We start from the raw sequence: 115,343 nt of genomic DNA, 5'->3' as shown, positions 1-115,343 counted from the left end.
GTTTATCATTTTTTGCTAAACCAATAATTTTAATTTGTGTTAATCCAAGCGTTTCATGAACAATCTCTATCGCAGCATTAAGATGGTTTTTTCCACCATCGACAATTAATAATTCTGTATTAGTTTTCTTATCTTTATAGTTTCTATACAAAACTTCTTTCATCGTCTGAACATCATTTATTCCCATAGATTCATCGATTTTAAATTTTCTATAGTTATATGTATTTTTTTTACCATTTGTAAAATTTACTTTTACCGATACGGCATCTACCCCCATAATATTCGAGTTATCAAATGCATCAATACTATCTATTGATTTAATACCTAGTTTCTCAGCTATGTTATTTAATGTTACTTGTAATTTACGTTCTTTTAATTCTTCAATTGCTAAATTATTATCTAAATAATATCTAGCATTTTCTTTTACTGTATCTAATATCTTCCTATGATTTCCTCTTTTTGGAATTATAATCTTACAATCAACTACAGTTGATAATAAATTATCATCAACTTCATCAATATAGATTTCTTTAGGTAATTTATTCATGGCATAGTATTGAATTAAATAAGAATATAAAATCTGATCTGGACTATCGTATAGATTAAAATATTCAACTTTACGTTCAATAATATTACCTAATCTAGATAAAAATATTTGAATACAGATATAATCATTATTAAAACTATACCCTATGTAGTCGCGATCTATATTATTGCTATCTGCAACAACTTGATTCTGTACTGAAACCTCAATAGATTTTATATAACTATGAATCTGACCTGCAGCTTCAAATTCAAGATTTTTAACATGGTCTTGCATTTTATTATTCAAGTCTTCTAAAATTTCTTTAGTATTACCTGTCAGAAATGATTTTATTTTATTAATCTGAGTTTTATATTCATCAGGTGTAATCTTTTTAGCGCATGGCCCTATACATTCACCTATTTGATAATACATACATGGACGTTTTTCTACAGGATTACACTTTCTAAGTGGGTATATTTTATCAAGAATCTTTTTTACTTCCATCGCAGATTTGATATCAACATACGGCCCAAAATAAATATTTTTATTACTCTTTTTATATTTTCTTGTCATTAATAACCGAGGATGTTCTTCCTTAGTAATCATCAAATAAGGGTAACTCTTATCATCTTTTAATCGAATATTAAAGTACGGTCTATATTTTTTTATTAAGTTGTTCTCAAGTAATAATGCTTCCTTCTCTGAGTTTACTATAATGTATTCAAGATCTTCAATTTTTGAAACTAAAGTTTGTGTTTTTTTATTGTGAGTCCCAGTAAAGTAACTTTTTACTCTATTCTTTAAATTTTTAGCCTTACCTACATAAATTATTTCTCCAATGTTATCTTTATATAGATAACAACCAGGATTATCTGGAAGTAATTCTAATTTTTTTTGTAATGTTAAATTCATTATTATCACCATTTAATTGTATATTAACTTTTTAAAAAAGGGAGTGACTCAAAAATCGTGATTTCATAGAAATCGATTTTGTCGAGTCACCCCCGCACAGTTTATTAGATATCTAAAAAGCTTACCCAAAGCGAATTTAGATATCAATAAACCACTGCGTCTATGAGTTCTCATGTAAACTATTTTTAAAATCTAGTACTTTCGAGTCAGCACCTTTCATTATCATTATCTAGCTATTATCTCTTCTGTCATTATTATTTATATTAGTTGAAGAGTTTGTATTTCTTGAAGATGAATTATTAGAGTTATTATCATTATTTGTTCTAGCATCAGTATCAGAATCTTCTCTTGAAGTTTTTTTCTCTTTTCCTTTTGAAATTATAATTTCAAGTGATTCCTCACTAGGAATTATACTAGATCCACTTCTTATACTTTGAGAAATTACTGTACCAGCTTCTTTATCTGAGTATTCTTCTTTATAAGAAACATTTTTAAATCCATAAGAAGCAATTACACTTTCAGCTCTACTACTATCTTCACCGACTAAATTAGGCATAGAAACTTTTTTCTTACCACTTGAAACTTGAATAATTAGTTCTTTCTCTTTCGGAACTATTTCTGTACCCGCTGGGATATTTTGAGAAACTACTTTACCTGTATCAAATCTGTCGCTTTCAACTTTTTCAACAGTAATATTCTTAAATCCTAGTTTCGATGCGTTTCTTTTTACATTATCTTCATTCATACCAACAAAGTTAGGCATATCAACAGTTTTCTTACCAGATGAAACACGTAAATCAACTTTTGATCCTTTTCTGACTTTTTTACCAGCCTTAGGATCACTATCAATAACTGTTTTTTCTTTTACATCATCACTAGCAACTTCAGTAATATCTCCAACTTCTAAGCCAGCTTTAACAATAGTAACTTTTGCTTCCTCTAAAGTCTTATTACGAACATCAGGTGCAGAGACACTATTAGCACCTATTAAATAGTTATATGTGAAAAATGCTCCAACAATAATTGCTACAATTGCTAGTATTGCTAAGAATATATGTTTAGCCTTAGAAGTTTGCTCCTTATCATTTTTCTTACTTACACTATTATAACTATTTTTATACTGCTTATTCTGATATCCCCTATTGTTATTGTTATTTTGTCGTTGATTCTCTTCATAATCGTAATAATCATCTTCTTCATTATAATTATTATAATCTGAATAACCATGAGGATTATCAATAGGATTTCTATCAATATATTGAGTTTGATTATAGTTATTATTTTGAGCTGGTTCTGTTGGTATTTTGAATCCTGTGTATTTATTTTCATGTAATCGTTCTGGATTTAATACAGTACTTAAATCTTCAAATAACTCCTTCGAACTTATATATCGTTCATTAGGGTTTTTCATTGTAGCATGAAGTACTATATTTTTTACACTTTGAGGTACATTATCTCTATATTTATCGATATCAGGAAGCTCTTCTTGCAAATGTTTTAAAGCGATAGCAACTGCTGATTCACCTTTGAAAGGTATTTGACCTGTTATCATTTCAAAAATAAGAATACCAAGAGAATATATATCACTTTGAGCTGTAGCAACATTCCCGCGAGCTTGTTCTGGAGATAAATAATATACAGTCCCTAACATTTGATTTGTTTGAGTCAATGTAGTATCTCCATATGCTCTAGCAATACCAAAATCTGTAATCTTACATGTTAAATTCTCATTCATTAAAATATTCTGAGGTTTAATATCTCTATGAATAATACCATTCTGATGGGCATGACTTAGTCCCGCTGCAACTTGCTTCGCTATATGAACAATTGTTTCGATAGGAATACGTGGATTTTTTATCATGTAGTCTTTTAAAGTCATTCCTTCTACATACTCAAGTATTAGATAGTAAAATTCTCCTTCGTTCTCCACGTCATAAATAGATACTATATTAGGATGAGAAAGACTAGTTACTGCTTTAGCTTCTCTATTAAATCTTTTTACAGCATCTTCATCATTAGCATCAATTTTAAATGTTTTAATAGCTACTTGTCTATCTAAAATCGTATCATAACCTAACCAAACAGTGGCCATTCCACCTGTACCTAGATGATCTAAAATTTTATATCTATTACATATAATTTTATTTATCATGGTTTACACCCCCTAGATTTTTTATTATAGCTACAGATATATTATCTATTCCTCCGCGATTTACACACAATTCTATTAGTTTTTCTACAGATATTGATAATTCATTATTTCTAACTATATCTTGAATTTCTTCGTTTTCTATCATGTTTGTTAAACCGTCAGAACATAGTAAAAAATAATCATAGTTGCTTAAATCATCAATAAACGTGTGTAAATTAATATTATCTCTTGTAGCTAATGCTTGAGTTAGTACATGGCGTTCTGGATGAGTTTTTGCTTCTTCTTGTGTTATAGCTCCGGCACTTATTAAGGCTCCAACAAATGAATCTTCTACAGTAACAACATTCATCTCATTATCTTTAGTCAAACCATACGCGCTACTATCACCAATATTATAAACAACAACTTGATTGTCAAATGTAGCTACTGTGACAATAGTAGTTCCCATTTTTTTATTCTTTTCTTGTGATTTATTAAATAATTCTAAGTTCAATTTTTCTATTTTATCACAAAGCCAATTTTTCATATTATTAAAATTGGCAAACGTTAAATCTTGCCATTCTTTTTCTAAAGTCGACACGATATAATTACTTGAATATGCTGCATTACTATGGCTCCCTACTCCATCACAAACAACTGCAAGGACTTCTCCTTGTTTATTCTTTGTAACACTAACTGCATCTTCATTTTTTTCTTTTCTTCCCTTATTACTATTATACGAATATACTAGTGGCATCTGGAATTCCTCCTTTTACCTCTTCCTTACGTTCTTTAGCACGAAGTTGTCCACAAGCTGCATCTATATCATCACCTTGTGTTCTTCTAATTGTCACATTAACTTTATTTTTCTTAAGCACTTTTTCAAATGCAAATATATCGCTTTTACTTGTTCTAACGTAGTTACGTTCTGGAACATAGTTAATAGGAATTAAGTTAACATGACAGTTTAGACCTTTAATAATCTCCGATAATTTCTCTGCATGTTCTTTTTGGTCGTTTACTTTACCCATTAGACCATATTCAAAAGTAATACGACGATTAGTAGTTTCTTGATAATATTTTAAAGCTTCCATAAGCTTATCAATATTATAAGCTCTGTTTACTGGCATGATTTTACTTCTTAATTCATTAGTAGGTGCATGTAAAGAAACCGCGAAGTTAATTTGAACTTTTTCATTCGCAAAATCATATATTTTTGGAACTATTCCAGAAGTTGAAACAGTAATGTGTCTAGCTCCAATATTAAAACTTTCATCACTATTTACTATTCTGATGAAATCCATCATCTCATCGTAGTTTTCAAATGGTTCACCAATACCCATAATTACGATACTAGAGATACGTTCACCTTTTTTATCTAATTCTTGTTGAACTTTTAACACTTGAGAAACTATCTCACCCGCTTCTAAATTACGTTTTAAACCACCAAGTGTTGAAGCACAGAAAGTACAGCCGATACGACATCCTACTTGTGTTGTTACACAAAGAGAATTTCCGTATTTATTTTTCATAAGTACACTCTCAATTGTATATTTATCTTGTAGCTCAAATAAGAACTTCATAGTACCATCAGCTGATTCTTGTTTAATTATTGTTTTTAAAGTTGTAATTTCGAACTCTTCAGCAAGTTTTTCTTGTAATGATTTAGGTACATTTTTCATTTCTGAAAAGTCTGTAACCCTCTTTTTATATAACCAATCATAAATCTGCTTAGCTCTAAATTTCTTTTCACCAATACTAACAATATACTCTTCTAATTGATCTAATCTTATAGAATATATTGACATTTTATCGAAATCTTTTAACCATCTAGACTTTTTATAACCTTTAAAATCTGAAATTAACATTTTGCCTCCATTTTTTTAAGTTTTGCGATAAAAAAACCATCGCAACTATACTCATCTGGTAATATTTCTAATACACCATTTTCTCTCGATTTAACTATACTATTGTTTAAAGTTATATTCTCTAAACTAAAATCTTTGTTCTCTTTTAAAAACTTCTCGATATTTTTTATATTTTCTCTCTTATCTATTGTACAAGTAGAATACATAAGTGTTCCACCTTGTTTAACATAATTTTTGCTATTTTCTAAAATTTGATATTGAAGTTTCGCAATATCTTCAATATACGCATTAGTAATTTTATATTTTATCTCGGGTTTGTTTTTAATAACCCCTATCCCTGAACATGGAACATCACATACAACTATATCAAAATTTTCAATAAATGAATCATTATTTACTGTTGCATCTTGTTCTTTAACTTGAATATTTGTTATATCAAGTTTTTCTTTGTTATCTTCGATTAACTTAAGCTTATGTATATATTTATCACATGAAATTAAAGTAGAATTAAAATATTTACTAGCTATATGTAGACTTTTTCCACCAGGAGCAGCACAAGTATCTAGTATTTTATATTCTTTATCTAGTGACAAACCAATTGATGATGCCACTAACGCACTTGCCTCATCTTGTATAATATAATATCCTTTAGTAAATAAGTTACTATCTAAGTTTAATTTATTTAAAATAAGACTATCTTCACAGATTTCACTCTCGCTAACCGCATCACCTAATTTTTCTATTAGCTCTTTCTTAGTGATTTTTAAAGGATTATATCTAATACTATTTTTACTCTTCTCATTAAAAGATAAAACAATTTTTTGAGCTTTTTCTACTCCGTATTGTTCTTTAAGTATATTGTATAATTCGTTAGGACAACTATTTTCTATACAGAATTGCTCGGCTTTATTTTTATACTTAAGATCTAAATTACTAGCATGTCGTTCAATATTTCTAAGAATACCATTTACGAATTTTCCTGTGATATTACCTGCAACTTTCTTACTTAGTTTAACAGCTTCATCAATAATTGCGAAATTTGGAGTTTTATCCATATACAGTAATTGATAAATGCTCATTAATAGGATAACTTTAACCTTTGGCTTAACCCTACCTTTTGAATAGCTTTTAAGAATATGTTCAAGATATATTTTATTCTTTATAGTGCCGTACACTACTTCACTAATAAATCTTTTATCTTGTTCTTGAACCTTATGCTGATTAAAGTACTTATTTAACGTAATGTTGCTATAACCATCTTCTTGAATAATTGTATAAAGTACTTCATAAGCAATATGTCTAGCATTAATGCTACTCATTTTCTTCACCTAAAATTGTCCCTACATAATCTTTCTTATTAGATAAGAAATTAACTACAGGCATACGCTTTTTACCAGATACTTGAAGTTCATGTACTTTTAGAACTGTACCATTTCCACATAAAACATAGATATTTTTCTTATCTTGCTTAATTATAGTTCCTACTTTACTATAACTAGATTGTTCTTCTAACTCAACAACTTCACTAGACCAGATTTTTAACACATTACCATCTAAGTAAGTAAATGCACCTGGCGTAGGATCCAATGCGCGAACTTTATTAAACACTTCTCTCGCTGATGTATTCCAATCTATCTTCTCATCTTCTCTTAAGATATTTCTTGCAAATGTAGCTTGCTCGTCATCTTGTTTTTCAGGTGCAATGTCACCACTAAAAATTTTCGGTAAAGTTTCATTTAGTAAATCACGACCAGCTACTGAAAGTTTATCATGTAATGTTTCATAGTTATCACTATCTAAAATATCAACTTCTACTTTTGAAATCATATCTCCTGCATCTAATTTTTTAACCATATACATAATAGTAATACCTGTTTTCTTATGATCTTCTAATATCGAATATTGAATAGGTGCACCACCACGTAATTTAGGTAATAATGACCCGTGAACGTTTATACATTTATGTTCTGGGATTTCTAAGATTTTGTCTGGTACAAGCTGTCCATATGCAGCTGTAATAATTATATCAGGGTTTAAATCTTTTAATGTATTATATGTCTCTTCATCTGTTGATATTTTTTCAGGTTGTAATACCTTAATATTATTCTCTAATGCGACAACTTTTACTGGCGGTGGTGTTAACACCTTTTTTCTACCAACTTTTTTATCTGGTTGGGTAATTACTAAATCTATCCCATAATTTTCAATTAACATTTCTAAAACAGGAACAGCAAATTTTGGAGTCCCCATAAATACTATTTTTTTATTGTTCATTTATTTCTCCTAATAAAGAATTTAATCTTATTAATTATATCATATTTTCTTATATTCTTCTATTATTCATCGGTTTTTAGCGCTCTAGTTAATAATTATTATTATCAGATTCAAAATTTAATAAGAACCTCTTATTTTCTAATCCTGCAGCATAACCTGTTAAAGATCCATCAGTACCTATAACTCTATGACAAGGAATAAATATCAAAAATGGATTATGCCCAACTGCTCCACCTACAGCTTGAGATGACATACCATTAATCCCCTGTAATTCAGCAACTTTCTTAGAAAGATACTTATAAGTAACTACATCACCATATGGAATATCTTTAAGTAACGACCAGATATTTTTTCTAAAATCAGTTCCTATCATTTTTATAGGTACATTTTCTAAACTGGGTTTTTCATTTTTAAAATAGCTATCTAACCACAACTTTGCCAAATTAAACACTTCTAATTCTTCATCAAATGAATATTTATTAATATCATCAGGAAAATATTTTTGACCTTCTAAATAACAACCACATAGATGTAGACCATCAGAAATTAAATATAGAAGACCTATCTTACTCTTATATGTGCAATAATACATTTAAAACTCCTTTAATTTTTTATAAATTAGTAAAAACATTTACTTTTACCTAACTATTGATTATCTTTTTAAATTTATTCGCTTATATGATATTTCTATTAATTACTTACCTTCCACATATCAAAACAACATATATTTTAATATATAACTTTTTATATTATAAAAAGACTAAGAACAAGCTTAGTCTAACCATATAATATTTCTAATTTTTGTTTTACGAGCATTTTGATATTTATTTTCATAGGTTTTATGTAATGTTGCAAGATAATAAATAGAATTCTTATTATTTTTCTTTAGACCTAGAACAATTACCTCATGTCCTTTATTTTTATAGATAATTAAATCTAAATACATTGTATTAGGGTCAATATCTTTTTCCACAATACATAATTCTACATCTTTTTTTAAAAAAATTTCATGAATAAATGGATAACTATTTATTCTAGGACGGATAATTCCAAAATTTTTGTGTTTCCTTATATGATTTAATGTTAAATATCCACTTTCAATAGATTTAATGGAATTAGTTGTACTGCCTGATATAACTTTATGCAAACCTAACAAATGATGTAAGTCTGTTTTAGAAAAATAAACATGGATAAAATTCACTTCTTTAATATGAAGTCCCTATACAACACATTTTATTACAAAAATTTTCTTCGTAATCTCTTAAAATTTCTAAAAGTTTCAACTTACAATCCTTTCATTATCTTTAAAAATAAAAAAAAATGCCCTATTGAACATCTTTTATTGAACACGTACTCGAAGACATCTCGAGTAGGGATCGGTGAACAGACATAAACCCTCTGCCAGGGAACATAGCGTGTTCCTACTATGTCGTCGACTAGTTTAACCTATAATAAGGTTAATAACGAGACGAGAAGGAGAAATTTTCCATTCCTTTTAATCTCAATATCAATTTTAATATATCCTTCGTAATTTGTCAACTTTTCCTGCTGTATCATGTTTTATTCACTATCCCATTTCTACCTGTTTACTTGTAGTGTTAAAAAAGAGAGTATGATTAAAAAAATCATCTCTCAGTTTATTATTATTTATCTTCTTCCTTATAAATTTTAAATAATAAGAATACAACTCCTACACAAATAAAGCAATCCGCTAAGTTGAATATAGGAAAATCATAGCCAAAAATTCTAAAATCTAGGAAATCGACAACTTCATGCCTAGTTATTCTATCAATAAAATTTCCAATTGCTCCTCCATAAATTAGAGAAAAAATAGCTTTATCAAAACTTGATAATATATTTCTTTGTTTAACTAAATAATATGTTAAAATAGCAATAAAAATTATCGTAATAACTATAAAAAATATACGGCTATCTTGTAAAATTCCCCATGCGGCTCCTCTATTTCTATGGGATGAAATACTAAAGAAATTAGCAATAACTTCCTTACTTTCTCCTAATGTAAAATGATTAACTATAAAATTTTTACTAAGTTGATCTAGCAATATTAGAAAACATGCCAGTATAAATATAATTAGCATAGTCCTTCTCCTCTTATTTTAATACTAATAATTTTTCTAATTCAGGGTCAATAGAACGCTCACCTCTTGCAGGGAGTTTATAACGACCTAAATGAATTAATTGATGATGTATTTTACCCCAACTTTCCATAGGAAAAACACTCATCAGATTTTTTTCGACTTGAAGCGGACTATCATTTATATCCGCAAGACCAAACATTTTTGCAACCCTTTCTACATGAGTATCAACTGCTATAGCAGGTATATTAAAACCAACAGAAAGAACAACATTCGCTGTCTTTCTACCTACACCGGGTAAAGTTTCTAATTCCTCTCTAGTTTGTGGAATTTTATAGTCATAAACGTCTCTAAGCATATTAGCCATTCCAACAATATTTTTTGACTTAGCTTTATAAAGACCTAATGTACGAATATATTTTTCAATGTCTTCTACTTTAGCATCAGCATAGTCATCAATAGTTTTATAATTTTCGAATAATCCTACTGTAGCTCTATTAACATACTCATCTTTACATTGGGCAGACAACAGAACAGCAATAATCAATTCTAAATTGTTAGAAAAATCTAATTCACATTCAACATTAGGAAATACTTTATCCAAATAATCCATTACTTTTTTTGCTTTAATCTTTTTTTGTCTATTTGTTAAACCAGTCATAACCTAAATTAGTTCCACTTTCTTTTTTTATTTCTTTACTAACTTTATTGTTTAAAATACCGTTAACATAACTAATATTTTTTGAGATAGTTAATGCCTCATCTATTTCTGTTTTTGTATATTTTCTTTCAAACCATGAAGACACTATATCCATCTCTTTTGAAGTTAATATTTTCCCTGTGACTTTCTCAACTAATCTTAAAAGTTCACGTAATGTATAGTAATCATCTTTATTATTTAACACTATAAAGTCTATCCTACTATCCGGTAAAAGCGCTATTAATTCTTTCTTAATCAAAATATCTAAGAGAGAAAAAATCTGATCTTCAGAAAAACTTAATTTTCCCTTGAAAACTTCTATTGAAAAAGGTATCTTCCCTTGATTTGTCAAATAACTTATCTGAAGAAGAAACATTGCTTCCTCTCCAGATAAGTTATGAGAAGTATAATTCATTAAGAAATCAGCATCAACTAAAAGACCTTTTATATTGATATTGATCATATTAAACTCCTATGGTGTTAGTCTGTTTAATAAACGTGGGAATGGAACAGTTTCACGAACGTGTCCGTTACCTGTAATCCAAGCAACTGTTCTTTCCAATCCTAAACCAAATCCTGCATGTTCAACAGAACCATATTTACGTAAATCTAAATACCAACCATAAGCATCAAGATTTAAATCGTGTTTCTTAATATTTTCTAATAGTTTATCATAGTCGTCTATACGTTGAGAACCACCAATAATTTCTCCGTATCCTTCAGGAGCAATTAAATCAGCACATAATACAACGCCAGGTTCGTTTGGATCTTCAATCATATAGAATGGTTTAATATCTAATGGCCAGTGAGTAATAAACACAGGTTTATTATAGCTATTAGCTATAAATGTTTCATGTGGTGATCCAAAATCATCTCCGTATTCAATATCGTCAAATCCATTTTCTTTTAATAACTTGATTGCATCTTTATATTTAATACGAGGGAATTCTCCTCTAGCATTTTCTAATGCTTCAATATCACGACCTAAAACTTTAAGCTGTTCTTGACATTTTTCTAATACATCAGTTAATAAGTGATTAACAAAAGCTTCTTGTAGAGCTAAACTTTCATCATGATTACAGAATGCCATTTCAGCTTCAATCATCCAGAACTCGATTAAGTGACGACGAGTTTTAGATTTTTCAGCTCTAAATGTAGGACCAAATGAGAATACTTTACCAAATGCCATTGCAGTAGCTTCTAAGTATAATTGACCTGACTGAGAAAGGTAAGCTTCTTCGTCAAAGTATTTAGTGTTGAATAATTCTGTTGTTCCTTCTGGAGCTGATGAAGTTAAAATTGGTGGATCAGTTTTTAAGAAACCTTCTTTTTCAAAGAAATCATAAGTTGATTTAATGATTTGATTTCTAATTGTTAAAATAGCGTGTTGTTTTTTAGAACGAATCCAAATGTGACGGTTATCCGCTAAAAATTCTACTCCATGTTCTTTTGGAGTGATAGGATAATCAACTGCTTCAGAAATTACTTCAAAATCTTCAATCTCTAACTCAATTCCAGAAAGTTCTCTTTCATTTTCTTTAATTAACCCTGTTACTTTTAATGAAGTTTCTTGTGGTAAGTGACGTAATTGTTGATATCTTTCTTCACCTAAAGATTCTTTTAAAGCGATAGCTTGAATAAATCCAGCTCCATATCTTAATTGGAAAAATGCAATTTTACCACTGCTTCTCTTGTTAGCAATCCATGCACCAAGAGTTACTTTTTGACCTAGTTGTTCTTTTAAATTGTTAATGTTCAACTTACAGTCCCTCCTAATTTTAATTAATGTTTTGTTCAATTTTAAATTGTAATATATTATATATAAAAACTATTTATATTATAACATAAATTTACTATTTTTTTAATTATGTGTTTTTATTTTTCTCATCTAATGTTCTAAATCTCGAAAAACTATAATACTTTCAAATATATCTTTAAGATAGTAACGATACTCCAGAATATCCTTCGTCGCGTAACATCTGTATGATATTTTATTATTTTTTATAACTTCATTATATAATTCGTTAAAATTATCCTTTATTGAGAAATTGTAATATTTTATATAACTTCTTTTTTCTCTTTTATTAAAATATAAATCCTTATATTTATTACTTTCAAATACATATAATATTGAACCTGTAGCTTTTGAATTCAATAATTCCTCATCACCATTACTATAAATATAATGTGCTTTAGCTTTTAGATTTAAATATTTATGGTTTCTTGAATGAATTATATTAATTAATCCCTTCACTTTCTTATCGTCAACAACTGTTAATTTCAAACTATTTTCTTGATTAAGTACAACGAATTTATATGCATTTTTAGAATTTGTAAGTACATCTTTTAATTTTTTCATAAATTTGTAAGAAACTGGTAATATATCTTTATAAGATTTTATATCATTTAATATAGCCTCTACATCTTGAAGAATAAAACTCAAACTGTCATTATATAAGAATAAACTTTCTGATATATACATTTCATGTAAGAATTTTACAAGACCATCTATATTATTTCTTAACATTTTAATGTTTTTGTCTTTAAGATTTTTCGATACAGCAACATTTAACTCAATAATAACATTTTTATAGAAATAATCCTTTGTATTTTTTGAATCAAGTTCACGTCCTAAAATCTTTTTGTTTTCAAAAATAAAAGTATGATTTTTTAAGTTGTTATTTTCCAATAAATACTCGATTGAATTATAATTTGTAACAATATTTTTACAACTATCGGAAACCCTATTCTTTTCATCGAAATAATAAGATTTAGAGCTTATTAAAATACCATTTCTTATATTATCAATATACAATTTCTCAAGATAAAGTAAATTCAACTCACAAAAGTCCCCAGAATTTGTTTCTAATATCCATACATATAGTTTTATTAATAATTTATCTAAATTTAAATCTTCTTTTTTGGGGAATAGTTTAAATATATTTAATGGAACATAATTACTCTTTTCTTTTAAAATAACATAGTTCCTAATTTTAAAGTTGTCTATATATTTCTTTTCATTAATAGATGAAAACAATATAAATTTATCTTTAAAATTTTTATCATTAACTTCATATGATACTTTTTTAAAATCTACACCATCAAAATTAATGAAGTCTTCTTTTTTTATTTTCTTTCCTCTAATTATTCCTTTGCAATATCTAGCAAATTTAAGAGTATTGTAATCTATTTTTTCTAAAAGTACTTCAATCTTTTTAAAATTGTTTGAATTTATATTTGCTATTCTCTTAGAAATTTCTTTTAGTAATTCTACTGTTACTTGTACATCAATAGCGGCATTATGATATCCATCACCAGAGTATAGAGCAAGAGAATTAGATAAATCAGATAATCTATAACTTTCCTGAGTTGGCATAAATAATCTAGCTAGTTCAACCGTATCTAAAGACATTTTAGCATGATATCTTATTCCTACATCATGAAACCTTTTCTTTAAAATTACATAATCAGATGGTAAGCCGTGGCAAACAAGTATATCTTCTTTTATGAAGTCATATAATTCTTTGGCAACATCTTCAAAATATAATTTTTCGCTTAACATATCATTATTAATACCAGTTAACTCAGTAACAAAAGGTGAGACTTGTTTTTTAGGTTTTATATAATAATTAATAGACTCTAACTCTTTAAAGTTTTGATTAAGTTTTGTTGCAGAAAACTGAATTATTTCTTTTTCCTCAGTTAATTCAATATCCACTACACAAAATAATTTATTCATATATTCCCTCACCTCTCTTTCATTACATCTATTTATTATCTCTTATTTTCATTAAAAAATCTAGTATGTCTTTTCTTGTATTATCTATTTTATATAATATAATATCTTCTTCTAGTTTCTTAATGATTTCTTTTATCCACGGTCCTGCAGGCTTATCTATTATACTAATGATTTCCATTGAAGTTATAGCTATATCATTAAAAGATTCAATTGGTAGTTTAATCTTTTCTATATCTTCTTTATCACAATACTTAGAATAACTAGCTATAAAAGCAATATCTTCGATATCATAGTTATATAAAATTATTTCTAAAGGAACATTACTAATAAAGTCCTTGTTAATTTTTTCATATATTTTAACCTGTTTAATTTCTTTATTAGATAGTTTTAGTTCTTTTAACTTTTCAAAAGAAATATCATTAATATTAGATAGGATGTATAAACTTTGACAAAAAGTGTAATTTGAAAAATCAATTATTTTAGAAATTTTATCTAGAAAAGGAATATAATTATTCAATTTACTATCTAATAATAATTCCAAACTACGTTTATTACCTTTTCCAGTCAATAGTTTTCTAAATTCATTTACTATACGCTCAATTGAAACATATTTTATAAGCTCCGCATTATTTTTTATGGCCTTTAAGGTATTTTCTTCAATTTCAAAGCCAAGTTTTGAGGAGAAACGGAATGCTCTTAACATTCTTAAGGCATCTTCGAAGAACCTTTCATTAGGATTATTAACAGTTTTTATTATTTTATTTCTTAAGTCTTTCTCTCCACAGTGATAATCATACAATTTCCCCTTACTATCAAGAGCCATAGCATTTATTGTGAAATCTCGTCTATCTAAATCTTCCTTTAAATCACTAACAAACTCCACCTTTTCTGGAGTACGATGATCAATATAATCATCTTCAGTTCTAAAAGTTGTTACTTCAAAACTGTCACCATTTATCAATATTGTAACCGTTCCGTGTTGTATTCCTGTATCTATACTTTTTTTAAAGATTTGTTTAACTTCATCAGGTAAAGCATTAGTAGTAATATCTATATCAGAAAAATCATCATTAAGTAAGTAATCTCTAACACAACCACCCACAAAATATGCTTCATAACCTGCCTCATTGAATTTTACCAGTATATTTATTGCACTGTTAAATTTCTTTTTAAAGTTATTTATTTCCATATTATCCTTTCAAAATAGTAAAGGACTGGAGAAACCCCCAGCCCTTTTAATCTCTTATATTATTTAGATAAGTTATAAGTATCTCTAGCAATCATAACTTCTTCATCTGTTGGAATAACAAATGCTTTAACTTTAGAGTCTGCTGTAGAAATTTCTGCAACTTTTCCACGTACATTGTTTCTTTCTTTATCAACTTGTACACCTAGGAAAGTTAATCCTTCTAATACTTCTTCACGTACCCATGTAGCATTTTCACCAACACCAGCAGTAAATACGATAGCATCTACTCCGTTCATAGCTGCAGCATAAGCTCCAACATACTCTTTAATTCTGTTGATGTAAACATCGATTGCTTCAGCAGCATGTGGGTTAGTATTTCTTACAGATTCAACATCACGTAAATCAGAAGATAATCCTGAAACTCCTTTTAATCCTGATTCGAAGTTGAAAATACGCACGATTTCTTCAAGAGATAATCCAGTTTTTTGAGCGATGTAAGGGATAGTAGCTGGATCAATATCACCAGTTCTAGTACCCATTACTAATCCTGATAGTGGAGTGAATCCCATAGAAGTGTCGAATGATTTACCATTTTTAATAGCACAAATTGAAGCTCCGTTCCCGATGTGACAAGAAATAGTTTTTAGTTCTTTTGGATCTTTCCCTAAAACTTCAGCAACTTTTTCCCCAATGTATCTATGGCTAGTTCCGTGAGCACCATATTTACGAACTCCGTATTTCTCATAAAATTCTCTTGGTACAGCATACATGTAAGTTGATCTTGGCATACTTTGGTGGAATGCTGTATCGAATGTTAATACATTTGGAACTCCAGGTAATTCTTTTTGGAACGAACGAACACCTTTAATATTAGCTGGGTTGTGTAAAGGCGCTAAATCTTCGATTGAATCTACTTTAGCTAACTCTTCATCATTAACTAATACAGAAGCATCATAGAATTCTCCACCATGAACGACACGGTGTCCAACTCCTTCGATTTCTTTAACATCTTTCACAATTCCTAATTTAGTTAATTTTTCAAGTAACATTTCGATTGCTACATCGTGATTTGGAATATCTAATGTTTCTTTATTTTTTTCGCCGTTGAATTCGATAGTGAATACACTATTTTCAATACCGATTCTTTCAACTAGTCCTTTTGTAATAACTTTTTCTTCAGGCATTTCAAATAACTGAAATTTTAAAGATGAACTTCCTGAGTTAATAGCTAGTATCTTTGTCATAAGTATATATCTCCTCTTACTCTATTTGCATTATATATAATATTATCTCATTAAATATAATTAATTACAAGAGTTATTTATTTTTTTTTATAAAAAAATTTACAAAAAAACTGATAACCAGAATACGCTATCTATATTTTAGTTATCAGTTTTATTAGTTTTTATAATTTTAAAATGAATATGAAAATATTTCGATTAAATTAATATTTAAGATGTATATGTACTACTAACTATAGCCCAACCACCATTATCATATTGTTCAAGTTCGCCTCTTCCATTAACTCTATACTTCCCAACAACACTTCCATTACGTTTTAAATTAGCATAAGCTAAATGATCACTACCTAACCAAACATCATATGAAAAATCAGATGTAGAAGAATTACGAGCAAAATCTTTAATATACATAGCTCTCGCCCAGTTACCAACTTGTGTATCAGTCAATTCTTTTGTATTTACCGAACTATCTTCTCTAAGCACTATACTACTTGAATTAGACTTACTGTCTTTACTACTATTGTTATCTTTAGATTTTTCACTTAATCCTCTTACAGTATAAGAGCGTTTAAATTCACCTTTAAGCTCAAGTTTTTTAGCATCAGCAGAAGATTTGCTAAGACTTATTGTAACTTCAACCTTTTCTCCATTTTTTAAATTATTTGATTTACTATAGGTAATCGTAGGTTCTTGTAAAAATTGTGTTACACTTCCATCTGCATTTTCTACTGTTGGGACCTTCTTAATATCTGCTGCTGCAGTTCCATCCCCATCAGTTCCATACGGTTTAAATTCTATTTCATATTGATTAAGATCAACTACTGCCTTTTTATTTACTACATATTTATTATAAGCAAAATAACCAGAGATAGCTATAAGTCCAACGATTAGAAAACTAACTAAAAGTATTATGCCTGTTCTTTTCTTAGGTTCAGCATATTCTTCATATACTTGATTAAAATTATTATCATTTTGTTCGTAATATTCTTGGTTATTTGTAGCAAATTGATTGTTATCATTATAAACATTATAACTTTCTTGATATTGCTGAGTATTATAATTCATGTTTTTATCTTGATAATTTATATCGTAATCATTTGTTCCCTGATTATAATAATCGTTATATCCCTGCATATCTTGATTTTGAAAGTTGTCATTAAAATTAGTATTTTGATTATAGTGATCGTTAAACATATTTTGATTTTGATAATTATCATTATAAATTTGACTTTGGTCATAATTAGATTCATTATAATCCATAAAGTCCTGGTTTTGATAATTATCATAATAATTCTGATTCTGATCTTTATAACCATTGTTAGATTCGTTATTATTATATCTTTGATGATTATTACCCATAACTAAACTCCTATACTTCATGATACCATTTCTATATATAATTTATTTATTATATTTCACTTATAATATTACCATACATCTAATGATTTTTCTATATCAACCGTAATTAGACAGAAAATAAAAAGATTATAAAATTAACTTTCATCAAAATAATAATTCGGATTCAAGTACATCTTATAATCAATTTACTAATTACTCATTAAATAAATTTTCTAACTGTCTTGTTGCAGACTTAATCTCATAACCATGTTCACTAATTTTTTTATAAATGTATTCATTATCTAATACACGCGAATTTCTAACAGAAAGAATCATATCAGCCCAAATCTTCCATTCATCTTTTAAAGATAAGCTATTATCATAATTTTTTAGAATTTTAGCAACTGGCAGGTGATTAGCTGTTACTACAGGTAAACCATTAGCTTGAGCTTCTACTAACACGATTGGTAATCCTTCAAAATTAGATGGGAAGAAAAATACATCTAATAAATTTAGCATTTCTCCTACATTACTTTTTAAACCGGTAAAAATCACCTTGTCTTCAACACCATATTGTTTAGCGAGATTATATAAAAATGTAGTATCGCCACGTCCAATAAACACTAAGCGTGCATTAGGTTCTTTTTTTACTAATTCAGAAAATACTTTAACGCAGAAACTTTGATTCTTTGATTTTTCATGCAATCTTGATACTTGGCCTACAACAAGGCAATTTTCTGGAATACAATATTCTTCTCGCAATTTCCCACGAACTTCTTCGTTATATAAGAATTGTTCTACCTCTATCGCATTATTAATAACTAATGCTTTTTTTCTTTCGTTACCGTGATAAAAATGATTTGCAGCTTCTACTCCACATGCCCAAAAATCTGTTGCATATTTTCCGACAAACAGTCGATTTATGGGATGAAAAAAACGATAGAATTTATCAGCAGTTGCACAGTGACCGTGCACAATTCTTTTCTTGATACCATACTTTTTAGCAAGTTTTAAAAACTCGAGATGTGTCAATCCATTTTGATTAGACCAGAGTATATCATATCGATGAGCATTATTTCTAAAGAATTTATCCCATTCTTTCAATGCTAGTTTTATATTTGGTCTTAACTTAGGTATTCTATGAACGACTATAGGATTTTTGCACAATTTTTTAAAATGATCACTAAATTCAACATCTTCTGGACCTTGAAGTAAAAATTCAAACTCGAACTCATCTGTATTTAAATTATTGTAAAAATCTATAACAATTTTTTCTAATCCCCCAATATCGGGAACTAATCCACAAACTAATACTCTTTTCATTTATCTTCTCCTTAATCTCTTTAAAAACAATATTTTTCGCATCATACGCACAATTAATTTACCTGCCTCATGATTTCTATATAGATAAATATATATACTAAACAACCCAAGATATAGGCCTATTTTCATAGAAATAGTGACAATAAAATCCTGTTTAGAAAATACAAAATAATCTAATAAGATTATAAAGACAATACTTATCGTAAATACTGTAAAATGTTTAATCATAGTTTTGAAATATTCTTTTGATGAAGATTTCATCCCATACTTAAACGCGCTATACGGCTCATACCATATACAAGTTACCACCGTTGAACAAATAGTACCTAATAAAATACCAGCTACACCTAAATCTAAGACAACAAGATAATAAAGTGAAAAAACTATATTTAATATAATTTCTGAAATAGTTTTATAATTTTGTTCATAACTAAGTCCATATACTGATATTAAAATAAGCGCAGGTCTTCTATAATTTGTTAAGAAAAAATTAACAACTATAAGAATTACGACTCCTATATCAAATAGAAAATCATTACCCAACCAAATCGTAATAAATGGATTTATAAAAATTAAGAACCCCATACTTAAAAGATAAATGATACTAAAGGAAATAAACTGAAATTTTTTTATAAAGTCAAGTTTAGTAATAAGTGTAGTATCTTCAGAATGAATTAAATTTCCTATTGAGGCTGTAACTGGATTAATAGTTGTACTTACTAGAAGAGATAAAAATCCAAGTACGAAAGTATAGTTTCCATATAACCCTATGGCTGTTAAACTAATATAAGCTCCCATTAAAAGGCTATCTGTCTGAAAAACAATAGTCTCACCAATACTACCTACAATATTTCCTTTTATATTTTTAACAAATTTTAATTTTTCTTCTTCGTTAATAGGAGTTATTTCTTCACTGAACAAATATTCATACATTCTATCAACAATGCTAGACATGATAAAATTACCAATTATATTCATGAATATACCTACTAAAAGATATACAACAAAATTCTTAGTATAAATTAAGACACCTATCTGTAAGACTACTCGAATAACACTAAGACCAAAATCAATCGAAGTCATAACATAATTGCGTTGATCTACATATAACAGTGTTCTTTTATAAGAGAAAAAGTAACTCGAAGAAGAGTTAAAAACAAAAAGAAAGTAAATAATATATACTTCGCGATTTATCGGATAATCCTTAATTATATACGGTAAAAACAATGCTAGAATAGATCCAATGATGAAAATACCAATCCCGATCATCCTATATAACTTTTTAAATAAAATCATAAAAGCATTAATCTTAGCATGTTCTTCTCTAGCCAGTGGTCCATATAATGCATAGGTCATAGCTCCACCTATTCCCAACTCAGCTAAAGATAACATTGATACTAAGCTAGATAAATAATTATTTAAACCTAAATAGGTTACTCCAAGAATATTTAAAAATATTGTCCGACTTACAAATCCAATAAGTGCTTGGAAAGGTTGGATTGCAAGCGCGATACTTGTATTTAAAGTTGCATAATCTGTTCTACTTTTCTTCATGTAATCCCTCTACTCATTTAGTTCATCATGATATAATTTATACAGATAAGTTTGAGGAATTAGCTCTTTTTCATTAATTTTATAAGTAGTTTTCATGATAGGAGTTGTTTTTAAAACATTATCCCATTCTTGTTCATCAAAAATATCATTAGCATGATCTCTTAAAAACCATAAATTTTCAGCAGACTCTAGTATAGGAATCTTATCTACTAATTCTCTAAAATATCTATTAACATTATACTCTGATAAAATAAAATAATCCATTATTAAATAATCTATAAAAATAGGATATTTCCTTACATAGTACACATATAAATCTCGAATGTTTTTAAAATATGATTTTCCTTTTTTTCCAGCTAAAAAGAAACCAGACCATTTAAAATCACCAACAGTATATCCCATTCCACCTTCCTGTAATGGTGGATGATTTAAAGTAAAAAAATCACCTTCAAGCGCATCTATAGTAGTATAAGGTGATACAAACAGTGTTGAATCCATCCATATTCCACCATATCTACATAATAAATAAAAACGAACAATATCTGAATAATGCGCAGCTGATAATTCTTTTTTCTTATATTTTTCTGTGATGTCTATTGGAATATTTATAAACTCCGCAAGAGTTTCATCTGTTAATAAATAAAATTCACACTCATTTCTTTCGGCAAAAGCTTTTATCGTTTTAATAGACGCTTTAACCGTCTCAGGCATTTGTGCTTCTCCTTGTTGCCACATTGTCCAAACAATTTTAGGAAAATCCCTTTCAACCATATCATCCATATCTGTAATATTATTAATATCAGCTTTTTCCCGTAAATTATATACAAAATTTAAAATCATTTTTTTTCTAAAGTTAAAATATTTTTCTTCAGATTGCTGACCTAAATAATAAGTTATAGTTAATTTAAAACCATAGTGTCTTAAAATTTTAATATATCTCTTTATTTTTTCTTTTAATAATTGTAGTTTCATATCTTCTACAATTTCCTTTCACATTCTTCCAAGGCTTTTTTTAGATAATTTCCTTGACGAATTTTTTCTCCAATTTTTTTACAGTTATCTATCAACTGTTGGTACTTTTCTTCATTCATAGATTCTAAAATACCAGCAATTTCATACAATGAATCAATGATAATTCCACAATTATTTCTTATTACAAAATCAGCAAGAGCTGATTGTTTCCATACAATAATCGGAAATCCAGATGCTAAATATAAAGACGCCTTATGAGGATTATTGATTTTCAAGTACTCCCCATACATCCCACTACAAGTATGTGCACTATCTCCATCCCATACTAAACCAAACCCACCTTGCAGGTGATTAGGCAGTTCATCTGGAGTGAATGCTCCCTTATAGTGAATATTATTCGGGAGATTTTCAGACTCAAAGTTGATTCCATAAATTTCATACTCGGGTTTTTCAGGTAAATTACGAGCATACTTTGTTTTACGTATATCAAAATTACCAGCTAGTAAAATTTTATCTTTATCATAATTTTTATCCTCGTTAAAATTTGGAATTAAATAGTCAAATATTTCTAAAGAAACAATTTTTTCTTTATTAATTCCCATTTTTACTAGTTCAGACTTCATTTTATCATTATGGGCTATGATACCATCTACTCTTTCTAGTACTGTTTTATTTTGTAAAAAATGGATGATAGAATATTTAAAATCAGAAAATGATTTAATTTTTTTATTTCTCAGTGATTCAATATCATGAATAAGTAAATACACCTTAAAATTTCTTTTCTTTAAAAATTTCATACGTATTTGTTTCTTTAGCGACTGCCACAACAATGGAAATTGAAGAATAATAACATCATCTTTTGTTAAAGAATTGTGATTCTGACTTTCTTTTAAAAAATACTCTAAGTAACCACTATCTAACATGATTTTTTCAGCATCCATTCTCGCTTTTGGTCCAGCGTGATTTGCTTTTTCATATGTTTCTTTTAAAAAATACTTCACCTTGATTTACCCCTATCGAAATTTTTTTACTACATACTCCTGCCAACGCCATTGCAATCCTCCAAGAATACGTGAAATAATAACGATATGTTTAGGGAAAAGTAAATAGGCATGAATTAAAAACGATTTTTTTGAAGTTTTCGCATATTTATTTAAATAATTACGATATTTCTCTTCATAGGTATTACCTTCAAAAATATGGTAATCTATTACGTGCATCAATACTAGATTAAACAATCGACGATAAATATAACTTAGTGCTTCTTTATCATTCTCGTATAATTGTTCTAATTTATCACAAATCGTAAACAAATCTAAATTTTTTTCGCTAAATTCTCGATTCATAATACTACCAGATCGTACACGATAATAATAACCTATATAATTAATTTTTACCATTTTGTTTATATGTTTTAAAATTCCAATTCCACCATAAACATCTTCATAAAATAAACCTTCTAAAAATGGAAAACCGATAATTAATTTTCTTCTAAACAGTTTAGCAACTGCATTTAAACGTACAATATTATCACTACAAAGAGAAACCAATGCTCCTTTAGCATCTCCTCTAAAGACTATTCCTATATTATCTTTTGTTTCTAATTCTAATTCTTGTTCATTATGAGTATACCAACATTCTACGATATCAATATTTTCTAAGGTCATCGGTTTCATTAGTTGTTCAAGCATATCTTCTTTAATTACATCATCACTATCGACAAAAGTAATAAATTCAGCTGTTGATTCCTGAATTCCTCTGTTACGTGCCCCGCTCAACCCTCTGTTTTCTTGATTTATTAAATAAAAACGGGAGTCTTGTTGACAATATCGTTCACAAATTTCCTGCGATTTATCGGTAGAACCATCGTTTACTAATATTACTTCTATATTTTTATATGTTTGCTTTCTAATGCTATCTAAACATTCATCTAAATATTCTTCAACATTATAAACGGGTACAATTACACTTATTAACTTTTCTAATTTCAACTTTTCTCCTTTCCTCCTTTTTTAAGGATATATTTGCAACAACAATCTATTATTACTTGTTTAAATTTCTTAAAATATTATATTTTTTTATTAAGTTTATCAAATTTATACTTAATAGAGCTATGGACATATTTTACAAAATAATTATGTTCATTCTTATTATTTGTATCTACAAAATATCAATTAGAACTAACATCATCAATATTTACAAATATGATAAATTCGATTATTAAATTACATACTCCAATATTTCACAAGATACTTTGCCCTTTATCTTTTTACTAAACGAGTAGAAACAAAGCTATTATACTTATTCTAAATTATCCCTTTTATAATTTATTTTATTACGAATATCCAAATACTTTAAATATAGCGGAAATATAATTATAATAAATAATTTCGAAGAAAAATTATACCATCGTAATAATTTACTGCTTTTTAAAACTTCTGAAGATTTTTTTGCAATTCCAAGATATTTTTTTAGATTCCCGTCGTATTCCTTAAAATAAGGGTGACCAGGACGAATTTTATATAATTCAACATGCGCAATACAAACTAAAAAGAGTACTTTAGCTATATATGGTAATAATTTATCCTCACTAAATTTTTCTAATAAAGAATCCCCAATTTTAAATAGATCTAAATTTTTACTATCAAATTTTCTTCTCATAGTGCTTCTAGGATGAATACGATAATAGTAACCGATGTAGTTAATTTTCCTCATTTTTTCTATATTCTTTAATGAAACAATTCCTGAATATAAATCTTCATAAATTAAATTTTCTAAAAATGGAGTCCCCTCTACTATTTTTCTACGGTACAATTTAGCTACAGGACTCCACTTTATCTCCATATCGAAACATTTTTTTAGTGCCTCTGATGAAGTAAATTCTTCAATTTTCAACTGTCTATTTTTTATATTATATATTTCTTTGTCTTCTGTAAAATCACATTCTACAATATCAATTCCTGTATCCATATATCTCATTAATTGTTGTAACATATCACTTTTTATAACATCATCGCTGTCCACAAAAGTGATAAATTCACCTTTAGAAACGGTAACTCCATTATTACGCGCAACACTTTGTCCTTGATTTTCTTGATTAATTAAATAAAAACGAGGGTTTTGTTGACAATATCTTTCACAAATTACTTGTGAATTATCAGTAGATCCATCATTAACTAATATAACTTCGATATCTGTATACGTTTGATTTTTTATACTCTCTAAACATTCTTCCAGATATTTTTCTACATTATAAACTGGAACTATTATGCTAATCATTTTTATTCTGACATCTCCTTTATAATTTATTATATTACCCTTCATATTTAAATACTCAAATTTTTCTTATATACAATTTATCGTTTAAATTATTAATTAATTTTTTAGTAGAAATCCATCTATTTTGTAATTTTTTATAAATAGGATAAGTGATAGTTGTATAATATTTTGGAGCAAATAAGTACAGTCTCAATAGACGATATTTTCGAACAACTTCCTTGGATTGCTTTGCTATAAAAGCAGCCTTTCTAATAAAATCTTCATATAAATCAGCATAGATATTCATCTTATTTATTCCATCTTTTAAATAGTGTCCATGACCAATATAAAACATAAAATATCCAATATAGGGAAGCATATCTTCATCATCTTTAAAAGAATCTATTAATTGATTTCCTACTTTAAAAATATCTAAATCTTTTTCAGTATAGGATTTCGTCATAGTACTATTTGGACGAACTCGATAATAATAACCAATATAATCAACAACTACTATTTTTCGCATATGTTTTAAATAATTTATTCCTGTAAAAACATCTTCGTAAATATATCCTTCTAAAAATGGAACTTTTTCAACAATTTCTCTTCTATATAGTTTTGTAACTGGACAAAACTTCACTTCTTTAATCTCAATACAATTAAGAATTGCTTCTTTAGCATTTCCTTTAAATACAATTTTAGAAGGCTTATTAAGATAAAATTCTTCTTTTTTTCTTGTCATTCTACATTCTACGATATCCACTTCCGTCTTCATGTAAGGAAGTAGTACTTCTAACAGGTTTTTATTGATAACATCATCGCTATCCACAAACATAATAAATTTTCCAACAGATTCTTTAACACCGCGATTCCTTGCGACACTTTGTCCTTGATTTTCTTGATTAATTAACTTAAAACGACTGTCTTTCTGACAAAACCGTTCACATATTTCCCTTGAACCATCAGTTGAGCCATCATTAACTAGTATCACTTCAATATCAGTGAAAGTTTGCTGCTTTATACTTTCTAGACATTCTTCTAAATATTCTTCCACATTATAAACGGGTACGATAACGCTTATCATAAATTAAATTTTCTCCTCATTATCTTATTCATCTACCTTTACTTCTTTTATGCCATTTTTCAATTTCCAAATTGCATAATAGACTGGGAATACAATTGAATTATAATATTTTGGGCAAAAGTTATAAAGCTTAATTAAACGTGACGCTCTAGCTAAGTCTGGATTTTTCTTTGTTAATGTTACATACTCAGCTAATTTTTGATTATAGAATTCTCTATATGGATTCCCTTTTTTTACATAACTGTGATAATGCATCGTAGCCAAATGAACTAAAAAACTACCAACATAAGGAAGAAGGTCTTCTCTATCAGCATATAATTCTATTAATTTATCACAAACAGTAAATATATCTAGATTTTTTGGTGAAAATTCTCGGTGCATTATACTACCTAAACGTACTCGATAATAATATCCTACATAGTCAATTTTAATCATTTTTCGAATATATTTTAACATCCCTATTCCACTATAAACATCTTCATAAAATACACCTTCTATATATGGAACTGCTTCAACAATCTCTCTTCTGTACAGTTTAGTAACTGCATTAACATTTAGAGTATGATGCGGGAAAAACTTAACTGCCTTATTTGAATCTCCTTCAAAAATAATGGTTGTTGTCTCAATATTTTCATCCAAAAATTCCATTTTCTTTACTGTAAATATACACTCTACAATATCTACATCCTCAGCCATGTATTGCATTAACTTTTCTAAATAGTTTGTTTTAATAATATCATCGCTATCTACAAATACAATATACTCTCCAGTTGATATTTCTACCCCTTTATTTCTTGCAGCACTTAATCCTTGATTTTCTTGATTAGTTAAAAGAAAACGACTATCTTGTTTACAATATTTTTCACATATTTCTTTAGAAGTATCCGTAGATCCATCATTAATTAATATAACTTCTATATCTACATATGACTGTCTTTGAATACTATCTAGACACTCTTCTAAATATTTTTCCACATTATAAACAGGAACTATTACACTAATCATAAACTATATCCTTTCAAAATTTAATTTATCTAAAATTAACTATTTTTCTATACCGACATTTTCTAGAAGTGTCTTAGTAAAATCTCTTTGAATTGAGTTTACTTTTGAATTAATTTCATTTCTTTCAAAATAGAACTCATCCTCAGATTTCATAACACTATTAAGAAACTCCAATAAATCGTCAAAATTACTAACAGTCGGACCTACCATTAAGCTTTTCACATCATCGAATACAAATCCCCTATTTTCTTTGTATTCTTCATAATCATTTATAGTAAACGCCACAGGTCTATTCAATAAATAGTAATCTAAAAATACAGAGGAATAATCCGTAATCAACGCACTAGTAGTTCCAAGGAACTTATACAAAGTACCATAGTGTTGACTAATAGTCTCTTCAGACAACATATGAATATTTGAGTAATTATTTTTAAATTTAAAATGAGACTCCTCTAACGGATGCAATTTAATATAAAGATGATATTCATATTCTAAAAGCAGTTTATTTACTTTACTAAATTCAGTATCATCAAGGGAAAAAATAATTGCATCTTGACTATCATGATAATTTTTAGAATTTCGATAAGTTGGCATCCAAATAATATTCTTATCTTTTTTTCTACAAATAACTCATCATTTCTGATATTACCTACTAGCAACATTTGCTCATCATTAGCATTAAAGGTAGCTTTCATAATTGGTGTAAAGAAATCAGAAGAAGAAACTAATTTTGTGAAAAAATTATAATCAACTCTTTCTAGCCCTTCTTCGAGATTCCCAATTTTTTTCAAAGGCATTCCGTGCCATAAATTTACAACCATTTGATTTCTCGAAGGTTTAATTGGATATTTCCCAAAAGAATAAAAGAAATATTTTGAAGTTAAAAAATAGTACAATCCTCGATATATAGAAACAAATTTTACCCTGTTATCCTTTTTCAAATGATAAAAATTATTTGAAGCACATACTATTTCATATTTATCTTGGTAGCCATTATCAACTAAATATTGGTACAATGTTCTTATATTATCTCTAAATCCCCAGTTTGAATATATAACGATTCTATTTCTATTTTTAGGAATCAATGTATTCAATCTAGAAGTAAAATTACTTATTTTGAAAAATAATGTTTTTAAATTTTTTATCATACTACTCCATCAAACCTTTCAGATATAATTCTTTTAGAACATTAATATTTTCATTGATATCAAAAGCCACTAATCGTTCATCAAAGTCTCTCTTATTGTTCATGACTTGCACGTTCTGTATATAATCTATCCACTTATTCTTATCTAATGGCAAAGCAGTACAAATATTATTAGCAACCTGAGTTGTTGAATCAATAGTGTCATTCATTATAATATCAACACCTGAACATTGTGCTTCAATCAAAACCATCGGAAATCCTTCATAAAGTGATGGAAATGCAAAAATATCAAAAGCTGAATAAAACTTATATGCATCTTCTCTTTTGCCAGTAAAAATAACATTAGTTAATTCTCTACTATTCTCTTCTAGTAGCAATCGATCAGGTCCTTCACCGACTAATAAGAAAGTTACCTCAGGTAATTGTTTAGCTAGTTCAATCAGAAAGTTCTGATTCTTAAACCTATTTAGTATACCAATCATTCCGACTACTTTTTGTTGTTCCCCTAGATGAAATTCTTCTCGAATTTCTTTTCTATATTTTGGTGAGAATTTATGTTTATCAATATCAATAGCATTTGGAACTATCTGAAAACTTTTATTACCGAAAATTTTTAACCCTGCTAACTTACCACACGATACTCGATGAGTGGCATTTTTTAATGCTAAGAAAACTAAGAATCTATTTCGAATACTTTTAAGAATAGTGTCCGAAAATTGACTACTATGATTATGATAAATACGAACCTTAACACCTTGTTTTTTAGCATAATAATTATGAATGAAAGCAGTAATAGGGTTATGTACATGAAGAACATCAATTCTATTATTTTCATAAAACTCTCTGCATTCTCTACCGTAACGCATCATGTTAGAGACTTTTAAAGAAGGGAAAACTGTTCTTTTGATTCTTTTTTCATCTAAGTATTTATTAAAAGGAAAATGAGAATCACCATTGGACTCACCAACCATATATTCATATTCTTCATCATCTATTTTAATATGATTTTTTATGAAACTTTGCACTCCACTAATAGTGTTTCTAACACCACCTGTTACGTGTATAACACGATATTTCATTCTATCACCTACTATTCAAATCATTTTTTATTTTAGTCGTTGATATTTCTTTAGTTCGTGGGAGATAAACAACTTCTACACCAAACTCTTTCAAATAGTCAAATTTTCCTTTCCAATCATCTCCAATTACAAAAACATCAATGTTATATTTCTGTATATCAGAAATTTTTTGTTCCCAATTATTTTCTGGAATAACACAATCCACATATCTAACAGCATCTAAAAGTAATTTTCTATTTTCATAATCAAAGTAGCATTCTTTATTTTTTTCTTTATTATTAAATTCATCAGTAGATAATCCTACAATAAGATAATCTCCTAAAGATTTTGCTCTTCTTAGTAGGTTAATGTGACCATAATGTAATAGATCAAATGTTCCATAAGTTATTACTTTCTTCATTTTCGATTTTTAACCTCAACACTTTCTCTCATTTTCTTTTGATAAATTAGTTTTCTAATAGAATTAGGCATTACTCTGACAATATTACGTACAAAAATATTTCTAAATAGCTCAAATTTTGTTAAATATCCTCGTCTAAAAAAATCTACTTGCAAGAAAAATTCTGTTTTAATATAAAGCAACCCACCTCTACGAAGATAACTCGAATCATCTGTTTGCATAACTACTAACGGCTCCTGAATATTCAAAAATTCTTTCGTTGGATTATCATGTATTAGTCTCATAGTTAAATCGTAATCTTCTAAATATCTAAACTTTCTATAATTACCAACTTTTAGTATATAGTCTTTCCTCATCATACTTGATGGATTATTAAAGGGATTTCTAAACTTAGAGTATTCTCTAATTTCCGCAGTCATTTCAGGTACTATTTTTAGAGCAGTAAATTCCGTATTTTTTTCTAAAATATTAGTTCCCACCATAATTAAATTGGGATTTCGTTCAAAGGCTTTAATTTGTTTTTCAAAACGCGTTTCTACACAATAATCATCACTATCCATTCTAGCAATTAGGTTTGTATTACACTTTTCTACTCCAAAACAAGATGCTGGACCTGAACCTACATTAGTGTCCAGTTGATACACCTTTAAAATTGGAATTTCACTTTTTATTTGTTCAATTTCATCATATAACTCCTGAGTTAATATTCCATCACAAACTAAAATGATTTCTGTTGGTTTAATAGTCTGATGATAAGAAGTTAACAAACTTTTCCTTAGATTATAAGGTTTTTCTTTTTCATATACTGTCATTAAAACTGAAAACTCCATAATTCATTCTATAACTCCTTTCCTATTAACCAATCTATAATAACCGAACGATATGGGACAACATTATACCAATCTGCCTTATAATATACTATTACAAATAAAAATACAGAATACACTATAATTATTAAATAGAGTAGTGCCCACTGGATTTTTCTATCTGATACTTTATGTAAAAACATAGGAACGTACAGAGCTGCAAATGGGGAAAAATAATGAGCAAATCTACTTAACAAGCTAGTTTGCATTGTTATGATTGTAAATATTAGATAACAGAAAAATAAAATTCTAATGTACTCCTCTGATTCAGTAAGTTCACTTTTTTTAAAAATCATCTCTCCTATTACAAAAAATACAAGATAAACTATTGACAACACAACAGGCGCAAGTTTATAACTATCTAAAAACCAAGTCGATTCTATATATGAAGTATATTGAGGAAATATATTGACAAAAATTTCTGAAAAATTCTTTAAAAAAGGAAATGTGAATATCATTCCTAATACAACAAAAATAATTACTTTCATGCTCAAGTGAATCTTTCTCAATAATAGAAATAATATACAGATAATTCCTGTTATATGGAACAAAGGTGCAATTAAAATACACAGTATTCCTTTTATGTATTTTTCTTTAACGAAATAATGAAACCCTAGTAAGCCTATTGAAATTGATAAACCTTGACGAATATTAGAAAAAGAGTACAATAACATCCCAAGAGAACTAAAATATATTAATAAACTAATATAAATATTTTTAGAATAATTCCAAAATACATAAAACCAAATATATAAAGTTATTATCGAAAAAGAAAATAATAATATAGTATAGTTTTCAGAGATAGATCTTAATAAGTTATTGAGAATAATGTACCCTATTTCAAATCTAGAATTAAAAATATTTAATAGTTCTGGTATTTGTAAAGAATTATCTTTAAATACAGATACGTAGAAATTAAGATCTCCTCCAACACTAGAATTTCTAAATCCAGCAACTACTAAGAATAAAATAAAAGTAGGAATTGTTAACAATTTTATTTCATCTTTTTTCTCTTCAAAGTAAATATATATTGTAGATAATACTACAAGATATACAAAAATAAAAATATATAGTAACATCCCTACTCCTTTCTAAGCTATTTTCTTTTTATAATTGATTTAATGATTTTATTTATAATTATAGTGATAATAGCTATTTTCATGTAATTCTAGTTTATTGGCGATAACTCCTAAAAGCCTAGCTCCAACATTATTCAATCTTTTTTTTGCTTCTATAATCTGTTTTCGTTTACTAATTTGCATGTCAACAACTAGCAAGGTTGCATCCGCAACTCTAGCCATTATCTGAGCATCTGTAGCAGCCAATAATGGTGGTGTATCTACTATTATATAATCATAATTATCGATACAAGAATTTAAAATATCTTCCATAGTAGAACTTACTAACATTTCTGATGGGTTCGGCGGAACTGGCCCCGATGTTAAAACATCGAATTCCACATCATTTACATTTAAATGACTTACTGCATCCTCACTTATTTCTCCTAGTATTAATTTACTTAATCCTGTATTATTTCTCTTGTCTATTAATTTGTGTTGAGTCGGTTTTCTCATATCAGCATCAATTAAAATAACTTTTTTACCTTGTTGAGCAAGAGCAGCAGTAAGATTTAAACTAACTTCACTTTTACCTTCATTAGGATTTGCACTTGTTATTACAATTATTTTCAAATTTTTACCAAAATTTGAAAACTGTATATTACTTCTTAGAGTTCTATATGATTCTGATGCAATAGACTTACTATTATGAATAACTTCAATATACATAATTTTACCTTCTTTCTTTTTCTTTCACGGTAGGAATCATACCTAATACAGATACTCCTGATAATTCTTCCAAATCGTCTAATGAATCTATTGAATCACTCATTACAAAACGAACAAATATAATATTAAATCCAATAAACGCAAATACTATAAAAGAAATAAACATATTTTTCCATAAGCTCGGATATACAGGATTCGGACTACCTACTACATCAGTAACTATAGACAAATCATCTCTCCCAATTTTTTCAGCTGCAAAAGATTTATAGTCAACTATGTATTGTTTTGCATAGCGTTCAGCTAACTCTCTGTCAGTTGAACGTATCGTAAGTGTTAATAGCTGAGACCCTGAATCATTAGTAAGCTTTATAGATTTAATACTCTTAATCTCATCACCAGTTAAATCTAATGATTTATTAGTTTCTTCTTTAATATTTGGTAATTCCGATATTTCTAAATATGTTTTAACTTGTCTTTGCAATAAATTAATAGATGTTAACGCATGGGAATCATCATTCTTATCACTAGAACTTTTCATTATTAATGTAGATGATACACTATAAATAGGAGTAATAGCAAAAACCGTATACGCACTTACTGCAGCTACTCCACTTAGTATGAATATCAACAAAATCAGTAATTTCTTTTTAATAAAATTAACTATTCTTATAATATTATTATTTAATATTCGCATATTTTTCTCCTTAAATTCAATTAGATTCGTAATTATCTCGCTCCATGTCTAGTTAAAATTACAAGTATTGTTTTAATAATAATTAATAAATCCAATTTTACTCCTCTATTTTTTATATAATACTTATCATACTCCAATTTTTCCTTCGGGGTTAAGAAATAACCACCATTAACCTGTGCCCATCCAGTAATACCAGGTTTCACCAGAAGACGATCATTAAAATCTGGTATGTATTTAACAAATTCTTCTATCAATTCTGGTCTTTCTGGCCTAGGACCAATAATCGACATATCTCCTTTTATAATATTAACAAGTTGAGGTAATTCATCAATTCGAAGTTTACGAATAATACGTCCTACTTTTGTAATTCGCTTATCATTTTCGCTTGCCCATTTTGGACCATCCTTTTCTGCATCAATATACATAGAACGTAGCTTATAGATTTTAAAAACATGACCATTTAATCCAACACGTTTTTGCGTATAAATAGGGTTAACTCTTAATTCAAAATATATCGCAAAGCATACTATAAGACAGATTGGAAGAGTAATTATTAATAATACAATACTTAAAATAAATTCAAAACAATTTTTCAGAATATCATAATATTTCATTTTCTATATTCTTCAGTAAAAACAAAATAATAATCATACACTTTTTTGGTTATTTAGAACTTAGTATTTCGGAATTTATTACATAATATATAAATAAAGTCAATTTTATAATTCTAAATAAAAAAATGTTGTTGATTAGTATAAACTTATTTATGTCTTTATTACTCTCCTTTCTAAAGTATTTATAGGTAGTTATATTTAAAATATTTTCTTAATACATCATTCTTTTTTTACATTTACTACTGATGAAATATTTATTCAAATACATTATTACTTAAAAATATAATCCATAAAATTTGTAGTAATTATATAACTTTTCATCAAAACAGATAATAAATTACTTTACTTTTATTAATTACATTATAGCGCAAAATAAAAAAATTTAATAGGATAAAATATAATTATTTTATAAAATACAAAATAAAAAGAAGCTAACACTAACCCATGTTTATTAAATAAAATAATACATATACATACCCTATTACTGTATAATAATTTATTTAATAATTTAATCTCATCCATTATTTTTTTAGTTTATTTATAATCTTCTAAATAAAAAACTCTAAAAATCTATTTCTAGATTTCTAGAGTTTTTATTATTATTAATTTATCCTATCGATCCTTCCATCTCAAATGAAATTAGTCTGTTTAATTCTACAGCATATTCCATAGGAAGTTCTTTTGTAAATGGTTCGATGAATCCCATAACTATCATTTCTGTAGCTTGTCCTTCATCAAGACCTCTACTCATTAAGTAGAATAGTTGTTCTTCTGATACTTTAGATACTTTTGCTTCGTGCTCTAAAGATACATTAGAGTTTTTAACGATGTTGTAAGGAATAGTATCAGATGTTGAGTATTCATCTAAGATTAATGTATCACATTCAATGTTTGAACGAGATCCTTCTGAGTTTTTACCAAAGTGAATCCATCCACGGTAGTTAACTTTACCACCACGACGAGACATTGATTTAGAAACAACAGTAGATGATGTTCTAGGTGCTAAGTGAATCATCTTAGAACCTGCATCAAGTACTTGTCCTTCACTAGCCATAGCGATAGATAGTGTACTTCCACTTGCTCCTTCTCCAACTAAAATACACGCTGGGTATTTCATAGTTAATTTAGAACCTAAGTTTCCATCAACCCATTCCATTGTACCATTTTTTTCAACGATCGCACGCTTAGTAACTAAGTTATAAACGTTCGTTGACCAGTTTTGAATAGTTGTATATCTGAAACGAGCATTCTCTTTAATAAAGATTTCCACTACTGCAGCATGTAGTGAACTCGCTGAGTAAGTTGGAGCCGTACAACCTTCTACGTAGTGTAGAGAAGAGTTCTTCTCAATAATAATTAATGTACGCTCAAACTGCCCCATTTTTTCACTGTTAATTCTGAAGTATGCTTGAAGTGGCGCTTCTACTGATACATTCTCTGGACAGTAGATGAATGATCCACCTGACCATACCGCAGAGTTTAAAGCCGCGAACTTATTGTCGTTGAAATCAACAGCTTTTGAGAAATATTCTTTGAATATTTCTTCATGATTTTTCAACGCTGTATCAGTGTCTTCGAAGATGATTCCTTTTTCTTCGAATTGTTTATGCATATTGTGGTAAACTACTTCTGATTCATATTGTGCAGAAACCCCTGCAAGATATTTTTGTTCAGCTTCTGGAATACCAAGTTTTTCAAAAGTATTTTTAATTTCTTCTGGTACTTCATCCCATGAACGTTCTGTTTTTTCTGATGGTTTTACATAGTATGTTAAGTCCTCGAAATCAATTTCAGATAAGTCTCCACCCCATGTAGGCATTGGCATTCTATAGAACTCTTTTAATGCATTTAAACGATATTCTAACATCCATTTAGGTTCTTCTTTTCTTTCAGAAATTGTTTTAACGATTTCTTTTGTTAGTCCTTTATCAGTTTTGAATATAGATACGTCTTTATCTGAAAATCCATACTGATAATCGGTAAACATTTCTTCATTTTTATTCAATGCAATCACTCCTTCTTCTATTTATTTTCTTCTAATATTTTTTCTGTAATTTTCCATGCTAACGTAGCACATTTAACCCTAGCTGGAAGTTGAGAAATATTTTGTAATGAAATACTATCTTCTAAATTTTCTTCATTAAATTCATTTCCCATAATCATATTTAAAAAGTCTTTAATCTTGGTATTAGCTTTTTCTACTGATAAACCTTTTAATTCCTCAGTTAACATCGAAGCTGAAGCTAGAGAAATCGAACACCCAGTCCCTACGAATTTTATATCTTCGATAATATCATCTACTAATTTCACACTAACTGTTATTTTATCACCACATGAAGGGTTTAACATTTCTAATTTATAGCTATTTTCGATTACACCATTATTTCTGGGATGCTTACTATGATCTAAGATTACTTGTTTATATAAACTTTTTAAATCACTAAAACTCATTTTCAAAAAACTCCTTCGTTTCTTTTAAAGTTTGAATAAAGAAATCTATTTCTTCTTTTGTGTTATATAGATATAGACTCGCTCTCGCTACCGAATATGTTCCTAATTTCCCTAATAATGGTTGAGTACATTGATGCCCTGCTCTTATACAAATTCCTTTTTCATCTAAGAAACTTGTTAAGTCATGAGGGTGAACACCTACTAAGTTAAAAGATACTAGTGAAACTCTATCTTCAATATTTTTTACACCATAAATTTCTATATTATCAATTTTAGAAAGTTCAGTATATAAATATTTAGTAAGTTCTTTAGTATACTTTTCAATATTTTCTAATCCGATACTATTTAAATACTTAATAGTTGCTGCTAGCCCAGCCGCTTCGGCTAAAAGTGGTGTTCCCGCTTCAAACTTATCAGGAAGTATAGCCCAAGTTGCTGAAGTATCTTCAACAATACCTATCATTCCACCACCAAATTCTACCGGGTCAAATTTTTCTAGTAGATTTTTTTTACCATACAGTACTCCAATACCAGTAGGTCCACACATCTTATGTGCACTAAAAGCTAAAAAGTCACAGTTCATTTTTTGAACATCAATCTTTAAATGAGGAACAGATTGCGCTGCATCTACTACAAAATAAATATCTTTATCTTTTAATAATTCCCCAATTTCATAAACCGGATTTATATTGCCTAGCACATTAGAAGCATGGCACATTGATACAATTTTAGTTTTTTCTGTGATAAACTCTTTCAATTGTTCAATACTGATTCTTCCTTCTTCATCTAGTTCTAAATATTTTAAAACTAGATTTTTACGTTTGGCTAGTTGTTGCCATGGAATAATATTAGCGTGATGTTCCATATAAGTAAGGATAATTTCATCTCCTTCACTTACATCCTGTTCTAATATTCTTGCTGCGAAATTTAAGCTCTCAGTAGTTCCACTAGTATAAATTACTTCTTCATAACTACTAGCATTAATAAATTCTTTTACAAGCTCCTTTGAACCTTCATAAATTTTTTCAGATTCATCACCTAATGTGTAAACAGATCTATGAATATTAGAATTATAATTTCTGTAATAGTCTGATATAGCATCGATTACTTGATTCGGTTTTTGAGTAGTAGCTCCGTTATCAAAAAACATCAAATCATTTCCTGATATCTTTCTTTTTAATATAGGAAAATCTTCTCTATATTTACTTAAATCTATCATTATTACTCACTCTCATTATTGTTAATTTTCTCATCAATAAGAATCGTTACAAGCTCCTTGATTTTATCTACAGTTAATTCTGATATTACTGGAGATAAGAATCCATGAACTAGTAATCTACTTGATTCTTTTCTAGTTAATCCTCTACTTTGTAAGTAGTATAATTGCTCTTCATCAATACGTCCTAGAGAAGCACCGTGCCCTGCCATAACATCATTTTCATCGATTAATAACATTGGGTTTGCATCAGCTTTTGCTTCAGATGAAAGTGTCAGCATTCTTGAACTTTGATAAGCATTAGAACCCGTTGCTCCTTTAACGATAAATCCTACACCGTTAAATACAATATGAGATCTATCTAGTAATACACCGTGTTGAAGAATATCACCTTTACTACTTAATCCTTGGTTAACTACTTCACTATTGAAGTAAGTTTTTTGTTCTTTAACTCCTAAAGTAACAATCTTAAGGTTAGCTTCAGAACCATCACCAAGAATATTCGTTGTATTATCGTGATATACATCCGCTTCATCCATCGCTGCAACATTCCAGTTAATTAATGAATCTCTGTATGTCAATCCACGACGTAAAATAGTTCCTCGTTTTTGTCCTGGTTGGTTTGTAATAGAGCTGTAGTTAATTTTTGCCCCTTCATGAGCTACAACTTCAGATACTAAGCTAAATGGTGCTTTGTCTTCTTTTTGATTATTTACATAGTTTTCAATGAAGTTAAATTTGGCGTTTTTACCAACTTGTATAGTAACATGGTTAAATAAACTTTGTTCTCTATCTGAGATAACAATATATTGAAGTGGTTCTTCTATTACCACACTATCTTTAACATCAATAAATAATCCAGCATTTAATAATGTATAATGAACAGCTGTTACTTTACTTTCAGCATAGTCAACAACACTCATAAAGCTGTCTTTAATATGATCATCATTCATAGCAGAAAAAATATCTTTAATTACTACTTTATCTGCATATTTTTCAGGAATATTAATGTGAACAATAGTATTATTTTTTTGCACTACAGCAAAGTCATCATTATTAATTCCATATTTAGTTATATCTATATTTCCTTCATTTTCTAATCTTAGAGTTGAAAAATCAACATTAAATAAGTTCCATCTTTCTAATTCCATAGACTCTAATTTTGGAAAAGGTAGTGTATAACTTTTATATAAAGCTAATTTTCTAGTATTTAAAAACCATTCTGGTTCATTCGTATTAGAAAAGATACTTTGTAAAGTTTTAATACTAAGTTTTAATTTATTATTTTCCATATTAAACCTCTTCTTTTAACCAGTCATAACCTTCTTTTTCTAAACGAAGTGCTAATTCAGGTCCACCTGATTTTACGATTTTTCCATCCATAAGAACGTGAACGAAATCCGGTTCAATGTAATCTAATAATCTTTGATAGTGAGTGATTATTAAGCAACCAAAGTTTTCTCCACGCATTTTGTTAACACCTTTTGATACTACTTTTAATGCATCAATATCTAAACCTGAGTCAATCTCGTCAAGAATAGCAAATTTTGGTTCTAACATCATCATTTGTAAAATTTCATTACGTTTCTTTTCTCCACCTGAGAATCCATCGTTTACATAACGTTGAGACATTTTTAAATCCATGTCCAGAAATTCCATTGTTTTATCTAATTTTTTTATGTATTGCATTAGAGGAATACTATCTTCACGTTGAGCATTAATTGCTGATTTAATGAACTCTGAAGTTGGTACTCCTGGTACTTCTGATGGATATTGCATAGCTAAAAATAGTCCAGCTCTAGCTCTTTCATCAACTTCCATCTCTAATACTTCTTCTCCATCTAATAAGATGCTTCCACCATCAACTTCATATTTTGGGTGACCCATAATTGCAGAAGCCAATGTAGATTTACCAGCTCCATTCGGTCCCATTACCGCATGAATTTCACCAGATTTTATCTCTAAATTAAGTCCTTTTAATATTTGTTTTTCATTAATTGATACTTCTAGATTTTTTATATCAAGAACTGACATTTTATTTCCTCCATCTTTTATATTTTACGATTAATAAGTAAGTATAATAATACCCATAATCTTTATTTTCATAATATTTATTATAAAGGTTTTCATAATTATTATCAAATTATCAGTTTGCTAAATTTGTTGAACAGAAAGAACTATAGCCAATTAATAGCGATTAAAACACATATTATAATCAAACTATTTTTAAAAAATAAATACAATAAAAAAACCTCCAATATTTAATATTGAAGGTTCTTAAAAATTTTTTTCTATTTTGAAAATTCCCACATAGCTACGATCTCTGTTTTTAATTCATCATATGACCATTTTTTTAGAGTTCTAGTATAACTATTCGGATCATTAATAATATAATTACCATCCTCATCTTTTGCTGTGATTAATATTATATGACCGACTGTTGTGAATTTTCCAGGATACACAGAAGCAATAATAGGATTTCCTTTATCTAAACTTGCATTAATAGCTTCTTTGCTTAATGGAACACCTGTTGACTTAACTCCATATTCTTTAGCTATATAATCGAAAAAGCTCCATTTTGTCCCTGCATCAGTAAAGTAGCCATTTGCGTCTTCTTTTTCAGCAATACTCTTTGGAGTTATTGATTTATCATCTAATATTCCTCCTAAAGCCATAGCTACACAAGTTGGACCACATCCCCCAATAGCGATATTAGTTCCACCCAGTTTATCATATGCCCATCGTTTATCCCATTGTATGTAATAAGGGTACTTTCTATCTATATCTACTGTTTGACCCTGTTCAAAAGGTGTAGCTTGTTGACCTGCTAAATAACCAAGAACGTATTGAGTAGCATCTTTATTATTTGCTAATAATTTTTGTTCTGCTTCTGGCAAATGTTCTCTTTGTAAATAGATTAATTGACCTATTAAACTTCCATTAGCATTTTGAAGAAGATTAGCCTCAACACCATTAGGACTTGTTATAAATGGTGAAGGTTGAGCAACACCTTGAATTCCGTCACGAGCATTTGCTACTTTTTCATATAACAATATAGTACAAACTAACAAAACAGCAAGAACTAGTATTCTAGTGTTTTTTCTTTTCATTTAATACCTCCTTATTTACTTTTTTTCACTAAAATTATTCCTACAGAAATAACTATAATATATCCTATCAAACTTTGCAAGTCTGGTAACTCGTTGAAAAATATAAAACCTAAAATTCCAGAAAATAGCACCTGCGAATAATCAAAAACAGATATATTTTTCGCCGCTGCATATTTATATGCAAAAGTTACACCATACTGTCCTATTGTTGCTGATGCTCCAGCTAATAACAACATTGAGAATTGATATATCGTCATATCTCTATAATCAAAAATAAGATATGGCAACAACATAAAGGTAGATAAAGTTGAGAAGAAAAAAATTATAAATTCACCTGAAACATTATGTGTTCCTAGATATCTAACACAAGTGTAAGCTACACCAGAACAAAAAGCTCCTAGAAGGGCAGCCAACGCCCCCATACTAATAAAACCATCACCTGTAGGTCTTACGATAAATCCTACACCTATAAAAGCAATAATTATAGATATTAACTGAAATACTGTCATTTTTTCTTTAAAGAAAATAAACGACAATATTAAAATTACAAACGGTGATAACTTTTGTATTATAGTTGAATCTGCTAGACTTATATGAGTTATTGCATAAAAATTAAAAACCAATCCTATTGTTCCAAAAACACTACGTGAAATTAACACACTCCATTCAATATTATCTTTTGGCAGATTGATAACCTTCCAATGCTTTATTAAGGGAATTGATGAGATTCCAACTGCAATAATATTTCTGAAAAAACCTTTTTGCATAGATGGAAGATCCCCAGCCAATTTTATAAATAGAGACATAAGAGAGAAACCAAATCCTGCTACTATTATGCAAAATATTCCCATTAAAATGTTATTTTTTTTATCCATTCTTAAACTCCAATATACTTAATATTTGTTTAATTGTTTGTTCAATGTTATCTTTAGTTACACTCTTATTCATAGCCTTTTCTAACGATAGAAATTCTCTTTGAATTGAAAATGAAGCATCTACTAATCCTTTATCTTCACTACTTAAATCCTTCAGTTCTTCATCAAGAATACTACCTGCTAAGAAAATAACTTTTTTATTAGATTTCTTCGCTATTCTAGCTATTTCTATTGGTGCTTTTCCCATATAACTTTGCTTATCTAGTTTTCCTTCTCCAGTAATTACTATATCTATACCTTGAATTATTTTCTCTAAATCTAAATAATTAATCATGAAACTTGAGCCAGATTGTATAGTAGAATCTAGGAAAGATAAAAATGCATATCCTAATCCCCCTGCAGCTCCACTACCAGGAAAAGATGAATAGTCTTTTCCTACAACAACTGAGACTTTTTCTGAAAACTTTTCAACATAAGTATCAACAATAGAAAAATCATCTTCCTTTAATCCTTTTTGTTTTGAATAAATATATGTAGCGCCATCTTTACCATACAAAGGACTATTAACATCACTAATAATTGTAAATTTAGCCTTAGAAAGTTTCTGAATCTTATTATCTAAATTTATATTCTCTATCTTGCTTAAATCAGATATTCCATGACTACAAATTTCACCACTTACACTCGTAAACTTAATACCTAATTCACTAAGCATCCCAATACCACAATCATTAGTTGCACTACCACCTAAACCAATAATAAAACTTTCAATATTCTCATCTAATAAATGAGAAATCAATTTACCTAGCCCAACAGTAGATGTCTTATACGGATCTTTTTGATCTTCAGAGAGTTGTTTTAAACCTATAACCTCAGCAACTTCAATTACAGCTTCCTTAGTAATATAATTTAATAAATAGTTCACCGTGTGTTCTTCAAGAGCTGCATTTAAAGTTCTAAATTGTTTTCTTTCAAAATTTTTAAATAAACCTAAAAAACCATCACCACCATCAGCTACTACCTCCATAGTCACTTCATGATTATAAATAGATTTATTTATTTTATTTAAAATTATTTCTCCTATTTCATATGAAGATAATGAACCCTTAAATTCATTAACTGCTACTAAAAATTTCATAAAATATCAACTCCCCTTGTAAATCTGTTATATTTATTTAGTTAATTTTATCATTAAATCGCTTTAAATTAAAGTTCAAATAATGAAAATAAAAAATAAAAACATTTTCATTGATAAAATTTACACAAATACTTTAAATTTGCTTTTATTTTTAGTATAATAATTATGTAAAGTATTTTTACTTTATATTTAGGGTTAAAAATAGAACTCACTTTTTTGATTATATCAAAAAATATACAGTGTTAATTTGTCAACTGTAGAAGCAAACTACTTTTAGTTTTACAATTATAAGTAATCCTCATGTTTGTGCCAGTAAGCTACAGTAAACATTTTAAATATATTAGTTCTACGAGTTTCTAATCCCCTAAATTTAGACTAATATAATAACTGTAAAAAACCACGAAGTTTACCCCTAAACTTTCGTGGTTTTCAATATATTATTTAATTAAGATTATAAATTATATTAAAAAATCTTTTATAAAGACAACTCTAACCTTTATAAAAGATTTAATTAGTTTATTATGCAAAACACAATTAAAATTGTATATTAATATTTATATTTAAGTTACTATTTTAAACTATTTATCTCGTTTTAATAAATAATCTGCAAAATCTATTAATAAACTATTATTTAGTTGTTTTGCTATATTAATGGCATTATCTGTATGTTTTTGAAGTAATTCTTCACATTCTTCAATACCATAGAAGCTAAGATATGTAATCATATCCTCATCACTTGGCAATTTCCCAATTTTATCAAAATCACCATAATAATCAAGTATATCATCTTTAATTTGGTAAGCTATACCTAACTGTCTACCAAATTCTTTAACGTTCTCATAATCTACAACTCTGTTTGCAACTAAACAAGCGAAATCCATCGGTAATTCTATTAAACGTCCTGTTTTCAAACTATGCATTTTTCTTAAATAGTCAGCATCGACATTGTAATTTTTTTGTTTTACATCATACACTTGACCTGCAATCATACCCATAGCACCTGAATAATTAGCAAACTGTTTAATTAATTTTACTTTCAAACTAGGTTCAACACTCGAATCACTAAGTACTTCAAAAGCCAAAGTAAGCATAGCATCACCAGTTAGGACAGCGAGATCTTGACCAAATACCTTATGATTTGTTAATTTACCCCAACGATAATTATCATTATCCATCTCTGGTAAGTCATCATGAACTAATGAATATGTATGCACTAATTCAATAGCAAGTGCAATATCAAAATACTTTGTATAATCTACTTCATAGTATTTTAATAAATATAAAAATGATAATGGCCTAATCTTCTTACCATCATTCACTAATGAATAAGTAATAGATTCTTTTAAAATATCAGGCATTTCTAATTTTTCAATATATTCTTTAGCAAAACTATTTAATTGATCCTTATTTTCTTCTATGAAGTTCTTAAAATTATTCATCTTCTTTGAAATCCTTAGTTAATTTAGCTACTTCTTTCTCTGCATTACTTATTAAATCATTGCAGTTTTTAATCAAATCGATTCCTTGTTTATATCGCTCTAATGAATCTTCTAGAGATAATTTTCCAGATTCTAATTCTGCAACAATTTTCTCAAGATTCATTAGACTTGTTTCAAAATTTTCTTTACCCATTTACTTAACTCCTTTATCGGATATATTATTAACTTTACAATCAAGACTTCCATCAGCTAATTGAACAGTTATATCATCCCCTACATTTACATTTGTAACAGATGTTATCTTTTCATTGTTTAAAAAAGCAACAGAATAACCTTTTTTCATAATATTTAGCGGAGAATTAGCTTCTAATCGATTAATCTCATTTGTGAAGTTTTCTTTGAATTTAGCTAAAAAATCAAAATTTAAAAATTTATCCGTTGAAATTGATAAACCATTTTTCTTATCCTTAACAAGAATTTGCAAGGATTTACTAAGTTCTCTTTCTAACAACTCAACAGTTCTTCTATACTCAGTAAATATTTTTGAATAGTTTTTATAGTATGGATTATTTTCACTATTACTTATTCTATTCTTATAATTTTGGAGAATATAATTTATAGTATTATTTAGTTTATCATAATTAAATGATATTCTATTTTTTATATCCTCAATATTTGGTGTTACTAATTCCGCAGCTGCAGTTGGTGTAGAAGCTCTTCTATCAGATACAAAATCTGCAAGCGTCGTATCAGTCTCATGTCCTATTCCTGTTACTATTGGTGTTTTACAGTTGAAAATCGCTCTAATTACTTCTTCAGTATTAAAACTCCAAAGGTCTTCTATAGATCCACCACCACGACCTAGTATAATTACATCATTAGAACCATCATCAGCTAGTTTAATATTTTTAACTATATCTTGAACAGAATTATCACCTTGTACTAAAGTAGAATAAATATTTATCTTTGCTATTGGAAAACGACGTTGAATTGTTCTAGTAATATCTTGAACAGCTGCTCCAGTTTTTGCTGTAACAACAGCTATTTTTTGTGCAAAACTTGGTATTTGTTTTTTATACTGAGGTAGAAAAAGTCCTTCTTTCTCTAATTTCTCCTTTAGTTCTAAAAACTTTTGATATAATTCACCGATTCTATCTTTTTTCATATCGGTAACTAGAAGGTTGTGCTCTCCACGAGGGAAGTAATAATTAATCTTTGACTTAATTAAAACTGTATCACCATCTTTAAAATCCTTCGATTTTGCTCCGAACCAAACTGCATTTATTCTAGTATTTTCATCTTTTATTGAAAAATATATATTATTGTTATTGTGAAGTTTAAAATTAGAAATTTCACCTTTTATATATATTTCACCTAAGTAAGGATCTAATAAAAACTTTCTCTCAATATATTTATTTAATGCTGTAACGGTTAGATATGTTCTTTCTTCCATCTAACTTTACCTCTTATTTTGTCGAGTTTTCTACAATTCCTTTTAGTACTCCATTGATAAATTTATAACTTTCATCTTTTTCACTATATTTTTTTGAAAGTTCAACTGCTTCATTGATAGAAACCTTGTAAGGAATATCACTATAAAGAATCTCATAAGCTGCAATACGTAATATTTGTCTATCCATTTTTGATAAACGTTCTAATTTCCAGTCTTTTAAATTATTAGAAATTACCTCATCAATTTCATCTTTCTTTTCAATAATCTCAGTTAATGTCTTATTTACATAAATACTTGTAGAAATTTCTTCTTGTTCTAAGTCTAACAGTTCAATAAAATCTAGTTCAGTATTTTCTACCTGGAATAAAATTTTAAAAACCGCTTCTCTAAGTTCATGTCTGCTCTTCATTTATATCTCCTAAATTAAAAATCAATTCCAATTATATTAACATTTACAGTTTTAGTATTAATCTCTGTCATATTAAATATTGAATTTCTTACATTTTCTTGAATTTTTCTTGCTGTTTTAGCTACAGAGAATCCTGATTTTAAATTACAATATACATCGATAACTAATTCACTTCCAGCAAATTCTAATTCTACTCCACGAGAGTAAACTTTTTTTCCTAATAATTTTGAAACACCTTCTACTTCAGTTGCTGCAATGTTTGCAATAACTTCTAATGCATTCGGGTTGATTTCTACTTTTCCTAATTTTTTAGTTTCCATTTTCATTTCCTCCGAAATTATATTTAATACTAGTACAATCCAATATTAAATTATTATTTGTCCATAATAATCCTATTAATTATACCATATTTTCAGGAAAAAAGGGAGAGATTACCTTAAAATAGTTAATCCTTAAAACTATTTTTTGGGCAATCTCTTCCCTATTATCATTCAGAAAATATATTAGATACTAGCTAATAATTCTTCGAATGCTTTATCGATATTATCTTTGTTTTTTGCTCCTGCTTGAGCCATATCTGGACGTCCACCACCACGTCCATCACATACTGTAGCAAGAATATTTACTAATTTTCCTGCATTGTATTTATCAGTGATAGCTTTATCTACAGCTACTACAAAGTTTACTTTATCTTCATTTACTGAAGCAAATGCGATAACATAATTTTCTAATTTAGACTTAGCATTATCAACAAGTTGTTTTAAGTGATTCATGTTTTCTGATTCAACTACGCTTGTCAGTACATTTACACCATTTACTTCTTTAATATTATTTACTAAGTTGTTTAATTCAGCATTAGCGATTTTTTGTTGTAAGCTTTCTTTTTCTTTAGCTAGTTTCTTAATTTCTGATTGTAATCCAGAAACTTTTTCTACTACATTAGAAGCATTAGCTTTTGTTAATTTTTCAACAGAACGAAGTGTTTCTTCTTGTTCTCTTAAATACTCGTATGCTGCTTTTCCTGTTAAAGCTTCAATTCTACGTACACCTGCAGCTACACCTGATTCAGAAACAATTTTGAAGATTCCTACTTCAGCACTGTTAGCATTGTGAGTACCACCACATAATTCAATAGAATAATCTCCGATAGAAACTACACGAACTACATCTCCGTATTTTTCACCGAATAGTGCTTGTGCTCCAAGTTTTCTTGCTTCGGCTATTGGCATTTCTTCAGTTTTAATTTCTAATGCATTCCAAATTTGCTTGTTAACTTCTTTCTCAACTTTTTCAATTTCTTCTTTAGTTAGTGGAGCGAAGTGAGTAATATCAAATCTTAGTTTTTCATCAGTTACTAATGATCCTGCTTGTTTAATATGAGAACCAACTTCATGACGAAGCGCTTCGTTTAATAAGTGAGTTGCAGTATGGTTTTTCTCAATATTTAATCTATAAGCTCTATCTACTTCTAGTTTATATTCTTTACCAACTACTAATTCCCCTTCTAGTACTTTTACTAAGTGAATGTGGCGTTTATCTGGAAGTTTCTTAACATCTATTACTTCTGCTTTGAATCCTTCTGCTAATACTAAACCTCTATCAGCTATTTGACCACCACTTTCTGCATAGAATGGAGTTTTATCGAATACTACTTTTACGTTCTCTTCACCTTTATAGTTTTCTAATAAGTTATCTTCTTTATCAACTATAGCTAATAGTTTACCTTCATCTGTAAGTTTAGTATATCCAGTAAACTCACTGTCTCCTACTATTCTGTTGTATAGGTCAGATTGTACTTGCATTGAAGAATCTTCTTGACGAGATGAACGAGCACGTTCTTTTTGTTTTTCCATCTCTTCATTAAACCCGTCAATATCAACTGTTAATCCTAATTCTTCTGCATATTCTTCAGTTAATTCAATTGGGAATCCAAAAGTATCATAAAGTTTGAATGCATCTTTACCAGAAATTACTTTCGTTGTATCTTTAACTTCTTTAGCAATATTATTTAAGATTGCTTCACCTTCGTTTAATGTTTCGTGGAATCTATCTTCTTCTTTAAGAATTACATCTTTAACAAAGTTTGCACTCTCTTTAACATTTGGATAGTAGTCTTCCATAATTTCTGCAACAACATCTGTTAATTTGTACATAAATGAGTTATTTAAACCTAAAACTTTTGCATATCTAACTGCACGACGTAAAAGTCTTCTAAGTATGTATCCGCGTCCTTCATTTGATGGCAATGCTCCATCTGCGATAGCGAATACTACAGTTCTAATGTGGTCAGCGATAACTTTGAAAGCCACATCTTGGTCAGCATTTACACCATATTTAGCACCAGAAAGTTTTTCAATTTCTCTAATGATTGGAATAAATAGGTCTGTATCAAAGTTTGTTGGAACATCTTGTAATACAGATACAATTCTCTCTAATCCCATCCCTGTATCTATGTTTTTCGCAGGAAGTTCAGTATAGGTACCATCAGCATTGTGGTTATATTGACTAAATACTACGTTCCAAATCTCTAGATATCTATCATTTTCTCCACCTGGGTACATTTCCTCTTTTGGTGACCATGTATCAGCATCTTCTCCACGGTCATAGAAAATCTCAGTATTTGGTCCAGAAGGCCCTTCACCGATATCCCAGAAGTTACCTTCAATACGAATAATTCTTTCTTCAGGAAGCCCAATAACATTGTGCCATAAATCATATGCTTCTGTATCTTCAGGGTGAATTGTTACTGATAATTTTTCTTTTTCTAATCCTAACCATTTTTCAGAAGTTAAGAATTCCCACGCCCAAGGTACTGCTTCATTTTTGAAGTAGTCACCAATTGAGAAGTTACCTAACATCTCGAAGAATGTATGGTGACGCGCAGTTTTACCTACATTTTCAATATCATTAGTTCTAATTGATTTTTGTGAGTTAGTAATTCTTGGATTCTCAGGTATTTCTCTACCATCAAAGTATTTTTTTAGTGTTGCAACCCCTGAGTTAATCCATAATAATGTAGGATCATCAACTGGCACTAAAGATGCACTTGGTTCAATTTTGTGTCCTTTTTCTACGAAGAAATCTAAATACATTCTTCTAATTTGTGTTGATGTTAGTTGTTTCATTTATATTCTCCTTTCAAGCTAACAAATAAAATAAAAAAGTCCCTTGTGTAAATTTAATTACACAAGGGACGACTATAATCGTGTTACCACCCTAATTCGAGTACTTTGCACTCCTCATTAGTTTTTATAACGGCATGAATGCCGATGAAGCACTACATAGGTAGCATAAAAGTTATATTATGAATCCTTTTCACCACTAGATTCTCTCTTTTAAATAATATTACTAACTTTTAATTCCTAAACTTCATTTAATATTTAAGTTTATTATAAACAGTTAAATTACATTTGTCAATAGAAATTATTTAGAATTTCTCATTTCAAGTATTGCTTTTTTTTGCCACAGCTTCATATTTTGTTTAAGTGTGTCAAATCCGTACACAAAATTCAAAGTATCAAGGCTATTAATTTCTTTTTTATCATTGTCTTTTTTTTGTTTAAAATTTAATGTTGCATTAATTTTATTATCCTTGATAGATAGAACTTTTACTTCTAAAATTTCATCTTGTTTTATATAACTACTTATATCGAATATAAAACAATTTGTAATTTCAGAAATGTGTATTAAACCTACCATCTTATCTCTTGTTTCAATAAAAGCACCATATGGTTTAACTGCTGTTACTTTTACCTTTATAATATCGCCTGGGCGAATTTCTCTATAGCTCATTTTTAATTTTCTCTACAACTGCTTCAACTGTAAATCCATATTCTTCGATTACTTTATTCGCAGGTGCAGAAGCTCCAAATTTATCAATTCCAATAGCTAATCCATCTAAACCAACATATTTGTACCAAAGAGCACTATTACCCATTTCTAATGATACACGACGACGTACATTTAAAGGTAATAATTCTTCTTTATATTCTTTTGATTGTTCTTCAAATAATTCAACTGAAGGCATACTTACAACACGTACTTTTGAACCATCTTTTTCTAATTCACGTGCTACATCAATTGCTAATGCAACTTCAGATCCCGTAGCGATTAAAATAGTATCGAATTCTTCTGCTGTTTCATAAACAACATAAGCACCTTTAGCAACTTTTTCAAATGAAGAATTTTCTAAAATTGGTAAGTTTTGACGTGTTAATACAATTGATGTTGGTTTATTATTTGTTTTTTGTGATAGATACCAAGCAGCTTGTGCTTCTGTCGCATCAGCAGGTCTAAACACATATGTATTTGGAATAGTTCTTAATGATGCTAAATGTTCAATTGGTTCGTGTGTTGGACCATCCTCACCTACTGCAATACTATCATGTGTAAATACGTAAGTTACAGGTAAGTTTTGTAATGCTGATAATCTTAATGCCGCTTTTAGGTAGTCAGAAAATACGAAGAATGTACCACCGAATACGCGTACACCCCCGTGTAATGTTAACCCATTAAGTACAGTAGCCATAGCAAATTCACGAACACCAAATTGTACATTACGTTCTGTTCTGTGTTCATCATCTTGTAATCCATCACCTTTAATGAATGTCATATTAGAGTGTGAAAGGTCAGCTGATCCTCCGAAGAATGTTGGTAATACAGCTGCAACACTATTGATTGCATCTTGAGATGAATTACGAGTTGCTTGAGCTTCTCCTACATTTTTGAAGCTGAAGCTTTCTTTTGATAAGTGTTTAATATCTTCACGAGTAAGTGCTTCTTCTAACTCTTTTGCTAATTCAGGGAATTTTACTTTATAATCTGCATATAATTTTTCCCATTTTGCATATTCGTTTTCACCACGTTCTGCAACATTAACTTTGAAGTCAGCATATACGTCAGCAGGAATATCGAATGGTTCATTTTCCCAACCGATTTCTTTTCTGAATAATGCTGTTTCTTCATCACCTAATGGTGCACCATGAACTCCATTTGTTCCTTGTCTATTAGGTGAACCAGCTCCGATAATTGTTTTTACTTCGATTAACGTAGGTTTATCAGATTTTTTAGCTTGTTCAATTGCTGCGCTAACCGTGTCTACATTTGCACCGTCTTCTACAAGGATAGTGTTCCATCCGTATGCTTCATATCTGGCACGAACATTTTCAGAGAATGCATCTTTAGTTTCTCCATCTAGACAGATATCATTTGAATCATATAATACTACAAGTTTATTTAATTTTTGTACTGCTGCAAAGCTTGATGCTTCTGAAGCTACACCTTCCATGATATCTCCATCACCACAGATTACATATGTGTAATGATCAAATAAGTCATAACCTTCTTTGTTGTACTTAGCAGCTAAATATCTTTCTGCTAAAGCCATACCTACTGCTGTAGAGATACCTTGTCCTAGTGGACCTGTTGTTGCATCAATACCTTTAGTGTGTCCAAACTCTGGGTGACCAGGAGTTTTAGAACCCCATTGACGGAAGTTTTTAACTTCTTCTAAAGATACATCTTCAAATCCTGAAAGATGTAATAATGAATATAGTAACATTGATCCATGTCCTGCTGATAATACGAATCTATCTCTATTAATCCAGTCAGTTTTCTTTGGATTTACTCTAAGGTGTTTTGTAAATAATGAGTAAGCCATTGGTGCTGCTCCCATTACTACACCAGGGTGTCCTGATTTTGCTTTGTTAATCGCATCAACACCCAATACTTTTATCGCGTTTACTGATTTTTGTGACATAAACTGTCCTCCTAAATTATAGCTCTATTCTACCTGAAATAGCCCTTGATAAAGTAACTTCATCAACATACTCAATATCACTTCCAAAGGAAATACCTTGAGCTATTCTGGTAACTCTTATATCTGTATTTTTTAAATATCTTGAAATAAAACTTGCTGTCCCCTCACCTTCTGGAGATGAGTTAGTTGCTAGTATTATTTCTTTTACTGTTTCATCTTGTGCTCTTTCAAAAAGAGACTTTATATTAATATCAAGTGGACCTATTCCATCCATAGGTGAAATTAAACCATCAAGTACATGATATACACCTCTATATTGTTGCATATTCTCCATTGCTACTAAATCATTATCATTAGCAACAACACAAATCATCGATTTGTCTCTACCTGCATCAGAGCAAATATCACACACATGATCTTCACTAAGACGTCCACATACTTCACAATTAGTTAGCTTTTCTTTTAAATGTACTAAACTATCCGCAAAGTTTTTTATATCATCATCATGCATTTTCAAAGTATGAAATGCTAATCTTACTGCAGTTTTCTTTCCTATACCAGGTAACAATGAATAACTGTCTATTAAATCTAAAATCGGTTTAGGATATTGCATCTTATAGTCCTGGGATGTTTAATCCATTTGTAAATTTACCTAATGTTTCCTCTTTTAATTGAGTAGATTTTTCTAGTGCATCATTTACTGCAGTTAAAATCATATCTTGAAGCATTTCAATATCTTCTGGATCAACTACTTCTTCTTTAATTTTAATATCTAATATTTTTCCATCACCATTAGCTATTGCTGTTACCATACCACCTGATACAGTTCCTTCAACAGTTTGGTCTTTTAATCCTTCTTGGGCTGCTAACATGTCCTTTTGCATTTTTTGCATTTTTCTCATCATTTGTTGCATATTTCCCATTCCACGCATAATATTTCCTCCTAATGTCAATTTATATTATAATTCTATTTAAATTTTTACTACTTGTCAATAATTTGGAATTTTTTTCAAGTTATTTCAATTATTTTCAAGTATCTTTTCAAATGTTAGTTTTCTATTATTATATCCCCAAATAACTCATCAATTTTAGTTATCGTCTTTTCTTCAACTTCTTCAATCAAATTGCTTTCTACAACCGGATTTGCAAGTTCATCTTTAAGAACAGTATACTGATGATCTTGAATTGTATAAATCGAGTAATCTACTCCAATAAATCTCTTGAATAGACTTTCCAAATATTTTTTATATTTAGAATTTGGAGCCATTTTTACCATATTATCTACTTCACTAAAAACTAATAATCCTCCTTCTTTAGAAGAAGCTACTAATTGACAAGAGCTAAATAATTCTCTCATAGTTACTACTTCTGGATTATTTGAATTCAAGCTTTCATTAATTATCTTATTAAAAACATTTGCTGCATAATTGGTAAAATTCTCACTTGAAGTCTTCATAAGTTCGATAATCTTATTCTTATCTTTTATAATCACTTCTTTAATCTCTTCTTTTGGAGCACCTTGCCAACTAGTAGTATCTACCTCTTTATCACTGTTATTTTTAATATATTCTTGCGATGATTTACTAATTGAATTTTCAGATAGACTATTTGTATTATTACTTAATTGATTTAATTTGTCTTCAAGCATCCTAATTCTATTTTCTAATTCAACTGGTCTAGAATTTGATACAGAATTATCAACACTATTTTGAACTGTAGTCTGATTAACAGTTTCTTCTTTCGAGCATATTTTTACAATGCAAATTTGCATATAACTCATATATTCTGTCGAAAATCTAATATACTGCTCCGTTTGTGATAAATATTCTATAATTTTATAAAAATAGTCAAATCCAACATTATTAACTTCTTCAGCTATTTTGTCAATATTATATACCGTATACGTTGTGTTATTTAAATTTTTATACACAACTACATCTCGTGTTACATTAATAAGATCATTAAGTAACAATTTAGTATCCTTAGCCTGGCTAACGAAATTATTATATGTTAATAAAGATTTTGTAACATCTCCTTGTAAAAGACTTCTATAAAATTCAAGAATATCATCTTCACTTATTGAAGAAGTAACTTCTAAAATGTGATCTAAAGTAATTTTTTCTGAATAGTTAGATACTTGATCTAGTATACTAATTGCATCCCTCAGTCCACCTTTAGCAAGAGTTGCAATTTTCTCTATAGCTGCATCTTCAATTACTATTCCTTCATTTTCTGAAATATACTTTAGTCTATCAATTAATTGTTCTTGTGAAAGATTTTTAAACTCAAACCTCTGACATCTTGATAAGATAGTCGCTGGTATTTTATGAATTTCAGTAGTAGCTAATATGAATATCACATGAGCAGGTGGTTCCTCTAGAGTTTTCAATAATGCATTAAATGCTGCTGTAGTTAGCATATGCACTTCATCAATGATATAAACTTTATATTTACCTTCTGTAGGCAAGAATTTAATAGCTTCTTTTATATCACGTACTTCATCTACACCATTATTACTTGCAGCATCAATTTCAATAATATCTACATTTTCTTTTTGATATTCTTCATTACCATTAACTTCATTTGCAAATATTTTTGCAATGGAAGTTTTACCTGTACCTCGAGATCCATAAAATAAATAGGCATGACTAATTTGATCTTTATCAATCGCATTTTTCAAGACAGAAACAATGTGATTTTGACCTACTATGTCAGTAAATGTTTGTGGTCTATATTTCCTATATAACGCTTGAAACATACAAACCTCCTAAATTATTTTAACTAATATATTATAACATAATTTTAAATTTACTTATAGTAAAAAAAGATATACTCAAAAGTAAAATTTAATAAAAAATCTACATTTTAAGTATATCCTTTTAACTATTATATTTTATTTTTCACCTATAATTTCAAAAAATTAGAATGGATTTTCTGTTAAGAACCATCTTCCATTAACTTTTATTACTTTTATGGTTTGACCACTACTACTACCAAAAAGAGAGCCTAAATCCACACCTTTTACTTTTAGAGAAACTTTTGCTGTTCTATCATCTATCATTTTTGTTTCTCCAACTTCAACTAGACCTACAAGTCCTTTTGCCATAGTTAATTTCTGTTTATCATCTTCACTCAAGTTTCTTAGTTCAGAAATTGCTTTTTGTCTAGATTCTACACTTTCAAAATGAACATAATCTATCATTTTTTCTAAATCGCCTGACTTAACAGAACTAATCCATCCTTCAACCGCACCTTTTGGTGTAGATGCACCTGGTTTTCCACTTCCACTAAAAATAATTAAAGCGATAACTACTACAGCTGCAGCTATTGCAGCAATAATCCCAATAGTTTTATTATCTACTTTTCTTTTTCCATACATTGGGTTAAAGTTTTGGTTATTTGTTCTGAATTGTGGATTGAATTGATTAGGATTATTATAACCATTTTGATTATTAAACTGTCCATTATTCATATTCCCAAATTGAGGATTTTGTCCATTATAACTTTGTCCTCTAAATTGTGGATTATTCATGTTATTGAATTGAGGATTTTGACCGTTATAACCTTGTCCTCTAAACTGTTGATTATTCACATTATTATTTTGTAAATTTTGACTATTAGCATTTCCTCTATATTGTGCATTGTTCACATTATTATTTTGGGGGTTTTGTCCATTATTATATCCTCGGTATTGTTGATTATTTGCATTATTATGCGGTTGATTTTGACCATTTGGATATCCTTGAAATTGGGGATTATTCACATTATTTGCTTGTGGATTTTGATTTTGATAAGGATTCTGATTATTTACATTTCTATTTAAATTTTGTGGGTTCTGTCCATTATAACCATTTCCTTGATGTTGACTATTTTGTTGAGGATAGCCCTGATTTGGATGGTTATTTTGAGGTGTTCCGTTTGGACTTACATTTTGTCCTCTATTATTCATAATAACTTTCTCCTTTTTTATTAATTTTTGGAAGATAAAATATGGAATATTTTAAAATTTTATTAATAAATACAATTCTTCTCAATAATTTATTATACTAAAGCTTTACTCCTTTTGTCAATGATATAAAAAGTACCTAATAATAACAATAAAACAATTAAATAATAGCGTATGCAACTAAAAAAATTAAAAAGATTATCCGACTAGATAATCTCTTTATTAAACAGAATATTTCTTCTTTTTAAGATAAATTACTACCATAATTGATTTTTCTTTAAAAACCATCTTCCATTATGCTTTTCTACAGTTAAAAAACTTCTGCCATCATTTATTAAGTATTTTTTATCCAAATTGTCTTTTTTATTTATTTTCTTAAATCTAACTATAAACGTATTCAAATCAATCATTTTAACTTCTTCTATTTCATTATCATTAACGAAGGACTTTAACATATCTAACTTGTATTTTTCTTCTTTGGATATTTTCTTGAATTCTTGAGCGGATTCATCTTTATCTTTTTTATTGTCATAGTAGATATAATCAAACATTTTTTCAAATTCATTTTTTCTCACAGCTTTCATCCACCCTTTTACGAGTTCTTCAGGTGTAGCTCCACCTTCCCTATCAGTTAAAACAATTGAAAACACAATTATCAACACTAATATGATTACAGCTAATAACCTTTTATTTTTTGATTTATTATTTAATTGTCTCTTAAAACTACTATTTAAACCATAAGTCATATTTATTTATCCTTTATATAAACTTTATAGAGCATTGATTAATCTATATTTAATTTTATCTATATAAATTAAAATAAAATATTATATAATCCAACTACTAAGCAACAAACACCAGTTATTTGCAAAATTCTTCCAGTTCTTTTACTATCCTTTGTGTACTTTTCAATATTTTCTGATAACTTCGCTTCTTCATAACTTATGCTGATACCACTAATTAAATGAGCATTATCCCCTCTTAGAATATACTTGGCTATAATAAATAATACCCCTGCAATATAAAACATTATAAAAGCTATTGCATAATTTATATATTCACTAGGCAAAAGGATAGCAGAAAAAATTAGGATTTCACATGGTAACATCAACAGAATCGCTGTACTTGTTTTCATAGTTATGCCCCCCTTTTTGTACTTCACTTAGATATACTATAATTATACAATAATAAAACAACGATGGTCAAAACTTACAAAAATATAACTCTCCTTACTGATTTTTCTATCCAGTAAAGAGAGTCATATTCAATACGATAATCTCGTTTTATTTTCTATTATTAATCTTGAATTTTAAGAATAAATCATTGTAAAGTTGAAGCATTTTCGGATCTAAATCTTGATACACTTCTGCTCTGTCTCCAAAACTTTCTAAATCAGGATAAAATTGTTCATCACTTGTAGTTTCTTCTGGGAGTAACTCTTTAGCCTTAGTATTCGGTGTAGCATATCCAATAAACTCAGAGTTTTTCGCTGCATTTTCCGGTTTTAACATAAAGTTAATAAATTTATATGCCGCTTCTTCGTTTTTAGAAGTTTTTGGAATTACAATGTTATCAAACCATAGATTCGTTCCTTCTTTCGGTAAGGCATATACCATATTTTCGTTCTCACCCATGATAGCTTTAGCATCACCTGAGAACACTACAGAAACCCATGCTTCATTGTTAATCATAAGCATCTTTTTCTCATCTGAGTTTATAGCTTTGATATTTGGATGAAGTAACTCTAATTTTCTTTCTGCTAGGTTTAGGTTTACCTCATTAGTATCATTTACAGAATTTCCTTCTGACTGAAGAGCAATTCCCATCATTTCACGTGCACCATCAATTAATAATATATTATTTTCTAAACGTGCATCCCAAAGGTCATTCCATTTTTCAAATTTAAGATCTTCAGGAACTTTAGTTTTATCATAAAGTATTCCTAGTGTTCCCCAGAAATAAGGAATTGAATATTCATTTTTCGGATCAAAACTTTTATCTCTAAATTGTTCATCAATATTATCAAATCCTTCAATTTTACTGTGATCTAATTTTTTTAGTAAATTTAACTTTTTCATCTTCTTAATCATATAGTCAGATGGTATTACTATGTCATATGGTGTAGATCCTGACTGAATCTTTGTAAGCATAGCTTCATTAGAGTCAAATGTCTCATATACTACTGAAATTCCAGTTTCTTCTTCAAACTTCTTAATTAAATCTGGATCAATATATTCTCCCCAGTTGAAAATTGTTAAAGTTTGTTTATCCCCACTATTCGAACTATCTATAAAATTACGACTATATAAAAGTCCTAAACAGATAACTAATATTGAAATTGCTGAAATAAGTAACTTTTTCATATTATCTTACCTCCCTTTTTAATTTACTAGTATTGATTACATAATAAATTAATACCGCTACAACAACAAAGATAGTTAAAACTGTAGATAAAGCATTAATCTGTAAGTTAATTCCTTGGCGTGCCATTGAGTATATTTCAACAGAAAGTGTTTGGAATCCATTACCTGTAACAAAGAACGTCACAGCGAAATCATCTAATGAATAAGTTAATCCCATGAAGAATCCTGCCCAAATCCCTGGTGTAATATAAGGTATTACAATCTTACTTAATACTTGAGGATAAGTCGCCCCAAGGTCTATTGCTGCATCAATCATACTTCTTGGCATCTCATATAATTTAGGTAATACCATTAATACAACGATTGGAATACTAAATGCAATATGAGATAATAATACAGACCAAAAACCTTGAATAGTATCTAAGCCTGTATACTTAGAAATAAATGTAAACATTAATAAGAATGAACATCCGATAATAACGTCAGGACTTACAATCAGAATATTATTACCAACTAGGAATGAATTTTTCTGTTTATTAGATTTTAAAGAATATATCCCTAGAGCACCTAACGTTCCAAAGATTGCTGAAAATAGTCCACACAATAATGCAACTACCACTGTGTTAATTACAATAACCATCATTCGCGTATTTTCAAATAAATCTACATAATGTTTCCAAGAAAAACCTTCGAAATCAATCATTGTCTTACCTGAGTTAAACGAGTAATATGCTAGGTAAATTAGAGGTATATATAATATTGCAAAGATAACCCCTAAATATATTTTTGAAGTTAATTTCATTATTTTCTACCTCCAAAATTAGTTTTGTCTTTAGTATTTGTAAGAACCATTATAATTCCCATTACCACTATCAAGAATACTGCGATTGTTGAACCTACTCCCCAGTTTTGAGTAACTAAGAAATGTTCTTCAATAGCTGTACCTAAATTTATTATTTTATTTCCTGCTACTAAACGAGTAATCATGAATAATGATAGAGCTGGAATAAATGTTACCTGAATACCAGTTTTCACCCCATTAATACTAAGTGGTAAAATAATTTTCATAAATGTAGTTTTAAAATCTGCTCCTAGGTCATAAGATGCTTCGATTAAATTCTTGTTCATTCCAGATACCGAATTATATATTGGTAATAGCATAAAAGGTAAGAAAATGTAACTAGATACAAAAATAAAACTAAATGAATTAAATAGTAAACTCTGACTACCGATACCTATGTATTCTAAGAAACTATTAATTGTTCCATATTCTCCAAATAAACCTAAGAACGCATAAGTTTTTAATAAGATATTAATCCATGTTGGTAAAATTATCAGTAAAAGTAATAGTTCTTTATGCTTACTTTTATTAATAGCAAACGCTAATGGATAACTAATTACCAAACATATCAATGTAATTAAGAAAGCATACCAAAAACTGTAAAGTGTCATAAGTACATATGTGCTACTAAAGAATATTTTATAGTTAGCTAATGTGAAGTTTCCATCTATATCTCTAAATGAATGATAGACGATAAGTATAATTGGAAATACTACAAAAAGTAACATCCACATTACATATGGAATCATAAAAAATGAACGAGTTTTTTTATTAAACATTTTTACTCCTCCTCTTCATATGATTCAAGACGAGCATCGAACTCTTCTTCTGTTTCTCCAGGTACCATGATATGAATTGCTTCAGGATCAAAGTTTAAGCTTACGGCAGCCCCCGGTTTTGCTTCTTTTGTTGAATGAACAATCCACTCATTATATTGGTCATCTAAACAACAAATTTCATAGTGAACTCCTCTAAATAACTGAGTATCTACTACAACACTGATTTTACCTTTATCTGCACTTGTAATTTCTAAGTCCTCTGGACGAATAACTACTTCTACACGTTTATTTTTATCTAAACCAGCATCAACACATTCATATTGTTTACCATAGATTTCTACTAAATAGTCATCTAACATAACAGCATTAACAATATTAGATTCACCAATGAAATCAGCAACAAAACGGTTAACCGGTTCATCATAAATATCAGTAGGTGTCCCACTTTGTTCGATTTTACCGTGGTTCATTACAAAGATATAATCACTCATCGCTAAAGCTTCCTCTTGGTCGTGAGTTACATAGATAAATGTAATTCCCGTTTGTTGTTGAAGCTCACGAAGTTCATACTGCATCTCTTGACGTAATTTTAAGTCTAATGCTGATAAAGATTCATCAAGAAGAATAATTTCAGGTTCGTTAACGATAGCACGTGCAATAGCAACACGTTGTTTTTGTCCACCACTCATCTCAGTTAACTCACGATTTTCAAATCCAGCTAAGTTTACTTGTTTTAGAGCTTTCTTAACTTTTTTCTTTATAATTTCTTTCTTCTCATTTTTTATTTTAAGTCCAAATGCCACATTTTCAAAAACATTCATATGTGGGAATAAAGCATAATCCTGGAATACAGTATTTACGTGCCTTTTATTTGCTGGTAAATCATTTACTACCTTATCATCCAATAATACATCACCTGAAGTCGGACTTAAGAATCCTCCTATTAATTTTAGAATTGTACTTTTCCCACAACCACTAGGTCCTAGTAATGTATAAAATTTACCTTTCTCTATTTCTAAATCAATGTTTTTTAGTACATTATTATTACCAAAAGTCATTGATACATTTTTGAATTCAACAATATTTGCCATTTTTTTCTCCTTATAAATACGAATTAGTAGCTACTATTAATACTTCACATTCTTCATCAAATGGATTTGATAATCTATGTTCAGATGTAGCTAAAAAATAAAAACTTTCATTTGTTGAGGCTATAAATTCCTCATCTCCTAATTTTAATTTGCATTTCCCTTTTAGAACATAACATAATGTTTCAGATTCTGAAGGATCAAATGTTTTGTAACTAGAATTTTTCTCTAGTTTTAAAATTAAGGATTCCATTTCCTTTTCATTTGATTCAGGAACCAACCAAGTAAGTTCATATCCTTCATCCGTCTCCTCATAACTAGTTTGATCCTCTAAAGAATAATAAACTTTTTGGCTTGTACTTTCTTTATCAAAAAAGTCCTTAGGCGCACAACCTAATACTTGTAGTATATTAAAAAAAGTTTCCATCGATGGCGATGCTAGGTCACGTTCTACCTGAGATATATATCCTTTACTCAAGTCTGTACGTTCACCTAATTCTTCTTGGGTGAGGTTCTTTTGTATACGTAGTCTTTTTAATCTTTCACCTATAGAATACATAACTTCTCCTTACTATAACAAAAAATAAATATTTGTTTATCAATATCTAACTTTTCGTTATCTATGTTTATTATTATCTAACTTATTGTAATAATTGTTTACCATCAGTAAACTTATCGTTATTTAAGTTTATTATTAGTAAACACACTGTTTAGTATAATTAAATCACAAGTTATATATTACTATATTTTATAGTTAAAATCAAGTTGAAATTCCCTATTTTATAAAGTTTTTTTAAGTTAATTTTACAATACTATAATCTTCATTTTCCTTTCTTATATCATCAATTTAGTATATAATATTATTATTAAGAAAAGAAATTATACAAGGAGTCTCAATGAAATTCAATATAACAAAAACTTTCCCTACAGTAGAGAATTACTTAAGTCAATTTTTAAAAGTTTCAAAGAAAAATATCCATACTATAAGAATGAATAATCATCACAATAAAGATACAATTAAAATTAATTCAAATGAAGCGGAATTAAACTCACCATTAAAAGCGGGAGATATTTTAGAAGTTAACTTAGACTTAGTGACGTCGAAATATAGAGAAAATTCTACAGTATCTATATCTAAAGAATTTGAAGATGAATACTTATTAGTTGTTTCTAAACCATTCGGTATAAAAACACACCCGAATGATGTAGAATTAGAAGATAATACATTGGTAAACTATTTAATTTCCGACTATAACTACTTAGAACCTATCCATAGACTTGATACTGATACTTGTGGATTAGTAATATTAGCCAAAACACCATTAGTTAAAGCAAAACTAGATCAGATGCTTGAACAAAGACAAATTAAACGTTACTATTCTGCACTAATAAAAAATAATATTAAACCACAAACTATCAATTCAAATATAGGTAGAGATAGTAAAGAAAAAAATAAAATGGCTGTAACAAGAAATGGTAAAAATGCTATAACTAATATACTTGACTGTGTAAAAATAGACCAAAACAAGTTTTTAGTAACAGTATCATTAGAAACCGGTCGAACACATCAAATCCGTGTTCATTTAGCCTCTAATGGAGTTGCAATTATTGGTGATAAACTTTATTCTAAAGATGGATATAAATACGATAAAATGTATTTAGGAGCATTAAAAGTTGAATTTCCACACCCAGTTACAGAACATACAATAGAAATTAAATCTTCTTTAGAAAAAGAATTTTTGCTATAGAGTAACAAAAAACAGATGTGCTTTTTTTACACATCTGTTTAATTTTATTATTTTTTCATTTGTTTTTGAGCTTGTTTTTGAGCTTTTTGCATGTTGCTCATAACTTGGTTAATTTTTTTACGAGATGGTTTTTGTCCCATTTGACTCATCATACTCATAACCATATCTTCGTTGATTTGAGGATTTTTTTCCATGTAGTTCATGAAATTACGTCTTGCTAGGAAGAACCCTCCTACTACACCAGCAAGTAAACAAATTGCTCCAACTAAAATTGTAACTGCAGTTGCACTCATTGTTAATTTCCTTTCTTCTTAGGAGTTATATCTTCTCCGTTTTCATTAATTACTTTTGTATTATCTAATATGTTTCGCATATTAGCTTTAAAATTTTGTAAATATAGTTGTCTATATTTAGCTAGTTCTTCTGATTCCTCAGCTGTTAATTCACGCTCTTTTTTTGTAGCGTTTAATGTATTAATTTTATCAATAATTTCTTTCATTTCCATAATATTATACGCTCATTAACTCATCTTGTTTTTCTTTAGTAACTTTATCGATTTCAGCGACAAATTTATCTGTTACTTTTTGAATATCATCAGAATATCCTTTTAGATCATCTTCAGTAATTTGAGATGATTTTTCTAATTTTTTCATTGAATCCATAGCATCACGACGCACGTTACGTACTGCAACTTTAGCACCTTCTGATTCTTTACCTACTAATTTAGCAAGTTCTTTACGACGTTCTTCAGTTAATGCTGGGAATACAATACGAATAACTGTACCATCATTAGCTGGATTTAATCCTAAATCAGATGCTTGAATAGCTTTTTCGATATCTCCTAATAAAGTTTTTTCATATGGAGAAATAACAAGCATTTTTGGTTCTGGTACAGAAACACCTGCTACTTGGTTAATCGGAGTTGGTACACCATAGTAATCAACTGTTAATCTATCTAAAACAGCTGCACTAGCTTTACCAGCTCTAATTGATGCTAATTCACGACGTAAACTAGCGATGGCTTTTTCCATTCTTTCGTTTAAATTATTCATTATTTGTTCAGGCATAATTGTAAACTCCTAATATAAATTTTATTCAATAATTGTTCCTAAATTAGAATCAGAAACAACTTTAACAATGTTATCTGCTTCATCTATTGAAAAGACAATAATTGGCAGGTGGTTATCCATACAGAATGTAATTGCTGTAGAATCCATAATTGTTAACCCTTTGTTCATAATATCCATGTATGATAACTTATCATATTTTGTTGCTGTACTATCAAGTTTAGGATCAGCAGAGTAAACACCATCTACTCCATTTTTACCCATTAAGATAGCCTCTGCACCTATTTCTTTTGCACGTAAAGCTGCTGTTGTATCTGTAGAGAAGTATGGATTACCTATACCAGCTGCAAAGATAGCAACACGTCCTTTTTCTAGGTGTCTGATTGCACGTCTTCTGATGTAAGGCTCAGCCATTGCTTTCATTTCAACTGATGTTAACACACGTGTATCAACACCTTTTTGCTCTAATGAATCTTGTAGTGCTAATGAGTTCATAACTGTAGCTAACATTCCCATTGAGTCAGCTGTAGCACGTTCCATCCCTAGTTCTTCACCTGTTTTACCACGCCAGATATTTCCACCACCAACAACGATAGCGACTTCTACCCCTTGTTTTACTACTTCAACGATTTGAGAAGTTATTTTATTAACAACTTCAGAATCTATTCCAAACCCTTTTCCACCTGCTAGTGCTTCACCACTAAGTTTATATAAAACTCTTTTATATTTAGTAGCCATTTTTATCCTCCTAATATATTACAGACATTATTGTTTCTACTATGTCAACTTTTTAAAAAAGCACACACAAGAAGTGTGTGCTTAACCTCTTTTAATAGTATATATTAAATAGAGAATTATTATTTGCTAGCGTTAACTTGGCTCATTACTTCTTCAGCAAAGTTATCTTCTTTTTTCTCGATACCTTCACCAACTTCGTAACGTACGAATTTAGCAAGTTTTCCACCTTTTGATGCTACGAATTTTTCAACAGTGAAACTATCGTCTTTAACGAATTTTTGTTTAACAACTGTGATTTCTTCTAAGAATTTGTTAATTCTACCAACGATCATTTTTTCAACGATGTTAGCAGGTTTTCCTTCGTTTAATGCTTGCTCAGTTAATACTTTTTTCTCGTGCTCAAGTACATCAGCTGGTACTTCGCTTTCGTCTAAGTATTTAGGAGCTAAAGCAGCGATGTGCATTGCAACATCTTTAGCTGCTTCTTCATCTGTGCTTCCTTCAACAAGAGTAAGAACACCGATTCTTCCTCCCATGTGAGAGTATGCACCAAATGCATCAGCATCTGTTTTAGAAACAACTTCAAATCTTCTTAATGAAAGTTTTTCACCGATTGTAGCGATTCCTTCATTAATTACTGCTTCAACAGTTCCACCTTGAGCTTCAACTTGAAGAGCTTCTTCTAAAGTTTTTGGTTCAGCTGCTAAGATAGCTTCTGCAACATTTTTTACTAAAGCAACGAATTTTTCGTTTTTAGCAACGAAGTCAGTTTCTGAGTTAATTTCTAAGATAACAGCTTTGTTACCTTTAACTTCGATGTAAGCAAGACCTTCTGCAGCGATTCTATCAGCTTTTTTAGCTGCTTTAGCGATACCATTTTCTCTTAGGTAGTCGATTGCTGCTTCGATATCTCCATCAGTTTGAGTTAGTGCTTTTTTACAGTCCATCATACCAGCACCAGTACGTTCTCTTAATTCTTTTACCAAACTAGCTGTAATTTGTGCCATTTTGATTTGCCTCCGTTATTTTATTTTTATATTTTTTATTATTTATTATCTTTAGATTATTCTTCTGTTGCTTCTACTTCTTCTACGAAAGCTTCTTCAGTTTCTTCGATGTTTCCTTCATTGTAAGCTACAAAAGCGTCTGCCATTTTAGCTGTTAATAATTTAACCGCACGGATAGCGTCGTCGTTTGCAGGGATTACGTAATCAACGTCATCTGGATCACAGTTTGTATCTACGATACCTACTACAGGAATTCCTAATTTTTTAGCTTCAGCAATAGCGTTGTGCTCTTTCTTAGGATCTACTACGAAGATTGCATCTGGCATACCTTTCATTTCACGAATTCCACCTAGGAATTTGTTTAATTTATCGTATTCTTTTCTTAATTCGATAACTTCTTTTTTAGGTAATACTTCGAATACTCCATCAGCTTCCATTTTTTCAATTTCAGCGATTCTGTCAATACGTCCTTTAATAGTTTTGTAGTTAGTTAAAGTTCCACCTAACCAACGGTGATTGATGTAGTATTGACCACTTCTTTCAGCTTCTTCTTTAATAGCATCTTGTGCTTGTTTTTTAGTACCTACGAATAACATTTTTCCGCCTTGATCAGCAACTGATTTTACGAATTCGTATGCTTCATCAACTTTCTTAACTGTTTTTTGTAAGTCGATAATGTAGATACCGTTTCTTTCTGTGAAGATGTATTTGTCCATTTTAGGGTTCCATCTTCTTGTTTGGTGACCGAAGTGTACACCAGCTTCTAATAATTGTTTCATTGAAATAACTGCCATAGTTATTTTCCTCCTTGGTTTTTTCCTCCGACACTCTCTAAGCTTACTGCAAACATAAATGCACCGAGCAGCTACTCAAATGTCGTGTGTTATATTTTTGTTGGTTTTTACTCAACTTTATTAATTATATAGCATAAACAACCAAAAATCAAGTATTTTATTAGACTTTTTACTTATTAATACGATATTCAAAGTAGAGGATATCTAGTTAATAATTTTTATACTTTTATATAGTAAGAAAATATTATTTCATTCTTAATCAAAATAATTTCGTTTAATATCTTGATTTTTTCATTAAGTAGTATTATAATCTATTAGAACGTAATAATTACGAATAACGGAGGAATATTACAAATGAATAAATTTTTTAAACTAATTTCAATTGTTGCTGCATTCGCACTACTTTTAGTCGGATGTTCAAGCAAAACGAATTCTGGAGCTTCAAACTCTGGAAGTAAAACCAAAATTGTTACTTCAGTTAACTTTTATGCAGAAGTAGCTAAGAGTATTGCAGGAGATAAAGCAGAAGTTTCATCTATTATTACTTCAACTTCAGTTGATCCTCATGATTTCGAACCAACAGCTCAAGATGCTAAAGCTGTAGCCGATGCTAACATTGCTATTTTAAACGGTGGTGGTTATGATTCATGGTTTGAAAAACTTACTGCAAATAGTAAAGACATTAAAAAAATTGATGGCGCTAAACTACTAGGACTTAAAGATGGAGATAATGAACACATTTGGTATAATCCTGAAGTAATGAGTAAAGTTGCTGACGAACTTACTAAAGTATTATCAGAAAAAGATTCTTCTAATAAAGATTTCTACGAAAAAAATAGAGATAACTATAAAAAGGAACTTTCTAAAATTACTGATAAAATTAATTCATTAAAAGAAAAAGCAAATGGAAAATCAGTATTAACAACTGAACCTGTTTTTGAATATGCGGTAGATGCATTAGGATTCAAAACTAGTGAACAAGTTAAAAAATTAGCTCAAGCTACTGAAGAAGGTAACGATCCTGCTCCACAAGACTTAAAAGCTATTCAAGAGCAAATTAAATCTAAACAAATTTCATTAATCATAAACAACGTTCAAACTACAAATAAAACTATCGAAGGCTTAATTAGCTTAGCTGAACAAAATAAAGTACCAGTACTTAATGTAACTGAAACACAACCTGATGGTAAAACATACATTGAATGGATGTTAGATCAATATAATAAACTAGAAGAAATCCTAAATGGTGGTTCTGGTGAAAAAGCTTATCATGTTGAAGGTGCTGATGAAGGACACTCTCACGACCACGGTCACGAAGGTCATTCTCATGAAGGACACTCTCATGGAGATAAAGACAAAGATCATGACGACGATCACGAAAAAGAACATAAACATTAATAAGAAGATTAAAAATTAGTCTTCACATATTATAAATATGTAGTATAATATAAAGAAGAGATTCTAAATCGTATCTCTTCTTTTTTATATTCAAAATATAACAAATAAAAATTTAAATAATTTAGGAGATTTTATGACTGAACTTAATATAAAAAATCTCACTTATTCAATAGGAGATAAAACAATTTTAGACAACATTTCTTTTTCTGTATCTTCAGGAGATGTTGTCGCTGTTGTTGGGAAAAACGGTGTTGGTAAAACAACATTACTAAACAATATACTTGAAAAATTAAATAAAACTAATGAGATTACTCTTGTAGGAGAAAACCCAACTCTTGGTTATGTCCCTCAGTTTAGACAAATTGATGAAGAACTTCCATTATCAGCTAAAGACTTTGTATCATTACCAATTCAAAAAGGATTTCTTCCATGGCTTAGTAAAAAAGAAAAAGAAAGTATTAAAAATGCTTTATCTTTAACAAATTCTATTAAACTAGAAAATAAATCTATAGGTACTCTTTCAGGTGGTGAAAAACAACGTGTTTTCTTGGCTCAAGCACTAGTAAATAAACCTAACTTATTACTTCTTGATGAGTTCACATCTAACCTAGACAAAACTAGTGAAGTGGAATGTATGACTTTGGTTAAAGAAATTACAAAAAAAGAAAACATTATTACTCTTTGTATAACTCACGAGCTTTCACTTTTAGATGAGAAATATGTTGATAAAATACTATACCTAGAAAAAGGTTGCTTCAAATTTATCAGTATAGCAGACTATAACAAAGAGAAGAATACACTAAAACTTTGTAAACACTATGTAGGAGATAACAACCATGTTTAATTATGATTTTATGCAAAATGCCTTTATAGCTGGTACAATCGTTGCAATAATGGCAGGATATATAGGTGTGTTTGTGATGGCTAGAAATATGTCATTTATCTCTCATACTCTATCACATGTTGGTTTCGCAGGAGCGGCTTTTGCTGTTTTCTTAGGAATAAATCCAATATACGGATTACTAATCTTTACTATTACAATGTCATATCTTGTTGGTCATCTTAGCGTTAAAGCATTTAGACGAGAAGCTACAGTAAGTGTTATGTTAGGAATCTTTCTTGGACTAGGACTACTGTTCCTATCTTTAACACCGAAGAGCACTAGTTATGTTAATAATATTCTTTTCGGTAGTGTTGTTTCAATTACAAGAGATGATGTTAAATTAATTTTCACACTCGCATTAGCCGTAATTTTATTACTTTCTATTTTCTATAGAAAAATTAAATTTGATTCGTTTGATGCGATTGGAGCAAGAGCTTTAGGACTTAACGGAAAATTTATTTCAATATTTTTCTTAGTTCTATTATCTGTTGCTACTAGTATCACAGTACCAGTAGTAGGAGCATTATTAATGTTCGTACTATTAACGGTACCTGCTAGTGCAGCTAGGTATCTTACTAACAAAGTTGGACTAATGATTGTTATATCAGTTTCATTTGCTCTAATTGGAACATGGGCCGGGATTACACTTTCTTACTATACTTCCCTACCTACTACATTCTTCATTGCAACAATAGAAGCAATCTTCTACTTTGCTAGTTTAGGATATTATAATCTAAAAAGAAAATAATATAAAATCAACCACTGTTACTATCACATTTTATAGTCACAGTGGTTATTAATTATACATTTTTAAAAGTTTTATAACCTAAAAAATGCCCTGGTTTTATTTCTAAAACTAGGGCTTCTTCTTTATCTAGGTTTTACTGAATTTCTAATTCTTTCGTATGCACCTGGTTCAACTTTATCTAGAGAATTTCTAATAATTTCTAGAGTTTTGTTGTAACGATACTCTCTATAATATTGTTCAGCAACTGTTAATTGTTGGTGGAATTCAACATTATCTTTTCTGTATCTATTTGCATAACGAATTAGTTTTTCGATTAACTCGATATCAGTAAGAATATTATTAACTTCTGATGCATAGATATCAAGTGATTCTTCAGCTTCAGCAACTGCACGTTTTAATAAATCGATATTAATAGGTTCTTTTTTTAGCTCCTCTAATGCATATCTATAACTATCAGTTACATCTTTATATAAAACGATAAATCTATCACTGAATCCTGGAACACGTGAATTATCTAATTTACGTTTAATAACTTCTTTTTCTTGATTGATGAAGATAAGTTTTTCACGAGCGTGACCTTCTTCTTCACGAAGACTTGTTAGATATCTAGAGTAGTTCGTTTGATCTTCTTCGATTTTTTCTAATCCTTGACCTAATAGTTCTACTTTTTCTTTCAAGTCTTTATAGTTTAATTTTGGTTGATTATTTATATATACATCGATATCATGTTTAACATCAAGTAAATCACTAAGTTCATCATAATAGTTAGCGACCATTTCTTCATCTTTTTGATAGATTTGGTATCTATTTTTGATTTCTTGAATATTGTTATATAAAGCTTCATTTAGTTTATCTTGTAATTCAAGTTTATTAGTAATTTCTCTATAATTTTCCTCAATATATTTTTTATAATCAAGTTCTTTTTTTAGATCATTAGAAACTTCATCGATAACATCATAAATACCATCAAGAATGTTTTCTATTAAATCTATATCACCAGATTTAACTTTTTCACGTGCATCGCTAAGTTGCCATACACTACTTTCAATTTTACTTGAAATTTCTAGGTGATTAAGTTTAAATCCTTTTTTCTCCATTTCCTCAACTTTTAGTCTTAATGACTGAATTTGAGCTGGACAAGTTTTTTCAATTTCTTTTAACAAATCAGGTAAAACTTCCATTCTTTCTTTAAGATCATCTATTAATACTTTAACAGAATTAATTTTTTCTTGAGCTTCAAGGTATTTACCAGTTGATGTTAAGAGTTTGAAATCATCAAGCTGTGGTGCAATTTCTTTGATACTTTGTTCAAATTGTTCTGCTGCAGCCCCGTATTGATGACGTTTAGCTAATAGTTCTCTATTAAGCTCTTTGTACTCAACTACGATTTCTTCATATAGTTCTCTATTTCTAGGTTCAACTTCTGTCAATTCTTTAATTTCTCTTCTAATTCCAGCAATTCTATCTTTGATATTAGCAATTAATTCACCACTATTCATAATTACTTCATCAGCACGTTTGAAATTAAATTTATCAATATAAGTTTCTGCACTATAAAGATCTCTGTCAAGTTCTTCAATATCGATGCTTTGAATTTCGTACCATTCGCTTTCCCATTGAGAATAAAGTTTTTCAGCTTTACCAGCAATTTCTAGCGCTTTTACTTTTTTCAAATCATCAGATAGTGTTTCTCTCTCTAGCTCATCTTTCATAACTAAAAGAGGGTATAAATCTTGTTTCTTCCTATTTCTGAAGACGAATAGTGCTACTACTCCTCCAAGAACAAGGATACACACAAATAAAAATATATATGTCATATATCTTCCCCCTGAATGTTTTATTTAATTGTTTACGTTTATTAATACAATAACCTAACAAAATTATACCATTTTTATCACAAAAAACAAAGTGTTTCAGTAATTTTTTTAAATTTTTTTCAATTTTTCTTATTAAGAAAATTATTAAATACTTTTAGCATATTTTAAACATCTACTATTTTCCTTTAATAATCTTCATTTTTAAACAATATAAAAATTTTTATTATAGGTATACTATTCTTATCACTTTATTTTTTTTACCTATTATGCGAAAATATAATAAAGTCTTTAAAAGAGGTGTATTATGAATATAGTAGAAAATAAACAATTATTTATCGATCAAGCGACAGCATTAGTTTATGGAGAAGAAAATCTAGTAACTAATCTATCAAATCTATCAGCATTATATAAAGAATACTTACCTAATACTAACTGGGTTGGCTTTTACCTACTAGATGAAAAAAATAACAACTTAGTTTTAGGACCATTCCAAGGCAAGGTAGCATGTACTCGCATACCATTTAACAAAGGAGTTTGTGGACACTGCTTCACTACTCGCGAAACTATTTATGTCGAAGATGTTCACAAGTTTCCTGGACATATTGCTTGCGATAGTGCAACAAATAGTGAACTAGTTGTACCTATTATTCAAAATGATAAAGTAGTAGCATTACTAGATATTGATTCAATTGAGTTCAATAGATTCTCTAAAGAAGAAGTAGAAGCTTTTTCTGAAGTTACAAAACAAGTTTTTGAGAAAATTAATTTTTAAGATTAATATCAAAGGAGATATACCAAAGCAGTATATCTCCTTATTTTTTATTAGTCTATTATACCTTTGAATCTTAGGTAGTTTTCGTAGTCCATCTCTTTGTTAATTGCACCTTCAGGTGTTAATTCAATTACTCTATTCGCAATTGTTTGAATAAACTCATAGTCATGAGATGTAAAGAACACAGAACCTTTGAAAGCAATAATACCTTCATTGACAGCTGTAATAGATTCTAAGTCAAGGTGGTTTGTAGGTTCATCTAACAGAATAACGTTAGCTTTCGATAACATCATCTTAGATAACATACAACGCATTTTTTCTCCCCCTGATAATACGTGTGCACGTTTAAGTGCTTCTTCACCAGAGAATAACATTCTTCCTAAGAATGAACGTAAGTACGCTTCACTTTCCTCTTCAGGAGAAGCATATTGACGAAGCCATTCTACTAATGAGAGTTTTAATCCTTCAAAGTATTCAGAGTTATCTTTTGGCATATAACTTCTAGAAGTTGTAATACCCCATTTAACAGTACCACTATCTGGTTCCATTTCACCAGCAAGAATTTTTAGTAATGTAGTTTTAGCTACTTCATCCCCAAGTAAGATAACTTTATCATTAGGGTTCACAGTGAAACTTACATTACTTAACACTTCTTTACCTTCTACAGTTTTACTTACACCTTCAACGATAAGTAAGTCATTTCCGATTTCGCGATCTGGTGTAAAACGAACATATGGATAACGACGGCTACTTGGTTTAATATCGTCAAGAGTAATTTTATCAAGCATTTTCTTTCTACTTGTTGCTTGTTTAGATTTAGAAGCATTCGCAGAGAAACGAGCGATGAATTCTTGTAATTCTTTAATTTTTTCTTCTTTTTTCTTGTTGTTATCTTCTGCCATTCTTCTAGCAAGTTGGCTAGATTGATACCAGAAGTCATAGTTACCAACGTAAAGTTGGATTTTACCAAAGTCTAAATCACAAATGTGCGTACAGATATTATTTAAGAAGTGACGGTCGTGGCTGACTACGATAACAGTGTTCTCAAAGTTAATTAAGAACTCTTCTAACCATTTAATTGCACTAATATCAAGACCGTTGGTAGGCTCATCCAGTAGAAGTACATCTGGATTACCGAATAATGCTTGTGCTAAAAGAACTTTAACCTTAATAGCATTATCAAGCTCACCCATAAGCATATCATGGAACTCTACAGAAATACCTAATCCTTCAAGAAGTTGTGCTGCATCACTTTCTGCAGTCCATCCATCCATTTCAGCGAATTCACCTTCAAGTTCAGCTGCAATGATTCCATCTTCTTCTGTGAATGGATCTTTCATGTAAATTTCATTTTTACGGTTCATAACATCCCAAAGACGTTCATGTCCCATCATTACAACATCGATAACTCTATTTTCTTCATATGCGAAGTGGTTTTGACGAAGTACAGCAAGACGCTCACCTTTTCCTAAAGAAACGTGCCCTTGTTGTGAATCAATTTCACCAGATAATAATTTTAAAAATGTTGTTTTACCTGCTCCATTTGCTCCGATTAACCCGTAGCAGTTACCATTTGTAAATTTTATATTTACGTCTTCAAATAATTTTCTATCTGCAAAACGTAAACCTAAATTTGTTACTTGTAACATTCTTTTCTCCTTTAAATTCTATTTTGCTAAATACCTTGAATACGAATATATTATTCAAAGTTTTTTCACTTAATATAGTTGAAAATTATAAATACTCATATTCATAACCAATCAACTATACTGGGGCGACCCAGTAAATATAATTCTTATAAACTATATTTAACGAGTCGCTCCTTTATACTAATTATTATTCTTCGTCTTTTTCCTTTTTACTAACACTAGCTATTAAGCTTTCAATGTGTAACGCATATTCAGCTGTAGTGTCATATTGGAAAATTAGTTCTGGAAATTTTCTAATTTTAATTTTTTTAGCAACTTCACTTTTTACGAAACCTTTAATTTTTTTAAACGCTTCTTTTGTTTTTTCTTTTTCACGTTCTCCACCTAGTACAGTGTAGAAAACTTTTGCTTGAGAATAATCTCCTGTTAAAGCAACTTCTGTTACAGTAACAAATCCTAAATCATGATTCTTAACTTTTGTAGCTAATACATAAGTAATTTCTTTTTTAATTTGTTCTGCAAGTCTGTTAACTCTTAGTTCTGACATAAAGTTTGCCTCCTATTTCTTAACTTCTTCCATGATGTATACTTCGAAGACATCTCCTTCTTTAATATCATTGAAGTTTTCAACAGTCATACCACATTCATAACCACTTTGTACTTCTTTAACATCATCTTTAAATCTTCTTAATGTATCAATTTCTCCTTCGTAAATTACTACACTATCACGAATTACACGTACTTTACCATCACGTGATACTTTACCTTCAGTTACATAAGCACCAGCAATTGTACCAATTTTTGATACTTTGTATACTTGACGTACTTCTGCAAGTCCGATAACTTTTTCTACGAATTCTGGATCTAATAATCCTGTCATCGCAGCTTCAATTTCTTCAATAACTTTGTAGATAATGCTGTGTAGACGAATATCTACTTGCTCAGTTTGAGCCATTTGTTTAGCATTATTATCGGGACGTACGTTGAATCCAATAACTACAGCGTTTGATGCTACTGCTAATGTAATGTCAGATTCATTAATCGCACCAACACCTGTGTGGATGATACGCACGTTAACACCTTCAACATCAATCTTAGCTAATGACATTGCTAATGCTTCAACAGAACCTTGTACGTCTGCTTTAATGATAATGTTAAGGTCTTTCATTTCCCCTTGTTTCATTTGCTCGAATAATGTATCTAAAGATACAGCTGAGTTAGCTTGACGAGTAGTTTCAATATATTGTTGTTGACGTTTTTCACCGATTTGACGAGCTGTTTTTTCATCACCAAATACTACGAAACGATCTCCTGCATTAGGAACATCTTGTAAACCAGTAATCTCTACAGGAGTAGATGGTTTAGCAGTTTGGATATTTTTGCTACGGTCATTAATCATAGCACGAACACGTCCAAATGTATTACCAACAACAAGTGGATCTCCAACATTTAGGCTACCATTTTGTACTAGTAATGTAGCTACCGCTCCACGACCTTTATCAAGTTTCGCTTCGATAACTGTACCTAAAGCTAAACGATTTGGATTAGCTTTTAATTCTTGCATTTCAGTTACTAATAAGATATTTTCTAATAATTCATCAATACCTTCACCTTTAAGAGCTGATATTGGTACGAAGATTGTATCTCCACCCCACTCTTCTGAGATTAGTCCGTATTCTACTAATTCATTCATAACTCTATCTGGGTTGGCTTGAGGTTTATCCATTTTGTTTACCGCAACAATAATAGGTACATCAGCTGCTTTAGCGTGGTTAATAGCTTCAATAGTTTGAGGCATTACACCATCATCAGCTGCTACTACTAAGATTGTTACGTCCGTAATTTTAGCTCCACGTGCACGCATTGTTGTGAAGGCTGCGTGACCTGGTGTATCTAAGAAAGTAATCTTCTTATCTTTAGCACGTACTTGATAAGCCCCAATGTGTTGTGTGATACCACCTGCTTCACCAGCTGTAACACGTGAATTTCTGATAGTATCTAGTAATGTTGTTTTACCGTGGTCAACGTGTCCCATAATTGTAACGATCGGAGCTCGTTCTTTAAGATCTTTATCTGCATCTTCAACTTCGAAGTAAAGATCTAAGTCTTCCTTATTAATCTCAACTTCTTCTTGGATTTCTTTACCATAATCCATAGCGATTAACTCGATTTGCTCTAAAGTAAGAGACTGGTTAATATTCGCCATAATTTTTAGTTCCATAAATAATTTTTTAATAAGTTCAGTAGAACCTACATTTAGAACTTCAGATAGTTCCCCAACAGTCATTCCATCTTTAACTAAAATAGTATCTTCTGAGATAGTTTCTTCAGATGGTGCTTCGATAATAGCTGGTTGTTGTTTTTGAGATTTTTTAACTTTCTCTTTTTTTATTTTTTTCTTCTTATTCTTTTTACCTTCATTATTTGAAGATTGTTCATTTTCTGTAGTTTCTTCTTGTTTTTTGAAAACACTATCTAGCTTAGCTAACCCCTCTTCTGTTAACATTGACATGTGATTAGATACTTCAATATTAGCATCTTTTAAAACTGCAATAAGGTCTTTTGATTGTTTTCCTACTTCTTTAGCGTACTCATAAATTCTGACTTTTTTCATTACTGTTTTCCTCCTTCTTCTAATAATTGTTTGAATTTTTTTATAAATCCATCATCAGTTATTCCAACAGCTACACGATTATCTCTTCCAATCGCTACGCTTATATTTTCAATCGTTGAAAATTCGATACATTGAACATTGTAGAAATTAGCCTTGTCTGTTAATTTCTTTTTAGTATTCACACCGCAATCTTCAGCAATAACTAACAATTTGATTTTATTATTTTTTAAATTTTTTGTGATTAAATCTTCACCTGTAATAAGTTTACCTGCTCTTTGCATTAAACCTAATAAATTATATGCTTTTATCATTATTTTTGTGGAATTGACTTTCTATAAATTAATCTAATTACTTCGTTATAGATAGGTTCCATAACTTCTGGTGATGCAGAGAAAAATTTCTCTAACTGTTTCTTTTCTTGTGCAGCTTTAATAACTTCTAAATCTGAAACTACATATGCACCACGACCTACTTGTTTACCTGAAGGGTCAACAGAGATTTCTCCTTCTTTATTTTTAACGATTCGTAATAAATCTTTCTTCGGAAACATCTCATTTGTTAAAATACATTTTCTTGTTGGTATTTTTCTTTTCTTCACAGTCAACACCTCACTATTCAGCAGCTTTTATATCGATTTTCCAACCAGTTAATTTAGCAGCAAGTCGAACGTTTTGACCTTTTTTACCAATTGCTAGAGATAATTGATCATCTTTCACTTTAACATTAGCAATCTTTTCTTCTTCATCAATATTAATTTCTTCAACTTTTGCTGGTGCTAACGCGTTAGTAATGAATTTAACTGGATCAGCATCCCAAGTAATAATATCAATTTTTTCACCGTTTAGTTCTTCAACGATACGATTAACACGATCTCCTTTATTACCTACACATGCTCCTACAGGATCGATATTTTTATCTTCAGCATAAACAGCTAATTTAGTTCTTTCACCTGCTTCACGAGATACACTCTTAATCTCTACTGTTCCACTATAAATTTCAGGAACTTCAATCTCGAACAATCTTCTGATGAATTCAGGATGTGATCTAGAAGCTAAAACGTGTGGTTTGCTTCCGCGACTTGGGTTATCAACTTTAGCGATGTAAACTTTAATAGGAGTTTGAGGAATGTATGTTTCACCTTTAACTCTTTCATTTTCACCTAAAATAGCTTCAATTTTCCCAAGTTTAACATAAACATATCTTGAGTCAATTCTATCTACAGTCCCTGATAAAATCTCACCTTCATGTTCAATATATTCTTTATATAAAATTTCTTTTTCAGCTTCACGAAGTCTTTGTAATAAAGCTTGTTTAGCAGCTTGTGCACCAACACGACCAAAATCACTTGGTAAATCAACTACTTCATAAATATCACCAACTTCATATGCAGGATTAATTTTTAATGCATCTTCAAGTGCAAACTCAATTCTATCATCGTAAACTTCTTCAACAACATCTTTTCTTATAATAAATTTATAATCACCTGTTGCTCTGTTGAAATCTACTCTTACATTTTTTGCAGCATTGAAATTCTTTTTATAAGCTGATAATAAAGCTAACTCAATAGCTTCTACTAGAATATCTTCTGCAATTCCTTTTTCTTGTTCAATTAATTTAATAGCTTTAAGCAAATCCTTGCTCATCTTTCTTTCTCCTTTAATAATTAAAATTTAACAGCTAATCTAATTTTAGCGATTTTACTATAGTTAATCGTTGATTTTTTTACTCTTGCTTTATCTTTATATTCAACAGTAATTTCTTCACCCTCAACAGCTAGTATATCACCATAAAACTCTTTTTGATTATCAACCTTTTCATATGTTTTAATATAAACGTGTTTACCTACAGAATTAGTTACTTCTTCAAGATTTCTAAGATCTCTTTCAATACCGGGTGAAGAAACCTCTAGATAATATTTATCACTGATAAAATCTTCTTTATCTAGCTCTTCTGCTAACTTCTCACTTAATAATACACAATCATCAAGTGATAGGCCACCATCTTTATCGAAGTAAATACGTAAGAAGTACTCAGTTCCTTCTTTTACATATTCAACATCATAAAGAGAAAATTCCGTATTTTCTGTTTGTTTTGTTGCTATAGTTTTAACTTTTTCTACAATACTCATACAGCATACCTCTTTCTTAGTTTTTATTGCAATATAAAAGAGCGGAGAACCTTTCAAAATTCACCACCCTTTCGGTAATTTATTTCAATGTAAATACATTATATCATATGATTTTAAAAAAATCAAATGATAACTACATCTTAGTACGAATCACTTCAATTTTGTATCCATCTGGATCTTTAATGAAGTAGTAGCTTGGCGGGAATCCTGGAAGACCTTTAAGATCTGTTACATCGTATCCAGCCGCCTTGTGTTTTTCGTATAATGCTTCTAAGTCTTCAACAGAGATAGCAATGTGACCATATCCATCCCCTAGTTCATATGCACCGTGATCATAATTATAAGTTAATTCTAACTCATAATTTGATCCAGGTAATGTTAGATATACTAACGTGAACTTGTATTCAGGAAAGTCTCTTTCACGACTTACTTCAAAGTCAAATGCCTCAGTATAAAATTTAACTGATTCTTTTAAATCTGCTACACGGTAACAAGTATGTGCCATAGTTTGAACCATTTTATTCACCTCTTAAAATTTTTTATTATAAAATTGTCCATCCAATTGCAACTGCTCCTAATCCAAGGTGTGTAGAGATAACTGGACTTATTCCATCTATATCAACAGTTACATTCGAATAATTTTCCTCAACATATTTTTTAATTTCTTCAGCCTTGTCTAATGCGTCAACATGCAGAACACACACAGTGATGTGTTCTCCTTCATGTTGTTTATAATATTCATCAAATAATTCATACATTCTTGATACAACTTTTTTATATGTACGAATTTTTTGGAAAGGTACTATCACCTTATCATCAAAGTGTAGTAATGGTTTGACTTGAAGTAAACTTCCTACTACAGCTTGTGCTCCACTTAAACGTCCGCTACGTTGAAGGTGAGATAAATCATCTGCCATAAAATACGCATCAGACACTTTTTTCATCTCATTTAAAGCTGAAATGATTTCACTAGAAGTTTTACCTTCTTTAATTAGTTTTGCTGCCTTAATCGCATAATATCCTTCAGGTCTACAAGAAACTTCAGAATCGAAAGGATGTACATTTAATCCATCGATCATTAATCCAGCTACAGAATATGATGAATATGTTCCACTTATTCCACTTGATAGTGCAATAGCAATTACATCAGTATATCCTTCTTCTTTTAATTTTTCTAAGCAAGCTACAACTTCCCCAATAGCTGGTTGTGATGTTGTAGGGAAGCTATTGTTAGGATCTTTTAAGTATTCATGATATTTATCAAGTGGCATATCAATAACTTCTTTATATGAATTATTATCAATAATAAGATTTAAATAAACAGTACGAATATCTAGTTCTTTTTTCAAATCTTCTGATAAATATGCAGTTGAATCCATAATTATTGCAATCTTTTCCACATTCTATCCGACTACCTTAAAGATAGCTTTTCCTTTCTTAGAATTTTTCGATATTATAAAGTTCAAGCTCAACCTTAGTCTCTCTACCCATAAGTTCAATCATAACGTCAGCTTTATAATTATGTAGATCTAAGTTTACAACTTTACCTTCCATGTCTACGAACGGTCCAGAGATTACACGAACATAATCACCAACCTCAATATCAATATCAACAACATTTGATAATCCCATTTGTTGTAAAATAAAGTTAATTTCTTCTGGTAACAATGGACTTGGTTTTGAACCTCCACCATGAGATCCAACAAATCCAGTTACACCAGGAGTATTTCTAACAACAAACCAAGAATCATCAGTCATTACTAATTCAACAAGTACATAACCTGGGAATGTTTTTCTATTTACTTCTTTTTTCTTTCCAGTTGGAGTTAAGATAGTTTCTTTTTCTTCTGGAACAACGATTCTAAAAATCTTATCTTCCATTCCAAGAGACTCAACTCTTTTTTCAATATTATCTTTAACTTTGTTTTCATAACCAGAATAAGTATGAATTACATACCATTCTTTACTTACTGTATCACTCATAATAACCTCTCTTATCTACTGAAATGTCTAATTCCAGCAGTTATTCCTAAATCAACTACGTAGCTAAATAACATTAATATTCCAACTACAACAATAACAATCAATGTTTTTCTAACAAGTTCACTAAATGTTGGCCAGCTTACTTTATGCATTTCGGCAACAACATTTTTCAAAAATCTTATCATCTAATTACAAACCTCCCACATAAATTTCTTTACTATTCTACATTCTATAAATTATAACATAGTATAATATATAAGTCTATATATCAATAAAAACAATGCATTCTTATTCAATATATTATTGTATCATCATTTAATAAACATTTCAAATAAATATAATCTCAAAAAGTACTATATATTGTTGAAATTATTTAGCTAGTAAATCATAAGCGGCAGTTAATGTATTTCTCATTAACATTGTGATTGTTAAAGGTCCTACTCCTCCTGGAACAGGAGAAATATAAGCAACCTTATCAATAAATTCATCTAGATTTACATCTCCAACCAACTTACTATCTTTATAGTTATTTCCTACATCGATAATAGTACATGTTGGTTTTACCTTTTCTTTTCCACTTAAGAAATGCGCAACTCCAACACAGCTAACAATAATGTCAGCTTGTTCAATTAAAGTTTCTAAATCTTTAGTTCTAGAGTGAGCTGTTATTACAGTTGCATTATTTTGTAAAAGTAAAGTTGAAATTGGTTTACCAACAATATTACTTCTACCTATTACTAATGCAAGTTTACCAGAGATTTCTTCTCCAGTAGATTTAATCATCTCTAGAATTCCAAGTGGAGTACATGGAATAAGTTTAGCTTCTCCAATCACTAACTTACCTACATTAATTGGATGAAATCCATCAACATCTTTATCCGGACTTACAGCATTTAATACTTTTTCAGCATCAATATGTTTTGGCAACGGTAACTGCACTAAAATACCATGAACTTTTTCATCGTTATTTAATTTTTCAATTTCTGTTAATAAATCATCAGTAGAAATTTCCTCAGGTAATTCTATTTTTATTGAATTAATATTATTTTCAATACAAGCTTTATGTTTAGAATTAACATAACTTCTTGACGCTTTATTATCTCCGACTAACACAACCGCAAGAGTTGGTTCAATCCCTTTTTCTCTTAAAGCAGTTGCTTCCTCTTTAATTTCTCCTCGCAATTTCTTTGCAAGTTCAGTCCCACTAATGATTTTTGTCATTCTTTGTTCCTCTTTTTATTTTTAATTTCGATTGATTTTCTGTTCCGTTTAATAATCTTTTTATATTCTTTTTATGCATATAAATTACAAATACACACATAACCATCATAACCCACTTATCAATACCAGCTTCAAAAAAGCCAAGATATCCGATAGCTGTTAAACTGATTAGAATACTTCCTAATGAAACATAACCAGTTAAAAATAGTGTTGAAAAGAATATAGCTAATAATAATAAACTTAACATTGGATATAGGAAGATAAACACGCCTGATCCAGTCGCAACAGCTTTCCCACCTTTGAAGTTCGCAAAGATAGGGAATACATGCCCTATCATTGCAAAAGCCCCAAATATTGATAAATAATCAACTCTACCAAGCATCAAAGTTGGAAGAAATGTCGCTACTATTCCCTTAGAAACATCACAGATAAAAACCGTTACTCCAGCCTTTTTACCAAGGCATCTGAAAGTATTTGTTGTACCTAAGTTTCCACTTCCTAATGTTCTAATATCAGTATTATAAAATACTTTTCCTACGATTAATGCAAATGGTATAGAACCAATTACATATGCTAAAATACAAAATAATATTATTTGTGTAATCATAGACTACCTACCTAATAATTGCTCCGTACACTGTAAGTGCAGCTAGTACTTTTTCATGAACCGCTGTCACTTCTTCATCTGTTAAAGTTTTTTGTTTATCGCTATAAGTAATAGTTAGGGCCAATGATTTTTTACCAGCCAATAATTCAGCACCAGCATATAAATCAAATAATTCTACATTCGTAATTAATTTACTATTAACTGATTCAATTACATTATAAATATTTTGATATTCATCTTTAACATCAACTAACATAGCTATATCACGTGTAATTTCAGGATATTTCGTTACTTCTTCGTATTTAGGTTTAACTTTACTTTCTGAAATTACCTCATCTAAATTAATTTCAAATACATAAGTAGTATTTAGACCAAGTTTATCAGCAACTTGTGGATGAACCTCTCCAATGAAACCAATACGTTTTTCTCCTAAGTATACTTCAGCAAAACGACCTGGGTGCATTCCTTCAAGAGTAGATTTTTTGTATGTAACTTTTTCTTCTAATCCTAAACGTTCAAATACAACTTCTAGGTATCCTTTAGCTGCGAAGAAATCTAGAGTACTGCTTTCTTTAAGCCATTTAGTTACTCTTTCTTCCCCAGTTAACGCAGCACTTAAATATAATGTTTCTTTAGGTTGAATATTGTCATCACCACTTCCGAAAAATACGCGACCAATTTCTAATAATTTAAGGTCTTTTTGTTTTCTAGCTACGTTGTATTGAACTGTATTTAATAATCCTGGAATTAAACTTTGACGTAATGTCGAGTGAGTTTCAGTCATAGGCATTAATAACCTAACTTTATTGTGATCTTCTAAAGTATACTGAGTAGCTTCTTCTTCAGATACTAATGAATAGTTGATAGTATCATTAAATCCTAAGCTAGCATATAGCCCTCGTAGATCACGCACCATTCTTTGAGAATAAGTTAATCCACCTTTAGTAGTTTTAGAGAATTTCGGTAATGTTGATGCTAAATTATCGTATCCGTAAATTCTAATAACTTCTTCTACTAAATCTTGTTTAATAGAGATATCAGGTCTTCTTGTCGGTACTTTAACAACTAAGTTTTCTCCTGTTACTTCTACTGTAAAGCTCAATCCTTCAAGAATTGCTACTAATTCTTCAGTTGATAATGTAATTCCCAGATAGTTATTTATATAAGAAGTTGAAATTTCTACAACTTTCTCTTCTTCTTTATTTACTACCCCAACAGAACTTTCAACTACAGCATTTGGACATAACTCTAAAATTAATTCTACTGCACGAGCAAGGGCTGCTTTTTGCATATTAGGATCAATTCCTTTTTCGAATCTTGCAGAAGAATCACTTCTTAATCCGTGTGCTGCAGAAGTACGACGTACTGATGTAGGATTGAAATACGCAGATTCTAAAATAATATTTTTAGTCTTTTCACTTACTTCTGAATTTTTACCACCCATTACTCCACCAAGAGCAATCGCACGAGTTCCATCAGTAATTACTAAATCAGTTGTTTGTAATTTTCTTTCTTCTCCATCAAGAGTTTCAAGAACTTCACCTTCTTTAGCATCACGAACTACAATTTTATCTCCTACTAAATCTTTATCAAAAGCATGCATTGGTTGACCAAACTCTAAAAGTACGTAGTTTGTAATATCCACAATATTATTAATTGGACGGATTCCAGAATTCATAAGTCTTGTTTGTAACCATAATGGAGAATCTTTAACTTCTACATTTTTAACAACTTGACCTACATAGTTTCTACAAGAATCACTTTCAATAGCAACTTGTAATGAAGTTGCTTCATAGTTTTCTTCTTTTTCAACATCTTTAAAATCAACTTTATTATTATATAAAGCACCTAATTCATAAGTAAGACCACGCATACTAAGTGCATCAGCTCTGTTTGGAGTAATTGAAAGATCTAAGATGTAATCATTTAATCCTAACAATTCAACAACATCAGAACCAAGCTCTTGTTCAGTTTCAAAAACGTAGATACCTTCTTGATAATTTTTAGGTACTACACTCTTACTTAGTCCTAATTCACCTAATGAACAAATCATACCTTGTGATTCTACACCACGAAGTTTAGCTTTTTTAATTTTAATTCCTGGTAATTTTGCTCCAACTTTAGCAACAATTACATATTGTCCAGCATCAACATTTGGCGCACCACAAACAATTTGTAAGTTTTCTTCTTCACCAACGTTTACTTGACATACATTTAATTTTTCAGCATCTGGATGTTTTTCTTTAGACTCAACATAACCAACTACTACGCCAGAAATTTCTTCTGCTAAATACTCAACACCTTCTACTTCAATACCACCACGAGTGATTTTTTCAGCTAATTCATTAGCATTATCTTCAACATTTGTATATTGTTTTAACCAATTATAACTTACTAACATTACTACCTCCTATTAATCGTTTCTATCACTATTGAATTGTTGTAAGAATCTTACATCATTTGTGTAGAAACTTCTAATATCGCTAATACCATATTTTAACATCGCAACACGTTCTGGTCCCATACCAAAAGCAAATCCAGTATAAACTTCTGGATCAAAACCAGCCATTTTTAGAACATTAGGGTGAACCATACCTGCTCCTAAAATTTCTAACCATTTAATGTTTTCTTCATCATCCTCATTACCCCAAGATACATCAACCTCTACAGATGGTTCAGTAAATGGGAAGAAACTTGGACGTAGACGGATTTTTTTGTTTTCCCCGAATACAGCTTTGATAAAGTGTTCTAGAGTCCCTTTTAAATCACTAAATGTAATATTTTTATCAACTACTAATCCTTCAATTTGTGTAAACTGATGAGAGTGAGTAGCATCATCATTGTCACGACGGAATACTTTACCAGGGCAAATAATCTTGATTGGTCCTTCACCATTAGCTTTTAACATTTCACGAGCTTGAACAGGTGAAGTTTGTGTTCTCATTAACAGCTCATTTGTAATATAGAATGAATCTTGCATATCACGAGCTGGGTGATCTTTTGGTAAGTTTAACATTTCAAAGTTAAACTTGTCAGTTTCAACCTCTGGTCCTTCTGCAACAGAATATCCCATTGAAATAAAGATTTCTTCAATTTCTTCAATAATTTTGTTTAACGGATTTAATCCACCTAGTTGTACTTTTTTACTAGGAAGAGTCACATCAATCTCTTCGCTAGCTAATTTTAACTCTAATGCTACTTTAGCTAGTTCAGCTTTTTTTGCTTCTAAGCTATCATTAATGAACGTTTTCACTTCATTAACAAGTTTCCCAAAAGTTGGTCTTTCTTCTGGTGATAAATCACGTGCACCTTTCATAACTTCTGTTAATGCACCTTTTTTCCCTAAAAATTTAACTCTTAGGTCATAAAGTTCTTTTTCATCTTTAATTGTTTTAACTAATTCTAAATATTCTTTTCTTATATTCTCTAAAGTCATAAGTTCCTCCTTAAAAATTTAATATAAAGACATTGGTATAAGTTCTATTATTTATCCAAAATAAAAAGCCCCTCAAGACTAAGTCTCAAGGGACGAATATATCGTGGTACCACCCGCATTTTAAAGCAATTTGCTTCCTTAATATGGTTTTTAACGGGTACCAACCGATTGTACTCATAATCTACTTATACAATTACTCATAAGCTGAAAATATATTCTCAGTTAGTACAACTCTTTCAGTCACGTAGTTGCTCCCTGTTAAAAAACATCCAATATACCGTCTTAATCATCGTTTTTGAAAAATTTTATATTTAAAATGATAATATAAAAACACTTCAATGTCAAGAAATATAAGCATTTTCATTGAAAAATCTATAATTTTAAAAATACAAATCATTAAAAATCTAAACTTTAATTATTTAAAATTAATTATTGTTTACATGTTATTAAAATATAAAAAGGTTCTTGGTATAACCAAAAACCTTTCTTAAATTACATTATTTTGTATATTCTTCTACTAATGCTAATACTTCTTCAGTTGTTGAACACATAATAGCTTTATCAACTAACTCTTTCATTTTTTCTAATGATAAGTTTTTGATTTGGCTACGCGCTTGAAGAATTGAAGTAGCTGACATTGAGAATTCATCTAATCCCATACCTAATAGTAATGGAATAGCTAAGCTATCTCCTGCCATTTCCCCACACATTCCAGTCCATTTACCTTCTTTGTGAGATGCTTCAATAACATTTTTCACAAGACGTAAGATTGCTGGGTTATATGGTTGGTATAAGTATGAAACTTTTTCACTCATACGGTCTGCAGCCATAGTATATTGAACTAAGTCGTTAGTACCAATTGAGAAGAAGTCAACTTCTTTAGCGAAAATATCAGCAATAACAGCAGTTGATGGAATCTCAACCATGATACCTAATTCGATATCGTTACTTACTGCAACACCTTCAGCTACTAATTTTTCTTTTTCTTCTAAGAATAAAGCTTTAGCAGCTCTAAATTCTTGAACTGTAGCGATCATTGGGAACATTACACAAAGTTTACCGTAAACAGAAGCACGTAATAATGCTCTAAGTTGAGTTCTGAATAAGTCTTTTTCTTCTAGACAAAGACGGATAGCTCTAAACCCTAAGAATGGGTTCATTTCTTTTGGTAAATCTAAGTATGGTAATTCTTTATCTCCACCGATATCTAAAGTACGAACAACAACAGGTTTATCACCCATTCCTTCTAATACAGCTTTGTAAGCTTCAAATTGTTCATCTTCAGTAGGTAGTTGATCACGTCCCATGTATAGGAACTCTGTACGATATAAACCAACAGCTTCCCCACCATTGTTGTTTACACCTTCTAAGTCAGCAGGTGTACCAATGTTTGCAGCTAAAAGAACTTCATGTCCATCTTTAGTTACAGATTTCTCTGTTACTAATTTAGCCCATTCAGCTTTTTGAGCTTCAAATTTAGCGTGTTTTTCTTTTAATTCAGCTGTAGTAGCTTCATCTGGGTTTACATATACAACACCTTCTAATCCGTCAAGAATTAAGATATCTCCATTTTTAACTTCTTCAGTAATTGTACTAGTTCCTACTACTGCAGGAATTTCTAATGATCTAGCCATGATAGCTGAGTGAGAAGTACGTCCACCGATGTTAGTTGCAAATCCTTTAACAAATTTTTTGTTAAGTTGTGCAGTATCAGATGGAGTTAAGTCTTCAGCAATAACGATTACTTCTTCATCAATTAAACTTGGGTTTGGTAAATCTACACCTAGTAAGTGAGCTAAAATACGTTTTGAAACGTCACGAATATCAGCTGCACGTTCTTTCATGTAGTCATTATCCATTGCTTCAAACATAGAAACAAACATGTCTGAAGTTTCTTTTAATGCGTATTCAGCATTAATTTCTTTTGATTGAATATCAGTTTTAACAGTTCCCATGAATTCTGGGTCTTCTAAAATTAATAAGTGAGCTTCAAAAATCGCCGCTTTATCAGCACCTAGATTCTCGTGAGCTTTATCTTTAATAATAGTTAATTCTTTTTTAGAAATTTCAATTGCATCTTCAAAACGTTTAACTTCAGTATCAACGTCTTGAACTTTAACTTCTTTAACTGTTAAATCAGGCTCAACAAAAATGTATGCTTTAGCAAAAGATATCCCTTGAGAAGCTGCAATACCTTTTAGTTGTAACATTTTATGCTAATCCTTCTTTCTTCATTGTTTCTTCTAAAGCTGCTAATGCTTCTGCTTCGTCAGCTCCGTCAGCGTAGATTACGATATCAGCGTCTTTTCCAACTCCAAGACTCATAACACCCATGATTGATTTTAAGTTAACTTTACGTCCGTTGAATTCTAATTCGATGTTTGATTGGAATTTAGAAGCAGCTTGTACTAATAAAGTAGCTGGTCTAGCGTGGATTCCTGTTTCGTCGATTACTTTAAATTCTTTTTGTAACATAGTTATGTCTCCTTTTATTTAAAAAAATATTTACATTCAAATAATACCATATGAAAGCAATATTTACAAGTGTTTTGTACTCATTCACCTTTAAATATCATATGTATTCTATAACAAAGAAAACCATTTCTTTTCCTATAATAAGCAATCGCATTGAAACTAATGAAAAAATATGAAAACTGATTTTCAATATTAAAATCAAAAAAATAGTCAAATATACTAAAAAAGTATCAATTACAAGAGAAGTAACGATACTTTTTTATATTATATTATGCTGAAATAATTTAAAATCATTATATATTTATTTTTATATTGTAAACTATATAACAAATTTATTATACTAATTCTCCACCAAGCTTAATAATTGATTTAAATTTTTCATAATCTTCATGATTTCTATTAAACTCACGAGCATTTTTATTTACTTCTTTAAAATCAATCCCTTGATCTTTTGCTGCAAAGACGCATCCGCAATAACATTGTCTATAAATATTATAATCATTACACATTTCTACAGATCTCTTATATCCATTATTCTTTTTAAAATCTGAAGGTAAATAATAAATTGACACTTGCTCCTGAAGAACATATCCAGCTTCATTAATTACAGTTGCATTTTTCTTAGGACTTAGAGTTAATGCAGATGCGAAATAATCATATCCTAACTCCTCTGCTTTTTGAGCAGATGAATCTAAACGCATTTCATAACAAATATGACATCTATCTCCACCTTCTCTATCTTCTTCATGTCCTTTTACTGCACTAATAAATTTACTTGGTGCATACTCATCAGCTAAGAATTTAATTTTCTTATCATTTCTTTTATTAAACTCTTCAACAAAATCTTTTTGTACAAGCATACGTTTAATATATTCTTCTTTCGGATGAATATTTGAATTTGAGAAAAATATAGTTATGTCACTTATCTCTGATAAATACTCAAGTACATAAGTACTACAAGGTGCACAACAAGAGTGAATAAGAATCTTCGGTCTAAAATTTGTTTTTTCCCACTCTTTTATTAATTCCTTTAAGACATTATCATAATTTATTTTTTGATTTTTATGTCTTGTGTTTATAAATTGTTTACTATCGATCATACGAATTCAATCCTTCTAATATTTCTAATATTTTACTAAACAAGTTTAATATACTTTTTAATTTTTTACAATTAATATCATTACTAATTAAAAAGCATTATCAATAAATTAAAAACACGGATATTAATTACTTATACTTTTGAGCTCATAGCAATTTACATCCATGTTTTATTATTATTAACCTTTATAATTTATCCCTAAATGTTGGTATGCTTTAGGTGTTGCACGACGTCCTCTTGGAGTACGCTCAATGAACCCTTCCTTTACTAGATAAGGTTCATATACATCTTCAATAGTTATACTTTCTTCTCCTATTGTTACAGCGATAGTCTCTAATCCAACAGCACGACCATCATATCGTTTAATTAGACATTCTAAAATTTTATAATCAATATTATCAAGTCCTTTAGCATCAACTTGAAGCAAATCTAATGATTCTATCGCTAAATCTTTTGCTATTACACCATCATTCTTAACTTGTGCAAAATCCCTAACACGTTTTAATAATCTATTGGCTATACGCGGTGTACCACGAGATCTCATAGCAATTTCGTAAGAACTCTCTTCATCAATAACACATTCAAAAATATCTGAAGTTCGTTCTATGATATTTTGAAGTTCACTAATAGTATAGAACTCTAAACGACAATGCACTCCGAATCTATCCCTAAGAGGTGCTGTTAAAGCCCCAGCCCTAGTTGTCGCTCCCACTAACGTAAAAGGAGGAAGCTCAATTCTAATACTTCGTGATTCTTCACCTTTTCCTATTACAATATCAAGATAAAAATCTTCCATAGCTGAATATAATATTTCCTCAATTGATCTACTAATTCGATGTATTTCATCAATAAAGAGAACATCGCCTGGTTCTAAACTAGTTAAAATCGCTGCTAAATCTCCAGATTTTTCTATTGCAGGTCCAGAAGTATACTTAATACCTACTTCCATTTCATTTGCAATAATTGTCGCAAGTGTTGTTTTCCCTAATCCTGGAGGTCCATATAATAAACAATGGTCTAGCACCTCACCACGTAATTTTGCAGCTTCTATAAATATTTTCAAATTACTCTTAATTTGTTCTTGCCCTATGTACTGACTTAAAAATTTTGGCCTTAAAGACTGTTCTTCACGTTCTTCACCAAAGTTTTGACTAGCTGATACCATTCTATCTTCCATAATTTCCTCCTTTCATCTACTATGCATTTATCAATAGTTTTAATCCTTGTTTTACATATTCATCTACACCGTCAAACTGATGAGTAGAAAGTTTCTTCTCAATTTTTGTAAGTTCTTTTTTACTATATCCTAGTGCTTCTAGAGCAAGGATTGCATCACTTAGATAATTATTAACAGCCTTTGGTGCACTGCTTATATTCGTTATACTAAAATCAACCTTACCTTGCAAATCAAGAATAATTTGCTGAGCTGATTTTTTCCCAATTCCAGGAAACTTAGTTAAATAAACAGCATCTTGATTTTCAATAGCTCCAATAATTTCTTCACTAGTACCCCCAGCTAAAATAGCTAAAGCACTTTTCGGTCCTACACCTTTGACTTTTAATAGAAGTAAAAAGACTTTCTTTTGTTCTTTATTTGAAAAACCATAAAGAACATTTGAATCTTCTCTTACTTGTTGGCTAATAAATACAGTTCTTTCTTCATTCAAGTGATATTCATATGGATTAGCTACTACAACTTCATAGCCTATCCCATTGTTATCTACCACTATATTAGTCGGATTTACTTCCGAAATTTTACCTTTAATATACGCGTACATTACATTCACACTCCTGATTGATTATTTAATTATAAAATTAAACGAAAAAAATCTCAAGTGTTTTATTTAATTGAAGGGTTTATATCTTTAATTAAAAGAAAACTTGGCACTAGTAGTACCAAGTTTATTCTATCTATTATTTTACTTTATCTAAATCTACATTCATAACTTTTGCTGTAGATTCAACTTTTTTATATGCATCTTGATCCACATCAGTAAATCCTGTGATACTGAACATCTTAGTGAACATTTCTTTCATTTTTGGATCTTTTTCAATATCTCTAAGAGCCTTCTCTAATTTTTCTTGAAGCTCTTTATCCATCTTACTAGAAGTCGTAACCATAATACCTGGAATCATATCACTTGTTGCTAATTTTTGAATATCAGTTTTAGCTTGAGGGAAGTCTTTAGCATATCTATCTTCAACTCCATCAAATGTTGCGATTACATCAACATCCTTGTTAAGAAGAAGTTGTAAGCTCTTATCATGTCCACCACTGAATTGATAACTAATATCCTTATCTAAGTTAAGACCAGCATTTACTAACATAGCACCCGGATAGATATATCCTGATGAAGATGAAGGATCAACAAATGCTACTTTTTTACCTTTAACATCTTGAAGAGATTTAATACCTGAGTCTTTTCTTACATATAGTTCAGCAGTATAACCAGGTTTCCCTGTTTTCCCTTTAGATGTTAAAATCGGTTTTGCATTACTTTGTTTTTGAGCAAGTAAAGATGAAAACGGAGGGATGATACCAAAATCAACACTTCCACTACCTAAACCTTCAACTACCCCTATATAATTACTTGCAGTAAAAGCTTCTACTTTTACTCCTAATCTTTCAGATAGATAATCAGAAATTGGCTTAAGATCTTCTACTAACTTCTCACTATTTTTTAGAGGAACAAATCCCATCTTAATAACTTTCTCTTCCTTTTTCGTCTCAGTTTTAGTAGAACATCCTACGATAGAGAAGACAAAAATAAAACTAAATAACGCCAATAATATTTTCTTCATATTATTTCCTCCTCGGTACATTTTATTAATTTGATATAATTTTATCACAAAAAAATCAATATATCTACCTTAAATTGAAATAACAGCAAAATTCAACAGAAATTTTGCTACTTAAAGAAAAAACGTTCGGTAATTACTAATAAATTTTCAAATATTTGAATAATCTATAATAAAGGATATAATAAAAACCGTAATTTAGGCATAAAAAAAACACCTTTAAAAGATGATTAAAATTGGAGGCGGCTACCGGATTTGAACCGGTGATCAAGGTTTTGCAGACCCGTGCCTTACCACTTGGCTAAGCCGCCTTATTGTATTTAATTTTTAATGGGGCGGCTGAGGGGAATCGAACCCCCGAATGTCGGAACCACAATCCGATGCGTTAACCACTTCGCCACAGCCGCCATATTTAACAACAATATTTATTATACATTTTCCATTAAATTATGTCAAGAACTTTTTAAGATATTTTTTATAATTCAATTCAAAACATATTTTAAATAATAATCTTAATTAATAATATATTTAAATACAATTGAAGATTTACCATATGTATATTAATTTTTAGTTTTTATATATAGACTAATTCTTTTTTTTACTATACCATATTAATCTTATATTTTATTTATCACTTACTATACTTCTCTCATCATGATATAATTAAAATATAAACAAACATACTGGGAGAATACAATTATGATAATTTTAAATAGAGAAAATATTCAGAAATGCATCACTATGGAAAAAGCCATTGAAATTTGTAAAGAAGCCGCTAAAAATTATAGTCTAAATAAAACAGATATTCCTCTGAGAACTCCTATTATATCTGAAAGAAATAATGGACAAGTACTTTTTATGCCAGGAAAAATATCTTCTGAATCAGATAACATTGGAATAAAAATAGTATCGGTTTATCCTGATAATTCTTTAATAAGCTTGCCTTCTGTTCCTTCTACTATGATTACTTTAGACGAAAAGACAGGTATAGTAAATGGAATAATAGACGGAACTTATTTAACAGCTTTACGAACTGCTGCTTTACAAGGTGCTGCTACTGATTTATTATCCAATAAAGATAGCAAAATCGCAACATTAATAGGAACTGGTGGTCAAGCTTTTGAACAAGCTCGAGCTTTACTAACAGTTAGAAATCTATCAGAACTCAGAGTTGTTGCCAGAAATTTTGATAAAACTAAAAAGTTTGTAGAAAAACTAAAGGAAGAACTGAACAATTTCGATACAGTTATTATCGCTTACGAAAATGTTAATGATGCAACAATTGATTCAGATATAATTACCACAGTAACAACTTCTACAACACCAACCTTCACTGCTAAATACTTAAAACAAGGAGTTCATATTAACGGAATAGGATCATTTACTTACGATATGGTTGAACTTCCTTCTGAAATAATAAATTCTAACAATAAAATTTACTTCGATACAAAAGACGGCGTTCTTAGTGAAGCTGGTGACATACTTCAGCCTCTAGAAAACGAACTAATTTCTCACGAAGATTTCAAAGGAGAACTTGGAGAACTAGTTTTGAATTCTATTGAAGGCCGAACTAGTAAAGATGAAATTACAATCTTCAAATCAGTTGGGAGTGCCGTTTTTGACATAGCATGTGCTGATTATATAATAAAAGAAGCAATAAAATATAATATTGGAACAAAAATTGATATATAAAATGATATAAAATTAAACTCCTTCCCCATAGAGGGTTTGGAGTTCAGTTTTATTATTCGTGTATTTCTAAAGGTAACCCGTCTGGATCAAAGAAAAATGCCATCTTTTTATTATCAAAATCATCGTATCTTAACGATTCATGAACAATACCAAGTTCATCAAATTTTTCTAGTATTTCCTCGACATTATCTACCTTAAACGCCAAATGTCTTAATCCTGTATGTTCTGGATTTGGCATTTTCGGTCTAATTGGTGCATCTTCTTTTATAAAAATTTCTAATACCAAATCACCCTGTTGTACATTTATGATAATATCATTTTTATTTTTTCTATTATACTCACTTATTACTTTAAATCCTAATTTCTCCACATAAAACTCTCTAGTTTTTTGATAATTAGTTCCAATAATCGCTATATGATGAACATTACTAAACATTAATCTCTTCCTTATTTATATTTCTAACTATTTCTATCGCTTTTGCTAATTGTACAGGATCAACTTCTTCAAAATCCCCTTTTTCTGTGTATCTATAAGTTACATCGTCAGCAGTTGTCGTTACGTCTACTCCATACTTTTTAAATGCTCCATGCACCTGTGTAACCCCTGTTTTAGTAATAATTTTTTCGATATTGTCCGTTGAAATACCAGCACCTGCAAGTATTTCTATATGTTGGCCAAATTTTTCTTGAAGATATTTTAACAACTTAGCACCCCTATTAACATTCGCTCCTAGTCCACTTGTTAAAACTCTAGTACAACCAAGACCTATTAAACGCTGTAGGTTATACTCTGGTTCATCTGAACAGTCAAACGCTCTGTGAAAGATACTCTCTGCTCCAAAACTATCACAAAGCTCTATCATTTTCTCAGTTTCAATCCAATCAATCTTCCTATCTTCAGTAAGGAACCCAAACACTATTCCATTTGCACCATGTTTTAAAAGTTCTCTTGCTTCCCTAAACATTTGTTCTTTTTCTAACCTAGAATAGCAAAAGCCTCCTCCCCTTGGTCTCACCATCGCCATTATAGGAATTTCTACTCCACTTTCTAGTACCATATCCAAAACTGTAGTAGTAGGAGTTAACCCACCCAGGTAACTTGCACTTATTAATTCTATTCTATCTGCACCTTCACTCTGAGCAATTAAACAATCTTGAACACTATTTGCACATACTTCAACTTTTATCATAATTGAAATCTCCTTTTATTACTTTAGTTCTATTATAACATAATTCAAAATAACAATAGAAATTTATTCTTTATATATAAATAAGGATACGAGACATAAAATCTCATATCCTTATTGTTAAACGTATTATACTCTATGTTATTCTTCACCAAAAATTGAAGTTCTAAAATCTTTCGTTTTATCAAGATACGCTTTAAAGATTGCTCGTTTTAGTTTAAGAACTCTACTATTTGTGTCAGGGTATAATTTTGCCACATCATCTTCAGCATCTTTTTGAACCGCTTCGTATATTATACTTCTTAACTTACTAATATTATCAATAGTTACCGTCTCTTGACGTACCCAATTATTAGGATTTATAAAGCTAATATTTGTTAATTTATTGAATTTATTTTCTCGTTCTTTATACATTTCTTTTTTGAAATCAGCCCAAGATGAATACTGGTTATTAAATATCTTATTAAGCACTAATTTATCAGTTACCAATCCTACTTCCTTACCGTATGAATTAATTTTGCTTCCATTAGCTTTTGCTTCATTTTCATATTGGTTAGAAATATAAGGTACCATACCTTCTTTATATCCTTTTGCAGCTAATAGTTCAAACGCCATACGACGACCCATTAAATCACCCGGAGTCCCTTTATCATTACTTAAGGCAGAATATATTGGCGAGAAAAGATTGATTGTATAGTATCCATTTCGTTTATACTCACCTTCATCAATATACCCTCTTCTTGTGATTATATCATTATCTATTAAACTATTGAAAGAAGTTAATTTATTAAGCTCATCATGTTTTAATCTACGGACTACATTTGTTGCATAAACATTATTTCCATCAGGATCAGGTTTATACTCATTCTCTATTTTCCTTAATAGATCACCTTTCTCATTAGGACCTAAATTAACTACTGCTTCTCCTTCTAATTTCTCAAGTGTATAAACTAAATCAAATAAGTTATGCATATATTTACGCAAGTCTTCTGCACTATTGAATCGTTGAGTTGGATCTTTCACTTGTAGTCTATTAGCATTTTCCGCTTCATCATATTTTAGTACAGAATTTATCGTGATTGTTGCATCATCTGGATGATCAGGAGCTTGAAGTAATCCTTTTGCATAAAACTCAGGTCCTAATCCACTTCTTCTTCCATATCCTCCAAGATAAATTTCTCTATCTGAGTTATGCGTCATTTCATGAGTATATGTTACTGCACCAGCCTTATCAAGCATACGATAAGCCATATAATAGAATGCATCGCCTGTTGCATAAGCACCATTAGCATTATGAACTACATTATTACCTGCTGGTCCAAAGAAATGTTTAATTGCAGGATGATTAGTAGAGAAATCTGCTTGGCTAACGTCATTATTATTATCATTTCCAAATCTGAAAGAGTCATATACCAAAATACTTCTAAACAATTTATCTTTATCTTTCGGATCTAATATTTTGTACCAATAATCATAGTGATCCCTAAATCGTTTAGCCGCTTCTTTTGCATTTTCTTCTACAAATTTAGTTAATTTATCTCCCTTAGGATATTCAGGACTTCTATATCTATCATAAGCACCAAAACCTATAGTCGAAATATTCGCTATCATGAACACCATTTTTTCTTCTGGTAAAGTTAATAACGGTAAGACCATACTTTGATATTTCCAAGATGGACTTGTTAATCTATCATATACCCCAATAGAATACTCAGTTCCTTGTTCTGATTGTTTTTCTCTTACTTCCTTAATATTAGATTTTTCTTCTACTATATAAGCTTTTGATTGTTTTTTGAACCAGTCGTTATTAGAAACATTTGGTAAGAACACTTTTCTATAACCTTCTAATGCTTTAAATAAACTTTCAGTTCCATAATTTTTCGATAATAATACATTATATGTAATAACATTATTTTTAGCTAATAAATTGTTAAATCCAGATTTACCTAAATCAATAACATTATCTAATGCAGAACTATTAGATTTACCAAAGAAGTCTAGATGATATAATACTAAATCTTTTGCACTTGCATTATCGTATTTAAAATTATACCAACGTTCTAGATATGTTAAACCTAAAAGTAACGCTTCCTTATTATTCTTAATTTTCTCAATTACATAATTATCTATTATCTTATTGTTATTTTCAGCTACTGCGGCATCTGCAGAAAGAAGTTTTGATAAAGTATCTTTTATATTTGCTTTTGTTTTAACAAATTGCTCGTCTAAGTATAATTCCGTATTTTTAACTTTATCTGAGATATCTAATATTTTCTTAACTGCATTAGAGTCATATTGTACAGAATTCAAGTCAGTTAAAACATTATTTACAATATTACTATAGTCATGCAATAGCATATTAGGAGTATATAATAATCCTTGACCCTCTATATTATACTCAGCAACTTTAGAGAAATCCTCTTTATATGTAATATTTAATACTTGTGATTTATTACCTTCAAAATGTAACAATAATTTATTGATTTCACGTTTATTTTTATTAATATCAGTTATTACTTCATTATTTTTCATAGGAACAACTGATAAAAGTTTTTTAGTAAATAAATCACTGTTACCCCCTACTAAATTACCATACTTAACTATTGTTTCTCTGTTATAGAAAGGAAGTAATTTTTCAATATTTTTATACACTTGTTCTCTCGACTGTTGATAACCTGCTACTTCATTGTAATTAGTAGTGTATCTTGAAGTAAAATCAAAATCTTCTACTTTAGTGCTGTGTTTAGTAACCAATTCTGCTTTTTTCTCTTTTACTTTATCAGCATCTAATACCGTACCTCTTTGTACATCTGAATCTTTAGTCACAAGTTCATCATCCACTTGAACTACATTTACTACTTTATTACCTTTACTACTATAAGCATAATCTTCTTTCATATTATCAAAATTATCACCAGATATAGCATTACCATTTGTTACGTTAACATCACTTAAAACATTTGATAGTTTACCTGAGTTACTTACATCTTGTGAATCTCTATCCCAAAGATTACCAGCAACTCCCCCAACTTTTCCAAAGTGTTGCACATTGTTAACATTTCCTTCAACATAGCTATACTTAATTGTCGCACTTTTCTCAACAACTCCGGCTATACCACCAACAATTTGATCTCCTGATTTTGCATTAGATGCTATATCAATCGATGCTATTGATTTCTCTATAGAAGCAAGCGAACCAGAAAGTTTACCTGCTAAACCACCAATTTCATACCCTGCAGTTGTATCATACGTGTTAGTTATTCTACCTGTAAAACTGCTATTAGAAATTCTAGAGTTATCTACTTTTGAAACCAATCCACCAATTCCACGTTCACCAGCTATAACACCAGATGAATGAACATTAGTAATTGTAGTACCATTATTCGCTTGTTTCGCTATTGTAGCAGCATCTTCTTTAGAAGAAACATTAGCTTCTTTTATTGAAAGATCTTGAATAGTGGCATTACTTAAAGTATTAAATAACGGTTTTTTCAGGTTATATATAGCGTAATGTTTATCTTTGTTCACACCAATTAATTTACCACTAAAATCTTTATTAACATAACTTTCTTGACCCTCTGAAAGTTCAACTTCACGAGCATCCATAGTAGCTCCTAAACGAAATGTACCATGTGGATCATTATTCATAGCATCTACTAGATTTTTGAATGATGTATAAACTCCTTTTTCGCTTTTTACTGCCTTAGGTAAGTAATACGTATAATTTTCTAATACATTATTATTTTCATGTTGAATTAAATTTTCTGCATGAGCTACTATTTTATATACTTCTTTTCCATCTTTTTCAGCATTAGAAATTTCAGTAACTGGTAAAATAATATCTTTGAAATTTTCTGACTTAACTTTCATAAAGTATTTCGTCGAATCACTTGGTACATCGTTAAGTGATGTTACATGTCGATACTTACTACCCTCTTTTGAATAAAGTTCAACAGAAGATATATTTCTAAGTTCTAATTTTTTATCAACTTGCTTTTCTTCTTTAATATCATCTTTTTTCTCATCTTTATGACGCTCTAGAGCATCATAGTTAGGTGTAATTTCTTTTCCTTTTATTATACTTCTAATCCAATCTAATTGTGTCGGAGATAGTATTAATCCACCTGAACGGTTCTCAGCACCATTTTGATGAAGTCCGACCACTTCTCCTTTAGAGTTAAAGATTCCTCCACCACTCATACCAGCTTTTCCACCTTGGTACTGAACACCATAAGTATTATTTGCATATTTTTGTTCCATTTCAACAGTTGTATCTTTTAAGTGAGTGTACTCTCCTCTAGGATAACCATAAACATTTAACTTATCATTAACATTTACTTTCGAGTAATTTTCTACTAAGTTCGCATGTTGTCTTCTTGTAGATTGAGGTAAGGTAATAACAGCCAAATCATAGATAAATCCTTTTGGATAATCTTTTTGATTATAGAAGTGAATGTCCTCTGATGTGAATGAACCTTTTTGTCCATCAGGCGTTTGCCATTCATATGTATTTTTAGCCTTGTCTCCTCTAAATTCACCCATACTATTGTCTGCAGAATTATTAATGAAATTATGTGCTACAGTCAACAATACATTAGGCGCTATAAATGTAGCTGATCCCGTTCCAGACAATGCTTGATTACCTTTAACAAAATTCATTCTAAGTAGTGCACTGGCATTTTTTGGAACATTATTTATTTCTGCTGTATTGCTATTTTCTACAGTAGGTTTTGGATCTTCTGTTTTCAGTGGCTCTATTTTCCCAGTATATTCTTTTGGTGGCTCGATTTTTTCGGGTTCTACTATCGCTCCGGCCTGCACTCCCGTATACTCTTTTGGAGCTTCTGCTTTCGCTGGTTCTACTATTGCTCCGGCTTGCACTCCTGTGTACTCTTTCGGCACTTCTGCTTTCTCAGGTTCTACTATCGCTCCAGCTTGTGCCCCCGTATATTCTTTTGGCGGTTCTACTTTCTCTGGTTCAACTAATGCTCCAGAAGTAACTCCACCGTATTGTGGCTCTACTTTTTCGGGTTCAACTATTGCTCCGGCCTGCACTCCTGTGTACTCTTTCGGTGCTTCTGCTTTTGCTGGTTCTACTATCGCTCCGGCCTGCACTCCTGTGTACTCTTTTGGCGTTTCTGTTTTTGCTGGTTCTACTATCGCTCCGGCTTGTACCCCGTTATACTCAGGTTTTACTTCAACAGTAGGTTTTACTAATTTTTCACCTTTTTGAGTAATAGTACTAACTGCCTTTTTCGTTCCTTTTTCTATAATTACTGAAACTGGTGCTTTTGTATTAGTAGAAATTAATTCTTTGGAAACTTCTTTCCCTTCTACAGTAAATACTCTTATAACTTCAGTCTTTTTACCTACTTTTCCATATCGTTTTACTCTTATTGTTCCTTCAGGCAACTGATTATTATTTTCTATAACTTGATTATATTGTATCGGTGTCTCTACTATTTTATCAGTATATAATAATTCAGGTTTAGTCAGCTTTCCAGCCAAAACTTCATCTTGAGGATTCACTGTATTAACCCCTAATACTTTTCTATCCTCATTTTTATTTGTATTCTCTATTACTTTTTTGTTTTCTTTTTTATTATTATTTTCTAATACTTTTTTATTTTCTTTTTTGTCAGTATTAGTTAGTATTGTTTTATTTTCCTGTTTTTTATCTAGTACATTTGTATTTGTATTTTCTTTTAATTTTGGTTGTTTTATATTCTGTTGTTGTGAAGAAGCATTTTCTTTAACTTCTTCATTTGCTTTGTTTGTTTCAGCTTCATTTTTAATAAATCCAACAAAACTATATCCAGGAATTGCAGAAATTTTTGGTAACTTGTCTCCAACTTTTAAACTATAATTCATGTTGTAGATTGATAACTGTAAGTCCTCCATGGCTCTAACGGGTAATTCTAGAGTAGTTGCTCCTAGACTCGTTACTAAAAGGATTGATAGTATTTTACGTGATTTATTTTTACCTTTTGCTACAACGACTACAACTAGACCAAGCATACCGCCTAGAAGTATACTTCCTATTCCATAATTTAAACCAGTATTAGGTAATTTATTTAGTTGTGTTGTTTTAGTTGGTTTAAATACTAAGTAATATGTTTCTTCTGTACTATTTACAACGCTTGGTACTTCTTTTCTTATTAATTCCTTTTCTTTATCGGTAAGATTGTCTTCTCCTACATATTTATAGTGAACAATTGCATTATCAGCAGCCTTCACTACATAATCTTCAGGTTGAACAGTCGACACTAAGAAAAATGATCCTATCGTCATCGAGCAAACTCCAACAGTTAATTTTCTTAACGAAAACTTACTATATTTTTCCCCTAAATATTTTCTCAACTTTATATCCTTCTTTCATATATGATACTAAGATTAATTTTGTTTATAATTAATACATTAATTGTAAGCTTTTTCTAAACTAAATGCAAGAAAACAGACATAAAGTTTACACTAGATTCATGAGTATTTTTTTTCTCATGAAATTTTAAACATTATAATTAACACTTTAAATTTATGTTAACCAATGTTATGTAAAAATTTATTTTTTCTCATAAAAAAAACTAGAAGCTACTTTATTCACTTCTAGTTTAAAATCTATTTATTTAACATACCTGCTTGAAGTTGGTACATTTTGTAATAATTACCTTTTAATGCTATCAACTCATCGTGTGTTCCAGATTCAATAATTTCACCTTTATCTAAAACGTAAATACAGTTAGAATCTTGAATCGTAGATAACCTATGGGCAATTGCTATTGTCGTTCTACCTTTTCTCATTTTTTCAAGAGAATGTTGAATTAACTCTTCTGTTTCAGAGTCGATATTTGCAGTAGCTTCATCAAGGATTAAAATTTTCGGTTTACTCGCTATAGTTCTAGCAAATGTAAGTAGTTGTCTTTCTCCACTAGAAAAAGTTGCCCCTCTTTCTGTAACTAAGCTATCATACTTATCTTCTAATTTATCTATAAAGTTATGTGCATCAACAAACTTAGCCGCTTCAATAACATCTTCTCTTGTTAATTCTTCATTATACATCTTAATATTAGACTCTACAGTCCCATGATATAAAAATGGATCTTGCAGAACTAATCCAACACTGTTTCTTAATTCTTTAGAACTATAGTCTTTTATATTAACACCATCAATTAGTATTTCTCCTCTATCATAATCATAAAATCTAAGGAAAAGATTCATAATTGATGATTTACCAGAACCAGTTGCTCCTACAAAAGCAATACTCTCTCCATTTTTTACACTAAATGAAATATTTTTAAGTACATCACGTTTACCATCATACGAGAAACTAACATTCTTAAATTCAATATCACCTCGAGAAATTTTATAATCACTTTCTTTTTGTTCTGGCTCATATTCTTCATTATCTATTAGTGTGAAAACACGTCCTGCAGAAATTATAGAAGTTTGAAGAATTGAGAAGTTTTGCATAAGTTCAATTAATGGATTGAACAGCTGATTCGTATATTGAATAAACGCATAGATTATCCCAGCAGTAAAACCATCACTTTCAAAACTTAGCCCAAAATACATTACGATAACACCATATGCTAATACTTTAAATAAAGCCATAGCTGGTCTTAATAATAAACTATCAACCTTTAATGACTTGGTGTAATAACGAAGGTGTTCATTATTAACTTCTCCAAATTCATCAATTAGGCGTTGTTCCTGATTAAACGCTTGGATTATCTTCATACCCTCTATAGATTCAGATAATTTAGTATTCATTTCACTAATTTTCGCACGAGAAATTTCTACTAATCTACTAGAAAGCTTCTGGTATAGATATACCGAACCAACCATTACTGGAATAAAAAGTATCATGTAGATTGTTAATTGCCAACTTAAAGCAATCATTGCAGAAAGTGTTACTACAAACATAAGTATCGTATTTAGAAAACTTGAGAAAATTGTTCCAAACATATCCGCAACAGCTTGTGTATCATTAGTTAATCTCGATACTACAGAACCTACAGGAGTCTTATCAAAGTAAGACATACCTAATTTTTGCAAGTTAGCAAAACTATCATTACGTAAATCTCTAACTATACTGTGAGCCACTCTTGCAAAGTAGAATTCACCTAAAAATGTAAATACTACCCTTAGAATAAATAATCCAAAATAAATTATTAATATATATAACCCTGCTTTAGCAATATTTTTTGTAATAAAGTTATCAATATAATACTGAGCTAAAAGAGGAATTGCTGTCGCTACTATAGAAGTTAGTAATATAAATAATAATGCTAATACCGATAGCCCTTTATATCGGAACATATAACGCATTAATCTAAAAAATGTTTTACTTTTCGACATCTTCACTTCCTCCTTTCAAGTTTTCTTCCATCTGTTGACTTTCATAAGTCTCTTTATACCAACCGTTATTTGCTATTAACTCATCGTGAGTACCTTTTTCAATAATAGTATCATCACCTAAAACAATTATTAAGTCAGCTTCAACAACCGCGGATAGTCTGTGAGCTGTAATAATATTTGTCTGACCACTACGTTGTTCTTTTAAGTTTTCTAAAATAATGTGCTCCGTCTTAGCATCAACAGCAGATAAAGAATCATCAAGAATTAATATCTCTGGATTAATAATCAAAGCACGACTCATAGCTAAACGTTGTTTTTGACCTCCAGAAAGACTAACACCTTTTTCTCCAACAATTGTATCAAACTTCTCTGGCATAGCCATTATATCATCATATAAACCACAAATTTTCGTAATTTCTTCTACCTTTTTATCATCAATTTGAGGATTAGCAAAACGAATATTTTCTTTAATCGACATAGCGAATAGTACCTGATCTTGCGGTACATATCCAATAAGTTTTCTTAAATCACTTAGACTGTAGTCAGCAATATCTCGATTATTAAGTAGGATATTCCCCGATTTAATATTGAATTCTCTTAGTAACAATCTTAGTAAAGTAGTTTTACCTGAACCAGTAACACCTACAATACCAAGGGTTTGACCTTTTTCAATAGCAAACTTAATATCTTTCAATACAGACTTACCTTCTTCAAATTCAAAGTTGTTGATATTATACTCTAATCTTCCATTTTCAGCTTTAACTTTACTGTTTAAATTAATATTAACATCATTAACTTCATCTAATAAACTCTCAATACGCTTATAAGATACCTCACCACGTTGTGAGATATTATATAACCAACCTATCGCTTGAAGCGGCCATACTAACATATCAAGATATGTAACGAAAGTAACTAACTCACCAACAGATAACTCTCCATTAGAAACAAAGATACCTCCAAAAACAAGAGTAAGTGTATAAGATAATCCAACGAATATTAATACCATTGGATCGAATAAAGAATTATACTTAGCAGCAATAACATTCTTTCCGAATACTTTTTTATTAACTTCTTTAAAACTCTTTATTTCATCGTTACCATAACCGAATGATTTCGTAACTTTTATCCCTGAAACACTCTCTTGAACCTTATTATTCAAATCAGAAAAAGATTCTTGCGCTTCTTCGAAACTCTCATAGTTTTTATCACCAATATAATTAGTAGCATACGCTAAAAATGGTAAAGGAATAATCGCTATTAAAGTTAATTTGAAATCTATTAAGAATATCATCGTGAACAGCGTAACTAGTGCAGTAATACTTGCATCAACCGCAGACATCACTCCACCACCTGCAACCATTGCCACAGAGTTTATATCATTCGTCGCATGTGCCATTAAATCTCCAGTACGGTACTTTTGGAAGAATGAAGGAGACATCTTTGTAAAATGTTCAAAAAGTTTCGATCTTAAAATACGACCTAAATTATAAGCAGCTCCAAAAATGTAAACACGCCAAACATAACGAAGAGCATACATAGCCAGAGCAGCTAATACTAAATAACCAACATTTAAAAATAACTGTCCATTCGTCAGATTACCTGATTCAATTTTATCAATTACTGTACCGATAACTTTCGGCGGAATCAAGTTAAAAATACTCACTAGAATAAGAGCAATTATTCCTATTAGATATCGTTTTTTTTCTAGCTTCATAAACCAAGCTAATTTTCTAAATAAATACATCTACATTCCTCCTTCTCTTTCTTCTAATTTTGAGAAGACCTCTCCGATTTTTCCATTAATAACAAGATTTGCCATATTATCCTGTGGTGTAGAAGTTTTATTAATAACAATTAAATACTTACCTCTAAAATAATGCAATAAGTTAGCAGCAGGATAAACACTTAATGAAGTTCCACCGATAATAAGTACATCAGCCTTTTCAATAAAGTTAATAGCAGCATTAAATACTGTCATATCAAGCTCTTCTTCATAAAGAGTAACATAAGGTTTTATAACCCCACCACATTTATCGCAACTAGGAATTTCTTCATCTTTAGCTAAAAAATCTTCTAAGTTATAAAAAGACTTACACTTAGTACAATAGTTAGCATCCACACTTCCATGTAATTTCAAGACATTTTTGCTTCCTGCTTGTTCATGAAGTGTATCTATATTTTGAGTAACAACAGCTTTTAACTTACCTTGTTTTTCTAACTCCGCTAAATAATAATGTGCCTTATTCGGTTTAGCATCAGGATAGACCAAATGCTTCTTATAAAAATCAAAGAAATCTACAGGATACTTCACAAACATCGTTCTTGAAACGAGTTGCTCTGGTGTAAAATGACGATTAAGTTCAACGCTAAAAACACCATTTGCACTTCTAAAATCAGGAATATCTGATTCTGTAGAGACTCCAGCACCACCGAAAAAGACAATATTATCATTTGAATCAATTATTTCTCTTAGTCTGTCTATATCATTCATAATACTTACCTCCTTATAATATTATAAAAAGCTATTAAAAGAAGGAAACTCTTTTTTAAGTCTCCTTCTTTAAATTAACTACTAATTAGTTTCTTTATCTTTTTGAGCTTTTAACTCTTTGATACGTTGTTTACGCTCTTCGATACGAGCTTTTTTCTCTTCACGAGAAGCACTCTTAACTGGACCACGAGCAATATGTTCTTTACTATCATTAGTTACAAGGTTCGTTGGTTCTTGTTTCATCTCGATTTCTTCGTGGCGTTCTACTCTAATACGCATTAAGTTAGTAACAACTTCAACTTGAATATCATCAATCATGTCCTCGAACATTTGGTAACCTTCAGTTTTGTATTCACGAAGTGGATCAATTTGTCCATATGAACGTAGGAAAATCCCTTTTCTAAGTTGATCCATTTGGTCGATATGATCAGTCCATCTATCATCAATTGCATTAAGAAGAATGTATTTCTCGAATGAATTCATAGTTTCATCACCAAGTAACTCACGTTTCTCAGCTAACTCTAAATTAATTCTGTGTAATACTAATTCACGAATTTCATCATCAGACATAACATCTGAGTATTCACTCTCGGTAATAGGTTTTTGACCTAAGAACTTCTCGTTAAGTGATTTAATGATTTCTTCTGTTTCCTCTTTTTCACTGTGCGCTTCTAAGTTTTCAGTGATAAATGCCATAGTTTTATCAACTGCATCACCGATCATTTCTTGAATAATATCAGTAACTACTTCGTTTTCTAATACTTCATTTCTTTCAGCGTACATAATTTCACGTTGTTTACGTAATACATCATCATATTGAAGTACTTGTTTACGTGAATCATAGTTATTACCTTCAACACGTTTTTGAGCACTTTCTACAGATCTACTTACCATTCTACTTTCAAGTGGTGTATCTACATCTTTACCCATAATTTTTTGTAATCTATCAGCTCCGAAACGAACCATTAGCTCATCTTCTAAAGATAAATAGAATCTACTGTAACCAGGGTCCCCTTGACGCCCTGAACGTCCACGTAGCTGGTTATCAATACGACGAGATTCGTGACGTTCTGTACCGATTACGGCAAGACCTCCTAATTCACGAACACCTTCACCAAGTTTAATATCCGTACCACGACCAGCCATGTTAGTCGCAATTGTTACTGAACCACGTTGACCAGCTTGTTTAATAATTTCTGCTTCACTTTCATTTTGTTTAGCATTAAGTACTTTGTGAGGTACTCCATATCTATATAATAACTTAGATACTAATTCACTCGTTTCAATAGAGACTGTACCTAAAAGAACTGGTTGTCCTTTGTCATAACGTTCTTTAACTTCTTGAGCTACCGCATTGAACTTAGCTTCCATGTTTGAATAAATATAGTCTGGTGCATCAATCCTTTGGATAGGTCTGTTTGTAGGAATAGTTGTTACAAACATGTTGTAAATATTTCTAAATTCCTCTTCTTCTGTTTTACCAGTACCTGTCATACCACTAAGTTTTTTGTACATTCTGAAGAAGTTTTGGAAAGTAATAGTCGCCATTGTTTTACTTTCTTTTTGAATAGGAACGCCTTCTTTAGCTTCGATAGCTTGGTGTAATCCTTCAGAGAAACGACGACCTGGCATTGTACGACCTGTAAATTGGTCAACGATTAAGATCTCTCCATCTTCAGCAACTACGTAGTCAACATCTAAAGCCATTGTGTAGTTAGCTTTTAACGCTTGGTTAATGTGGTGAGTTAAATCAACATTTTTTAATTCATAAAGATTTTTTAACCCAAAGTAACTTTCAGCTTTATCAATACCATTTTCAGAAAGTTGAATAGCTTTAGTTTTAATATCTAAAGTATAATCTCCATCACTTCCATCTTCTTCCTCTGCTTTTTTCAGAGTTTTAACGAAAGCATTCGCTACTTGATAAAGTGAAGTTGATTCTTGTCCTTCACCAGAAATAATAAGTGGTGTACGAGCTTCATCGATAAGAACTGAGTCAACCTCATCGATTACGGCATAGTTTAATGGACGTTGAACACGAGCTTCAACTGTCTTAACCATGTTATCTCTTAAATAGTCAAATCCTAACTCATTGTTTGTTGAGTATGTAATATCAGCATTGTACGCTGCTCTTTTCTCTTCAGAGTTTAAAGAGTTTAAGTTAAGCCCAACAGAAAGTCCCATATAGTTATAAAAAACTCCCATTTCTTGAGCATCACGTTGAGATAAGTATTCGTTAACTGTAACAACGTGTACCCCTTCTCCAGCTAATGCATTTAAGTATACAGGCATTGTTGCAGTAAGAGTTTTACCTTCCCCTGTTCTCATCTCTGCGATATCCCCACGGTGAAGTGCGATACCACCCATGATTTGAACTTTATATGGTTTCATTCCTAAAGAACGGAATGCCCCTTCACGAGCTGCAGCAAATGCATCTACTAAAATTTTATCTAATATATCCGGTGTTTCTTTACCTTTTTCTTTTTGTTCTTGGATATAAGCTTTAAATTCTTCTGTTTTATTTACTAATTGTTCATCGCTAAGACTTGAATATTCTTCATCTTTAGCTAATACTTTATCAGCTAATTTCGATAAGCTTTTTACTTCTCTTCTGTTAGCATCAAATATTTTTCCTAAAATAGCCATTAACATTTTCCTTCCGACATATTTTTCTATTAAATGATTTTATAATCATATTATAATTCATCTTTTAATTATAACATTCATTTATCTTTAAAGCAACAACAATAACACGATTTTAAGTTGATATTAACTACGTTTTTTATACAACTAATAAAGCTAAATGAATTTATATATTTTTTGATTTTAAACATACAAAAATTCTAGCAGAACTCCCTCTTAAAATTCTACTAGAATTTTTTTATTTGTATTTTTTTAGTAAACTTTCTACTTTCTCAACATATAAATCTCGAACATTTTGAGGCGCTAATATTTCTATATCGTTACCTAAAGAGAAAATCCAACCTAAGAAATGACCACTACACATAACCTCTACAGAAGTTTGATAAATATCATCTTTTTTATGAATAATAATATCTTTTCCAAATCTATCAACGATTGCTCCTATTAATGATTCTTTAAACTCTAAAGTCACTTTTTCTAAAGTTCCACCATACATGCCAAATATTTTCTTTGAATAACCAGATATATCTTCTTTTTGAAACTTTTCATGACCCACTCTGTCACCATCAGCAATAACAACATTTCGCATTTTATCAACACGATAATTTTTTATCAACTCTGTCTTAGCATCAAAAGCAACCATATAGTAATTTTCATCATTCCACACTAGAGCGAATGGACTTACATTATAGACTTCACCATTTTTTCTATCAATCATCTGTTTTTTATAATTCCATTGCCAATAATTAAAATCAATTTGCTTATTTTCCGCAATTGCATTGTGAATTGCATCAATATTGTAATAAATATTTTCATTTATATATTTATTTTCTTCGAAAGAATATACTTGTCTTTGAATTTTCTGAGCTTGTTTTTTACTCGCTAATTTCTTCAATTTTAAAATTAGATCTCGTGATTTTTTTACAGTTAGAAACTTACTCGCCTGAATTACATCGATTAGCATCTTCACCTCGGCAAGCTCAAATTCTCTTTCTACTAATGCATAGATATTCTCACGACCATTCTTTTCAATAACGATATTAAATCCATAATCTTGTAGTAATTCTATATCTTTATATAGAGTTTTTCTCTCAACAATAATTTCTTTTTTCAAGAGTAAAGTAGTTAATTCTTTTACACTTAAATAAGTATTTTCATCGCTATAGTCTCTTAGTATTTCCAATAGGTACAATAGCTTTAATTTTTGATATCTTCCTTTTTCCATAAATTTTGCTCCTTATATACACTTATGTATATAATAACAACTATTTACGAATTTTTCTATTACTTTTATGTATTTTCACATCTCTATTGACAACTTCTGCGATTACAGAACTTCCAGTAACAAAACAAACTTTTACAAAAAATTTATCTCCAACTTTATCGTAAATTCTTCCTGCACTTTTAGTACCTTTTGCAACAGTCCTACAAGAATTTCCTACATAACCAACTTTACCAAAAGTTTTCATCATAACTTTAATAGCTTCTTCATCATAGTCGTTATCAAACTCTTTTTCACAACTGATAACATCCCCTACTTTAAAAATCTTATTTCCAAAATAGTGCTCCATCCCTGTAATTGTAATATAATCTTTTTCCATTTTAATCACCTCTTCGTTTTGTGATTTAATTATAACAGTCTATCTGTCCATTTTTTTGGACACTATAAAATTTATTAAAAAAAATTAGAACTTAGATTAAATTTAACCTAAGTTCTATATGTAAGTTATTCTATTATTTGTTTAAGATGCTAGCACAACGTGGACATAAACCTTCTTCGTTTACTTCATCTACGATATTCCAACAACGGTCACAACGGTGTCCTTCTGCTTTAGTTACTTTAACAGTAGCAAGATCATAAGCTACACCATCGTTTTCTTTAACAGCAACTTTACTTACAATGAAGAATTGATTTAAGTTATCAACAGAATTTAATAACTCAACTACTTCTGCATCATTACTGTATACTTCAACAGCTGCTTCTAAAGATTTACCGATAACTTTTTCATTACGGCTTTCTTCTAATGCTTTATTCACATCATCACGAACTTCAAGAAGTTTATCCCATTTAGCTTCTAACGCAGCATCTTCGATTACATTTTTAGCTGGGAAGTCTGTTAAGTGAACAGACTCAGCATCTTCGTATGGCATGTTGTCATATACTTCTTCAGCAGTGAATGAAAGAATTGGAGCAAGTAATCTAACAGATTTACTTAATACTGTGTAAAGAACTGTTAACATACTTAAACGTTTGTGAGAATCTTCACCTTCGATATAAAGGATGTCTTTACCGTAGTCTAGGTAGAATGAAGATAATTCAACGTTGAAGAAGTTGATTAATTCAGTAGTAATACTGTTAAATTGATAATTTTCATAGTAATCTAATACTTTAGCAACAACTTTTTCGAATTTAAGAACCATGTATTTATCTAGTTCTTCAAGATCTTCATACGCAACAAGATCAGTCTTATTGTTGAAGCTTCCGTTGAATAAGTTTCCTAGTAAGAAACGGAAAGTATTTCTGATTTTTCTGTATGTTTCAGATACTTGTTTTAAGATATCTTTAGAGATACGAACGTCTTGAGTATAGTCAACACTTGCAGACCATAGACGGATAATTTCAGCACCTAATTCTTTACCTACATCGTTAGGAGAAATAACGTTACCTAATGATTTACTCATCTTGTTACCATTACCATCCATTACGAATCCAGCAGATACTAACTCTTTATATGGAGCTACTCCAGACACCGCTACAGAAGTGATTAGTGAAGAGTTGAACCATCCACGGTATTGGTCACTTCCTTCTAAGTATAAGTCAGCTGGGTAAGTTAAATCTTCACGAATTGCACAACATCCTTGGTGAGATGTTCCAGAGTCGAACCATACGTCCATGATATCCATCTCTTTAGTGAATACTCCGTTTGGACTTCCTGGGTGAGTGTATCCTTCTGGTAATAATTCAGAAGCTTCTTTGTAGAACCAAACGTTTGATCCTTCTTCTTCAAAGATTTTCGCTACGTGTTCGATTAATTCGATATCTAAAATTTCTTCTCCGTTTTCAGCGTAGAATACAGGGATTGGCACACCCCATACACGTTGACGACTGATTACCCAGTCTCCACGGTCACGAATCATGTTGTATAATCTTGGTTTACCCCATTCACTGTAGAATTTAGTGTTGTCTACAGCTTCAAGTAATTCACTACGGAATGCATCAACAGAACAGAACCATTGCGGTGTAGCTCTGAAGATAATTGGTTTTTTACTTCTCCAGTCATGAGGGTATGAGTGAGTAATATCTTCTTGTTTTAATAATGCTCCAGTTTCATCTAAGTGTGCAATAATGTCTTTGTTTGCATCGAATACGAATTTACCAGCGAATTGTCCAGCTTCTTCTGTAAGAACACCTTGGTTATCAACTGGTGATAATACTCCAAGTTTGTATTGTAATTGACCAACAAGATAGTCATCAACCCCGTGTCCAGGAGCCGTGTGTACTAAACCAGTCCCTGAATCAAGTGTTACATAATCAGCTAAGATTACTGTAGAAGTTCTATCTAAGAATGGGTGTTGACATAGTAAGTACTCTAAATCTTTACCTACTAATACTTCACCTGTTTCATAGTTTTCCCAACCGAATTTTTCAGCTAAGAATGCTACTCTTTCTTTAGCTACTAAGTAGCTTTCTCCATTATATTTAACAACTTGGTATTCAAAGTCTGGGTGAACAGCAATACCTAAGTTCGCAGGTAATGTCCAAGGAGTAGTTGTCCAGATAACAAACTTAGTCCCTTTTTCTACTGCACCATTTTCACTAACTAAGTCAAAAGCAACATAGATAGATGGTGAAGTGTGATCGTGGTACTCGATTTCAGCTTCAGCTAATGCAGACTCTGAAGATGGTGACCAGTAGATAGGTTTTAATCCTTTGTAGATATATCCTTTGTCTACCATTTTACCGAATACACGGATTTGTTCAGCTTCAAATTTTGGATCTAAAGTTAAGTATGGGTTATCCCAATCACCTAATACTCCAAGTTTTTTGAAGTCGGCACGTTGTTTATCAACTTGTTTTAAGGCATAATCTTTACATTTGTTTCTAAATTTATTAGCTGGCATAGATTTTCTATCAACACCATTGTTTACTAATACTTGCTCGATTGGAAGACCGTGAGTATCCCAACCTGGAACATAAGGTGAAACAAAACCATTCATATTTTTATATTTAACGATAAAGTCTTTTAAGATTTTGTTTAATGCGTGTCCAATGTGGATGTTACCATTCGCATATGGAGGCCCATCGTGAAGTACGTATGAAGGTTTCCCAGCATTTTTTTCTAAAATTTTGTTGTATAAATCCATTTCTTCCCAACGTTTTAGGAATTCAGGTTCTTTATTTGGAAGATTTCCACGCATTGGAAACTTCGTTTTTGGCATTAATAATGTATCTTTTAATTCTACCATTTTTTCTCCTTTCAAAATAAAAAACTCTTAGTAAAAGTTATAGAGGGCGAAATGTATCCACGGTACCACCTCTTTTAACTCCTACCAAGAGCACTTGTTTGTTCTATTAAAATTATTACACAATAAAGTGATAACTCCTATGCTTCTATAAAACTTTCCACCTACCAGTTTCTCTCTAAAACTCCACATAGTCGTCTTGTCTTTATTTACGATATGTATATTATATTACATCACGATAAAACTTTCAAGTCTTTTATGTGAATTTAATTTGAAATTATCTGAAAATATCATGAAATTAAAAAAAAGACTTTTGAAAACCTACTATTAGAAAGACTCCATATATAGAAGTCCTTCTAATAATTGTTCATTTTCAAAAGTCTAATATTTTTTATACTCTTCGATATGCGTTAAAATTCTCCGCAGCATATTTCAATGCTTTTTCTCTACTAAGTGATGCAGTTACATTAATATTACTTTCAGTGACCTCTATATTATCAACAACAACTGGTAAGTCAAGTGATTTAATAGTAATAGTATTACCGTTAACCCCTGCACCACTTCCAGTAAGTGCTTCTTTTAAATATTTTTCTAAAGCAAAATTTGGAATAGGCACCTTACCAATTTTAGCATCTTCTAGAATTAAATCTACACTATTGTTAGCACCAGTTACTTTTATATTAGTATTAATAATTGTATTCCAAGGACCTAATTTAACAGGTAACTTTGCTTCAATATGATTATCGACCAACTTATAGTTTCCATCTAGTAATTCCGAACTGGCTGGAACAGCATTCTTAAATATAGATAGAAATGTATTATTATTAATTTTCAATGATGTTTTAATATTTGAATCAACTAATTTAAGATTTGAAATAAAATCTCCATTTAGATCCTCCAACTTAATCTTAGCATCATGATTTTCTAATTTTTCTGAATTATTTATACTTTCACTTGGTGTTAACGCATATGTTGCTCCACCACCAAAAAGAGCTAATACTATTAATAACGCTAGTATTTTTCTTAATACTTTCATCTTTTAAAACTCCTTAGTTATTTTAAATTACATTATACTATAATATGCCGAACTATACAAATCAAACTAAACTAACTATTTTCTCTATAAATATATATCACTTCATGATTATATTTAATTTTAATCCTTTTCAATTATAATATTTAATAAGTTCACTTGAAATATCCTTTATTATATGTTAGTATATTTCAGTACTTTGAAAGGAGAAGGATAATATGAATACAAAATTTTTCAAAATACTTAGTTGGGTAGCAACATTCACAGCTATGCTAATGTATATATCATATATACCACAAATTTCAGGAAATATACACGGTCATAAAGGAGACTTTATTCAACCTTTCGTTGCAGGAATAAACTGTACTCTTTGGGTACTTTATGGTCTACTAGGAGAAAAACGTGATTGGCCAATAGTTATAGCCAACTCACCAGGCATAATTTTTGGATTTACAGCTGCATTTACAGCTCTATAATATTATTAATAAACTGGCTTTTTTTAAGTCAGTTTATTTTTAATTTATTCCTAATTTATTATTTCAAAACTAGTAAATTTTAATGTACAAAATATATATTTTACGCTATAATAATTAGTAACCTTTTTAGGTAACGAATACATAAAGGAGATGATGTTTATGAAAGAAAAAATTTCTATTAAGAATTTTACTATGAACGTCCTTAACGGTATCGCCCTAGGAACTGTTCTATGTTTAGTACCAGGTGCCTTACTTGGTGAACTACTTAAATATATAGGTAAGGTTTATCCTGCACTTGCGTTTTTATCATTATCAATAACAATCTCTAATGCTATGATAGGTTTAGCTTCAGGAATTATTATTGGTTTATTCTTTAAATTTACACCAGTACAAAGTGTATCTATAGGACTAGCTACTCTTTTTGCTAGTGGTTCAATTATTCCAACTCCAGACAAAACTGCACTTATGTTAAAAGGTTCTGGTGATATCGTAACTATGATTTTTACAGCTACATTAGCAACAATATTCATCCTTCTAATTGGAGACAAAGCTAAAAACTATGCTGTAATTATCCTACCTCCATTAACACTTGTTATTATCGGAGGTATTGGTAGATATACACTTCCATTCTTCTCTGGAGTAACTAAATTATTAGGAGATGGAATTAAACATCTGCTTACATTACAACCTATCATTCTTACTATTCTTATCGCGATTATTTTCGCGTGTCTTGTAGTTTCTCCAATTACATCAGTTGGGGTAGCTCTTGCGATTAATATAGATGGAATAGCTTCAGGAGCTGCAAACCTTGGAATCTGTGCTTGTGGATTCACACTTGCAATAGCAGGATGGGCAGTTAACTCTAAAGGAGTTTGCTTCGCGCACTTTATCGGATCTCCGAAAATCTCGATGGCAAATATTTTTGCTAAACCAAAAATTATGCTACCGGCCCTTTGTAGTGCTGCTGTTTCGGGAGTATTCGCCGCAATACTAAACATTAAAGGTACGGCGATGAGTGCTGGATTTGGATTCAGTGGTCTAGTTGGACCATTAGCACACCTTGCGACTACTGACGGAAGTGCTTTAGAAATATTAAAAGCAGCTATCGTCTTCGCACTAATTCCAATAGTTTCTGGTTTCTTTTTTGTAAAACTATTTACGAAAATTGTACCTATTATTAAACAAGAAGATTACAAACTTAACCTATAAAATAATTTGAGACGGGCTGTGATCTGACCCCAAAAGTCCTAAATTTTAATAAAGTGTGTATGAGAACTCATAAATGCAGTGGCTTATTGATATCTAAATTCGCTTTACAAAAGCTTTTTAGATATCTAATAACCTGTGCGGGGG

105 protein-coding genes, 2 tRNA genes and 1 pseudogene (1 of these 108 running past the window's edge) are annotated in these 115,343 nt (G+C 30.0%); 8 read left to right on the top strand and 100 right to left on the bottom strand.

The genetic code is table 11. The features are described 5' to 3' along the window. The 59 genes and pseudogenes from uvrC to O5Y44_RS00250 form a co-directional block, all read right to left on the bottom strand. Nucleotides 1–1,438 carry the 5' portion of an excinuclease ABC subunit UvrC gene (uvrC, locus tag O5Y44_RS00540; protein ID WP_371465139.1) on the bottom strand. The gene continues 311 nt to the left of window position 1, outside the view, so the window shows 1,438 of its 1,749 coding nt (coding positions 1–1,438); its start codon is at nt 1,436–1,438; its stop codon lies beyond the left edge, outside the window. 229 nt (nt 1,439–1,667) lie between these two features. After that, nucleotides 1,668–3,590, bottom strand: a complete 1,923-nt coding sequence (gene pknB / locus O5Y44_RS00535; protein ID WP_371465138.1) for a Stk1 family PASTA domain-containing Ser/Thr kinase — start codon at nt 3,588–3,590, stop codon at nt 1,668–1,670. Then, the gene (locus O5Y44_RS00530; protein WP_371465137.1) at nt 3,580–4,326 is read right to left on the bottom strand and encodes a protein phosphatase 2C domain-containing protein; all 747 of its coding nucleotides are present in this window, start codon (nt 4,324–4,326) and stop codon (nt 3,580–3,582) included. Before O5Y44_RS00530 ends, pknB begins: the two co-directional genes overlap by 11 nt. Then, nucleotides 4,304–5,437, bottom strand: coding sequence for a dual-specificity RNA methyltransferase RlmN (gene rlmN, locus O5Y44_RS00525; protein ID WP_271987343.1), 1,134 nt, complete (start codon nt 5,435–5,437; stop codon nt 4,304–4,306). The genes O5Y44_RS00530 and rlmN overlap by 23 nt, the downstream gene beginning before the upstream one ends. Then, nucleotides 5,431–6,756, bottom strand: a complete 1,326-nt coding sequence (gene rsmB / locus O5Y44_RS00520; protein ID WP_271965370.1) for a 16S rRNA (cytosine(967)-C(5))-methyltransferase RsmB — start codon at nt 6,754–6,756, stop codon at nt 5,431–5,433. The genes rlmN and rsmB overlap by 7 nt, the downstream gene beginning before the upstream one ends. Then, on the bottom strand, nt 6,749–7,711 hold the full coding sequence (fmt, locus tag O5Y44_RS00515) for a methionyl-tRNA formyltransferase (RefSeq protein WP_271965371.1): 963 nt from the start codon (nt 7,709–7,711) through the stop codon (nt 6,749–6,751). Before fmt ends, rsmB begins: the two co-directional genes overlap by 8 nt. Before the next feature lie 88 nt (nt 7,712–7,799). Further along, the gene (locus tag O5Y44_RS00510) at nt 7,800–8,303 is read right to left on the bottom strand and encodes a methylated-DNA--[protein]-cysteine S-methyltransferase (protein WP_371465136.1); all 504 of its coding nucleotides are present in this window, start codon (nt 8,301–8,303) and stop codon (nt 7,800–7,802) included. Between the two features lie 180 nt (nt 8,304–8,483). Continuing rightward, nucleotides 8,484–8,912, bottom strand: a complete 429-nt coding sequence (locus O5Y44_RS00505) for a PBECR4 domain-containing protein (protein ID WP_371465134.1) — start codon at nt 8,910–8,912, stop codon at nt 8,484–8,486. A 442-nt stretch (nt 8,913–9,354) separates the two neighbouring features. Further along, complete coding sequence (gene lspA / locus O5Y44_RS00500) at nt 9,355–9,810, bottom strand: signal peptidase II (protein ID WP_271987348.1); 456 nt, start codon at nt 9,808–9,810, stop codon at nt 9,355–9,357. 13 nt (nt 9,811–9,823) lie between these two features. Then, nucleotides 9,824–10,468 (bottom strand): endonuclease III, encoded by a 645-nt coding sequence (gene nth, locus O5Y44_RS00495; RefSeq protein ID WP_316447672.1) that lies wholly within the window; start codon nt 10,466–10,468, stop codon nt 9,824–9,826. After that, a complete protein-coding gene (locus tag O5Y44_RS00490; RefSeq protein ID WP_371465132.1) occupies nt 10,449–10,970 on the bottom strand; it encodes a DnaD domain protein in 522 nt (173 codons plus the stop codon). Before O5Y44_RS00490 ends, nth begins: the two co-directional genes overlap by 20 nt. A gap of 9 nt (nt 10,971–10,979) precedes the next feature. Further along, the gene (gene asnS / locus O5Y44_RS00485) at nt 10,980–12,266 is read right to left on the bottom strand and encodes an asparagine--tRNA ligase (RefSeq protein WP_271965376.1); all 1,287 of its coding nucleotides are present in this window, start codon (nt 12,264–12,266) and stop codon (nt 10,980–10,982) included. A 129-nt stretch (nt 12,267–12,395) separates the two neighbouring features. Then, on the bottom strand, nt 12,396–14,246 hold the full coding sequence (locus O5Y44_RS00480) for an exonuclease domain-containing protein (protein WP_371465131.1): 1,851 nt from the start codon (nt 14,244–14,246) through the stop codon (nt 12,396–12,398). A 28-nt stretch (nt 14,247–14,274) separates the two neighbouring features. Beyond that, the gene (locus O5Y44_RS00475) at nt 14,275–15,435 is read right to left on the bottom strand and encodes a CCA tRNA nucleotidyltransferase (protein ID WP_371465130.1); all 1,161 of its coding nucleotides are present in this window, start codon (nt 15,433–15,435) and stop codon (nt 14,275–14,277) included. A gap of 59 nt (nt 15,436–15,494) precedes the next feature. Beyond that, nucleotides 15,495–16,679 carry an acetate/propionate family kinase gene (locus O5Y44_RS00470; RefSeq protein WP_271987354.1) on the bottom strand — a complete coding sequence of 395 codons (1,185 nt, stop codon included), beginning with the start codon at nt 16,677–16,679 and terminating at the stop codon, nt 15,495–15,497. 207 nt (nt 16,680–16,886) lie between these two features. Continuing rightward, nucleotides 16,887–18,035 (bottom strand): hypothetical protein, encoded by a 1,149-nt coding sequence (locus O5Y44_RS00465; protein ID WP_371465129.1) that lies wholly within the window; start codon nt 18,033–18,035, stop codon nt 16,887–16,889. 192 nt (nt 18,036–18,227) lie between these two features. Next, nucleotides 18,228–19,337, bottom strand: coding sequence for a glycosyltransferase (locus O5Y44_RS00460; RefSeq protein ID WP_371465128.1), 1,110 nt, complete (start codon nt 19,335–19,337; stop codon nt 18,228–18,230). Next, nucleotides 19,338–20,891 carry a lipopolysaccharide biosynthesis protein gene (locus O5Y44_RS00455; protein WP_371465127.1) on the bottom strand — a complete coding sequence of 518 codons (1,554 nt, stop codon included), beginning with the start codon at nt 20,889–20,891 and terminating at the stop codon, nt 19,338–19,340. Nucleotides 20,892–20,900: 9 nt separating this feature from the next. Further along, a complete protein-coding gene (locus tag O5Y44_RS00450; protein WP_371465126.1) occupies nt 20,901–21,863 on the bottom strand; it encodes a capsular polysaccharide synthesis protein in 963 nt (320 codons plus the stop codon). A 5-nt stretch (nt 21,864–21,868) separates the two neighbouring features. Then, a complete protein-coding gene (locus O5Y44_RS00445; RefSeq protein WP_371465125.1) occupies nt 21,869–22,864 on the bottom strand; it encodes a glycosyltransferase in 996 nt (331 codons plus the stop codon). 12 nt (nt 22,865–22,876) lie between these two features. Next, entirely contained in the window at nt 22,877–23,854 is a 978-nt protein-coding gene (locus tag O5Y44_RS00440) for a glycosyltransferase family 2 protein (RefSeq protein ID WP_371465124.1), read from the bottom strand. 310 nt (nt 23,855–24,164) lie between these two features. Then, nucleotides 24,165–25,142 (bottom strand): glycosyltransferase family 2 protein, encoded by a 978-nt coding sequence (locus O5Y44_RS00435; protein WP_371465123.1) that lies wholly within the window; start codon nt 25,140–25,142, stop codon nt 24,165–24,167. 55 nt (nt 25,143–25,197) lie between these two features. Next, entirely contained in the window at nt 25,198–26,205 is a 1,008-nt protein-coding gene (locus tag O5Y44_RS00430) for a glycosyltransferase family 2 protein (protein ID WP_048802174.1), read from the bottom strand. 24 nt (nt 26,206–26,229) lie between these two features. Next, a complete protein-coding gene (locus O5Y44_RS00425; protein WP_371465122.1) occupies nt 26,230–27,210 on the bottom strand; it encodes a glycosyltransferase family 2 protein in 981 nt (326 codons plus the stop codon). 39 nt (nt 27,211–27,249) lie between these two features. Beyond that, a pseudogene (locus O5Y44_RS00420) lies at nt 27,250–28,358 on the bottom strand (CDP-glycerol glycerophosphotransferase family protein). Nucleotide 28,359: 1 nt separating this feature from the next. Further along, nucleotides 28,360–29,436, bottom strand: a complete 1,077-nt coding sequence (locus tag O5Y44_RS00415) for a glycosyltransferase (protein ID WP_371465121.1) — start codon at nt 29,434–29,436, stop codon at nt 28,360–28,362. 4 nt (nt 29,437–29,440) lie between these two features. After that, on the bottom strand, nt 29,441–29,836 hold the full coding sequence (gene tagD, locus O5Y44_RS00410) for a glycerol-3-phosphate cytidylyltransferase (RefSeq protein ID WP_371465120.1): 396 nt from the start codon (nt 29,834–29,836) through the stop codon (nt 29,441–29,443). Then, nucleotides 29,833–30,666, bottom strand: a complete 834-nt coding sequence (locus O5Y44_RS00405) for a glycosyltransferase (protein WP_371465119.1) — start codon at nt 30,664–30,666, stop codon at nt 29,833–29,835. Before O5Y44_RS00405 ends, tagD begins: the two co-directional genes overlap by 4 nt. 8 nt (nt 30,667–30,674) lie before the next feature. Then, a complete protein-coding gene (locus O5Y44_RS00400) occupies nt 30,675–31,781 on the bottom strand; it encodes an EpsG family protein (RefSeq protein WP_371465118.1) in 1,107 nt (368 codons plus the stop codon). 48 nt (nt 31,782–31,829) lie between these two features. Further along, nucleotides 31,830–32,489: a CpsD/CapB family tyrosine-protein kinase gene (locus O5Y44_RS00395; protein WP_371465117.1), complete on the bottom strand. Its 660-nt coding sequence runs from the start codon at nt 32,487–32,489 to the stop codon at nt 31,830–31,832. A 4-nt stretch (nt 32,490–32,493) separates the two neighbouring features. Beyond that, nucleotides 32,494–33,183 (bottom strand): YveK family protein, encoded by a 690-nt coding sequence (locus O5Y44_RS00390; RefSeq protein WP_371465116.1) that lies wholly within the window; start codon nt 33,181–33,183, stop codon nt 32,494–32,496. Between the two features lie 32 nt (nt 33,184–33,215). Then, complete coding sequence (locus O5Y44_RS00385; protein WP_371465115.1) at nt 33,216–33,797, bottom strand: sugar transferase; 582 nt, start codon at nt 33,795–33,797, stop codon at nt 33,216–33,218. 607 nt (nt 33,798–34,404) lie between these two features. Next, nucleotides 34,405–35,784, bottom strand: a complete 1,380-nt coding sequence (sufB, locus tag O5Y44_RS00380) for a Fe-S cluster assembly protein SufB (protein WP_271987381.1) — start codon at nt 35,782–35,784, stop codon at nt 34,405–34,407. A gap of 35 nt (nt 35,785–35,819) precedes the next feature. Further along, nucleotides 35,820–36,248 carry a Fe-S cluster assembly sulfur transfer protein SufU gene (gene sufU / locus O5Y44_RS00375; RefSeq protein WP_371465114.1) on the bottom strand — a complete coding sequence of 143 codons (429 nt, stop codon included), beginning with the start codon at nt 36,246–36,248 and terminating at the stop codon, nt 35,820–35,822. After that, a complete protein-coding gene (locus O5Y44_RS00370; protein WP_316447344.1) occupies nt 36,238–37,464 on the bottom strand; it encodes an aminotransferase class V-fold PLP-dependent enzyme in 1,227 nt (408 codons plus the stop codon). Before O5Y44_RS00370 ends, sufU begins: the two co-directional genes overlap by 11 nt. 5 nt (nt 37,465–37,469) lie before the next feature. Beyond that, on the bottom strand, nt 37,470–38,756 hold the full coding sequence (gene sufD / locus O5Y44_RS00365) for a Fe-S cluster assembly protein SufD (RefSeq protein ID WP_316447343.1): 1,287 nt from the start codon (nt 38,754–38,756) through the stop codon (nt 37,470–37,472). Nucleotide 38,757: 1 nt separating this feature from the next. Then, nucleotides 38,758–39,498, bottom strand: coding sequence for a Fe-S cluster assembly ATPase SufC (gene sufC, locus O5Y44_RS00360; RefSeq protein ID WP_048801972.1), 741 nt, complete (start codon nt 39,496–39,498; stop codon nt 38,758–38,760). Nucleotides 39,499–39,755: 257 nt separating this feature from the next. Continuing rightward, nucleotides 39,756–40,574, bottom strand: coding sequence for a C39 family peptidase (locus tag O5Y44_RS00355; RefSeq protein WP_371465112.1), 819 nt, complete (start codon nt 40,572–40,574; stop codon nt 39,756–39,758). An 11-nt stretch (nt 40,575–40,585) separates the two neighbouring features. Further along, on the bottom strand, nt 40,586–41,449 hold the full coding sequence (locus O5Y44_RS00350) for a DMT family transporter (protein WP_371465111.1): 864 nt from the start codon (nt 41,447–41,449) through the stop codon (nt 40,586–40,588). Next, nucleotides 41,442–42,587, bottom strand: a complete 1,146-nt coding sequence (locus O5Y44_RS00345) for a glycerate kinase (protein WP_371465110.1) — start codon at nt 42,585–42,587, stop codon at nt 41,442–41,444. Before O5Y44_RS00345 ends, O5Y44_RS00350 begins: the two co-directional genes overlap by 8 nt. 578 nt (nt 42,588–43,165) lie before the next feature. Continuing rightward, nucleotides 43,166–44,026 carry a polyprenyl synthetase family protein gene (locus O5Y44_RS00340; RefSeq protein ID WP_316447339.1) on the bottom strand — a complete coding sequence of 287 codons (861 nt, stop codon included), beginning with the start codon at nt 44,024–44,026 and terminating at the stop codon, nt 43,166–43,168. Then, nucleotides 44,019–44,219: an exodeoxyribonuclease VII small subunit gene (xseB, locus tag O5Y44_RS00335; protein WP_271987160.1), complete on the bottom strand. Its 201-nt coding sequence runs from the start codon at nt 44,217–44,219 to the stop codon at nt 44,019–44,021. The genes O5Y44_RS00340 and xseB overlap by 8 nt, the downstream gene beginning before the upstream one ends. Beyond that, nucleotides 44,220–45,479 carry an exodeoxyribonuclease VII large subunit gene (gene xseA, locus O5Y44_RS00330; RefSeq protein ID WP_316447338.1) on the bottom strand — a complete coding sequence of 420 codons (1,260 nt, stop codon included), beginning with the start codon at nt 45,477–45,479 and terminating at the stop codon, nt 44,220–44,222. It lies immediately after the preceding gene. Between the two features lie 13 nt (nt 45,480–45,492). Beyond that, nucleotides 45,493–45,888, bottom strand: a complete 396-nt coding sequence (gene nusB / locus O5Y44_RS00325) for a transcription antitermination factor NusB (protein WP_316447337.1) — start codon at nt 45,886–45,888, stop codon at nt 45,493–45,495. 14 nt (nt 45,889–45,902) lie between these two features. Further along, a complete protein-coding gene (locus tag O5Y44_RS00320; protein ID WP_271966328.1) occupies nt 45,903–46,208 on the bottom strand; it encodes an Asp23/Gls24 family envelope stress response protein in 306 nt (101 codons plus the stop codon). A 183-nt stretch (nt 46,209–46,391) separates the two neighbouring features. Then, nucleotides 46,392–49,013, bottom strand: a complete 2,622-nt coding sequence (gene alaS, locus O5Y44_RS00315) for an alanine--tRNA ligase (protein ID WP_371465108.1) — start codon at nt 49,011–49,013, stop codon at nt 46,392–46,394. A 298-nt stretch (nt 49,014–49,311) separates the two neighbouring features. Further along, nucleotides 49,312–49,680 (bottom strand): S1 RNA-binding domain-containing protein, encoded by a 369-nt coding sequence (locus O5Y44_RS00310; RefSeq protein ID WP_271966330.1) that lies wholly within the window; start codon nt 49,678–49,680, stop codon nt 49,312–49,314. After that, complete coding sequence (tkt, locus tag O5Y44_RS00305) at nt 49,670–51,646, bottom strand: transketolase (RefSeq protein WP_371465106.1); 1,977 nt, start codon at nt 51,644–51,646, stop codon at nt 49,670–49,672. Before tkt ends, O5Y44_RS00310 begins: the two co-directional genes overlap by 11 nt. A 16-nt stretch (nt 51,647–51,662) precedes the next feature. Then, the gene (recR, locus tag O5Y44_RS00300; RefSeq protein ID WP_003146123.1) at nt 51,663–52,259 is read right to left on the bottom strand and encodes a recombination mediator RecR; all 597 of its coding nucleotides are present in this window, start codon (nt 52,257–52,259) and stop codon (nt 51,663–51,665) included. Nucleotide 52,260: 1 nt separating this feature from the next. Then, on the bottom strand, nt 52,261–52,578 hold the full coding sequence (locus O5Y44_RS00295) for a YbaB/EbfC family nucleoid-associated protein (RefSeq protein WP_003146124.1): 318 nt from the start codon (nt 52,576–52,578) through the stop codon (nt 52,261–52,263). Nucleotides 52,579–52,694: 116 nt separating this feature from the next. After that, on the bottom strand, nt 52,695–54,404 hold the full coding sequence (gene dnaX / locus O5Y44_RS00290; RefSeq protein WP_371465105.1) for a DNA polymerase III subunit gamma/tau: 1,710 nt from the start codon (nt 54,402–54,404) through the stop codon (nt 52,695–52,697). Between the two features lie 162 nt (nt 54,405–54,566). Then, the gene (locus O5Y44_RS00285) at nt 54,567–55,595 is read right to left on the bottom strand and encodes a DUF4878 domain-containing protein (RefSeq protein WP_371465104.1); all 1,029 of its coding nucleotides are present in this window, start codon (nt 55,593–55,595) and stop codon (nt 54,567–54,569) included. 254 nt (nt 55,596–55,849) lie between these two features. Then, entirely contained in the window at nt 55,850–56,338 is a 489-nt protein-coding gene (locus O5Y44_RS00280; RefSeq protein ID WP_371465103.1) for a hypothetical protein, read from the bottom strand. Between the two features lie 68 nt (nt 56,339–56,406). Continuing rightward, on the bottom strand, nt 56,407–56,727 hold the full coding sequence (locus tag O5Y44_RS00275; protein WP_271987150.1) for a hypothetical protein: 321 nt from the start codon (nt 56,725–56,727) through the stop codon (nt 56,407–56,409). A gap of 148 nt (nt 56,728–56,875) precedes the next feature. Continuing rightward, a complete protein-coding gene (locus tag O5Y44_RS00270; protein WP_371465101.1) occupies nt 56,876–57,955 on the bottom strand; it encodes an ABC transporter substrate-binding protein in 1,080 nt (359 codons plus the stop codon). Between the two features lies 1 nt (nt 57,956). Beyond that, nucleotides 57,957–58,757, bottom strand: a complete 801-nt coding sequence (locus O5Y44_RS00265; protein ID WP_271987148.1) for an ABC transporter permease — start codon at nt 58,755–58,757, stop codon at nt 57,957–57,959. After that, nucleotides 58,757–59,575: an ABC transporter permease gene (locus tag O5Y44_RS00260; RefSeq protein WP_271987147.1), complete on the bottom strand. Its 819-nt coding sequence runs from the start codon at nt 59,573–59,575 to the stop codon at nt 58,757–58,759. Before O5Y44_RS00260 ends, O5Y44_RS00265 begins: the two co-directional genes overlap by 1 nt. Before the next feature lie 2 nt (nt 59,576–59,577). After that, a complete protein-coding gene (locus tag O5Y44_RS00255; protein ID WP_271987146.1) occupies nt 59,578–60,666 on the bottom strand; it encodes an ABC transporter ATP-binding protein in 1,089 nt (362 codons plus the stop codon). A 10-nt stretch (nt 60,667–60,676) separates the two neighbouring features. Beyond that, nucleotides 60,677–61,222, bottom strand: coding sequence for a helix-turn-helix domain-containing protein (locus tag O5Y44_RS00250; RefSeq protein ID WP_003146140.1), 546 nt, complete (start codon nt 61,220–61,222; stop codon nt 60,677–60,679). Between the two features lie 337 nt (nt 61,223–61,559). On the opposite strand from O5Y44_RS00250, the gene O5Y44_RS00245 reads away from it, so the two are divergent. Next, nucleotides 61,560–62,411: an RluA family pseudouridine synthase gene (locus O5Y44_RS00245; RefSeq protein ID WP_371465099.1), complete on the top strand. Its 852-nt coding sequence runs from the start codon at nt 61,560–61,562 to the stop codon at nt 62,409–62,411. Between the two features lie 47 nt (nt 62,412–62,458). Here the strand turns inward: O5Y44_RS00245 and O5Y44_RS00240 are convergent, their stop codons facing one another. The 6 genes from O5Y44_RS00240 to rpsB all read right to left on the bottom strand — a co-directional run bounded on the left by O5Y44_RS00240 (nt 62,459) and on the right by rpsB (nt 66,017). Continuing rightward, on the bottom strand, nt 62,459–62,704 hold the full coding sequence (locus tag O5Y44_RS00240) for a YneF family protein (RefSeq protein WP_003146143.1): 246 nt from the start codon (nt 62,702–62,704) through the stop codon (nt 62,459–62,461). A gap of 2 nt (nt 62,705–62,706) precedes the next feature. Then, nucleotides 62,707–62,910, bottom strand: a complete 204-nt coding sequence (locus O5Y44_RS00235; RefSeq protein ID WP_371465098.1) for a DUF896 domain-containing protein — start codon at nt 62,908–62,910, stop codon at nt 62,707–62,709. 10 nt (nt 62,911–62,920) lie between these two features. Next, entirely contained in the window at nt 62,921–63,478 is a 558-nt protein-coding gene (gene frr / locus O5Y44_RS00230) for a ribosome recycling factor (RefSeq protein WP_271966343.1), read from the bottom strand. Between the two features lie 24 nt (nt 63,479–63,502). Then, nucleotides 63,503–64,216, bottom strand: coding sequence for a UMP kinase (gene pyrH / locus O5Y44_RS00225; protein WP_314989234.1), 714 nt, complete (start codon nt 64,214–64,216; stop codon nt 63,503–63,505). Nucleotides 64,217–64,335: 119 nt separating this feature from the next. After that, a complete protein-coding gene (gene tsf, locus O5Y44_RS00220; protein ID WP_271986924.1) occupies nt 64,336–65,223 on the bottom strand; it encodes a translation elongation factor Ts in 888 nt (295 codons plus the stop codon). 56 nt (nt 65,224–65,279) lie between these two features. After that, entirely contained in the window at nt 65,280–66,017 is a 738-nt protein-coding gene (gene rpsB / locus O5Y44_RS00215; RefSeq protein WP_271966346.1) for a 30S ribosomal protein S2, read from the bottom strand. A gap of 354 nt (nt 66,018–66,371) precedes the next feature. Here rpsB and O5Y44_RS00210 point away from each other — a divergent pair, with 354 nt between their 5' ends. The 3 genes from O5Y44_RS00210 to O5Y44_RS00200 all read left to right on the top strand — a co-directional run bounded on the left by O5Y44_RS00210 (nt 66,372) and on the right by O5Y44_RS00200 (nt 69,046). After that, nucleotides 66,372–67,415 carry a metal ABC transporter solute-binding protein, Zn/Mn family gene (locus tag O5Y44_RS00210; RefSeq protein WP_271986926.1) on the top strand — a complete coding sequence of 348 codons (1,044 nt, stop codon included), beginning with the start codon at nt 66,372–66,374 and terminating at the stop codon, nt 67,413–67,415. Between the two features lie 133 nt (nt 67,416–67,548). Next, nucleotides 67,549–68,259 carry a metal ABC transporter ATP-binding protein gene (locus O5Y44_RS00205; RefSeq protein ID WP_371465096.1) on the top strand — a complete coding sequence of 237 codons (711 nt, stop codon included), beginning with the start codon at nt 67,549–67,551 and terminating at the stop codon, nt 68,257–68,259. Further along, nucleotides 68,252–69,046 carry a metal ABC transporter permease gene (locus O5Y44_RS00200; protein ID WP_271966349.1) on the top strand — a complete coding sequence of 265 codons (795 nt, stop codon included), beginning with the start codon at nt 68,252–68,254 and terminating at the stop codon, nt 69,044–69,046. Before O5Y44_RS00205 ends, O5Y44_RS00200 begins: the two co-directional genes overlap by 8 nt. Nucleotides 69,047–69,168: 122 nt before the next feature. Here the strand turns inward: O5Y44_RS00200 and O5Y44_RS00195 are convergent, their stop codons facing one another. Continuing rightward, the gene (locus tag O5Y44_RS00195) at nt 69,169–70,863 is read right to left on the bottom strand and encodes a septation ring formation regulator EzrA (RefSeq protein ID WP_271986929.1); all 1,695 of its coding nucleotides are present in this window, start codon (nt 70,861–70,863) and stop codon (nt 69,169–69,171) included. Between the two features lie 304 nt (nt 70,864–71,167). On the opposite strand from O5Y44_RS00195, the gene O5Y44_RS00190 reads away from it, so the two are divergent. After that, a complete protein-coding gene (locus O5Y44_RS00190; protein WP_371465095.1) occupies nt 71,168–71,635 on the top strand; it encodes a GAF domain-containing protein in 468 nt (155 codons plus the stop codon). A 50-nt stretch (nt 71,636–71,685) separates the two neighbouring features. Here O5Y44_RS00190 and O5Y44_RS00185 read toward each other — a convergent pair whose 3' ends face one another. From O5Y44_RS00185 to O5Y44_RS00075, 23 genes are all read right to left on the bottom strand, one after another. Next, nucleotides 71,686–73,284, bottom strand: a complete 1,599-nt coding sequence (locus O5Y44_RS00185) for an ABC-F family ATP-binding cassette domain-containing protein (protein WP_003146158.1) — start codon at nt 73,282–73,284, stop codon at nt 71,686–71,688. Nucleotides 73,285–73,471: 187 nt separating this feature from the next. Beyond that, the gene (rbfA, locus tag O5Y44_RS00180; RefSeq protein WP_048801943.1) at nt 73,472–73,831 is read right to left on the bottom strand and encodes a 30S ribosome-binding factor RbfA; all 360 of its coding nucleotides are present in this window, start codon (nt 73,829–73,831) and stop codon (nt 73,472–73,474) included. 12 nt (nt 73,832–73,843) lie between these two features. Beyond that, nucleotides 73,844–75,898 carry a translation initiation factor IF-2 gene (gene infB / locus O5Y44_RS00175; protein ID WP_271966353.1) on the bottom strand — a complete coding sequence of 685 codons (2,055 nt, stop codon included), beginning with the start codon at nt 75,896–75,898 and terminating at the stop codon, nt 73,844–73,846. Then, nucleotides 75,898–76,209 carry a L7Ae/L30e/S12e/Gadd45 family ribosomal protein gene (locus O5Y44_RS00170; protein ID WP_048801941.1) on the bottom strand — a complete coding sequence of 104 codons (312 nt, stop codon included), beginning with the start codon at nt 76,207–76,209 and terminating at the stop codon, nt 75,898–75,900. Before O5Y44_RS00170 ends, infB begins: the two co-directional genes overlap by 1 nt. Continuing rightward, nucleotides 76,209–76,496, bottom strand: a complete 288-nt coding sequence (gene rnpM / locus O5Y44_RS00165; RefSeq protein ID WP_371465094.1) for an RNase P modulator RnpM — start codon at nt 76,494–76,496, stop codon at nt 76,209–76,211. Before rnpM ends, O5Y44_RS00170 begins: the two co-directional genes overlap by 1 nt. 13 nt (nt 76,497–76,509) lie before the next feature. Then, nucleotides 76,510–77,541, bottom strand: a complete 1,032-nt coding sequence (gene nusA / locus O5Y44_RS00160; protein WP_271966355.1) for a transcription termination factor NusA — start codon at nt 77,539–77,541, stop codon at nt 76,510–76,512. 20 nt (nt 77,542–77,561) lie between these two features. Next, nucleotides 77,562–78,026 (bottom strand): ribosome maturation factor RimP, encoded by a 465-nt coding sequence (gene rimP / locus O5Y44_RS00155; protein WP_271966356.1) that lies wholly within the window; start codon nt 78,024–78,026, stop codon nt 77,562–77,564. 133 nt (nt 78,027–78,159) lie between these two features. After that, a complete protein-coding gene (gene gloA / locus O5Y44_RS00150) occupies nt 78,160–78,543 on the bottom strand; it encodes a lactoylglutathione lyase (RefSeq protein ID WP_271986935.1) in 384 nt (127 codons plus the stop codon). 25 nt (nt 78,544–78,568) lie between these two features. After that, a complete protein-coding gene (locus O5Y44_RS00145) occupies nt 78,569–79,426 on the bottom strand; it encodes a DegV family protein (RefSeq protein ID WP_204643419.1) in 858 nt (285 codons plus the stop codon). A 37-nt stretch (nt 79,427–79,463) separates the two neighbouring features. After that, nucleotides 79,464–80,009 carry a transcription termination/antitermination protein NusG gene (gene nusG, locus O5Y44_RS00140; protein WP_003144927.1) on the bottom strand — a complete coding sequence of 182 codons (546 nt, stop codon included), beginning with the start codon at nt 80,007–80,009 and terminating at the stop codon, nt 79,464–79,466. 11 nt (nt 80,010–80,020) lie between these two features. Further along, nucleotides 80,021–80,194: a preprotein translocase subunit SecE gene (secE, locus tag O5Y44_RS00135; protein WP_048801934.1), complete on the bottom strand. Its 174-nt coding sequence runs from the start codon at nt 80,192–80,194 to the stop codon at nt 80,021–80,023. Between the two features lie 184 nt (nt 80,195–80,378). Then, on the bottom strand, nt 80,379–81,230 hold the full coding sequence (locus O5Y44_RS00130) for a bifunctional 5,10-methylenetetrahydrofolate dehydrogenase/5,10-methenyltetrahydrofolate cyclohydrolase (RefSeq protein ID WP_371465092.1): 852 nt from the start codon (nt 81,228–81,230) through the stop codon (nt 80,379–80,381). Then, nucleotides 81,214–81,837 carry a glycerol-3-phosphate 1-O-acyltransferase PlsY gene (gene plsY / locus O5Y44_RS00125; RefSeq protein WP_204643273.1) on the bottom strand — a complete coding sequence of 208 codons (624 nt, stop codon included), beginning with the start codon at nt 81,835–81,837 and terminating at the stop codon, nt 81,214–81,216. Before plsY ends, O5Y44_RS00130 begins: the two co-directional genes overlap by 17 nt. Nucleotides 81,838–81,844: 7 nt before the next feature. Beyond that, nucleotides 81,845–84,238, bottom strand: a complete 2,394-nt coding sequence (pheT, locus tag O5Y44_RS00120) for a phenylalanine--tRNA ligase subunit beta (RefSeq protein ID WP_371465090.1) — start codon at nt 84,236–84,238, stop codon at nt 81,845–81,847. A gap of 12 nt (nt 84,239–84,250) precedes the next feature. After that, nucleotides 84,251–85,273 carry a phenylalanine--tRNA ligase subunit alpha gene (gene pheS / locus O5Y44_RS00115; RefSeq protein WP_371465089.1) on the bottom strand — a complete coding sequence of 341 codons (1,023 nt, stop codon included), beginning with the start codon at nt 85,271–85,273 and terminating at the stop codon, nt 84,251–84,253. 497 nt (nt 85,274–85,770) lie between these two features. Beyond that, nucleotides 85,771–87,483, bottom strand: a complete 1,713-nt coding sequence (gene ptsP / locus O5Y44_RS00110; RefSeq protein ID WP_371465088.1) for a phosphoenolpyruvate--protein phosphotransferase — start codon at nt 87,481–87,483, stop codon at nt 85,771–85,773. Nucleotide 87,484: 1 nt separating this feature from the next. Then, nucleotides 87,485–87,748: a phosphocarrier protein HPr gene (locus O5Y44_RS00105; protein ID WP_003145399.1), complete on the bottom strand. Its 264-nt coding sequence runs from the start codon at nt 87,746–87,748 to the stop codon at nt 87,485–87,487. 335 nt (nt 87,749–88,083) lie between these two features. After that, a complete protein-coding gene (locus tag O5Y44_RS00100) occupies nt 88,084–88,848 on the bottom strand; it encodes an epoxyqueuosine reductase QueH (RefSeq protein WP_204643292.1) in 765 nt (254 codons plus the stop codon). Nucleotides 88,849–89,025: 177 nt separating this feature from the next. Further along, nucleotides 89,026–90,024: a Holliday junction branch migration DNA helicase RuvB gene (gene ruvB / locus O5Y44_RS00095; RefSeq protein WP_371465087.1), complete on the bottom strand. Its 999-nt coding sequence runs from the start codon at nt 90,022–90,024 to the stop codon at nt 89,026–89,028. 19 nt (nt 90,025–90,043) lie between these two features. After that, nucleotides 90,044–90,625, bottom strand: coding sequence for a Holliday junction branch migration protein RuvA (gene ruvA, locus O5Y44_RS00090; protein ID WP_371465086.1), 582 nt, complete (start codon nt 90,623–90,625; stop codon nt 90,044–90,046). 136 nt (nt 90,626–90,761) lie between these two features. Next, a complete protein-coding gene (locus O5Y44_RS00085) occupies nt 90,762–91,649 on the bottom strand; it encodes a phosphate/phosphite/phosphonate ABC transporter substrate-binding protein (RefSeq protein WP_371465084.1) in 888 nt (295 codons plus the stop codon). 234 nt (nt 91,650–91,883) lie between these two features. Further along, nucleotides 91,884–91,957 (bottom strand) — tRNA-Cys (locus O5Y44_RS00080). Between the two features lie 20 nt (nt 91,958–91,977). Then, nucleotides 91,978–92,053, bottom strand: a tRNA-His gene (locus O5Y44_RS00075). A 292-nt stretch (nt 92,054–92,345) separates the two neighbouring features. Here O5Y44_RS00075 and O5Y44_RS00070 point away from each other — a divergent pair. After that, complete coding sequence (locus O5Y44_RS00070) at nt 92,346–93,338, top strand: ornithine cyclodeaminase family protein (protein ID WP_371465083.1); 993 nt, start codon at nt 92,346–92,348, stop codon at nt 93,336–93,338. 52 nt (nt 93,339–93,390) lie between these two features. Here O5Y44_RS00070 and gloA2 read toward each other — a convergent pair whose 3' ends face one another. The 11 genes from gloA2 to O5Y44_RS00015 all read right to left on the bottom strand — a co-directional run bounded on the left by gloA2 (nt 93,391) and on the right by O5Y44_RS00015 (nt 113,517). After that, entirely contained in the window at nt 93,391–93,774 is a 384-nt protein-coding gene (gene gloA2 / locus O5Y44_RS00065) for an SMU1112c/YaeR family gloxylase I-like metalloprotein (RefSeq protein ID WP_371465082.1), read from the bottom strand. Continuing rightward, nucleotides 93,767–94,528: a copper homeostasis protein CutC gene (locus O5Y44_RS00060; RefSeq protein WP_371465081.1), complete on the bottom strand. Its 762-nt coding sequence runs from the start codon at nt 94,526–94,528 to the stop codon at nt 93,767–93,769. The genes gloA2 and O5Y44_RS00060 overlap by 8 nt, the downstream gene beginning before the upstream one ends. Nucleotides 94,529–94,666: 138 nt before the next feature. Beyond that, the gene (locus tag O5Y44_RS00055; protein WP_371465080.1) at nt 94,667–100,885 is read right to left on the bottom strand and encodes a ZmpA/ZmpB/ZmpC family metallo-endopeptidase; all 6,219 of its coding nucleotides are present in this window, start codon (nt 100,883–100,885) and stop codon (nt 94,667–94,669) included. A 255-nt stretch (nt 100,886–101,140) separates the two neighbouring features. Next, nucleotides 101,141–102,880: an ABC transporter ATP-binding protein gene (locus O5Y44_RS00050; protein WP_371465079.1), complete on the bottom strand. Its 1,740-nt coding sequence runs from the start codon at nt 102,878–102,880 to the stop codon at nt 101,141–101,143. Beyond that, a complete protein-coding gene (locus tag O5Y44_RS00045) occupies nt 102,867–104,627 on the bottom strand; it encodes an ABC transporter ATP-binding protein (RefSeq protein ID WP_371465078.1) in 1,761 nt (586 codons plus the stop codon). The genes O5Y44_RS00050 and O5Y44_RS00045 overlap by 14 nt, the downstream gene beginning before the upstream one ends. Continuing rightward, entirely contained in the window at nt 104,628–105,374 is a 747-nt protein-coding gene (locus O5Y44_RS00040) for an NAD-dependent protein deacylase (RefSeq protein ID WP_371465077.1), read from the bottom strand. It abuts the gene before it with no gap. 81 nt (nt 105,375–105,455) lie between these two features. Further along, on the bottom strand, nt 105,456–108,020 hold the full coding sequence (gene secA, locus O5Y44_RS00035; protein WP_316447475.1) for a preprotein translocase subunit SecA: 2,565 nt from the start codon (nt 108,018–108,020) through the stop codon (nt 105,456–105,458). A 235-nt stretch (nt 108,021–108,255) separates the two neighbouring features. Next, a complete protein-coding gene (locus tag O5Y44_RS00030) occupies nt 108,256–109,242 on the bottom strand; it encodes a helix-turn-helix transcriptional regulator (protein ID WP_371465076.1) in 987 nt (328 codons plus the stop codon). A gap of 40 nt (nt 109,243–109,282) precedes the next feature. Then, nucleotides 109,283–109,618, bottom strand: a complete 336-nt coding sequence (locus O5Y44_RS00025) for an HIRAN domain-containing protein (RefSeq protein WP_371465075.1) — start codon at nt 109,616–109,618, stop codon at nt 109,283–109,285. Between the two features lie 133 nt (nt 109,619–109,751). Beyond that, nucleotides 109,752–112,484 carry an isoleucine--tRNA ligase gene (gene ileS, locus O5Y44_RS00020; RefSeq protein WP_371465074.1) on the bottom strand — a complete coding sequence of 911 codons (2,733 nt, stop codon included), beginning with the start codon at nt 112,482–112,484 and terminating at the stop codon, nt 109,752–109,754. A gap of 388 nt (nt 112,485–112,872) precedes the next feature. Beyond that, complete coding sequence (locus O5Y44_RS00015) at nt 112,873–113,517, bottom strand: hypothetical protein (protein WP_371465073.1); 645 nt, start codon at nt 113,515–113,517, stop codon at nt 112,873–112,875. Between the two features lie 215 nt (nt 113,518–113,732). Between O5Y44_RS00015 and O5Y44_RS00010 the strand changes: the two genes are divergently transcribed. Both O5Y44_RS00010 and O5Y44_RS00005 read left to right on the top strand, forming a co-directional pair. After that, nucleotides 113,733–113,990: a SemiSWEET family transporter gene (locus tag O5Y44_RS00010; RefSeq protein ID WP_060914275.1), complete on the top strand. Its 258-nt coding sequence runs from the start codon at nt 113,733–113,735 to the stop codon at nt 113,988–113,990. A gap of 159 nt (nt 113,991–114,149) precedes the next feature. Next, nucleotides 114,150–115,199 carry a PTS sugar transporter subunit IIC gene (locus O5Y44_RS00005; protein ID WP_371465071.1) on the top strand — a complete coding sequence of 350 codons (1,050 nt, stop codon included), beginning with the start codon at nt 114,150–114,152 and terminating at the stop codon, nt 115,197–115,199. The last annotated feature ends 144 nt before the right edge of the window (nt 115,200–115,343 follow it).

It is taken from the genome of Gemella sp. 27098_8_155, assembly GCF_041433725.1.
Classification (GTDB): Bacteria; Bacillota; Bacilli; order Staphylococcales; family Gemellaceae; genus Gemella; species Gemella haemolysans_D.
The sequence above is the reverse complement of the archived record's forward strand: the minus strand, read 5'-3'. Positions and strand labels throughout refer to the sequence as shown.

Excerpts from the sequence above, each read along its gene's own strand:
- O5Y44_RS00400 (WP_371465118.1), bottom strand. The coding sequence starts at position 31,781 with ATGTTACTATATATTTTTATTTTTGTATATCTTGTAGTATTATCTACA.
- O5Y44_RS00470 (WP_271987354.1), bottom strand. The coding sequence starts at position 16,679 with ATGACAAAGATACTAGCTATTAACTCAGGAAGTTCATCTTTAAAATTT.
- O5Y44_RS00235 (WP_371465098.1), bottom strand. The coding sequence starts at position 62,910 with ATGAAAGAAATTATTGATAAAATTAATACATTAAACGCTACAAAAAAA.
- O5Y44_RS00015 (WP_371465073.1), bottom strand. The coding sequence starts at position 113,517 with ATGAAAGTATTAAGAAAAATACTAGCGTTATTAATAGTATTAGCTCTT.
- O5Y44_RS00170 (WP_048801941.1), bottom strand. The coding sequence starts at position 76,209 with ATGATAAAAGCATATAATTTATTAGGTTTAATGCAAAGAGCAGGTAAA.
- xseB (WP_271987160.1), bottom strand. The coding sequence starts at position 44,219 with ATGGGTAAAGAAAATTTTGAAACAAGTCTAATGAATCTTGAGAAAATT.
- O5Y44_RS00530 (WP_371465137.1), bottom strand. The coding sequence starts at position 4,326 with ATGCCACTAGTATATTCGTATAATAGTAATAAGGGAAGAAAAGAAAAA.
- recR (WP_003146123.1), bottom strand. The coding sequence starts at position 52,259 with ATGCAATATCCTAAACCGATTTTAGATTTAATAGACAGTTATTCATTG.
- pheT (WP_371465090.1), bottom strand. The coding sequence starts at position 84,238 with ATGTTAGTAAGTTATAATTGGTTAAAACAATATACAAATGTTGAAGAT.
- ruvB (WP_371465087.1), bottom strand. The coding sequence starts at position 90,024 with ATGGAAGATAGAATGGTATCAGCTAGTCAAAACTTTGGTGAAGAACGT.
- O5Y44_RS00465 (WP_371465129.1), bottom strand. The coding sequence starts at position 18,035 with ATGGGTAATAATCATCAAAGATATAATAATAACGAATCTAACAATGGT.
- nusB (WP_316447337.1), bottom strand. The coding sequence starts at position 45,888 with ATGAAGAGCAGACATGAACTTAGAGAAGCGGTTTTTAAAATTTTATTC.
- sufD (WP_316447343.1), bottom strand. The coding sequence starts at position 38,756 with ATGGAAAATAATAAATTAAAACTTAGTATTAAAACTTTACAAAGTATC.
- pheS (WP_371465089.1), bottom strand. The coding sequence starts at position 85,273 with ATGACTTTAGAGAATATAAGAAAAGAATATTTAGAATTAGTTAAAACA.
- O5Y44_RS00295 (WP_003146124.1), bottom strand. The coding sequence starts at position 52,578 with ATGCGTGGAATGGGAAATATGCAACAAATGATGAGAAAAATGCAAAAA.
- O5Y44_RS00240 (WP_003146143.1), bottom strand. The coding sequence starts at position 62,704 with ATGAGTGCAACTGCAGTTACAATTTTAGTTGGAGCAATTTGTTTACTT.
- O5Y44_RS00130 (WP_371465092.1), bottom strand. The coding sequence starts at position 81,230 with ATGACAAAAATCATTAGTGGGACTGAACTTGCAAAGAAATTGCGAGGA.
- O5Y44_RS00100 (WP_204643292.1), bottom strand. The coding sequence starts at position 88,848 with ATGATCGATAGTAAACAATTTATAAACACAAGACATAAAAATCAAAAA.
- O5Y44_RS00415 (WP_371465121.1), bottom strand. The coding sequence starts at position 29,436 with ATGAAATATCGTGTTATACACGTAACAGGTGGTGTTAGAAACACTATT.
- ruvA (WP_371465086.1), bottom strand. The coding sequence starts at position 90,625 with ATGTACGCGTATATTAAAGGTAAAATTTCGGAAGTAAATCCGACTAAT.
- fmt (WP_271965371.1), bottom strand. The coding sequence starts at position 7,711 with ATGAACAATAAAAAAATAGTATTTATGGGGACTCCAAAATTTGCTGTT.
- O5Y44_RS00190 (WP_371465095.1), top strand. The coding sequence starts at position 71,168 with ATGAATATAGTAGAAAATAAACAATTATTTATCGATCAAGCGACAGCA.
- frr (WP_271966343.1), bottom strand. The coding sequence starts at position 63,478 with ATGCCTGAACAAATAATGAATAATTTAAACGAAAGAATGGAAAAAGCC.
- O5Y44_RS00480 (WP_371465131.1), bottom strand. The coding sequence starts at position 14,246 with ATGAATAAATTATTTTGTGTAGTGGATATTGAATTAACTGAGGAAAAA.
- infB (WP_271966353.1), bottom strand. The coding sequence starts at position 75,898 with ATGAAAAAAGTCAGAATTTATGAGTACGCTAAAGAAGTAGGAAAACAA.
- dnaX (WP_371465105.1), bottom strand. The coding sequence starts at position 54,404 with ATGTTTCAAGCGTTATATAGGAAATATAGACCACAAACATTTACTGAC.
- O5Y44_RS00280 (WP_371465103.1), bottom strand. The coding sequence starts at position 56,338 with ATGACTTATGGTTTAAATAGTAGTTTTAAGAGACAATTAAATAATAAA.
- O5Y44_RS00265 (WP_271987148.1), bottom strand. The coding sequence starts at position 58,757 with ATGAAATTAACTTCAAAAATATATTTAGGGGTTATCTTTGCAATATTA.
- rbfA (WP_048801943.1), bottom strand. The coding sequence starts at position 73,831 with ATGTCAGAACTAAGAGTTAACAGACTTGCAGAACAAATTAAAAAAGAA.
- rpsB (WP_271966346.1), bottom strand. The coding sequence starts at position 66,017 with ATGGCAGTTATTTCAATGAAACAATTATTAGAAGCTGGTGTACACTTC.
- O5Y44_RS00205 (WP_371465096.1), top strand. The coding sequence starts at position 67,549 with ATGACTGAACTTAATATAAAAAATCTCACTTATTCAATAGGAGATAAA.
- ptsP (WP_371465088.1), bottom strand. The coding sequence starts at position 87,483 with ATGTTACAACTAAAAGGTATTGCAGCTTCTCAAGGGATATCTTTTGCT.
- O5Y44_RS00040 (WP_371465077.1), bottom strand. The coding sequence starts at position 105,374 with ATGAATGATATAGACAGACTAAGAGAAATAATTGATTCAAATGATAAT.
- sufB (WP_271987381.1), bottom strand. The coding sequence starts at position 35,784 with ATGTTTACCGATTATCAGTATGGATTTTCAGATAAAGACGTATCTATA.
- alaS (WP_371465108.1), bottom strand. The coding sequence starts at position 49,013 with ATGAAACAACTAACATCAACACAAATTAGAAGAATGTATTTAGATTTC.
- plsY (WP_204643273.1), bottom strand. The coding sequence starts at position 81,837 with ATGATTACACAAATAATATTATTTTGTATTTTAGCATATGTAATTGGT.
- nusA (WP_271966355.1), bottom strand. The coding sequence starts at position 77,541 with ATGAGCAAGGATTTGCTTAAAGCTATTAAATTAATTGAACAAGAAAAA.
- O5Y44_RS00425 (WP_371465122.1), bottom strand. The coding sequence starts at position 27,210 with ATGATTAGTGTAATAGTTCCTGTTTATAATGTGGAAAAATATTTAGAA.
- O5Y44_RS00260 (WP_271987147.1), bottom strand. The coding sequence starts at position 59,575 with ATGTTTAATAAAAAAACTCGTTCATTTTTTATGATTCCATATGTAATG.
- O5Y44_RS00510 (WP_371465136.1), bottom strand. The coding sequence starts at position 8,303 with ATGTATTATTGCACATATAAGAGTAAGATAGGTCTTCTATATTTAATT.
- O5Y44_RS00450 (WP_371465126.1), bottom strand. The coding sequence starts at position 21,863 with ATGAAACTACAATTATTAAAAGAAAAAATAAAGAGATATATTAAAATT.
- O5Y44_RS00085 (WP_371465084.1), bottom strand. The coding sequence starts at position 91,649 with ATGAAGAAAATATTATTGGCGTTATTTAGTTTTATTTTTGTCTTCTCT.
- O5Y44_RS00385 (WP_371465115.1), bottom strand. The coding sequence starts at position 33,797 with ATGAAATATTATGATATTCTGAAAAATTGTTTTGAATTTATTTTAAGT.
- sufU (WP_371465114.1), bottom strand. The coding sequence starts at position 36,248 with ATGAGTTTTAGTGATTTAAAAAGTTTATATAAACAAGTAATCTTAGAT.
- tkt (WP_371465106.1), bottom strand. The coding sequence starts at position 51,646 with ATGTCACAAAAATCAGTAAACGCGATAAAAGTATTGGGTGTTGATGCG.
- O5Y44_RS00210 (WP_271986926.1), top strand. The coding sequence starts at position 66,372 with ATGAATAAATTTTTTAAACTAATTTCAATTGTTGCTGCATTCGCACTA.
- O5Y44_RS00390 (WP_371465116.1), bottom strand. The coding sequence starts at position 33,183 with ATGCGAATATTAAATAATAATATTATAAGAATAGTTAATTTTATTAAA.
- O5Y44_RS00435 (WP_371465123.1), bottom strand. The coding sequence starts at position 25,142 with ATGATTAGCATAATAGTTCCAGTTTATAATGTAGAAAAATATCTGGAA.
- gloA (WP_271986935.1), bottom strand. The coding sequence starts at position 78,543 with ATGGTTCAAACTATGGCACATACTTGTTACCGTGTAGCAGATTTAAAA.
- O5Y44_RS00025 (WP_371465075.1), bottom strand. The coding sequence starts at position 109,618 with ATGGAAAAAGATTATATTACAATTACAGGGATGGAGCACTATTTTGGA.
- tagD (WP_371465120.1), bottom strand. The coding sequence starts at position 29,836 with ATGAAGAAAGTAATAACTTATGGAACATTTGATCTATTACATTATGGT.
- pyrH (WP_314989234.1), bottom strand. The coding sequence starts at position 64,216 with ATGGCTACTAAATATAAAAGAGTTTTATATAAACTTAGTGGTGAAGCA.
- nth (WP_316447672.1), bottom strand. The coding sequence starts at position 10,468 with ATGACTGGTTTAACAAATAGACAAAAAAAGATTAAAGCAAAAAAAGTA.
- rlmN (WP_271987343.1), bottom strand. The coding sequence starts at position 5,437 with ATGTTAATTTCAGATTTTAAAGGTTATAAAAAGTCTAGATGGTTAAAA.
- O5Y44_RS00045 (WP_371465078.1), bottom strand. The coding sequence starts at position 104,627 with ATGTATTTATTTAGAAAATTAGCTTGGTTTATGAAGCTAGAAAAAAAA.
- gloA2 (WP_371465082.1), bottom strand. The coding sequence starts at position 93,774 with ATGTTTAGTAATGTTCATCATATAGCGATTATTGGAACTAATTATCAA.
- O5Y44_RS00185 (WP_003146158.1), bottom strand. The coding sequence starts at position 73,284 with ATGTTACAAGTAACAAATTTAGGTTTACGTTTTGCAGATAGAAAATTA.
- O5Y44_RS00350 (WP_371465111.1), bottom strand. The coding sequence starts at position 41,449 with ATGGATAAAAAAAATAACATTTTAATGGGAATATTTTGCATAATAGTA.
- O5Y44_RS00010 (WP_060914275.1), top strand. The coding sequence starts at position 113,733 with ATGAATACAAAATTTTTCAAAATACTTAGTTGGGTAGCAACATTCACA.
- O5Y44_RS00320 (WP_271966328.1), bottom strand. The coding sequence starts at position 46,208 with ATGGAAACTAAAAAATTAGGAAAAGTAGAAATCAACCCGAATGCATTA.
- O5Y44_RS00200 (WP_271966349.1), top strand. The coding sequence starts at position 68,252 with ATGTTTAATTATGATTTTATGCAAAATGCCTTTATAGCTGGTACAATC.
- sufC (WP_048801972.1), bottom strand. The coding sequence starts at position 39,498 with ATGTCAGTTCTTGATATAAAAAATCTAGAAGTATCAATTAATGAAAAA.
- O5Y44_RS00285 (WP_371465104.1), bottom strand. The coding sequence starts at position 55,595 with ATGAATAATAGAGGACAAAATGTAAGTCCAAACGGAACACCTCAAAAT.
- ileS (WP_371465074.1), bottom strand. The coding sequence starts at position 112,484 with ATGGTAGAATTAAAAGATACATTATTAATGCCAAAAACGAAGTTTCCA.
- rsmB (WP_271965370.1), bottom strand. The coding sequence starts at position 6,756 with ATGAGTAGCATTAATGCTAGACATATTGCTTATGAAGTACTTTATACA.
- O5Y44_RS00250 (WP_003146140.1), bottom strand. The coding sequence starts at position 61,222 with ATGTATTCTATAGGTGAAAGATTAAAAAGACTACGTATACAAAAGAAC.
- xseA (WP_316447338.1), bottom strand. The coding sequence starts at position 45,479 with ATGGAAGAAAGAACATATCTAACCGTTACAGCATTAAATAAATATATT.
- O5Y44_RS00030 (WP_371465076.1), bottom strand. The coding sequence starts at position 109,242 with ATGGAAAAAGGAAGATATCAAAAATTAAAGCTATTGTACCTATTGGAA.
- O5Y44_RS00345 (WP_371465110.1), bottom strand. The coding sequence starts at position 42,587 with ATGAAATTTTTAGTAGCAGTTAATGAATTTAAGGGTTCATTATCTTCA.
- O5Y44_RS00275 (WP_271987150.1), bottom strand. The coding sequence starts at position 56,727 with ATGAAAACAAGTACAGCGATTCTGTTGATGTTACCATGTGAAATCCTA.
- O5Y44_RS00355 (WP_371465112.1), bottom strand. The coding sequence starts at position 40,574 with ATGAAAAGAAAAAACACTAGAATACTAGTTCTTGCTGTTTTGTTAGTT.
- O5Y44_RS00070 (WP_371465083.1), top strand. The coding sequence starts at position 92,346 with ATGATAATTTTAAATAGAGAAAATATTCAGAAATGCATCACTATGGAA.
- O5Y44_RS00060 (WP_371465081.1), bottom strand. The coding sequence starts at position 94,528 with ATGATAAAAGTTGAAGTATGTGCAAATAGTGTTCAAGATTGTTTAATT.
- O5Y44_RS00460 (WP_371465128.1), bottom strand. The coding sequence starts at position 19,337 with ATGAAAAGAGTATTAGTTTGTGGATTAGTTCCCGATATTGGGGGATTA.
- O5Y44_RS00340 (WP_316447339.1), bottom strand. The coding sequence starts at position 44,026 with ATGAATAATTTTAAGAACTTCATAGAAGAAAATAAGGATCAATTAAAT.
- O5Y44_RS00490 (WP_371465132.1), bottom strand. The coding sequence starts at position 10,970 with ATGATCAATATCAATATAAAAGGTCTTTTAGTTGATGCTGATTTCTTA.
- O5Y44_RS00050 (WP_371465079.1), bottom strand. The coding sequence starts at position 102,880 with ATGTCGAAAAGTAAAACATTTTTTAGATTAATGCGTTATATGTTCCGA.
- O5Y44_RS00270 (WP_371465101.1), bottom strand. The coding sequence starts at position 57,955 with ATGAAAAAGTTACTTATTTCAGCAATTTCAATATTAGTTATCTGTTTA.
- O5Y44_RS00395 (WP_371465117.1), bottom strand. The coding sequence starts at position 32,489 with ATGTATATTGAAGTTATTCATAATAGTAAGTCTATTGCATCAGAATCA.
- rimP (WP_271966356.1), bottom strand. The coding sequence starts at position 78,026 with ATGAGTATTGTAGAAAAAGTTAAAACTATAGCAACAAAACAAACAGAA.
- O5Y44_RS00105 (WP_003145399.1), bottom strand. The coding sequence starts at position 87,748 with ATGTTACAAAAAGAATTTAAAGTAATCGACGAAACAGGAATCCACGCT.
- secA (WP_316447475.1), bottom strand. The coding sequence starts at position 108,020 with ATGGCTATTTTAGGAAAAATATTTGATGCTAACAGAAGAGAAGTAAAA.
- O5Y44_RS00195 (WP_271986929.1), bottom strand. The coding sequence starts at position 70,863 with ATGACATATATATTTTTATTTGTGTGTATCCTTGTTCTTGGAGGAGTA.
- O5Y44_RS00005 (WP_371465071.1), top strand. The coding sequence starts at position 114,150 with ATGAAAGAAAAAATTTCTATTAAGAATTTTACTATGAACGTCCTTAAC.
- tsf (WP_271986924.1), bottom strand. The coding sequence starts at position 65,223 with ATGGCACAAATTACAGCTAGTTTGGTAAAAGAATTAAGAGAACGTACT.
- O5Y44_RS00430 (WP_048802174.1), bottom strand. The coding sequence starts at position 26,205 with ATGATAAGCGTTATCGTACCCGTTTATAATGTGGAAGAATATTTAGAA.
- secE (WP_048801934.1), bottom strand. The coding sequence starts at position 80,194 with ATGATAAGATTTTTGAAAAATGTTGTTGCCGAAATGCATAAAGTAAGC.
- O5Y44_RS00310 (WP_271966330.1), bottom strand. The coding sequence starts at position 49,680 with ATGAGCTATAGAGAAATTCGCCCAGGCGATATTATAAAGGTAAAAGTA.
- O5Y44_RS00405 (WP_371465119.1), bottom strand. The coding sequence starts at position 30,666 with ATGGAGTTTTCAGTTTTAATGACAGTATATGAAAAAGAAAAACCTTAT.
- pknB (WP_371465138.1), bottom strand. The coding sequence starts at position 3,590 with ATGATAAATAAAATTATATGTAATAGATATAAAATTTTAGATCATCTA.
- nusG (WP_003144927.1), bottom strand. The coding sequence starts at position 80,009 with ATGAGTGATACAGTAAGTAAAGAATGGTATGTAATTCATACTTATTCT.
- lspA (WP_271987348.1), bottom strand. The coding sequence starts at position 9,810 with ATGCTAATTATATTTATACTGGCATGTTTTCTAATATTGCTAGATCAA.
- O5Y44_RS00245 (WP_371465099.1), top strand. The coding sequence starts at position 61,560 with ATGAAATTCAATATAACAAAAACTTTCCCTACAGTAGAGAATTACTTA.
- O5Y44_RS00255 (WP_271987146.1), bottom strand. The coding sequence starts at position 60,666 with ATGGCAAATATTGTTGAATTCAAAAATGTATCAATGACTTTTGGTAAT.
- O5Y44_RS00475 (WP_371465130.1), bottom strand. The coding sequence starts at position 15,435 with ATGGAAATAAATAACTTTAAAAAGAAATTTAACAGTGCAATAAATATA.
- O5Y44_RS00455 (WP_371465127.1), bottom strand. The coding sequence starts at position 20,891 with ATGAAGAAAAGTAGAACAGATTATGCAACTTTAAATACAAGTATCGCG.